Source organism: Marinomonas sp. 63XJN7_7_ISO-PGPR-S23-202, assembly GCF_056173505.1.
Genome location: NZ_CM149677.1, coordinates 1153430 through 1268772, shown reverse-complemented (window position 1 = coordinate 1268772; position 115343 = coordinate 1153430). Strand labels below are relative to the sequence as shown.

112 protein-coding genes, 5 tRNA genes and 3 rRNA genes (2 of these 120 running past the window's edge) are annotated in these 115343 nt (G+C 43.8%); 39 read left to right on the top strand and 81 right to left on the bottom strand.

Going from position 1 to position 115343, the window contains the following annotated elements:
* On the top strand, nt 1-1121 hold the 3' portion of the coding sequence (locus tag AC0VYG_RS05800) for an IS256 family transposase (protein WP_475432512.1). The gene continues 91 nt to the left of window position 1, outside the view; only the last 1121 of its 1212 coding nucleotides appear in the window; its start codon lies beyond the left edge, outside the window; the stop codon is at nt 1119-1121.
* Between the two features lie 180 nt (nt 1122-1301).
* On the opposite strand, the gene wrbA is transcribed toward AC0VYG_RS05800, so the two are convergent.
* From wrbA to tyrS, 5 genes are all read right to left on the bottom strand, one after another.
* Nucleotides 1302-1898: an NAD(P)H:quinone oxidoreductase gene (gene wrbA, locus AC0VYG_RS05795; protein WP_475431372.1), complete on the bottom strand. Its 597-nt coding sequence runs from the start codon at nt 1896-1898 to the stop codon at nt 1302-1304.
* 760 nt (nt 1899-2658) lie between these two features.
* A 5S ribosomal RNA gene (gene rrf / locus AC0VYG_RS05790) occupies nt 2659-2773 on the bottom strand.
* Nucleotides 2774-2927: 154 nt separating this feature from the next.
* Nucleotides 2928-5812: ribosomal RNA gene (locus AC0VYG_RS05785) — 23S ribosomal RNA — on the bottom strand.
* 359 nt (nt 5813-6171) lie between these two features.
* Nucleotides 6172-7708: ribosomal RNA gene (locus tag AC0VYG_RS05780) — 16S ribosomal RNA — on the bottom strand.
* The 16S, 23S and 5S rRNA genes sit together here, the layout of an rRNA operon.
* 484 nt (nt 7709-8192) lie before the next feature.
* Nucleotides 8193-9497, bottom strand: coding sequence for a tyrosine--tRNA ligase (gene tyrS, locus AC0VYG_RS05775; protein WP_475431371.1), 1305 nt, complete (start codon nt 9495-9497; stop codon nt 8193-8195).
* A 102-nt stretch (nt 9498-9599) separates the two neighbouring features.
* Between tyrS and AC0VYG_RS05770 the strand changes: the two genes are divergently transcribed.
* The gene (locus AC0VYG_RS05770; RefSeq protein WP_475431370.1) at nt 9600-10961 is read left to right on the top strand and encodes a peptidoglycan DD-metalloendopeptidase family protein; all 1362 of its coding nucleotides are present in this window, start codon (nt 9600-9602) and stop codon (nt 10959-10961) included.
* Nucleotides 10962-11051: 90 nt separating this feature from the next.
* Here the strand turns inward: AC0VYG_RS05770 and trxA are convergent, their stop codons facing one another.
* The 6 genes from trxA to lptM all read right to left on the bottom strand — a co-directional run bounded on the left by trxA (nt 11052) and on the right by lptM (nt 15090).
* A complete protein-coding gene (trxA, locus tag AC0VYG_RS05765) occupies nt 11052-11378 on the bottom strand; it encodes a thioredoxin TrxA (protein ID WP_475431369.1) in 327 nt (108 codons plus the stop codon).
* A 101-nt stretch (nt 11379-11479) separates the two neighbouring features.
* On the bottom strand, nt 11480-12193 hold the full coding sequence (locus tag AC0VYG_RS05760; protein ID WP_475431368.1) for an HAD family hydrolase: 714 nt from the start codon (nt 12191-12193) through the stop codon (nt 11480-11482).
* Complete coding sequence (locus AC0VYG_RS05755) at nt 12190-12855, bottom strand: DUF484 family protein (protein WP_475431367.1); 666 nt, start codon at nt 12853-12855, stop codon at nt 12190-12192. The genes AC0VYG_RS05760 and AC0VYG_RS05755 overlap by 4 nt, the downstream gene beginning before the upstream one ends.
* 7 nt (nt 12856-12862) lie before the next feature.
* The gene (gene dapF, locus AC0VYG_RS05750) at nt 12863-13693 is read right to left on the bottom strand and encodes a diaminopimelate epimerase (RefSeq protein ID WP_475431366.1); all 831 of its coding nucleotides are present in this window, start codon (nt 13691-13693) and stop codon (nt 12863-12865) included.
* A 10-nt stretch (nt 13694-13703) separates the two neighbouring features.
* A complete protein-coding gene (lysA, locus tag AC0VYG_RS05745) occupies nt 13704-14957 on the bottom strand; it encodes a diaminopimelate decarboxylase (RefSeq protein WP_475431365.1) in 1254 nt (417 codons plus the stop codon).
* 10 nt (nt 14958-14967) lie between these two features.
* Entirely contained in the window at nt 14968-15090 is a 123-nt protein-coding gene (gene lptM, locus AC0VYG_RS05740) for an LPS translocon maturation chaperone LptM (RefSeq protein ID WP_475431364.1), read from the bottom strand.
* Nucleotides 15091-15294: 204 nt separating this feature from the next.
* Here lptM and AC0VYG_RS05735 point away from each other — a divergent pair, with 204 nt between their 5' ends.
* The gene (locus AC0VYG_RS05735) at nt 15295-16194 is read left to right on the top strand and encodes a hypothetical protein (protein WP_475431363.1); all 900 of its coding nucleotides are present in this window, start codon (nt 15295-15297) and stop codon (nt 16192-16194) included.
* Between the two features lie 50 nt (nt 16195-16244).
* On the opposite strand, the gene AC0VYG_RS05730 is transcribed toward AC0VYG_RS05735, so the two are convergent.
* Nucleotides 16245-17237 carry a family 8 glycosyl hydrolase gene (locus AC0VYG_RS05730; protein WP_475431362.1) on the bottom strand — a complete coding sequence of 331 codons (993 nt, stop codon included), beginning with the start codon at nt 17235-17237 and terminating at the stop codon, nt 16245-16247.
* A 25-nt stretch (nt 17238-17262) separates the two neighbouring features.
* Nucleotides 17263-20277 (bottom strand): cellulose biosynthesis protein BcsC, encoded by a 3015-nt coding sequence (locus tag AC0VYG_RS05725; protein ID WP_475431361.1) that lies wholly within the window; start codon nt 20275-20277, stop codon nt 17263-17265.
* 64 nt (nt 20278-20341) lie between these two features.
* Between AC0VYG_RS05725 and AC0VYG_RS05720 the strand changes: the two genes are divergently transcribed.
* Nucleotides 20342-21385 (top strand): IS630 family transposase, encoded by a 1044-nt coding sequence (locus AC0VYG_RS05720; protein ID WP_475429081.1) that lies wholly within the window; start codon nt 20342-20344, stop codon nt 21383-21385.
* On the opposite strand, the gene AC0VYG_RS05715 is transcribed toward AC0VYG_RS05720, so the two are convergent.
* The 5 genes from AC0VYG_RS05715 to argH all read right to left on the bottom strand — a co-directional run bounded on the left by AC0VYG_RS05715 (nt 21354) and on the right by argH (nt 29397).
* A complete protein-coding gene (locus tag AC0VYG_RS05715) occupies nt 21354-22127 on the bottom strand; it encodes a hypothetical protein (RefSeq protein ID WP_475431360.1) in 774 nt (257 codons plus the stop codon). The genes AC0VYG_RS05720 and AC0VYG_RS05715 overlap by 32 nt on opposite strands.
* Nucleotides 22117-26436 carry a UDP-forming cellulose synthase catalytic subunit gene (gene bcsA, locus AC0VYG_RS05710; RefSeq protein WP_475431359.1) on the bottom strand — a complete coding sequence of 1440 codons (4320 nt, stop codon included), beginning with the start codon at nt 26434-26436 and terminating at the stop codon, nt 22117-22119. Before bcsA ends, AC0VYG_RS05715 begins: the two co-directional genes overlap by 11 nt.
* Before the next feature lie 14 nt (nt 26437-26450).
* A complete protein-coding gene (bcsQ, locus tag AC0VYG_RS05705; protein WP_475431358.1) occupies nt 26451-27176 on the bottom strand; it encodes a cellulose biosynthesis protein BcsQ in 726 nt (241 codons plus the stop codon).
* Nucleotides 27173-27499, bottom strand: coding sequence for a hypothetical protein (locus AC0VYG_RS05700; protein WP_475431357.1), 327 nt, complete (start codon nt 27497-27499; stop codon nt 27173-27175). Before AC0VYG_RS05700 ends, bcsQ begins: the two co-directional genes overlap by 4 nt.
* 494 nt (nt 27500-27993) lie before the next feature.
* Nucleotides 27994-29397 (bottom strand): argininosuccinate lyase, encoded by a 1404-nt coding sequence (argH, locus tag AC0VYG_RS05695; RefSeq protein ID WP_475431356.1) that lies wholly within the window; start codon nt 29395-29397, stop codon nt 27994-27996.
* Nucleotides 29398-29563: 166 nt separating this feature from the next.
* Between argH and hemC the strand changes: the two genes are divergently transcribed.
* Genes hemC through AC0VYG_RS05675 form a run of 4 tightly spaced genes read left to right on the top strand, consistent with a single transcriptional unit; the run spans nt 29564 to nt 33838 of the window.
* Nucleotides 29564-30487 carry a hydroxymethylbilane synthase gene (gene hemC / locus AC0VYG_RS05690; RefSeq protein WP_475431355.1) on the top strand — a complete coding sequence of 308 codons (924 nt, stop codon included), beginning with the start codon at nt 29564-29566 and terminating at the stop codon, nt 30485-30487.
* A 33-nt stretch (nt 30488-30520) separates the two neighbouring features.
* Entirely contained in the window at nt 30521-31285 is a 765-nt protein-coding gene (locus tag AC0VYG_RS05685; RefSeq protein ID WP_475431354.1) for a uroporphyrinogen-III synthase, read from the top strand.
* The gene (locus AC0VYG_RS05680; RefSeq protein WP_475431353.1) at nt 31275-32612 is read left to right on the top strand and encodes a uroporphyrinogen-III C-methyltransferase; all 1338 of its coding nucleotides are present in this window, start codon (nt 31275-31277) and stop codon (nt 32610-32612) included. The genes AC0VYG_RS05685 and AC0VYG_RS05680 overlap by 11 nt, the downstream gene beginning before the upstream one ends.
* Nucleotides 32609-33838, top strand: a complete 1230-nt coding sequence (locus AC0VYG_RS05675; RefSeq protein ID WP_475431352.1) for a heme biosynthesis HemY N-terminal domain-containing protein — start codon at nt 32609-32611, stop codon at nt 33836-33838. The genes AC0VYG_RS05680 and AC0VYG_RS05675 overlap by 4 nt, the downstream gene beginning before the upstream one ends.
* Before the next feature lie 110 nt (nt 33839-33948).
* Here AC0VYG_RS05675 and AC0VYG_RS05670 read toward each other — a convergent pair whose 3' ends face one another.
* The 3 genes from AC0VYG_RS05670 to AC0VYG_RS05660 all read right to left on the bottom strand — a co-directional run bounded on the left by AC0VYG_RS05670 (nt 33949) and on the right by AC0VYG_RS05660 (nt 36881).
* Nucleotides 33949-35499: a methyl-accepting chemotaxis protein gene (locus AC0VYG_RS05670; protein WP_475431351.1), complete on the bottom strand. Its 1551-nt coding sequence runs from the start codon at nt 35497-35499 to the stop codon at nt 33949-33951.
* A gap of 239 nt (nt 35500-35738) precedes the next feature.
* A complete protein-coding gene (locus AC0VYG_RS05665; protein WP_475431350.1) occupies nt 35739-36524 on the bottom strand; it encodes a hypothetical protein in 786 nt (261 codons plus the stop codon).
* 174 nt (nt 36525-36698) lie between these two features.
* Nucleotides 36699-36881 (bottom strand): hypothetical protein, encoded by a 183-nt coding sequence (locus AC0VYG_RS05660; protein ID WP_475431349.1) that lies wholly within the window; start codon nt 36879-36881, stop codon nt 36699-36701.
* 91 nt (nt 36882-36972) lie between these two features.
* Between AC0VYG_RS05660 and yaaA the strand changes: the two genes are divergently transcribed.
* On the top strand, nt 36973-37755 hold the full coding sequence (gene yaaA, locus AC0VYG_RS05655; protein ID WP_475431348.1) for a peroxide stress protein YaaA: 783 nt from the start codon (nt 36973-36975) through the stop codon (nt 37753-37755).
* Between the two features lie 112 nt (nt 37756-37867).
* Nucleotides 37868-38470 (top strand): ATP-binding cassette domain-containing protein, encoded by a 603-nt coding sequence (locus tag AC0VYG_RS05650; RefSeq protein ID WP_475431347.1) that lies wholly within the window; start codon nt 37868-37870, stop codon nt 38468-38470.
* Here the strand turns inward: AC0VYG_RS05650 and eno are convergent.
* The 5 genes from eno to hemA form a co-directional block, all read right to left on the bottom strand.
* Entirely contained in the window at nt 38423-39712 is a 1290-nt protein-coding gene (gene eno / locus AC0VYG_RS05645; RefSeq protein ID WP_199476991.1) for a phosphopyruvate hydratase, read from the bottom strand. The two genes, AC0VYG_RS05650 and eno, sit on opposite strands and share 48 nt — an antisense overlap.
* A gap of 19 nt (nt 39713-39731) precedes the next feature.
* A complete protein-coding gene (locus AC0VYG_RS05640; RefSeq protein ID WP_475431346.1) occupies nt 39732-40085 on the bottom strand; it encodes an adenine nucleotide alpha hydrolase family protein in 354 nt (117 codons plus the stop codon).
* Between the two features lie 98 nt (nt 40086-40183).
* Nucleotides 40184-41047: a peptide chain release factor N(5)-glutamine methyltransferase gene (gene prmC / locus AC0VYG_RS05635; protein ID WP_475431345.1), complete on the bottom strand. Its 864-nt coding sequence runs from the start codon at nt 41045-41047 to the stop codon at nt 40184-40186.
* Entirely contained in the window at nt 41047-42135 is a 1089-nt protein-coding gene (gene prfA / locus AC0VYG_RS05630; RefSeq protein WP_475431344.1) for a peptide chain release factor 1, read from the bottom strand. Before prfA ends, prmC begins: the two co-directional genes overlap by 1 nt.
* Nucleotides 42136-42137: 2 nt before the next feature.
* A complete protein-coding gene (hemA, locus tag AC0VYG_RS05625) occupies nt 42138-43406 on the bottom strand; it encodes a glutamyl-tRNA reductase (protein ID WP_475431343.1) in 1269 nt (422 codons plus the stop codon).
* Nucleotides 43407-43710: 304 nt separating this feature from the next.
* Here hemA and AC0VYG_RS05620 point away from each other — a divergent pair, with 304 nt between their 5' ends.
* The 13 genes from AC0VYG_RS05620 (at nt 43711) to AC0VYG_RS05560 (ending at nt 51708) form a co-directional block, all read left to right on the top strand.
* Entirely contained in the window at nt 43711-45525 is a 1815-nt protein-coding gene (locus AC0VYG_RS05620; RefSeq protein WP_475431342.1) for a tetratricopeptide repeat protein, read from the top strand.
* Nucleotides 45522-46100 carry a lipoprotein insertase outer membrane protein LolB gene (gene lolB / locus AC0VYG_RS05615; RefSeq protein ID WP_475431341.1) on the top strand — a complete coding sequence of 193 codons (579 nt, stop codon included), beginning with the start codon at nt 45522-45524 and terminating at the stop codon, nt 46098-46100. The genes AC0VYG_RS05620 and lolB overlap by 4 nt, the downstream gene beginning before the upstream one ends.
* 5 nt (nt 46101-46105) lie before the next feature.
* Nucleotides 46106-46960, top strand: coding sequence for a 4-(cytidine 5'-diphospho)-2-C-methyl-D-erythritol kinase (ispE, locus tag AC0VYG_RS05610; protein ID WP_475431340.1), 855 nt, complete (start codon nt 46106-46108; stop codon nt 46958-46960).
* A gap of 69 nt (nt 46961-47029) precedes the next feature.
* Nucleotides 47030-47977, top strand: coding sequence for a ribose-phosphate diphosphokinase (locus AC0VYG_RS05605; protein WP_067017068.1), 948 nt, complete (start codon nt 47030-47032; stop codon nt 47975-47977).
* A gap of 67 nt (nt 47978-48044) precedes the next feature.
* The gene (locus tag AC0VYG_RS05600) at nt 48045-48623 is read left to right on the top strand and encodes a 50S ribosomal protein L25/general stress protein Ctc (protein ID WP_475431339.1); all 579 of its coding nucleotides are present in this window, start codon (nt 48045-48047) and stop codon (nt 48621-48623) included.
* Between the two features lie 18 nt (nt 48624-48641).
* Entirely contained in the window at nt 48642-49226 is a 585-nt protein-coding gene (gene pth, locus AC0VYG_RS05595) for an aminoacyl-tRNA hydrolase (protein WP_475431338.1), read from the top strand.
* A gap of 26 nt (nt 49227-49252) precedes the next feature.
* Complete coding sequence (ychF, locus tag AC0VYG_RS05590) at nt 49253-50344, top strand: redox-regulated ATPase YchF (protein WP_475431337.1); 1092 nt, start codon at nt 49253-49255, stop codon at nt 50342-50344.
* A gap of 112 nt (nt 50345-50456) precedes the next feature.
* Nucleotides 50457-50531, top strand: a tRNA-Gln gene (locus AC0VYG_RS05585).
* 11 nt (nt 50532-50542) lie between these two features.
* Nucleotides 50543-50619, top strand: a tRNA-Met gene (locus tag AC0VYG_RS05580).
* 13 nt (nt 50620-50632) lie between these two features.
* Nucleotides 50633-50707, top strand: a tRNA-Gln gene (locus AC0VYG_RS05575).
* A 10-nt stretch (nt 50708-50717) separates the two neighbouring features.
* Nucleotides 50718-50794 (top strand) — tRNA-Met (locus AC0VYG_RS05570).
* 11 nt (nt 50795-50805) lie between these two features.
* Nucleotides 50806-50880: transfer RNA gene (locus tag AC0VYG_RS05565), tRNA-Gln, on the top strand.
* Nucleotides 50881-51033: 153 nt separating this feature from the next.
* Nucleotides 51034-51708: a TIGR04219 family outer membrane beta-barrel protein gene (locus AC0VYG_RS05560; protein WP_475431336.1), complete on the top strand. Its 675-nt coding sequence runs from the start codon at nt 51034-51036 to the stop codon at nt 51706-51708.
* 68 nt (nt 51709-51776) lie between these two features.
* On the opposite strand, the gene clpB is transcribed toward AC0VYG_RS05560, so the two are convergent.
* From clpB to rluD, 3 genes are all read right to left on the bottom strand, one after another.
* Nucleotides 51777-54371: an ATP-dependent chaperone ClpB gene (gene clpB, locus AC0VYG_RS05555; RefSeq protein ID WP_475431335.1), complete on the bottom strand. Its 2595-nt coding sequence runs from the start codon at nt 54369-54371 to the stop codon at nt 51777-51779.
* A gap of 117 nt (nt 54372-54488) precedes the next feature.
* Nucleotides 54489-55253: a peptidoglycan editing factor PgeF gene (gene pgeF, locus AC0VYG_RS05550; RefSeq protein WP_475431334.1), complete on the bottom strand. Its 765-nt coding sequence runs from the start codon at nt 55251-55253 to the stop codon at nt 54489-54491.
* Between the two features lie 103 nt (nt 55254-55356).
* Complete coding sequence (rluD, locus tag AC0VYG_RS05545; RefSeq protein WP_475431333.1) at nt 55357-56340, bottom strand: 23S rRNA pseudouridine(1911/1915/1917) synthase RluD; 984 nt, start codon at nt 56338-56340, stop codon at nt 55357-55359.
* Between the two features lie 159 nt (nt 56341-56499).
* On the opposite strand from rluD, the gene AC0VYG_RS05540 reads away from it, so the two are divergent.
* Nucleotides 56500-57348: an outer membrane protein assembly factor BamD gene (locus AC0VYG_RS05540; protein WP_475431332.1), complete on the top strand. Its 849-nt coding sequence runs from the start codon at nt 56500-56502 to the stop codon at nt 57346-57348.
* Nucleotides 57349-57412: 64 nt separating this feature from the next.
* On the opposite strand, the gene AC0VYG_RS05535 is transcribed toward AC0VYG_RS05540, so the two are convergent.
* Nucleotides 57413-58084 (bottom strand): glutathione S-transferase, encoded by a 672-nt coding sequence (locus tag AC0VYG_RS05535; RefSeq protein ID WP_475431331.1) that lies wholly within the window; start codon nt 58082-58084, stop codon nt 57413-57415.
* Nucleotides 58085-58253: 169 nt separating this feature from the next.
* Nucleotides 58254-58466: a cold-shock protein gene (locus AC0VYG_RS05530; protein ID WP_475431330.1), complete on the bottom strand. Its 213-nt coding sequence runs from the start codon at nt 58464-58466 to the stop codon at nt 58254-58256.
* A 302-nt stretch (nt 58467-58768) separates the two neighbouring features.
* Between AC0VYG_RS05530 and AC0VYG_RS05525 the strand changes: the two genes are divergently transcribed.
* Nucleotides 58769-59221 carry a DTW domain-containing protein gene (locus tag AC0VYG_RS05525; protein ID WP_475431329.1) on the top strand — a complete coding sequence of 151 codons (453 nt, stop codon included), beginning with the start codon at nt 58769-58771 and terminating at the stop codon, nt 59219-59221.
* A gap of 113 nt (nt 59222-59334) precedes the next feature.
* Here the strand turns inward: AC0VYG_RS05525 and AC0VYG_RS05520 are convergent, their stop codons facing one another.
* Both AC0VYG_RS05520 and AC0VYG_RS05515 read right to left on the bottom strand, forming a co-directional pair.
* A complete protein-coding gene (locus AC0VYG_RS05520; RefSeq protein ID WP_475431328.1) occupies nt 59335-60048 on the bottom strand; it encodes a fumarylacetoacetate hydrolase family protein in 714 nt (237 codons plus the stop codon).
* 42 nt (nt 60049-60090) lie between these two features.
* A complete protein-coding gene (locus tag AC0VYG_RS05515) occupies nt 60091-60729 on the bottom strand; it encodes a cupin domain-containing protein (RefSeq protein WP_475431327.1) in 639 nt (212 codons plus the stop codon).
* Between the two features lie 235 nt (nt 60730-60964).
* On the opposite strand from AC0VYG_RS05515, the gene AC0VYG_RS05510 reads away from it, so the two are divergent.
* Nucleotides 60965-61396 (top strand): hypothetical protein, encoded by a 432-nt coding sequence (locus tag AC0VYG_RS05510; RefSeq protein ID WP_475431326.1) that lies wholly within the window; start codon nt 60965-60967, stop codon nt 61394-61396.
* Nucleotides 61397-61623: 227 nt separating this feature from the next.
* Here the strand turns inward: AC0VYG_RS05510 and AC0VYG_RS05505 are convergent, their stop codons facing one another.
* From AC0VYG_RS05505 to AC0VYG_RS05495, 3 genes are all read right to left on the bottom strand, one after another.
* A complete protein-coding gene (locus AC0VYG_RS05505) occupies nt 61624-62658 on the bottom strand; it encodes a porin (RefSeq protein ID WP_475431325.1) in 1035 nt (344 codons plus the stop codon).
* 417 nt (nt 62659-63075) lie between these two features.
* Complete coding sequence (locus tag AC0VYG_RS05500) at nt 63076-63624, bottom strand: DUF2058 domain-containing protein (RefSeq protein ID WP_475431324.1); 549 nt, start codon at nt 63622-63624, stop codon at nt 63076-63078.
* Between the two features lie 177 nt (nt 63625-63801).
* A complete protein-coding gene (locus AC0VYG_RS05495; RefSeq protein ID WP_024024079.1) occupies nt 63802-64011 on the bottom strand; it encodes a cold-shock protein in 210 nt (69 codons plus the stop codon).
* Nucleotides 64012-64412: 401 nt separating this feature from the next.
* Between AC0VYG_RS05495 and AC0VYG_RS05490 the strand changes: the two genes are divergently transcribed.
* Nucleotides 64413-65408 carry a 2-hydroxyacid dehydrogenase gene (locus AC0VYG_RS05490; RefSeq protein WP_475431323.1) on the top strand — a complete coding sequence of 332 codons (996 nt, stop codon included), beginning with the start codon at nt 64413-64415 and terminating at the stop codon, nt 65406-65408.
* Between the two features lie 150 nt (nt 65409-65558).
* Complete coding sequence (locus AC0VYG_RS05485) at nt 65559-66437, top strand: LysR substrate-binding domain-containing protein (protein WP_475431322.1); 879 nt, start codon at nt 65559-65561, stop codon at nt 66435-66437.
* A 95-nt stretch (nt 66438-66532) separates the two neighbouring features.
* Here the strand turns inward: AC0VYG_RS05485 and AC0VYG_RS05480 are convergent, their stop codons facing one another.
* Entirely contained in the window at nt 66533-66925 is a 393-nt protein-coding gene (locus AC0VYG_RS05480; RefSeq protein WP_475431321.1) for a GFA family protein, read from the bottom strand.
* 215 nt (nt 66926-67140) lie between these two features.
* Here AC0VYG_RS05480 and AC0VYG_RS05475 point away from each other — a divergent pair, with 215 nt between their 5' ends.
* Together AC0VYG_RS05475 and gloA2 are read left to right on the top strand one after the other, a co-directional pair.
* A complete protein-coding gene (locus AC0VYG_RS05475; protein ID WP_475431320.1) occupies nt 67141-68124 on the top strand; it encodes a LysR family transcriptional regulator in 984 nt (327 codons plus the stop codon).
* A gap of 32 nt (nt 68125-68156) precedes the next feature.
* Nucleotides 68157-68546 (top strand): SMU1112c/YaeR family gloxylase I-like metalloprotein, encoded by a 390-nt coding sequence (gloA2, locus tag AC0VYG_RS05470; protein ID WP_475431319.1) that lies wholly within the window; start codon nt 68157-68159, stop codon nt 68544-68546.
* A 132-nt stretch (nt 68547-68678) separates the two neighbouring features.
* On the opposite strand, the gene AC0VYG_RS05465 is transcribed toward gloA2, so the two are convergent.
* Together AC0VYG_RS05465 and grxD are read right to left on the bottom strand one after the other, a co-directional pair.
* Nucleotides 68679-69302, bottom strand: a complete 624-nt coding sequence (locus AC0VYG_RS05465; RefSeq protein ID WP_475431318.1) for a peroxiredoxin — start codon at nt 69300-69302, stop codon at nt 68679-68681.
* 75 nt (nt 69303-69377) lie between these two features.
* A complete protein-coding gene (grxD, locus tag AC0VYG_RS05460; protein ID WP_199476961.1) occupies nt 69378-69719 on the bottom strand; it encodes a Grx4 family monothiol glutaredoxin in 342 nt (113 codons plus the stop codon).
* Nucleotides 69720-69941: 222 nt separating this feature from the next.
* On the opposite strand from grxD, the gene argF reads away from it, so the two are divergent.
* Nucleotides 69942-70847 (top strand): ornithine carbamoyltransferase, encoded by a 906-nt coding sequence (argF, locus tag AC0VYG_RS05455; RefSeq protein ID WP_475431317.1) that lies wholly within the window; start codon nt 69942-69944, stop codon nt 70845-70847.
* Between the two features lie 86 nt (nt 70848-70933).
* Nucleotides 70934-71860, top strand: coding sequence for a LysR family transcriptional regulator (locus AC0VYG_RS05450; RefSeq protein WP_475431316.1), 927 nt, complete (start codon nt 70934-70936; stop codon nt 71858-71860).
* Between the two features lie 30 nt (nt 71861-71890).
* Here the strand turns inward: AC0VYG_RS05450 and AC0VYG_RS05445 are convergent, their stop codons facing one another.
* From AC0VYG_RS05445 to AC0VYG_RS05420, 6 genes are all read right to left on the bottom strand, one after another.
* Entirely contained in the window at nt 71891-73411 is a 1521-nt protein-coding gene (locus tag AC0VYG_RS05445; protein WP_475431315.1) for an ATP-binding protein, read from the bottom strand.
* Between the two features lie 7 nt (nt 73412-73418).
* Nucleotides 73419-74141 carry a response regulator gene (locus AC0VYG_RS05440; protein WP_475431314.1) on the bottom strand — a complete coding sequence of 241 codons (723 nt, stop codon included), beginning with the start codon at nt 74139-74141 and terminating at the stop codon, nt 73419-73421.
* A 44-nt stretch (nt 74142-74185) separates the two neighbouring features.
* Nucleotides 74186-74644, bottom strand: a complete 459-nt coding sequence (locus AC0VYG_RS05435) for a DUF1499 domain-containing protein (RefSeq protein WP_475431313.1) — start codon at nt 74642-74644, stop codon at nt 74186-74188.
* A 75-nt stretch (nt 74645-74719) separates the two neighbouring features.
* Entirely contained in the window at nt 74720-75613 is an 894-nt protein-coding gene (gene rluB, locus AC0VYG_RS05430; protein ID WP_475431312.1) for a 23S rRNA pseudouridine(2605) synthase RluB, read from the bottom strand.
* Nucleotides 75614-75730: 117 nt separating this feature from the next.
* On the bottom strand, nt 75731-76351 hold the full coding sequence (locus AC0VYG_RS05425) for an L-threonylcarbamoyladenylate synthase (protein ID WP_475431311.1): 621 nt from the start codon (nt 76349-76351) through the stop codon (nt 75731-75733).
* A 168-nt stretch (nt 76352-76519) separates the two neighbouring features.
* On the bottom strand, nt 76520-77368 hold the full coding sequence (locus AC0VYG_RS05420) for a PHP domain-containing protein (RefSeq protein ID WP_475431310.1): 849 nt from the start codon (nt 77366-77368) through the stop codon (nt 76520-76522).
* A gap of 66 nt (nt 77369-77434) precedes the next feature.
* Between AC0VYG_RS05420 and AC0VYG_RS05415 the strand changes: the two genes are divergently transcribed.
* Nucleotides 77435-77971, top strand: coding sequence for a septation protein A (locus AC0VYG_RS05415; protein ID WP_067017006.1), 537 nt, complete (start codon nt 77435-77437; stop codon nt 77969-77971).
* 2 nt (nt 77972-77973) lie between these two features.
* On the top strand, nt 77974-78276 hold the full coding sequence (locus tag AC0VYG_RS05410) for a YciI family protein (RefSeq protein ID WP_199476952.1): 303 nt from the start codon (nt 77974-77976) through the stop codon (nt 78274-78276).
* A 105-nt stretch (nt 78277-78381) separates the two neighbouring features.
* On the opposite strand, the gene AC0VYG_RS05405 is transcribed toward AC0VYG_RS05410, so the two are convergent.
* Nucleotides 78382-78669 (bottom strand): Rdx family protein, encoded by a 288-nt coding sequence (locus AC0VYG_RS05405; protein ID WP_067341114.1) that lies wholly within the window; start codon nt 78667-78669, stop codon nt 78382-78384.
* A gap of 116 nt (nt 78670-78785) precedes the next feature.
* On the opposite strand from AC0VYG_RS05405, the gene AC0VYG_RS05400 reads away from it, so the two are divergent.
* Nucleotides 78786-79340: a peptidylprolyl isomerase gene (locus AC0VYG_RS05400; RefSeq protein WP_475431309.1), complete on the top strand. Its 555-nt coding sequence runs from the start codon at nt 78786-78788 to the stop codon at nt 79338-79340.
* Nucleotides 79330-81315, top strand: a complete 1986-nt coding sequence (gene mnmC / locus AC0VYG_RS05395) for a bifunctional tRNA (5-methylaminomethyl-2-thiouridine)(34)-methyltransferase MnmC2/FAD-dependent 5-carboxymethylaminomethyl-2-thiouridine(34) oxidoreductase MnmC1 (RefSeq protein WP_475431308.1) — start codon at nt 79330-79332, stop codon at nt 81313-81315. The genes AC0VYG_RS05400 and mnmC overlap by 11 nt, the downstream gene beginning before the upstream one ends.
* 82 nt (nt 81316-81397) lie before the next feature.
* On the opposite strand, the gene AC0VYG_RS05390 is transcribed toward mnmC, so the two are convergent.
* Nucleotides 81398-81727: a hypothetical protein gene (locus AC0VYG_RS05390; protein WP_475431307.1), complete on the bottom strand. Its 330-nt coding sequence runs from the start codon at nt 81725-81727 to the stop codon at nt 81398-81400.
* A gap of 116 nt (nt 81728-81843) precedes the next feature.
* Here AC0VYG_RS05390 and cysE point away from each other — a divergent pair, with 116 nt between their 5' ends.
* The gene (gene cysE / locus AC0VYG_RS05385) at nt 81844-82671 is read left to right on the top strand and encodes a serine O-acetyltransferase (RefSeq protein ID WP_475432524.1); all 828 of its coding nucleotides are present in this window, start codon (nt 81844-81846) and stop codon (nt 82669-82671) included.
* Nucleotides 82672-82704: 33 nt separating this feature from the next.
* Here cysE and AC0VYG_RS05380 read toward each other — a convergent pair whose 3' ends face one another.
* From AC0VYG_RS05380 to ccmA, 12 genes are all read right to left on the bottom strand, one after another.
* Nucleotides 82705-82941, bottom strand: a complete 237-nt coding sequence (locus AC0VYG_RS05380) for a YheU family protein (protein WP_067016992.1) — start codon at nt 82939-82941, stop codon at nt 82705-82707.
* On the bottom strand, nt 82942-85032 hold the full coding sequence (gene ligA / locus AC0VYG_RS05375) for an NAD-dependent DNA ligase LigA (protein WP_475431306.1): 2091 nt from the start codon (nt 85030-85032) through the stop codon (nt 82942-82944).
* A 79-nt stretch (nt 85033-85111) separates the two neighbouring features.
* Nucleotides 85112-86167 carry a cell division protein ZipA gene (gene zipA, locus AC0VYG_RS05370; protein WP_475431305.1) on the bottom strand — a complete coding sequence of 352 codons (1056 nt, stop codon included), beginning with the start codon at nt 86165-86167 and terminating at the stop codon, nt 85112-85114.
* Nucleotides 86168-86231: 64 nt separating this feature from the next.
* Nucleotides 86232-87413, bottom strand: a complete 1182-nt coding sequence (gene ccmI, locus AC0VYG_RS05365) for a c-type cytochrome biogenesis protein CcmI (RefSeq protein WP_475431304.1) — start codon at nt 87411-87413, stop codon at nt 86232-86234.
* A complete protein-coding gene (locus tag AC0VYG_RS05360; protein WP_475431303.1) occupies nt 87410-87841 on the bottom strand; it encodes a cytochrome c-type biogenesis protein in 432 nt (143 codons plus the stop codon). The genes ccmI and AC0VYG_RS05360 overlap by 4 nt, the downstream gene beginning before the upstream one ends.
* Nucleotides 87838-88347 carry a DsbE family thiol:disulfide interchange protein gene (locus AC0VYG_RS05355; protein WP_475431302.1) on the bottom strand — a complete coding sequence of 170 codons (510 nt, stop codon included), beginning with the start codon at nt 88345-88347 and terminating at the stop codon, nt 87838-87840. Before AC0VYG_RS05355 ends, AC0VYG_RS05360 begins: the two co-directional genes overlap by 4 nt.
* The gene (locus tag AC0VYG_RS05350; protein ID WP_475431301.1) at nt 88340-90286 is read right to left on the bottom strand and encodes a heme lyase CcmF/NrfE family subunit; all 1947 of its coding nucleotides are present in this window, start codon (nt 90284-90286) and stop codon (nt 88340-88342) included. Before AC0VYG_RS05350 ends, AC0VYG_RS05355 begins: the two co-directional genes overlap by 8 nt.
* Nucleotides 90287-90294: 8 nt before the next feature.
* The gene (gene ccmE / locus AC0VYG_RS05345) at nt 90295-90753 is read right to left on the bottom strand and encodes a cytochrome c maturation protein CcmE (RefSeq protein WP_475431300.1); all 459 of its coding nucleotides are present in this window, start codon (nt 90751-90753) and stop codon (nt 90295-90297) included.
* The gene (ccmD, locus tag AC0VYG_RS05340; protein ID WP_475431299.1) at nt 90753-90929 is read right to left on the bottom strand and encodes a heme exporter protein CcmD; all 177 of its coding nucleotides are present in this window, start codon (nt 90927-90929) and stop codon (nt 90753-90755) included. The genes ccmE and ccmD overlap by 1 nt, the downstream gene beginning before the upstream one ends.
* Nucleotides 90919-91665, bottom strand: coding sequence for a heme ABC transporter permease (locus AC0VYG_RS05335; protein WP_475431298.1), 747 nt, complete (start codon nt 91663-91665; stop codon nt 90919-90921). Before AC0VYG_RS05335 ends, ccmD begins: the two co-directional genes overlap by 11 nt.
* Nucleotides 91665-92327 (bottom strand): heme exporter protein CcmB, encoded by a 663-nt coding sequence (ccmB, locus tag AC0VYG_RS05330; protein ID WP_475431297.1) that lies wholly within the window; start codon nt 92325-92327, stop codon nt 91665-91667. Before ccmB ends, AC0VYG_RS05335 begins: the two co-directional genes overlap by 1 nt.
* Nucleotides 92324-92938: a cytochrome c biogenesis heme-transporting ATPase CcmA gene (ccmA, locus tag AC0VYG_RS05325; RefSeq protein WP_475431296.1), complete on the bottom strand. Its 615-nt coding sequence runs from the start codon at nt 92936-92938 to the stop codon at nt 92324-92326. The genes ccmB and ccmA overlap by 4 nt, the downstream gene beginning before the upstream one ends.
* A gap of 125 nt (nt 92939-93063) precedes the next feature.
* On the opposite strand from ccmA, the gene fliK reads away from it, so the two are divergent.
* The gene (gene fliK, locus AC0VYG_RS05320) at nt 93064-94416 is read left to right on the top strand and encodes a flagellar hook-length control protein FliK (RefSeq protein WP_475431295.1); all 1353 of its coding nucleotides are present in this window, start codon (nt 93064-93066) and stop codon (nt 94414-94416) included.
* On the top strand, nt 94416-94667 hold the full coding sequence (locus AC0VYG_RS05315; RefSeq protein ID WP_067016966.1) for an EscU/YscU/HrcU family type III secretion system export apparatus switch protein: 252 nt from the start codon (nt 94416-94418) through the stop codon (nt 94665-94667). The genes fliK and AC0VYG_RS05315 overlap by 1 nt, the downstream gene beginning before the upstream one ends.
* A gap of 49 nt (nt 94668-94716) precedes the next feature.
* Here AC0VYG_RS05315 and AC0VYG_RS05310 read toward each other — a convergent pair whose 3' ends face one another.
* From AC0VYG_RS05310 to AC0VYG_RS05205, 22 genes are all read right to left on the bottom strand, one after another.
* Nucleotides 94717-95019 (bottom strand): DUF2802 domain-containing protein, encoded by a 303-nt coding sequence (locus AC0VYG_RS05310; protein ID WP_475431294.1) that lies wholly within the window; start codon nt 95017-95019, stop codon nt 94717-94719.
* Nucleotides 95020-95142: 123 nt separating this feature from the next.
* The gene (locus AC0VYG_RS05305) at nt 95143-95637 is read right to left on the bottom strand and encodes a chemotaxis protein CheW (RefSeq protein ID WP_233407814.1); all 495 of its coding nucleotides are present in this window, start codon (nt 95635-95637) and stop codon (nt 95143-95145) included.
* A 32-nt stretch (nt 95638-95669) separates the two neighbouring features.
* A complete protein-coding gene (locus AC0VYG_RS05300; protein ID WP_475431293.1) occupies nt 95670-96659 on the bottom strand; it encodes a chemotaxis protein CheW in 990 nt (329 codons plus the stop codon).
* Between the two features lie 6 nt (nt 96660-96665).
* Complete coding sequence (locus AC0VYG_RS05295; protein ID WP_067016958.1) at nt 96666-97439, bottom strand: ParA family protein; 774 nt, start codon at nt 97437-97439, stop codon at nt 96666-96668.
* Nucleotides 97440-97507: 68 nt separating this feature from the next.
* A complete protein-coding gene (locus AC0VYG_RS05290) occupies nt 97508-98350 on the bottom strand; it encodes a flagellar motor protein MotB (RefSeq protein ID WP_475431292.1) in 843 nt (280 codons plus the stop codon).
* Nucleotides 98343-99080 carry a motility protein A gene (locus AC0VYG_RS05285; RefSeq protein WP_475431291.1) on the bottom strand — a complete coding sequence of 246 codons (738 nt, stop codon included), beginning with the start codon at nt 99078-99080 and terminating at the stop codon, nt 98343-98345. Before AC0VYG_RS05285 ends, AC0VYG_RS05290 begins: the two co-directional genes overlap by 8 nt.
* The gene (locus AC0VYG_RS05280; RefSeq protein ID WP_475431290.1) at nt 99080-100144 is read right to left on the bottom strand and encodes a protein-glutamate methylesterase/protein-glutamine glutaminase; all 1065 of its coding nucleotides are present in this window, start codon (nt 100142-100144) and stop codon (nt 99080-99082) included. The genes AC0VYG_RS05285 and AC0VYG_RS05280 overlap by 1 nt, the downstream gene beginning before the upstream one ends.
* Nucleotides 100145-100170: 26 nt before the next feature.
* Nucleotides 100171-102567: a chemotaxis protein CheA gene (locus AC0VYG_RS05275; RefSeq protein ID WP_475431289.1), complete on the bottom strand. Its 2397-nt coding sequence runs from the start codon at nt 102565-102567 to the stop codon at nt 100171-100173.
* A 12-nt stretch (nt 102568-102579) separates the two neighbouring features.
* The gene (locus tag AC0VYG_RS05270; protein ID WP_475431288.1) at nt 102580-103371 is read right to left on the bottom strand and encodes a protein phosphatase CheZ; all 792 of its coding nucleotides are present in this window, start codon (nt 103369-103371) and stop codon (nt 102580-102582) included.
* Nucleotides 103372-103380: 9 nt separating this feature from the next.
* Complete coding sequence (locus AC0VYG_RS05265) at nt 103381-103761, bottom strand: chemotaxis response regulator CheY (RefSeq protein ID WP_206610596.1); 381 nt, start codon at nt 103759-103761, stop codon at nt 103381-103383.
* Between the two features lie 55 nt (nt 103762-103816).
* Nucleotides 103817-104557: an RNA polymerase sigma factor FliA gene (locus tag AC0VYG_RS05260; RefSeq protein ID WP_475431287.1), complete on the bottom strand. Its 741-nt coding sequence runs from the start codon at nt 104555-104557 to the stop codon at nt 103817-103819.
* A 97-nt stretch (nt 104558-104654) separates the two neighbouring features.
* Complete coding sequence (flhF, locus tag AC0VYG_RS05255) at nt 104655-105947, bottom strand: flagellar biosynthesis protein FlhF (protein ID WP_475431286.1); 1293 nt, start codon at nt 105945-105947, stop codon at nt 104655-104657.
* Nucleotides 105948-106047: 100 nt separating this feature from the next.
* Nucleotides 106048-108168, bottom strand: a complete 2121-nt coding sequence (gene flhA / locus AC0VYG_RS05250; protein ID WP_475431285.1) for a flagellar biosynthesis protein FlhA — start codon at nt 108166-108168, stop codon at nt 106048-106050.
* A gap of 34 nt (nt 108169-108202) precedes the next feature.
* The gene (gene flhB, locus AC0VYG_RS05245) at nt 108203-109348 is read right to left on the bottom strand and encodes a flagellar biosynthesis protein FlhB (RefSeq protein WP_475431284.1); all 1146 of its coding nucleotides are present in this window, start codon (nt 109346-109348) and stop codon (nt 108203-108205) included.
* Nucleotides 109341-110123, bottom strand: a complete 783-nt coding sequence (gene fliR / locus AC0VYG_RS05240; protein ID WP_475431283.1) for a flagellar biosynthetic protein FliR — start codon at nt 110121-110123, stop codon at nt 109341-109343. The genes flhB and fliR overlap by 8 nt, the downstream gene beginning before the upstream one ends.
* Nucleotides 110123-110392, bottom strand: a complete 270-nt coding sequence (fliQ, locus tag AC0VYG_RS05235; protein WP_067016938.1) for a flagellar biosynthesis protein FliQ — start codon at nt 110390-110392, stop codon at nt 110123-110125. Before fliQ ends, fliR begins: the two co-directional genes overlap by 1 nt.
* Nucleotides 110393-110394: 2 nt before the next feature.
* Entirely contained in the window at nt 110395-111135 is a 741-nt protein-coding gene (gene fliP / locus AC0VYG_RS05230; protein WP_475431282.1) for a flagellar type III secretion system pore protein FliP, read from the bottom strand.
* Complete coding sequence (gene fliO, locus AC0VYG_RS05225; protein ID WP_475431281.1) at nt 111132-111620, bottom strand: flagellar biosynthetic protein FliO; 489 nt, start codon at nt 111618-111620, stop codon at nt 111132-111134. Before fliO ends, fliP begins: the two co-directional genes overlap by 4 nt.
* A gap of 5 nt (nt 111621-111625) precedes the next feature.
* A complete protein-coding gene (gene fliN, locus AC0VYG_RS05220) occupies nt 111626-112087 on the bottom strand; it encodes a flagellar motor switch protein FliN (RefSeq protein ID WP_475431280.1) in 462 nt (153 codons plus the stop codon).
* A gap of 1 nt (nt 112088) precedes the next feature.
* Nucleotides 112089-113066, bottom strand: a complete 978-nt coding sequence (fliM, locus tag AC0VYG_RS05215) for a flagellar motor switch protein FliM (protein WP_475431279.1) — start codon at nt 113064-113066, stop codon at nt 112089-112091.
* A 5-nt stretch (nt 113067-113071) separates the two neighbouring features.
* Nucleotides 113072-113611 (bottom strand): flagellar basal body-associated FliL family protein, encoded by a 540-nt coding sequence (locus AC0VYG_RS05210; RefSeq protein ID WP_475431278.1) that lies wholly within the window; start codon nt 113609-113611, stop codon nt 113072-113074.
* 103 nt (nt 113612-113714) lie between these two features.
* Nucleotides 113715-115343 carry the 3' portion of a flagellar hook-length control protein FliK gene (locus AC0VYG_RS05205; protein WP_475431277.1) on the bottom strand. It continues 843 nt past the right edge of the window, so only the last 1629 of its 2472 coding nucleotides appear in the window; its start codon lies off the right edge, out of view; its stop codon occupies nt 113715-113717.

Here is a 115343-nt window from a genome sequence, read left to right as displayed (position 1 = left end):
AGAAGATTACCGTTGAAGCGGCATTGAATGCAGAAATGGATGACCATCTGGGTTACGAGAGACATCAAAAGTCCACCTCAACCAATAGTCGTAATGGCAAGAATAGCAAGCGTATTAAGACGGAAGATGGTGAGTTTGAACTGGATACGCCTCGTGACCGAGAAGGCTCTTTTGAACCCAAGCTGGTCAAAAAACACCAATCCCGATTCACTTCTATGGACGATAAAATCCTGTGGCTCTATGCGCAAGGCATGAGTACCCGAGACATCGTCAATGCCTTCGATGAATGGTATGGTGCCGAGATATCTCCAACACTGGTATCACGCGTTACCAATGCGGTCATTGAGCAAGTGACTGAATGGCAAGCACGCCCTTTGGATGCCATCTACCCCATTGTGTATCTTGATTGTATTGTGTTGAAAATCCGCCAAGATAAACGCGTCATCAATAAATCGATCTTCTTGGCACTCGGTATCAACACTGAAGGTCATAAAGAACTCATGGGCATGTGGATTGCGGAGAACGAAGGTGCGAAGTTCTGGCTCAACGTCCTCACTGAGCTTCAGCAGCGCGGCGTAGAAGATATTCTCATCGCTTGTGTTGATGGTCTAAAAGGCTTCCCAGAAGCCATCAATGCTGTTTTCCCACAAACTAACATCCAACTGTGCATCGTACACATGGTACGCAACTCATTGAAATATGTATCATGGAAAGACTATAAAGCAGTGACGGCGGATTTAAAGCAAGTTTACCGCTCCGCAACGGAAGAAGAAGCCTTGCTAGAGTTAGATCGTTTCGGCGACATCTGGGACGATCAATACCCGCAAATTACCAAATCATGGCGCAATCACTGGCATCACCTCAATACGTTGTTTAATTACCCTGACGATATCCGAAAAGCGATCTACACAACGAATGCGATTGAGTCCCTGAACAGTGTTATCCGTAGAGCCATTAAAAAACGTAAAGTCTTCCCAAGCGATGATTCTGCGAGGAAAATGGTATACCTTGCCATTAAAGAAGCCAGTAAGAAATGGACGATGCCAATTCAGAACTGGCGCCAAGCAATGAGTCGATTTATTATTGAGTTCGAGGAGCGTCTCGAAAAGCACCTTAACTAAATGGCAGTTACACAGAATCTGTTACAGGGTCTAAAAAGAAGAGCCAACAAAACCCTCTTCTCTGTCTTTAATACTCACCTTAATCAAAAACAAGAAAAACCGTGCATTTATGGGTAAGCAAATAAAAAGGTAGGCTGCAAAAGCCTACCTTTTTATCAAAAATCTACTCTAAACTGCCGGTTATACGCTCAGCTTCGCGGCTATCTCTGCAACATGCTTACCTTGGAAGCGGGCCATCGCCACTTCTTTTTGAGATGGTTGGCAGCTACCGTCAGCACCTGCAATCGTTCCAGCTCCCAGTGGAGACCCACCTTTTACTTCGCTCACATCGGCCAGCTCTGGGCAAGAATAAGGCAAACCAACGACAACAAAACCATGGTGAAATAACGTTGTATGGAAAGACTGAACCGTCGTCTCATTGCCACCGCCAGTACCAGTAGACGTGAATACACTACCAACCTTACCAACTAACTTACCTTTGGCCCATAAACCACCTGTCATATCCAGAAAATTTCTCATCTGAGCAGCCATATTCCCAAAGCGAGTAGGCGAGCCAAAAATTACAGCATCATACTCCTCCAAGTCTTCAGGCTTGGCGATAGGAGCCGCCTGATCAAGCTTGATCCCCGCGTTTTTCGCCACATCCTCTGGCATCAACTCGGGTACCCGCTTAATGTCAACCTGAGCGCCTGTGCTTCGCGCTCCTTCAGCTACTTCATTCGCCATCGTTTCTATATGACCATAACTTGAATAATATAGTACTAATACTTTTGCCATCTTAGCCTCCTTTCTTTGTTATTCACCCAATAATCCTAGTACTTAAATCTGAGAATAAAAGGCATGCTGGTAACACTACAAAATTCTTCAAACTTTTTTGGATAATCTTGCAACCATGCTTAGAGGTTATTGGTCTTATTGCATATTTCAAATATATGTTAATTTACCGACAGACCTAGCCATCGGCTGTAATTTATAACAATAAATGGCGAACAGCCATACCCTTGGGACCGGCTTCAGCCCCAGGATGTGATGAGCCGACATCGAGGTGCCAAACACCGCCGTCGATGTGGTGAGAGGTTTTGCGTTTAATTCACGCAGATGCATTGAGCCTACAAAACAGTGAGAGAACCTGAAAGAGTACGCTGTCGATGAGTAAACGGCGGATGGGATCCCTTGATCTAACGCTCTATCTTTGAAAAGATCTATTCAGATCAATCATCACCTTGCTATTAGATTTGCGCAGATGCGTTGAGCCTGCGACAGGCGCAAGCGAATACAATGGCAAGGTGATCATCTAAAAAGGCTGCAAAGCAATGGATTACCGCCTTCGCGGTAATGACGATAACTGGGAGCGGCGTGAGACGATTCCCTAACGAATCTGCGTCTAATTTTTAGGGAGGTTGACACCCCTTTTTGGGACGGTACCACGGTATGGCTTGTCTGTCATAGAGAGCCCCACACGACCATCGGCGATGGTGATTTCCCGTAACGAAAAAACCCCACCCTGCTTAGCAGGATGGGGTTTCTCTTAATTAAATCTTGATAACGACCTACTCTCACATGGGATCTCCCACACTACCATCGGCGATGGCACTTTTCACTTCTGAGTTCGGGATGGGATCAGGTGGTTCAATGCCTCTATGATCATCAAGAAAACTGGCTTGCGTTTGTTATGGTGGCTTTGTGTTTTCCTGTCCATAACGCGCAAATTCGTTTACTTGTCTCTTTTAACAATTCATTTTGAAATAGCGATAACCAAGGTCAAACCAGTGTCTATCGTACTATGTAAAACCACTTTGGTGTTATATGGTCAAGCCTCACGAGCAATTAGTATTGGTTAGCTCAATGCCTCACAGCACTTACACACCCAACCTATCAACGTCCTCGTCTCGAACGGCTCTTTAGGGAACTTATGTTCCAGTGAGATCTTATCTTAAGGGAGGCTTCCCGCTTAGATGCTTTCAGCGGTTATCCCGTCCGAACATAGCTACCCGGCAATGCCACTGGCGTGACAACCGGAACACCAGAGGTTCGTCCACTCCGGTCCTCTCGTACTAGGAGCAGCTCCTCTCAAATCTCAAACGTCCACGGCAGATAGGGACCGAACTGTCTCACGACGTTCTAAACCCAGCTCGCGTACCACTTTAAATGGCGAACAGCCATACCCTTGGGACCGGCTTCAGCCCCAGGATGTGATGAGCCGACATCGAGGTGCCAAACACCGCCGTCGATGTGAACTCTTGGGCGGTATCAGCCTGTTATCCCCGGAGTACCTTTTATCCGTTGAGCGATGGCCCTTCCATTCAGAACCACCGGATCACTAAGACCTACTTTCGTACCTGCTCGACGTGTCTGTCTCGCAGTTAAGCGTGCTTTTGCCTTTACACTCTATGCATGATTTCCGACCATGCTGAGCACACCTTCGTGCTCCTCCGTTACTCTTTGGGAGGAGACCGCCCCAGTCAAACTACCCACCACACAGTGTCCTCGATCCGGATTACGGACCTGAGTTAGAACCTCAAACATACCAGGGTGGTATTTCAAGATTGGCTCCAATAGAACTGGCGTCCTATCTTCAAAGCCTCCCACCTATCCTACACAAGTAGGTTCAAAGTTCACTGTGAAGCTATAGTAAAGGTTCACGGGGTCTTTCCGTCTAGCCGCGGATACACAGCATCTTCACTGCGATTTCAATTTCACTGAGTCTCGGGTGGAGACAGTGCCGCCATCATTACGCCATTCGTGCAGGTCGGAACTTACCCGACAAGGAATTTCGCTACCTTAGGACCGTTATAGTTACGGCCGCCGTTTACTTGGGCTTCGATCAAGAGCTTCGCTTACGCTAACCCCATCAATTAACCTTCAAGCACCGGGCAGGCGTCACACCCTATACATCCACTTTCGTGTTTGCAGAGTGCTGTGTTTTTAATAAACAGTTGCAGCGGCCTGGTATCTTCGACCGACTAGTGCTTACGGAGCAAGTCCTTCACACCGGCCGGCGTACCTTCTCCCGAAGTTACGGTACCATTTTGCCTAGTTCCTTCACCCGAGTTCTCTCAAGCGCCTTGGTATTCTCTACCTGACCACCTGTGTCGGTTTGGGGTACGGTTCATGTATATCTGAAGCTTAGAAGTTTTTCCTGGAAGCATGGCATCAACCACTTCACCCAAAAGAGGGCTCGTCATCAATTCTCGGTCTTAAGAGGAACCGGATTTGCCTAATTCCTCAACCTACTACCTTAAACACGGACAACCATCGCCGTGCTGGCCTAGCCTTCTCCGTCTCTCCATCGCAATATACATAAGTACAGGAATATTAACCTGTTTCCCATCGACTACGCATTTCTGCCTCGCCTTAGGGGCCGACTCACCCTGCCCTGATTAACATGGGACAGGAAACCTTGGTCTTCCGGCGGGGAAGTTTTTCACTCCCCTTATCGTTACTCATGTCAACATTCGCACTTCTGATACCTCCAGCCTGCCTTACAGCTTGACCTTCAACGGCTTACAGAACGCTCCTCTACCGCTCATCCTAAGATGAACCCGTAGCTTCGGTGTACAGTTTGAGCCCCGTTATATCTTCCGCGCAGGCCGACTCGACTAGTGAGCTATTACGCTTTCTTTAAAGGATGGCTGCTTCTAAGCCAACCTCCTAGCTGTCTAAGCCTTCCCACATCGTTTCCCACTTAACTGTAACTTTGGGACCTTAGCTGACGGTCTGGGTTGTTTCCCTTTTCACGACGGACGTTAGCACCCGCCGTGTGTCTCCCGCGCTAACACTCACTGGTATTCGGAGTTTGCATGGGGTTGGTAAGTCGGGATGACCCCCTAGCCCAAACAGTGCTCTACCCCCAGTGGCAATACGCGAGGCGCTACCTAAATAGCTTTCGAGGAGAACCAGCTATCTCCGAGCTTGATTAGCCTTTCACTCCTATCCACAAGTCATCCCCGGACTTTTCAACGTACGTGGGTTCGGTCCTCCAGTTAGTGTTACCCAACCTTCAACCTGCTCATGGATAGATCGCCCGGTTTCGGGTCTATTCCCAGCAACTAAACGCCCTATTAAGACTCGGTTTCCCTACGCCTACCCTATGCGGTTAAGCTTGCTACTGAAAATAAGTCGTTGACCCATTATACAAAAGGTACGCAGTCACGGAACAAGTCCGCTCCCACTGCTTGTACGTACACGGTTTCAGGATCTATTTCACTCCCCTCACAGGGGTTCTTTTCGCCTTTCCCTCACGGTACTGGTTCACTATCGGTCAGTCAGGAGTATTTAGCCTTGGAGGATGGTCCCCCCATCTTCAGACAGAATAACACGTGTTCCGTCCTACTCGTTTTCATGCCTAAGGCGTTTTCGTATACGGGGCTATCACCCTTTACAGCGATCCTTTCCAGAATCTTCTACTAACACCAAAGCCACTTAAGGGCTAATCCCCTTTCGCTCGCCGCTACTCAGGGAATCTCAATTGATTTCTTTTCCTAAGGGTACTTAGATGTTTCAGTTCCCCTCGTTCGCCTCGTATGACTATGTATTCATCATACGATACCCGCAAGCGGGTGGGTTTCCCCATTCGGACATCTCGGGATCAAAGCTTGTTTATCAACTCCCCCGAGCTTTTCGCAGATTACCACGTCCTTCATCGCCTCTGACTGCCAAGGCATCCACCGTGCACGCTTGGTCACTTGACCATATAACCCAAAATAGTTTTTAGAGTGAAGTTACCTTCGCTCTCTACTTAAGTCACATACCAAAGAGCTTTTGTCCCTCTCTGGATTTACGATATTAGATCGTCACCCTCTCATCAGAAGGAAATAAGATGAGAAAAGTGCAATCCACCGGTTTGACGCTTGATTATCGTCTATTTCAAAATTCGAATTGTTAAAGAGCAAGTTTAGTGCAAAGCACTAAGTCAGAAACTAAAATGCATCTCATCATTCACCAAAAAAGTAAATGTGCTGCTTTAGCGTCTTGCTTAGGACTTTATCCTAATGCTTTTAAGATAGGGATCAGATAATTTGTGTGAACGCTCACCAAGCCTTCTATCGTTTAAGGAGGTGATCCAGCCCCAGGTTCCCCTAGGGCTACCTTGTTACGACTTCACCCCAGTCATTGACCACTCCGTGGTAAACGTCCCCCCTAAGGTTAGACTATCTACTTCTGGAGCAATCAACTCCCATGGTGTGACGGGCGGTGTGTACAAGGCCCGGGAACGTATTCACCGTGACATTCTGATTCACGATTACTAGCGATTCCGACTTCATGGAGTCGAGTTGCAGACTCCAATCCGGACTACGACGTACTTTTTGGGATTCGCTTACTCTCGCAAGTTCGCTGCCCTCTGTATACGCCATTGTAGCACGTGTGTAGCCCTACTCGTAAGGGCCATGATGACTTGACGTCGTCCCCACCTTCCTCCGGTTTGTCACCGGCAGTCTCCTTAAAGTTCTCGGCATTACCCGCTAGCAAGTAAGGATAAGGGTTGCGCTCGTTACGGGACTTAACCCAACATTTCACAACACGAGCTGACGACAGCCATGCAGCACCTGTCTCACAGTTCCCGAAGGCACAAACACATCTCTGCGTTCTTCTGTGGATGTCAAGAGTAGGTAAGGTTCTTCGCGTTGCTTCGAATTAAACCACATGCTCCACCGCTTGTGCGGGCCCCCGTCAATTCATTTGAGTTTTAACCTTGCGGCCGTACTCCCCAGGCGGTCTACTTATCGCGTTAACTGCGCCACTAAGTCATTACAACCCAACGGCTAGTAGACATCGTTTACGGCGTGGACTACCAGGGTATCTAATCCTGTTTGCTCCCCACGCTTTCGCACCTCAGTGTCAGTATCAGTCCAGGATGTCGCCTTCGCCACTGATGTTCCTTCCTATATCTACGCATTTCACCGCTACACAGGAAATTCCACATCCCTCTACCGTACTCTAGCCTGCCAGTATCCGGTGCCATTCCAAGGTTGAGCCCTGGGGTTTCACATCAGACTTAACAAACCACCTACGCGCGCTTTACGCCCAGTAATTCCGATTAACGCTCGCACCCTCTGTATTACCGCGGCTGCTGGCACAGAGTTAGCCGGTGCTTCTTCTGGAGCTAACGTCAAAATACTTGGCTATTAACCAAGCACCCTTCCTCACTCCTGAAAGTGCTTTACAACCCTAAGGCCTTCTTCACACACGCGGCATGGCTGGATCAGGGTTCCCCCCATTGTCCAATATTCCCCACTGCTGCCTCCCGTAGGAGTCTGGGCCGTGTCTCAGTCCCAGTGTGGCTGGTCATCCTCTCAGACCAGCTAGAGATCGTCGCCTTGGTAGGCCTTTACCCCACCAACTAGCTAATCTCACGCAGGCTCATCTAATAGCGGAAGGTCCGAAGATCCCCTCCTTTCCCCCTAAAGGATTATGCGGTATTAGCATGCGTTTCCACATGTTGTCCCCCTCTACTAGGCAGATTCCTACGCGTTACTCACCCGTCCGCCGCTCGTCAGCAGGAGCAAGCTCCCCTGTTACCGCTCGACTTGCATGTGTTAAGCCTGCCGCCAGCGTTCAATCTGAGCCATGATCAAACTCTTCAGTTTAATACCTTGCTCACTCAAATTCTTACACTAACAATAACTTAATCGATCCGTCATCAAAAATGACAAATCAACATAAAGCGAATTGACGTGTTTGACTCTCGTAAGACTTCAATTTTTTTGATCGCTCAGCGCCTCACTCAGTAAACTAAGCAAAACCCTGTCGATCTTCTGAAGGTCTCAGCGAGCGCCCACACAAATTATCTGATTATCTATTTTAAAGAGCGTCTGACGTGTTATCGTTCGGCTTGCTTAGCCTGTTGTTCAGCTAAGTGGCAAAGCGTTGTTTGCGTTGCCGTCCGTGTCAGTGGGTGCGTATAATACATCCTAGAATTTTGAGCGCAAGTACTTTTTGTATTTTCTAGCAATTAAATCTGTTTTGTCATCAAACTGACGTATTTAGAGTAAAGAAACATGCAAATAAGAGCATTTATCAAACAAAAAAGGCGCTTGCGCACCTTTTTACCACTACCTTGAAAGAAGGTGATTAAAGAACAAACAGGTGATGCTTCTTCTTACCCAATTTCACAAGGAAGTATTTGTTGTAGTAACCATTAGCCGCCGCAAAGATGTCTGCTGCACTCATGTTGTCTTCCATACCTTTCGCCACACCATTCACAAAAACAGAGCTGCGTTGCAAGGCGTCCTTTACCTGTTTGCCACTTGCGGCCAAACCAGCATCCGCCATCAATGTTGTTAGTGGTGTTTCCGCAAGATTAATGCCCGCTAAAGAACTGCTTGGTAAACCGTCTAGCTGAATTTGCGCCAAATCTTGCTCACTTAGTTGATCCGCTTCACCACTAAACAGTGCTTGGGTAATACGCTCTGCCGCTTGCAAGCCCTCTTCGCCATGTACAAGACGAGTCGCTTCACGCGCCAAGATAGCTTGCGCCTCTGGTTTACCTGTACTTTCTTGGTCTGCTTTTTCAATGGCATCAATTTCCTCAAGACTTAAGAAGGTAAAGAACTTGAGGAATTTATAGACGTCTGCATCCGCTGTATTCATCCAAAACTGATAGAAGGCATATTGACTTGTTTTAGCAGGGTCTAGCCAAACGGCGCCTGACTCTGTTTTACCAAATTTTGTGCCGTCTGATTTTGTAACTAACGGCACGGTCATACCAAATGCTTGCGATTGGTTTTGGCGACGGGATAGATCGATACCACCAACGATGTTCCCCCATTGATCGCTCCCCCCTACTTGAATGGTACAGTCGTATGTGCGATTTAACTCAGAAAAATCCATCCCCTGTAACAAGGCATAAGAGAATTCGGTAAAAGAAATACCAGAGCCTTCGCGGTTGAGACGTTGTTGAACGGATTCTTTGTTGATCATGGCATTCACAGAGAAATGCTTACCAATATCACGCAGAAAGTCCAATACATTCATTTGACCCGCCCAGTCCAAGTTATTCACCACTCGGGCAGGATTTGGCACACCATCAAACTTGATAAACTGACTCACTTGATTGCGAATTTTCTCAGCCCAACTAGCCACAACATCGGCTGTGTTCAGTTGACGCTCTGCGGCTTTAAAACTTGGATCACCAATCAACCCCGTTGCTCCACCAACAAGCGCAATAGGGTTGTGTCCAGCGTCTTGAAAACGCTTTAACACCAATAAAGGCACAAGGTGACCAAGGTGCAGGCTATCGGCCGTTGGATCAAAACCACAATAAAGCGTACGACTTCCACCAGCTATATGGGATTTCAGCTCTTCTTCTGCGGTCATTTGGGCGATCAACCCACGAGCTTGCAAGTCTGTTAAAAGATCGTTACTGCTTACTGTCATTTTTAGATCCATTTCCTAAAGTTAATTTTGATAAAGCTTTCAATTATAAAAGTAATATTGGTAGGATTATAAGGGTTTAAAAAAGATTTTTGGATATTCATTTTGGCCAATATACTACCATCGAAACATATTTTTCTGATTGCGGTTATAAGCGTATTAATCATCATACTGCTGATAGCCTTTCCGGAGAAGAAAAAGCAACGCGACCAGACAATTTCCATTGAGGCGAAACCACAACCTCTTTCGCCTTCAGACATATCTTCTCAGACAGCGAATAAACAAGCCCAAAAGAGCCTATCAGATGAAACAGGTGCTAACTCTCTAAACAGCACAACCACTACGATCAGCCCTACTCTGCATAAGGTTGAAATTGCAAGTGGTGACTCACTTTCCACCATACTTTCGAAATACAAGGTCTCTGCTCAGGATATCTATAAGGTCTCTCTGGCGGATAAAAAAGACGGTGATCTGGTGAGAATGCGTCCAGGTCAGAAAATCACCTTTCAAATAAACCCAAAATCAGGACAACTTCGCCAACTCACTCTCATTCAAAACCAATTAGAAAGCGTAAAGTTTACACGAGAAAACGACACTTTCCATCGACATAAAATAAGCAAAACGCCAGACATTATCCATACCTATAAGGAAGCCACTATTAATAACTCCTTATTTGTCGACGGCATGCTTGCTGATATCGACGAGTCCTTACTTATTAATATGGCGAACATTTTTGGCTGGGACATTGATTTTGCATTGGACCTGCGCAAAGGCGACCGATTTAGCATTCTCTATGAAGATAAACTATTGGATGGACAACGCATTGGTCATGGCAACATTTTGGCTGCACAGTTTATCAACAATGGACGCGTTTATCAGGCGATTCGCTACCAATCTAAAAAGGGAACCCATTACTATACCCCTGACGGTTTGGCCATGCGAAAGGCCTTTTTGCGAACGCCTGTCGATTTTACTCGAATATCGTCTGTCTTTAATCCGAATAGACTCCACCCAATTTTTAAAACCAGCCGCCCTCATCGTGGCGTTGATTATGCTGCCGCAAGCGGCACTCCAGTCAAAGCGGCGGGAGATGGACGTATTGTCTTTGCCGGAAAACAACGGGGATATGGAAACGTCGTCATTATCGATCATGGCAGAGGTTACCAAACACTTTATGCCCATTTGAAAGGCTTCGCGAGAAACATAAAACGCGGAAAATACACCAAGCAAGGTAACATCATTGCTTATGTTGGACAAACAGGCTGGGCAACCGGACCTCACCTGCACTACGAGTTCCGCATCAATGGTGTCCACAAAAACCCAGTCACCGTGAAACTCCCCAATGATGATCCGATGCCAAAATCAGACTTGAAACGCTACCTACCCTATGCTCAGAAAATGGTTGCGACATTGGCAAGCTCTCATTCTCCTGCATTTTCTGAACAGTTAGCTTTGCTAGAAGACTAAACTTTAAAGATGATCTGCCAAAGACAAAAAAAGCAGCTAAAAATAGCTGCTTTTTTATACACAATATAACATCAAACCAATCCGTTAAGATTAGATAGCACCGTTGATAAAGTCTATAAGTTGCGACTTAGATACCGCCCCCACTTTCGTGCCCACTACTTCACCGCCTTTAACAACGAGTAAAGTTGGGATACCACGAACATTGTACTTAGGCGCTGTTTCTGTGTTTTCATCAACATTCAGCTTAACAACTTTTACTTTGCCTTCGTATTCAACCGCAATGTCTTCAAGTACTGGTGCGATCATTTTACAAGGTCCACACCAGGGAGCCCAAAAATCAACAATGACAGGCAGGTCAGATTTCAGTACTTCTTCTTCGAACTGAGCATCTGTAATTTGGATAGTATTATCACCCATGGTAATTCCTTAAAGTCAGTTTTAACTAATGAATGAGCTTAGTATAACACTAAACGACTAGCGTAAACATGAGTTACTACTAATAAGACAATAGAAAAGCGCTATTGCAATAAAGACCTAATCACATCCGGTAACTCAAGCAACGAATGAACTTCTGCATCGGCCCGCACACCCCAGGACTCATCCCAGCGGCGAGCGCCATGACGATTAAACCAAATTGCTTTTACTCCTGCGGCGGCAGCCCCAGAGACATCATCAACAGGATGATCGCCAATATGAACCATCTGAGTATAGTCCACTTCTGCTTTTTTCAAGGCCGTTTCAAAAAGTATTGGATCAGGCTTAGCCGCGCCGACTTGATCGGCTCGGATCGCAAAATCAAAATAAGACGCTAATCCAACATAGGGATGATAAACATCGGCATTACCGTTACTAATCGCAACCAGTTGATAGTCCTCGCGAATCATTTCTAAAACAGTTTTGACATGTGGGTAGAGATCTACTTTCTGTCGCCATTCTGAAAAAACACCCATCGCCGACTCCGCAACAACGGCAGACTCTTCGCTCGACAGTCCAAATTGTTTAAGTGCTTGCTTATAGATTTCATAGCGCAATAATGTGACATTAAACGCTAAGGAAGGTGTTTGAGTAATGAGAGCATTACGAATGTCCAAACGATTCGATGCTGTAAAAAGCGACATAAAGCCAGGAAAGCGTTCATTAAACCAAGACTCCATGGCATATTCAGCACGCACAATCACAGGATCAACATCCCACAAGGTATTATCTAAATCAAAGGCCACTAACTTTTTCATTCTATTAACCTCTGAAAAATCCCACTTAGCACCTCAGCAAGATACTGCAAAAAGAGTGTCTCTTTTTCCTTAGAAAAAGTATGAGGGGACTGGGAGCCCAAAACGAGCACACCAATGCAGTCTTTTTCATTTTCCTGGGAACCAAGAATGGGAACCAAAGCAGTAGAGAGGATAAGACGGTGGGTTTCGGGAAATAAAAACTGTATTGCTGTTTTGTCCAGCAACGCACAAGAGCTTCTTTTTAAACTCGGCAAACCATTAAGATGCTCTTTTCTATCATCTTCCGAACAACAGCGTATCGATGATCCTTGACTATTGTCGAATAATAACAAAGTGTGATGAGATGCATCGAACTCCTCCCTCACCATATCATCGATCACAATGATCAAATCATCCAACGAGGAACACGCCACTCCAGCCAAAATAAGACGACGTGTTTTTTGCATAATCGCTTCATTTTGCCGAGCCACCTCAACTAAGCGCTCAAACTCTTGACGATAGCTCTCCGCCGTTTTTCTCAGTAGCGAAACCTGATACTCAAGCAATGAAATGACATTACCATGTACCGGATGAGGAAGCGTTAAGCTCTCCAATAAATCAGAATTTTTAACAAAAAAATCCGGCGACTTTGATAGGTACCGAACGACATCCTCTTCTTTCATACATCCTCTATAGGTAAATTTGCCCTTCAAACACTTTTTCGGCAGGGCCAGTCATTAAAATGGGACTCCCCTCGCCTTGCCACTCAATACGTAGATCACCTCCACGTAAATGCGCCGTGACTCTTGATGCCAACCAACCTTGTTTGATACCAGCCACAACTGCAGCACATGCCCCCGTTCCACAGGCTTGAGTCTCCCCCGCACCACGTTCATAGACACGCAAAGCAATCTCTTCAGTGTTAATTACTTGCATAAAACCAACATTGACCCGATTTTCAAAGCACTCATGAGACTCTAATACTGGCCCGACGGTCGATACTAATTCATCGGTTAAAACATCTACTTTTAAAACCGCATGAGGGTTACCGACAGACACTGGCGTTATTTGATGAACCTCGCCCTTTGCCTCAACCGTATATAATCCTGGTTGCTTTTCAGCAGTGAAAGGTAAATCTTTAGGATCGAAACTTGGCGCCCCCATATCAACGGTCACTAAACCAGCATCCTCTACCCGTAGCTGGATATGCCCTCGCTTGGTTTCCACATTAATAACGCGTTTATTCGTCAACTCGCGATCCAAAACAAACTTGGCGAAGCAACGAGCACCGTTTCCACAATGCTCTACCTCCGACCCATCCGCATTAAAGATACGATAACGGAAATCCATATCAGGGTGAGTGGGGGGCTCAACGATTAGCAGCTGATCAAAACCAATTCCTCGGTTACGATCACCTAAACGTTGGATTTGTTGTTTATTAAAAAATACTTTTCTAGAAACCGCATCCACCACAACAAAGTCATTTCCAAGCCCATGCATCTTGGTAAATTTTAACAACACAGCGCACTCCTTAGTCAGGCAATACTTGCTCGCCAGCCAATTGATGCTCTATTGTTTCTCGAGCACGAATCAAGTGAGCACTGCCCCCATCTACCATTACTTCTGCTCCGCGGCTGCGGCTATTGTAATTCGATGACATGGTAAACCCATAGGCTCCAGCAGAACGCACAGCCAGTAAATCACCAGCTTGAATGTCCAGCTCTCGATCCTTACCAAGGAAGTCTCCAGTTTCACACACTGGACCGACCAAGTCATAGGTACGTACACCTTCTGAAGTCGGCGCTAGCGAAACGGGAACAATATTCATCCACGCTCCATAGAGAGACGGACGAATCAAATCATTCATTGCACCATCAATCACTGCAAAATTTTTGTGAGGTGTACATTTAAGAAACTCAACCTTGGTCAATAAAATACCAGCATTAGCCGCAATGGAGCGACCTGGTTCAAAAGCCAAGGTGACTGATCGATCTTTCACTTTTTCGAGAATCAATTTCGCGTATTCCGCAGGCTCCGGCGGCACTTCATCACGATAACGAACTCCCAAACCACCACCTAAATCCAAATGTTTAATCTTAATTCCGGCTTCTGCTAGCTCATCCACCAGCCCAATCAGACGGTCGAATGTGTCCAAGAAAGGTGTCAGCTCTGTCAACTGCGAGCCGATATGGCAGTCCACTCCCATTACATCTAAATTGGGTAGTTTATGAGCAATTTTATAAATGCGTACGGCATCTTGAATATCGATACCAAACTTATTTTCTTTTAGACCTGTTGAAATATATGGGTGGGTTTTCGCATCCACATCAGGATTTACACGCAATGAGACAGGAGCCACTTTACCCATTTCGCCAGCCACGTCATTTAGGCGATAAAGCTCTGGTTCAGATTCCACATTAAAACAGTGAATACCAACCTCTAAAGCTCTCTGCATCTCATGAGCTTGCTTACCCAAACCTGAAAACATGACTTTTTCAGGGTCACCTCCCGCTTTCAACACCCGCTCTAACTCGCCAATCGAAACAATATCAAACCCAGAACCGAGACGAGCTAATACATTTAAAATCGCGATATTCGAACAGGCTTTTACTGCGTAGCAGATCAAGCTAGGATGAGAAGCAAAAGCCTCAGCGTAGGCGTTATAGTGTCGTTCAAGGGTTGCACGGGAGTACACGTAACAAGGGGTGCCAAATTGTTCTGCAATTTGCGTTAATGCAACATTCTCTGCTTGCAATAGGCCATTGTTATAATTAAAAAAGTCCAAGGGGGAATCCTCAATTAGTCGAAGACGATTCTTGCTGGGCTGCTGTCCCACCATGAGGTAAATAAAGAGGGCCTTTATTACCACAAGCACTAAGAAACGCAGCTAAGATAAGCACAGAAAACCATTTAAACATCGTCTTTATCTCTTTAGTTTTTGATTTCAACAGTATACTGGTAGCTATCTCGTTTCCCAACCCTAACCGTACATTTAAAACAATATTCTTTACGAAGATGACAAATAACTTATGGACTTGAATCTGCTATATTGACACCCAGCTATATAGATACAGCAACAAGGATTAGATAGAGAAGCTTATTACCAGCACTCGAACAACTATATGCCCATACACAGAAGTAGCATTATCAAAAAATCTTGGCTGATAGCCTTACTCTGCGCCATCGCTATACATGGTCTTATTTTCTTTGTAGGCAAAGACCAAAACTGGCTAGACTTATTAAACCCCTCTGCTGTATCGCCAAAAAAAGCATTAGAGGTGTCTTTAATTAAACCAGAAAAACAGCCTCAAGCCTCGGCCAATAAGCAAGCGCAACCATCCTCCTTAGACAACGCTAAGACACTAAGACAGCCTTCTAATGCCACAGGTTCAACAAGTCCCGCTAACCAACAGACGGGCACAGCCAAAACAGCGGACTCGACAAAAGAGCAAGGTATGGAGCTTTTCCAAAGCACATCACCTGGGGACTCCAACGCGAAGCAGAAAAAATTAGATAGCCACTTTGATACGGTGAAACGCAACGGTGTTTCCGTACCAGCAGGCAACTGCAATAGCTTAGATACCCACTTATTGACAAGCCAACAAACAAAAAACCTCATCGACAACCCTGAGCTGTTAGACATCTCCAAAATATCATTATCTCCCGATGCCGATATGCAAGCGACCAGTAAAATCTTTTCAAAAGAACTACGGCAAAAAATAGCGGAATCAAAAGCAGCCCAACAAGAATATTTAAAAGGTGTAGATAAAGGCGACAACACAAACTATCCCATCACAGAAGACGCTGACGGCACACGATATGTCAACATTAAAGGAGTGTGTTGGAGAATGCCAAAAGAAGATGCTGCTGATGGTTCGAAAAAGGGCTGGGCGATCGTCTTTGATGGTTGCGGCATCAAATCTAAACTGTTTCATTTTGAGTTAAACATCTCCCCTAGCATTTTAACAAACGAGCTATTAGGACCTGATTCGCCTTTTAATTTGGAGCAGCAACTTAAGTAGATATTTGAACAGATATGATACCTACTTTTCAGCGCAAGGAAGAGGTTTAACTAACGAGACTCACTAGCCATACGAGAGAGTAAAAATAACGAGGCACTATAGTAGAGCGCCTTTTTATCTAAACGGGCTGGTATAGGCTGGTCACTTACCAAAGCGATAATCGCCTTTACTCCTTGTGACGCTAAATACGACGACTTAACTCCTGATAAAACATTTATCCATGCAGGTTCACGCCCCTTTTCCACCTGCCAAAACCGCTTTATAGATTGTAAAGATGGTGCCTTCGTCATCCCTGCTAAATAAAAGTACAAGGGGATTCTTACCGCATCAAAACCAAAGCGAGGCGCCCAATTTGGCGATGGCATGACTTTTCCCGCTTTAGTTACTTGAATCCAGTCTGTTGGCAATTTATCGACACCAAATTGACTTTTTTGTAGCAGCGCCTTGCCGCTATCAATCACTTCTTGCCATTCTCCCCCATCCTCACTGGCAAAATCCCGTAAAGCAGGCATTATCCAGTAAGCTAAATTAATCTCCACATAGCCTTTACGTGTAAATCCTTTTAGCCCTGGCAAAATCAGCTTATAGCCTCCAAAATTTACAATTAAGTGCTTTAGAATGGCCGTTCTAATCAATTTGGAGGCATTCGTATAGTTGGTGTCTCTCCATTGCTTTCCCGCCTCAAACAGCGCCCAAGCAATCAGTAAATCCCCATCGGAAGCATCATTTTTATCTATAACGTGGGGAATAGTATTAGGATTATACTTCCAAGAAAATAACGGCAAATCATGACGTCCAAGATGCCTCTTAGTCCATTCCCAAATCAGTGAGAAAGCTTGCCTATCATTATAATGAAGAGCTAAGATCAAGCCATACCCCTGTCCCTCAGAATGACTAATATCATTATTTCCAGTATCCACAATTCGCCCTTGAGGCGTTAGAAAGTTCTCTTTATAGAGACTCCAGTTACTATCTTGAGCCGATGCCAGATCACTCAATAGAAAGCCTAAAATGCCCAAAAACAATACAAGATAATGCTTCACCCCCCAACCTCTCCCCTCAAACAGTTTAGTTCGTTGTACCTATCAAGTATTTTGCACCTAATGAAGCCGACACCTGATTATAATCACCAAAATTATCGTATCCAGCACCAAAGTATAGGCTTAACATCGGATTCAGATGGTAGGTTGCCTTTCCTGATAGGCTAATACCAAAACCCCGGGTTGTTTCAGAACCGTAAACGGATTTCTTAAGTTTACTCTTATTCGCTGAAACAAGACTGTTTAGCTGTCCTTGAAAAGACGAATTCTCGGGATAAAAGGGAGCAGAGTCTTCTGAAAAGCTTTGGAAGCCTGGACTAAACTTAAGCGTAAAGTCCATATTTTTATGCTTTTCAGATAATGTAATGGGCAAAGTAAGCGCCGCATAGTTTTGTGGACTAAAATAGCCACCATGCCCTAGTGAGTATTTGCTCACATTATGATCAAAACTAATAATAGTGATATCCATGCCTGCCAACAGCTGGCGCGTCTCATTATTGACAATATGAAAATAACCACCTATAGAAGTTTGAAGCTTAAGGTTACTTTGTACACCATTACCTCGATAGCGGTAAGCACCCACATTGCCGTATAAGCCAATCACACTGTTATCAAAGTTAAGGCCCAATGTACCTCCTGTTTTAGTTATCCCTCCCCATTTTTCACGTGTCGTAGGATCAGATGTTCCTGCATACGACAGTAGACTATCCTTGACCGCTCGACGCTCAAGATTGACATTAAGAGAGAGGTGATCAGTCAAATACGGTTGCCAGTTAAAACCTCCAACCAAGTGACTTTCTTGGAATCCTAGAGGTGTTGTACCAAGGTCTAGCTTTAACCTTTGCCACTGTTGAGACACATTAAGCCCAACGCCTCCATCATTTTGACTTGGTGTGGCCGCCGTGCTTGCAAACACAGCATTCGTTCCAAATAACTCAGGGTTACTTGAGTCACTGCCAGCATTTAATACAGTTGGCGTGACGGTTAACTGAAAGCGACCATTTGCATAAGGCGTATTAATGATAACAGGCGCCTCTATGCTATCGAGCCGGCTCAAGCCTGACTCGCCACTCCTAGAGTGAATCTGAGCCCCTACCTTCAAATACGTCGCATTATTTTTCTGAATCTCTTTTGTCAATTGATAAACCTGGTAAGCTAACGACGTTTTGTTTGTATCATTATTTTGCTTATTAACCACCTCTGACTTGTTAGCTTCCTTACCTGGCAACCAAATAGGCCGTGTCATGTTTTCAGATACTTGATTCTCAGACTGACGCTTATTAAAGTCAGAATCTATAAAAGGGTTTTTAGAAGTAAAAATATCTGTATTCATCCCAGATACGCCCCCTGAGTAATTTTGCTGCAATACTACTCTTGCTTGAGACAAAGCCTTCAAGGCATCACTATTATTTCCTAGTGCCGATTCAACACGAGCCTTCAACAACAACACCCTAGGATTATTTGCCATCCCTTTAGGTACAGCATCCACGGTAGCTTTTGCCAAGTCTAGCTTATGCAGTGATAACTCTATTGATACCACACCTTCTATGGCACTTAGGTTTTGTGGGTGCGTTTTGAATACATACTGATAAATCTGTAATGCCTTATCGTCTTTCTGACCAGTTCGATACAAGCGCCCCATTGCTAATAACAAATCAGCATTATCCGGATACAAGCGCATTCTATCGGCTAATAGCTCATAAGCCTGTGCTAACTGTCCATCCTTTCTGAGTTTATCAGATTGTATAATCGTCAAATCATTGCGGATATGATGTATCGCTACATGATCATCACTGGAAAGCACTTGACGACCTGATAGTTGATGAAGTAAACGATTTGCACCGTCGGGATCACCAGCTTTTGCCATCACTGTCAACAAAGTACGATAATCCTCAACAGGCTGATCTAAAGCTGGTGGATAAGTCTGCAGATAAGACAGGGCTAAATTGTGTTGCCCACTTTGATAAATCGCAGAGGCAATACTCCCCTCATCGGAAACACTACTTGGTGTCGTTTGATAAAGTGTCGAAATAATTTTGCGTGCCCCCATCATATCACCAACATTTTGAAGCCGTTTAATACGTGCTAATGATAGCTGTAGAGCTGCTATATTTTTTAATTGGATAATTTTTTTATCCTGATGAACCTTTGGAATAGGCTTAAGCATTGCAATAACATCTGACCAGTTTTTTTGATCTTGATCATACAAAGCAGCCACATAGCGGTCAGTCACTGTGCCGTATTGTTTAACACCACGAGCAAGCAATGACTCTGCGGCTTGGGGATTACCTGTTTTATTAAGAGTGCGGGCTAAATCTAAACGAATCCATGGATTACTTGGTGCCAAATTCGAAGCTTGCCTTAACGTACTCAAAGCCATTGATGTGGATTCTGATTCAGCGTCCGATTTCAGCGCTAATGCTTGACTTAAAGCTTCTCCTTTAAATTCTTTTTGAGCAAAAGATGGCAAAGTCTGCGCTAAGGCACTGGCTTCCCCCCATTCACCTTCCTTTTCTAGCACATCCATAAGGCCAATTCGAGCAGGGAGATTTGTGCTGTCCTTAATCAGCAAGCTATTATAGATAATCAGCGCTTGCGTCAGCTTATTATCTTTTCGAAGAATGTCTGCCTTAGTAATCTGGGCATCCAATTCTTGCTTATCGTTATAATGCTTCAATGTATTGAGTTTCGACAAAGCACTATCGTATTGCCCATTTTTAGCCAATTGCTTCACCTCATTTAAATGGGCATAAAAATAGGCGCTGTCTCTCGCGCTAATCCATTCATCAGCCTCGTTAGGCGCTAACTTAATCGCTTTATCCAAATATTCATACGCAGCCTTAAGATGATTCAAGCGCTGATTCACTAATCCAATACCAGCAATTGAAGCGGCATCATGTTTGTCATATCTCAACGCCAGTCTAAACTCCCTTAATGCTTTATCGTTCTGACCTTTTTTATACGCTTTATAGCCTCTAACTCTCGCTATTTCACCAGCTTGCGTTGCGGTTAATGTCGTCGCCTTTTTAAAGTGAGCGGCCACTTCTCGGTCATTTGGATATTTGTTTATTAACCCGGCGGCAAGAATTATCTGATATAATCACTGAATGAACGAAAAAATAGACCCCCGAAAACTGCCCACTTCAGAGCTTGCTAGACTACGAAAACAAGTTGTCAAACTGCGTGATAAAGGTTTCTTGTTTAAAGACATTTCAGAAGTGACTGGAGTCCATGCTGACACCGTTGGTCGTTGGTATAGAGACTACTTAAAACGTGGAAAAGACAGCTTTAAGTATAAGAAGCGTGGCCGCGAAGAAGGCCTATTTCGCAGCTTAACCAAAGCACAAGAAGCTCGCATCCAGCAAGAAATCACAGACAAAATGCCGGATCAGTGTAAGTTGAATTTTGCTTTATGGACGCGGCGGGCGATCCAACAACTCATCAAACAATTGTGGGGAAAGGATATGCCTATTAGAACGATAGGAGACTATCTAAAACGCTGGGGTTTTACACCACAAAAGCCATTGAAAAAGGCTTACGAGCAGAATCCGCAAAAAGTGTCTAAATGGCTTGAAGAAGAATATCCCTTAATCAAAGAAAGAGCGGCAAATGAAGGCGGGGAGATACATTGGGGTGATGAAACAGGCATTCGTAATGACAGTCAACATGGACGCAGTTTCGCTCCCAGAGGCAAAACACCAGTTCAAGTGATTCCAGCGAAGCACTGCCGCCTCAATATGATCTCTTCTGTCACAAACCAAGGAACAGTTCGCTTTATGACCTATTCCGATACAATGACCGCTAAAGTATTGATGCGCTTCATGAAAAGACTCATTTCCTCGTCGAAGAAAAAGATTTTTCTGATACTCGATAACCTTCGAGTCCATCATGCCAAGTTAGTAAGAAACTGGTTGGCTAAGCCAAAAATTAAAGAGCAAATAGAAGTCTTTTATTTGCCAGCATACTCACCTGAACTTAACCCAGATGAATACCTAAATTGTGATCTAAAAGCAGGTATCCACACTGGTGATGCACCAAAGAATGAACAAGCTTTAAAAGGAAGAGTGATCTCACATATGAGAATGTTACAGAAGCACCCAGATCGAGTTAAAAAGTACTTTAAGCATAGGTCAATTTGCTATGCCGCTTAGAAGATATAAAATCCCGCCGGGTTAATAAGTAAGCATCATACAACCTACGATCAGAGGGTTTCGCGCCCAACCAAAGTAATGCTTGTCGCCAACTTTTATCTACCTCAGGGTGCGTTTTGTCTTCTTTCTCTAAGATTTCAATGCCTCGTCGGCGGGTAGATTCTTTGTACGTCAGCACCTTAGCGTAAGCAATCTTAAAAGCACTATTATCAGGGTGCTCTCGATACAGTTTATATAAAGCATTACGAGCCTTATCTACCCCATCTTTAGTACCAGCTAAGGTTAAATAATACTCAATAGCAAATTCTTCAGGGGGCACATTCCCATTAAATGCTTTTTGATAATCACTTATAGCTTGTGAATATTGCCCCTCTGAAGACAATTCCCTAGCTTTGGATAATAGAGAACTGTGTGATAAAGGGTTCCGTAATCGCTCAAGATACAGGCTATCCGGGTCGATACTTTTAATTTTATCAATATACTGTTTTTTAGCTGCTCCATCATGATTCTGAGCTGACAATAAGGCTAATTTATACAAAGCTTTAAGATTATTCGGATCAGATAATAGGATCCGTTGCAAAGAATCTTTCGCCAGATTAGGACGCTGCTTTGCCATCCAAAAATCGGCTTGCTGAAACAAAGTATTATATTGATTTTGCTCAATACTGATCTGCGCACTCAATGCTTGAGAAGAAAACACCATTAGCAATAGAGATATTAGCAAACACTTTTTATCGCTCATTTCTTTCTTTCCTTACCTCAGAAAGCCTTCTTACCGCTCTGCTCTTTATAATGGGATAAAGCAACAGCGCACCGAGTAACACGCCCGCTAACAAAATACTGACAAGTAAAAAAATATGTTGGCTAAAGTACCAAAGGGTTTTCTTATACCAAGACAACTCACCATGACCATAAGTTGGGCCTACTTGATAGGAGCGAATAGTTTTATTACCTACAACGGCCAGGTCACCATGTATGTAAGCCCCCACACCAGAAGAAAAAAGACGCTGTTGAGTCGTAATCAGCTTGTCATCACTGGATGTCATGACAACCACTGTTTTCGACGAACTTTGAGGTGAAGCAAAACTTAATAAACCAGAAAATGCATCCTGTCGTTGGAGATCGCTACTAGCCGCTTTTTCATCTATCGCTTCATCGTTAAGTAAAAACAGTTTTAATCTTTGCCCTAAAGAGCGCTTTTTTAAAATCAGATGACGTTGAACCAGTTTAAACGGAGATCCCTGCAACATATTCGAATTTTCTAAACGGCTAATACGCCCGATCACCAGAACATTTTTTCCTTTTGTTTCAGGACCAAAAGACAGCCCTTGTTTTACATGAACGTTAAACACAGGCAATTCAGTAAAAGCGCCCATTTTGGCCATAGTGTCTAGAAATGTGGATAATTCAGATTGCGAGGGCTGCTTAGGTAGTACAACAACCGTGTCAGACAAATCAGATCTCCGAGTGAAAGGAAAGCCAGAACTCACGAAATACGATAAATTCGGCAGCGCTGTAAAATGTCTCAACTTTGTAAGATTTAGGGTCGAAGATGGCAATATCTGACTAACTAATTCCGTATTATTGGATGCTTGGCAATCAGCCGCTGCTTTTTGCTTTAAGTCAAAATAAAACTGCAACCTGTTTTCACCATATAATAGCGAAGCTGGAATAGAAATGGTGGCGCTTTGCTTCCTAATATCATATCCAAGTAACGCTTTCAGACTGGCCCATATCCCCGTTTCATTAACGCCTAAGGAGGTCAAATATTTACCATTTAATGTTACGTCTAGTTTAGAGTCATGCTTGCTAAAACCACTCTCAGGAAAAAGGTAGTTAACCTTCATAGACGCGGACTGATTTCGCCATTGGTATAAATCAGGTGGCGCGCGAAAGTACACATCTATCTCTGAATGATGTACTCCTTTTGAGATTAAATCTGCTGGCTTGGCTATCTCAGAAAAAGGTGTAGGGTGATCGATTCTGATCCAACTTTTCGCATCATAGGGTTGACTCTTGGGAACACTCACTTTAGGCACATAAAATGAATTGCCATTCATTTTTTTACCTTCTGCAAAAAATTGAGCCGCTTCCTTCAACTCTTTATCATTACGCCCCATCACGAGTAAAATTTTAAAATATTTGTTTTTTGGATTATCAATCAAGCGTATTTCAGGCCCTGATAATGAAGGAAAGCGCCTTCCAAAAAACTTATTACCAATAACCAAGGCAATCGCATTAGCCTCAGGTAAATGGTTTTCGCTAATAGGAAACCTGACTGTTTTTTGCTTGGCTAGCGTTCCAAAGTAAGAGGCTATAACTCCAGCACTGTCAAGAAGGCTAGACGAACCCTCTCTTGGCAAAATAATGGGGATAGTACTCTCTGTCATCTGATTAGGATCGAAAAAAGGTCTAGGCAAACCCGCCAAATCACCTCCAACAACTAAAGGATGACTGATAAGAGAGAAGTTTGATTTATTACTAATAACCACGCGTCTGAGTTTTGTTTTATCAGAGTTGGTACATTGACTACCGCTTTTATCTAATATTCTAAAAGAAAGATTATTTTCACTTAATATCAAATCTGGACTAATAGGAATTGATAAGGAAACACCAGCAGAACCAAAAGTATCTAAAGGTATTTTTTTTACAACTTGTCCATTCAATTTCACTTGCAAAAAGCTATCCTCAGGAAATACAATATTTGGATACTTAAAAAACAAATGAAAAGTCGCCTTACTAACATATTCATCTTTTCTTAATGTAATATAAGCACCCGTTTGACTACCATTATCATAAAGAACTAGAGGCGTATGAAAACCCGCAGCTTTAAGAGATAAGTTTTGGTTATAAACAATGTCGCTTGCCCATACTTTACTTGTGACAGAAATTGATAACAAAGAGATCAAAAAAATAAAAAAGACACGTACTTTCCAATACCCAAAAAACTGTCTACACCATTTCCTCCATCCTAAATTTCGATCACTACTTGATAACAAACTAATACTTTGACATGCCACAGTTATTAAAGATGCTATTACCTGATCTTTTTTATATGATCTATTTAACCAAGCATCCGCACGCCCCATTACAACTTCAACAAGATGTCTTCGTTGTTTTATAGGTAAGAATTTGAAGTGAAAACGTATATTTTCTTCATTTGAAAAAATGTATTCAACAGGAAATAACAAAGCCTTCCCATCAAAAAAAATCTCTATATGGTTTATTTCTTTTGCCTCACTGACAGAAAGCTCTAACGAATCTACCCGAATCCCCCCCATCGATAAATCATAAGACTTTGTTACTAGTGTTTTCCCATTCTTTAAGTATAAAATGGTTTTTAACTCTATATTTATACAAACGGATTGGCGCTCTTGTTTAGACTCTCTAGCAACTGACAAAGAAGCCATAATAATCATCGCACTAAAAGATGCCCAGAAAATATTTAGTAACAAAGAAAATGGCTCTACATTATAGTACCTATATAAAATCGTGCGGATTATTCCCCATATAATAGCAATAATCAGAACTAATAAAACAATTAAATGAGGGCGTACCGATTTTGCGTCAAAGAAACCTTCCTTCAATGTCCCTCCCTTCTCTGTCACGTTAAAACTTCCTTTTTTAGGGTTATAAAGCGTCAATAAAGTAGGTTTGACTAAAGCAAAACATAATACAGTTTCATAAACCTCACCCCAGAAGGAAAATCGATGTTTACCTTGCACTAAAGTGTTAGTTTTAATAGAGTGAATAAGGTGAGGTAATGCGTAGGCTAATAATACAAAAGGCGACGCATGAATAACATTGAGTCCAAATAATAAATAAGCAAGCGGGGCGGTGATAAATACAATTCTTGCTAAGGGAAACTGGAAATGCATCATGGCATTTAAATAACAAAGTCGTTGGTGTAAGGCCAGCCCCTTACCTAACAAAGGATTGTCAATCCGAAATATTTGACTCATCCCTCGTGCCCACCGAGCACGTTGCCCAATGTGAAGTGCCAACCGTTCAGTTGACAAACCTGCCGCCAAAGGAATACTCAAATAGGCCGTATTCCAGCCATTACGCTGTAACCGTAATGCCGTATGAGCATCCTCTGTAACAGTCTCTACCGCAAAACCATCAATATCTTCTAGTGCAGAACGCTTTATAACCGCACAAGACCCACAAAAGAATGCGGCATTCCAGTAATCATTCCCCTCTTGAACTGGGCCATAAAACAACTCCACTTCGCTAGGCACATGACTCGCTCTGTCCATGTTACGCTCAAATGGATCTGGCGAATAAAAATGATGGGGAGTTTGCATTAACGCCAGCTTAGGATCAGCAATAAATGCACCTACCGTCGATTGTAAAAATAACTTAGTAGCCACATGATCACAGTCGAAGATGCAGATCAGCTCTCCTTGCGTCTGTTTTAAAGCATTATTCAGGTTACCGGCTTTGGCATGTTCATTATTAGAACGCGTAATATAGCCAACACCAGCCGAAGCAGCGTATTTTCCAAACTCAGGCCGTTTTCCGTCATCTAATAGATATACTTTCACCTTGTCTTTTGGATAGCTAATATTAAGGGCAGCTAGCACCGTATCTTGGACAATATCTAAGCTTTCATTATAAGTTGGTATATAAATATCAACAGTTGGCCATGTGTTATAATCTTTAGGCAGCGGGTATATTTTTCTCTTTAAAGGATATATAGTTTGCACATAACCAAGCAGCATAATAACCCATGCATAGATCTCAGCCAACAAAAGACCACAGCCTAGAATAAACTCTAATGGTGATGACAATGGCAATGTATTGACCATCCGCCAATATAAATAACGAGTAGAAACAATAACACTCAATAAAATCAGAACAATTCTTACGAATTTGGACTTTATGATGCTCATTAATAACATAAAAATCACACTAATAATCGCAAAAATAGTTTGATTACGAAGATCAAGAGGTGTGACAACAACGAGCGCTATAAATAGAAATAGAACAATAAGACAACCAATGCGAAAAATACCAAACACCCATTGATCATGATTTTTTTCACTCATGTTAAAGGCCTTTTTCAAAGTTCAAAAATTCGGCTTAAATTTCTGGATATAGCATCTAGGTCGCTAATAAAAGACGAATAAGGGGAGTAATCGAAAATGGATTTTTTAATAGAAAACGACTCAGGTACAGATTCATCCTTATGAATATGCCCTATTAATAATGAACCAAGCTTTTGATCATAAAACTCCGAGATATCCCGATTTAAGCGATGTGGACGGGATATTTGATTAATAATAAAAAAAGTTTTCTTTCCTGCCATCACCAAAGGCAATGTAACAACAGACTCACCATCAGCTGTTAATACAACTAACTCAACAGAGGGTACTTTCTCGATGCACTCTAAAGCCCTACTGTCTCCAGATGGTAAATCGATTAAGATAATGGATTTCTCAGGAAGTACTAACTGCTCTAATCTTTCATACAAAAAGTCAGGCATAGTAATTAATTTATTATCAAATGATTTTTTCTGATCTCTATTAGACTGTCCATAAGGCAATATAGAGACACCACTTGATGTTTCTAATAGGTAATTTTGCCAATTTACATCAGGACTTAATAGAGTAACTAATCCTCTAGCATCATTCACATCCACACCAAAATGGTGACGTAAGCTGTTTTGAGGGTCTAGATCAATAGCAACAACCTGATAGCCTAAACGTTGCATAGAAAGGGATAAGTTAGCCGTTACCGTTGTCTTTCCGACACCGCCCTTAGGTGAAGAGATATAAACAATATTCATGAACGTTCACCGACATTAATAAAAGCAAAACGAGAGTTAAATAACGGCTCTTCTTTCTCTTCTACACCTGTGCTCACTAATTCAAAATGTTCGTCCTGTGTATTTTCTTCTGGCACCAAAAGAGAATATGCAGAAAGTATTTTTTTATCTAACGAGGTATTTAATACTCCTTCATCATTAATATGAAATTTTATAGCCTCGTTTATTTCATTAATCACGCCCCAGAAAGAGTGCTTAAACTCTTCCTCCCTACTGAAAGCCTGAAAATCTATATTTTTACAATTAGCCTTTTCCTTAAAAGCCTCAAAATCATTAACATTCATTGTGACCCCCAAGAAAAGTTAATCACGCTCTTTTATGTATTCCCACGCGATAGCCCTCCTTCTAGCAGCCCGACAGGCGAAATTGCACACTACACACTAGGGAAAGTCTTTAACGCCTTCTTCTAGAATCATCTAGGCTGGATGTACTGAGTAAACCGTTGGCTATACTATGGAATAGATTATTACAAATCATTCCTGATATTGTTAAAGAATAACGATACAACCAAGCAAATCGTAACTTTATGTTAACATTTATGTTTGTATGTAACTCTATATATATTTTTGTAATCAAAAAAAGAGGGGCGTATAAACAAGTTGAGCCTAAATCAAGTAGCTAGGCTAGACCTTACATAAGAGTCAATCAGACGAGAGCAAATAAGCAAAAAACCCACTCTTGTGGAGATAAACACTCAATCAATGGAAATCATTAGTCTAGTGTTTAGTCGCAGAGCGGGCTTTAATTTAAACAGTCAATTAAGACAAAATGAGCCGTATCAATCGCGTAAAGCAAGATCCGATTTTGCTCGTTCTACTGCTTGCAATACTTGAGCAGGTGCTGTTCCACCAACATGATTACGAGCCGCTACAGAACCTTCTAACGTTAACACTTCGAAAACATCTTCTTTGATCATGCTTCCAAAGGACTGCAATTCTTCTAGCGTCATTTCAGAAAGATCTTTGCTCTCTTTCACACCATATCCAACCGCTTTACCCACCACTTCGTGGGCATCACGGAAAGCCACACCTTGACGAACCAAGTAATCCGCTAAATCCGTCGCAGTAGAGAAGCCACGGCGCGCAGCTTCGTACATATTTTCCTGACGAGATTCAATCGCAGGAATCATGTCCGCGAAAGCTCGCAAGGAACCTTTTAACGTATCAACGGTGTCAAACAACGGCTCTTTGTCTTCTTGGTTGTCTTTGTTATAGGCCAGACACTGCGACTTCATCAAAGTCAGCAAGCCCATTAAATGCCCATAAACGCGACCTGTTTTTCCTCGCACTAACTCTGGTACATCTGGGTTCTTTTTCTGGGGCATGATGGATGAGCCCGTACAAAAACGATCTGGCAAGAAGATAAAGTTAAATTGAGCTGAGGCCCACATCACCATCTCTTCTGCCCAACGAGACAAATGCATCATGATGATAGAAGCCGTCGAGGTAAATTCAATGGCAAAATCACGATCACTAACAGAATCAAGAGAGTTATAAGTCGGACGCTCAAAACCGAGTAATTCGGCGGTCATATTTCGATCAATCGGATAAGTCGTTCCAGCAAGCGCCGCCGCCCCAAGAGGTAAAATATTAATCCGCTTACGACAATCAACAAGACGCTCGTAGTCGCGCTGCGCCATTTCGTACCAGGCCATAAGGTGATGACCAAAAGTGACTGGCTGGGCCGTTTGCAAGTGAGTAAAACCTGGCATAATGGTATTCGCCTCTTTTTCAGCCAAACTCAAAATACCTTGTTGCAAACGGGTAATTTCTTCCAATAAAAAATCTACTTCGTCACGCAAGTAGAGACGAATGTCGGTTGCCACTTGATCATTACGAGAGCGACCTGTATGTAGTTTCTTACCTGTAATACCAATTTTTTGCGTCAGACGCGCCTCAATGTTCATGTGCACGTCTTCTAGCTCAACTGACCATGCAAACTCGCCGCGCTGAATTTCATCTTCGATTTCCGTCAGACCTTGAATAATCTGATCTCGTTCTTCTTCCGTCAAAACCCCCACACTGGCGAGCATTTTGCCATGCGCAATCGATCCTTGTATATCCTGCTTTGCCATTCGTTGATCAAACTCAACAGATGCAGTAAAACGCGCAACAAACGCATCCACAGGCTCAGAAAAACGACCACCCCATTGCTGGTTTGTGGTTTTATTAGTATCAGTCATTCAGTTGGTTCCCACACAAATTCAAACAGACGCACAGAGTACCTTAAGCGCCGCGACTTATAAAGTATTGAAAGATGACGCTCTCGACGTTAACGAGTATGATTAGCAGCATCAATCTCAAAGCAGACAACCCATTTCCTCTGCCCACATTTAACTAGGAGATAGCGTGAAAGATAAGATAGTGATTGCCACTCGAGAAAGTCAGTTAGCCCTTTGGCAAGCCAACAATGTTAAAGCTCAGTTAGAGTCGTTATACCCGACGCTACGTGTTGAGCTGCTTGGCATGACAACGAAAGGAGATCAAATCTTAGATTCACCTTTATCGAAAATCGGCGGCAAAGGCCTTTTCGTTAAAGAACTGGAAACCGCCCTAGTGGACGGACGTGCAGACATCGCCGTGCACTCAATGAAGGATGTTCCCATGGCTTTTCCTGAAGGGCTAGGTTTAGCGGTAATTTGCGAGCGAGAAGATCCAACCGACGCATTTGTGTCCAACCATTTTGACACCATTGATGACCTTCCAGCTGGTAGCGTCATTGGTACATCTAGTTTACGCCGCTCTTGTCAGCTACGCATGAAACGTCCTGACCTTGTGATCAAAGACCTACGCGGTAATGTGAACACTCGCTTACGGAAAATGGATGAAGGCGAGTATGATGCCATCATATTAGCAACCGCAGGTCTAATTCGCTTAAACATGCAAGATCGTATTCGTCTGCGCATTCCTGTGGAAACCAGCTTACCGGCAGGCGGTCAAGGCGCAATGGGCATTGAATGTCGTTCCGATGACCTTGCTACCATTGAACTCTTAACCCCCCTGCAACACAATGATACTGCCATACGAGTGACGGCAGAACGCGCGGTTAATGAACGACTCAATGGTGGCTGTCAAGCACCGATTGCCTGCTATGCGACCTTATCAGGCGATGAGATCTATATCCGCGGCCTTGTTGGCAGCCCAGATGGAAAGACCATGATTGAAAGCCAAACAAGGGGCCATAAAGACAACGCGAAAGCCTTAGGTATTTCGGTGGCTGAAGACTTACTAACAAAAGGCGCCGACGCCATCTTGGCCGCTATTTATCAATAATATGACAACATGCAGTTAACGGAAGGTAAACAGGTGAATAAGTTAAGTCTTTTAATCACTCGTCCTGAGCCAGAGAACAGCCTAAGCTGTCAACACGCTAAACAACATGGTTACTTGCCAGTTTCTCTTCCGATGCTCTCTATTTCGCCCATTACGGATCCTAACCGCATCGCTGCCATTCGCTCTCTTGTTTTTAATATAGATGAGTTTCATTATGTGATTTTTATTAGTAAAAATGCCGTGCGATTTGGTGTTGAATGGCTAGACGACTGCTGGCCAATGATCCCTGAAGGAATCCATTGGATTGGCATTGGCAAAGGCACCACTAAAGCATTACAAGAGCAAGGGATTCCAGCCATTACCAATCCAGGCCATACCACTGAAGCACTGCTAGAATGGCTGAAACCCGCTAAAATGCGAGACCAAAAAGTGCTGATCATTAAAGGGGAAGGCGGGAGAACGGAGCTAGGAGACCAGTTAACAAAACGAGGGGCTAGTGTACAATACTTGTCTTTATACCAAAGACAACAACCTTATTATGTTGCACAAACGTTTCTTATGCTTCCAGACATTGATCTAATTTGGATCACCAGTGGTGAAAGCTTAGAAAACCTAAACGACTATACTGAACAATTTAAACCTGAGCTAAAAGCGCTTCCCATCCTTACCCCGAGTGTTAGAGTAAACAACCTAGCTCTAGAAATGGGCTGGAAGCAGGCAACATGTGCTAATGGCGCCGATGACCAAAGCCTTATCTCAGCGACGGACCTTCACATAGGAAATAAGAATGACAGATAATAACACCAACTTGGAAGAGAACAGCCATCCCTCTAAAACGTTGCAAGAAGATACTCGATCTGGTGCCCAGAAGGCTCGTGACAGAAAACGTGAAGAACAAAATTCACAAAGAGCAAAGAGCACATTTTCAATAAACCAAACATTGCTTAGCGCCAGCATTGTTATCTCTCTTGCCTCCTTATCGGCTAGTGGTTGGCTATTTTATCAAGCCCAACAGCATAACCCCGCTGGCGCCATTACCCGGCTACAACAGCAACAGGATAAGATTACCGACCAACTTGTTGCTTACAACCAATCGCGCTCGCAAATTAACACACTTTCCAGTCAGGTCGTTCAAACAGAACAGCAGATAAAACAACAAACCGAGCAACTGGTTAGCGAACAAAGCCAGCAAAGCCAACAGATTAAAACCATTCAAAAACAATTAAGTCGCATTCACAACAATACAAAAGAAGACTGGAAATTAGCGGAAGTGGAATACTTGGTTCGCCTTGCAAATCAACGCGTTCTTTTAGAATCAGATGCCAGAGGAGCTATTAGTTTATTATCCAGTGCTGACTCGATTTTAGCCGAACTGCAAGATCCCATGTTTTTTGCCGCTCGCAAAGCCATCGCAAAAGACATTCAAGCGCTTAAATCAACGCGACACTTTGATTTACAAGGCCGCTACTTGCAGTTAGACGCTCTGTATGACCAAGTTAGCCAACTTCCTCAACGGGAACCTTCTAAAGCTTGGCAGCAAGATCACCAAGCAAGCAATACAGAAACACCATCTCAAAAAATAACGGACAAAGTCACTGGCGTGTTAAGCGAACTTTGGCAATCGTTAAAATCGCTAGTCATCATTAACTACGATCATACTCCCATTAAAACCCTATTACCGCCAACCGAATATCAACAACTGATAACAGGTTTGCAACTGCAAATTGACGTCGCACAAGTCGCCATGGTGAAAGGCGAATCAAAAATCTACCAAAATGCTCTTTCTCGTGTTGCCAAAGCCGTCACAGAACATTTTGATACCAAATCACAAAAAGTTATTGCCTTCTTGGCCAGTATTACCTCATTGCAACAAGTGAACCCTGCACCTGATTTACCACTGCCTAACGATTCCCTTGAAGCCATGAAAACGCTTATGAAAAAGTGGAATGAGAGAGCTCAATCCACAGAGCAGTCCCAACAACTTCCACAGAAAGCAACGCCCCCTGCAGAGCCAAGCACTCCTGCGGCCTCAACCCCACCAGCAGACAAAAACAAACCAAATGCCGTCTCGCCTGAGACTCAAGGCTCCCCAAAAAATCCAAATGATCAAGGAGCAAAAGCATGAGAAAACTTTTATTTATCCTTGTTATCATGATGGTCGTTGGGGGGATTATCGGATTACTCATGCGACAAGACAGTGGCTACGTACTGATTGCTTACGATGGCGTAACAATCGAAACCAGTTTATGGGTATTAGTAGCGGCGATTATCGTTGCACTGTTTGTATTAGGGTGGGTAAAAAAGATTTTGTTTATTGCCCTAAGGCCCAGCAGCTCACTGTCTAAAATTACTGACAACTTAGCCCATAAACGTGCCGCTAAAAACACGATTCGCGGCATGTTGGAACTGGTCGGCGGAAACTGGAAAAAGGCAGAAAAGCTGCTAACCAGTAGTGCAGGAAATGCCTCCTACCCACTTATCAACTATATTGGTGCCGCCTACGCAGCCAGTGAACAGGAAGAACATGAGCGTTCTAAAGCACTACTTCGTACTGCTCACCAATCCACACCAGAGGCAGAGTTCGCCATCGGCTTTGCGCAAAGTCAAATTCAAATCCGACAAAAACATTATGAAGGCGCCCTCGCCTCCCTTTTACGCCTACAGAAAATTAAACCAAAACACAGGCAAATCTTAAAAATGCTGGTAGCGGTTTATACTAAGTTAAAAGATTGGGATGCCTTACTCAGCCTCACACCGACGCTAAAAAAAGAGGGTATCTTCGATGAAGAAAATATGTTGGATTTAGAGCGCAATGCCTTTTTAGCTCTTTTGGAAAAAATTAAATTCCGAAATAAGCTTGGTGAGAGCAACAAAGCACTCGTCTCAGACGTCGAGTCTTTATGGAATAAACTTGACTCATTGTCCCAAGACGATTACATGCGCAAGCTGTATGCCCAAACACTCATCGCTTTTAAAGACGAAGAAAAAGCAGAGGTTTTTATCCGCCAAAGCTTAAACAAGAGGTGGTCAGAAGAACTTATCTACGAATATGGCAATTTACGTGAACTCAATAGCAACAAACTGTTAAACAACTGTGAAAACTGGCTTAAGAAAGAGCCACGTAGCTCAAACCTGTACCTTGTGTGTGGTCGATTGAGTCAATCCATTCGTTTATGGGGCAAAGCCAAAGACTACTACGAGAACGCGTTTAACTTAAATGCAAATAGCGAAGCAATGGCAGAGCTGAGTCGTTTACTTCAAGCGATGGGAGATTCGAAAGGCAGTCAGAACATCGTGATGATGAGTATGAATCAGGCAAGTGAGCGTTTAAGACCTCTCCCTTTACCTTAGTTTTAACAATATATCAGTAAAAAGCCGAGTTGTGATTCACAGCTCGGCTTTTTAATTTTTAACCCTTTCCATATGGCAGTACCTCTGTCCTTAGAAGATTACGAAAACATTTACTTAAAGCGAGTCACCAACTCATGCAAGTCTGAAGAAATAGTCAGCAACATCTGGATGCTTTCTGAAGAACTGTTCGCCTTATCTAAACTTTCAGTGGCCAAATTAGAAATACGAACAATTTGTTGATTAATATCCTCCGATACGTGCGCTTGCTCCTCTACGGCTGCCGCCATCTGGTTCGCCATATCTGAAATTCCTGAGACCCCAGAAACAATAGAGACCAATGACGCTTCCGCCGCCAGCATTTGCTGCACTCCTTGTTCCGCACCCACTTTACCCTGATTGGCTTTTGCAACCGATTGTTTGGCGCTTTGTCTCAACACTTCGATGATGTCATGAATCTCTTTTGTTGACCCCTGTGTTCGTTGGGCCAACTGACGCACTTCGTCAGCGACCACAGCAAAGCCACGTCCATGTTCACCAGCACGTGCAGCCTCAATAGCCGCATTCAGGGCTAATAGATTCGTCTGCTCAGCAATTTGGTCGATCATCTGTGCTACTTGGGCAATTTTTTCCGAACGCTCAGACAACTCTTCCACGGTATCACTTATTTCATTAACCATTTGATTCAATGCTTCAATAGAGTGACGCGTCTCTTCAATTACCTTTCTACCTTCCTGAGCGGAATCTGAGGTTTCCTTTGCTCCGTCAGCAGTACTTTGCACATGGGCAGACACCTCACTGATGGTCGTCGTCATTTGGTGCATAGCCGCCGCCACATCTTGAGTCTCATGCTGTTGACTTGTCATTTTCTGTGCCGACTCATCTGTCAAGCGGTACCCAATATTTGCCTGATCAAATACTTTACTAGACTCATCTTCAATACGTGTTAGCACCGCATCTAAACGCGACCTAAGACTTTTAATCCCCACATCCAATTTACCAGTAGAGAGTGATGCATCAGAATAGGTAATTGCCGCAAGAGGGTGCATAAACGAAGTTGATAATCTTTGCGATAACGTTTTGACAGAGTTGTTCCACCCTATAAAAAGCAATGCATTCGATAATAAACTTGCCGCTAGAAAAACGGCTATACCCTCCCAAAGCCCAGTGACAAGCCCTCCAGCAATGCCAAGCGCTGCACCAGTAATCAATATCAGCACAGGAAGTGAGAGACCAACACGAGGCATCACTCGCTTTCCTGCATTTATTCTTTTGTAGACTTTTTCAGCTCGTGCTACATCAGCTCGATCAGGCAAGGTTCGAACCGATTCATAACCAACCACCTTGCCATGTTCTGTAACGGGTGTGACATAAGCATCAACCCAGTAAAAGTCACCATTTTTACAGCGATTTTTCACCATCCCCATCCAAGGTTCGCCGCGCTTTAAATACTTCCACATCACATCAAATGCTTCAACTGGCATGTCTGGGTGACGCACAATATTATGAGGACTGCCAATAAGCTCTTCTTTCTCAAAGCCACTGATATCTAAAAAAGCCTTATTGCAATTTGTGATACGGCCTTTTAAATCTGTGGTGGAGATAAGTTTTACATCTTTGGCAAAGGTTTTCTCGTTTGTTGTAACCGGAATATTGTTTCTCATCAGTATGGACCTTATTTAGCCACTCTTCTCTTTGTAAGTCTTACATTTCGAAGACAAACATCCTTTTTAATAACAATAACTTGAATAACAATGATTTCTATTGTCGCTTATTCACTCAATTTTTGTATGAATAATAAAACAACTCGAGACAATTTAATTCACCGTAAGATTAGCTTCTATCTTAAAGCTTTCAAGCATCTACAACAAAAAGTAACTAATTCGAGTATTTACAACAAAAATTAACCAATTTTACGAGAAAGGTAACGTGTGACCACTGGCAATAACGACGTCGGTATCTGAAGCGCGCCAGCAAGAGGCAAAAAAGCAGGCCCTAACAACCCTCCAGCAATCGTATATGTTAGTAAAACATTTCGATTGCCCGAAGTTATAGCTGCGGTTAATGCGAACTCCTTTCCTGATTTTCTATAAACCCAATAAGAAACAATAAAAAACACACTGCATAACAATACTGCAACCATTAAATAAATGAAAGCATCATGTGGATTTCCATCGAACAGTTTTCTAAAGCTACCTACCAATCCAAAAGGAAAAGCCAATACAAACAATATTGTATAAGGAGAAATTCGATTCAAAATACTATTCAGCGTATTCTTTTGTATGGTTTTGTGAATAATAAATGAAAAAAACATTGGCCCAAATATAAATATAACCAATCGTGAAATATAAGACGTTAAATCAAGAGATATATGTCCAGAATGATATACCAGTAGGGTGATAAAAATAGCAGCTGGTAAAAGAAGGGTCGAAGCGATTGTCATCGCCATAGCTTCAATACTATCGAAGCCAAGCGCTCTAACAATCGCAGGTGTTGCGAATAAAGAGCCCGTTGCCGCCACGGACACCATCGCCAGCTGTAAATTTTTATCCAAATGAAAAAGGCCCGCAATACAGCCAACAAACAGCATATAAACAGCGCTGTGAATGAAAGCATATCCCCAAACACTGATTTTTTTTAATCGACGCAGCAACTCATTTTGCCTAATACCCAACAAGGTTAACGTCATTAAGCAAAACAAAGTATAAGGGAGAAAAACAAAAAAATGGCCAGAGAGGTCAGGCAGAGCAAACCCTAGTACCGCAGAGAGAAACATAAAAACCAAGGAATGACGAATAAGAAAGGCAAACATAACAACAATGACCATAGTCAACACAAAGAGAAGGTTAGTTTACAGCCAAACTCACTTTTTGTGGGCGTATTTTTTATTATTTTCCGGTAGCTCTGCAATTTCCAGCGGCCATTGCTCTCGCGCGCGATCAAACGCGTCTCGCAATTCGATGAGATCTCTATCACTAATAGCGTCATAAAAAGAACACTTAGGTGATCTTTTTTGTATGGGGAGGTAGATCAGATTATCAGCCATATCCTATCTCTATTACCATTAACTCTAGATATCTATCGACACTCTATGGATAATCTTTAGCAAACGCAACATTTGAACCGATGGAATGACTATGAAATTTTTAATATCCCCAGCTAAAACCCTCGATACAAGCTCCAAACCAAGTGTTGATGAAGTGTCTCAACCTGACTACCTAGACGACGCCCAACAACTGATAGAAACCATAAAGCCTTACACTCCCGCGCAAGTGGGGTCTTTAATGAAACTTAGCGACAAACTAGCAACCCTTAATGTTGAGCGCTATCAGTCTTGGGAAAAAACACACAGCAAAGACAACAGTCGCCCCGCTATCTATACCTTCATGGGAGATGTTTATACTGGGCTGGACGCCTATAGCTTAAGCCATAAAGAGATAAAATACGCCCAAGACCATTTACGCATACTCAGTGGATTGTATGGTCTGCTTAAACCACTTGATTTAATGCAAGCGTATCGTCTCGAAATGGGCACCCATCTAGAAAACCCTCGTGGCAAAAACTTATACCAATTTTGGGGTGACACCATTGTCAACGCGCTCAATGAACAACTAAGCGAGGGAGAATTACTGGTCAACCTTGCGTCTAATGAATACTTTAAAGCGGTCAATATTAAAAAACTCAATGTGCCATTGATTTCTCCAAACTTTTTAGATGAGAAGAATGGTAAATTTAAAGTCATCAGTTTTTATGCAAAAAAAGCGCGAGGCCTTATGGCTCGCTATTTAATTCAACACCAATGCAAAACACTGGAAGATATTAAAGCCTTCAACGTAAATGGCTATCAATACGATGATGCCCAATCCACCAGCCAGGTTCCGGTTTTTATTCGCCCAGAAAGTGCCCAACCACAAAAGTAAAAACGTAACTTCCATCAGAAACAAGAAAGCCTTTCCATGATCTGTCTGAAAAGGCTTTTTAAGGACAATACTGTCAGCAACAATAACCAACAACCAAAAGACGTGGCTGGCAATGATTGCTGGATTTGAAACAGCCTCTGGAGTGCTGCTGTGGCAGGGACAATCGATTCTGGAGCTGCTGGTAGCTAAGCGGCCTGTGAGCAGTTTGTTTCAGCAGCATAATTTATTTGAGCATTTGACGGTTCAGCAGAATTTAGCGCTAGGAATTAATGGTCGATTAAAGCATGATCGTCATGAGCAAGCGTATATTGATAAGGTTGCAGAGCAATTAGGTATTGCGCAGTGGCTGGCCAGTTATCCTGGTGCTCTTTCCGGAGGGCAGAATCAACGGGCAGCGTTAGCTCGGGCATTGCTTCGTCAGCGGCCGATTTTGTTACTCGATGGGCCATTTAGCACACTGGATCCGGTCTTGCGGGCGGATTGTTTAACATTGGTTCGCAATCTGGCCAGTGAGCACCAACTGGCGGTGTTATTGGTGACCCACCAATTTAGTGATGCCTGTGCGATCGTCAATGAGTTTGCATTTATAGAACAAGGGCGGGTCATTCAACAATGCCCGCCTCAAGAGTTACAAACCAACCCGGCTAATGCTCAGGTGGCTCAATTTTTAGCAATTGCGGATAAAGGCGTTTTTCCCAGCAAAGACTGCAGCTGAGCCTAATTGTTGTTCAATCCGCATAAGCTGATTGTATTTTTCCACACGTTCACCACGACATGGTGCGCCTGTTTTGAGGTGTCCGGCGCGCATGGCAACGGTCATATCAGCGATGAAACTGTCGGTGGTTTCGCCACTGCGATGGGAGATAAATGTACCCCAGTTGTTTTGATGACACAGGTTGACAGCATCGAAGGTTTCAGACAGTGAACCAATCTGATTTAATTTAATTAGGGCAGAATTGGCCAGTTGTTCATCAATCCCCCGTTGGATATAGGTAATATTGGTTACAAATATGTCATCACCGACGAGTTCAACGCGCCCAGCGAGTTTATTATACAGAACTTTCCAACCTTCCCAGTCATCTTCGGCTAAACCGTCTTCAAGCAGAACCACTGGAAAATCATCGATCAGCTTCGCATAGTAGTCACTCATCTGCGTGGCGTTCAGTTTGGCATTTTCTGTTTTTAGGGTGTAAATCCCGTTCTCAGCGAACTCACTAGAAGCTGGATCTATGCAAATTGCAACATCTTCTCCGGGTTTAAAGCCAGCGGCTTCAATCGCTTGGACAATGTACTCAAGTGGTTCACGGTTTGATTTAACTTGCGGTGCAAAACCACCTTCATCACCGATCCCTGTTGAGAGTCCTTTTTCTTTAAGTACATTGCGCAAGGCTTGATAGACTTCACTGCCCCAACGAACGGCTTCGCTGATACTACCTGCGCCCCAAGGTGCAATCATAAATTCCTGAAAGTCAGCACCCTGCCAGCGGGCGTGTACGCCACCATTAATAATGTTCATGCAGGGGACCGGTAGCAGGTTGGCACCAGTGCCGCCAAGATATTGGTACAGTGGTAAATCGGATTGCAAAGCCCCCAGTCGGGCACAAGCCAAGGACACACCTAAAATGGCGTTCGCACCAAGTTTAGCTTTGTTTTCAGTCCCATCTAATTCGATCATCTTGGCGTCAATCTGGCGCATTTGGCGGGCATCGCAGCCAATCAACGCCGGAGCAATGGTTTGGTTGATGTGTTCAATTGCTTGTAAAACACCTTTGCCGCCAAAACGACTTTTGTCATTATCACGAAATTCAATAGCTTCGCGAGAGCCTGTGCTGGCTCCCGATGGCACAGATGCACGAGCACTTCGCCCTGCCGTATCAAACACGTCGACTTCGATGGTAGGATTACCACGAGAGTCAAGTATTTCACGGGCTGTGATCTGCTGAATTTGATTATTCATAAAGCCTCCATTAAGGATTTTATTTCTTACTGTGAATATGTTGCACCAACACATCGATATCGATGCGATTAATAAACTCAAACGAATAGGATGATAAAACACCAAATAGACGGTTTTTATGACCGACGATTAAAAGGTCGATTTGGCGTTCGCTGATGAGATGGTCGATATCTTTAAACCGAGTAATGCTGACCAGTTCTTCAATTCCAGCCTGAAAATCAATGTCTTTGGCAAGTTCTGAGAACATTTCTTTGGCTTCAATCACATGCTTGGATTGCTTATCAACAATGGTATTATCGTTGAGATACTGCAGTTCTCGGTAGTCAGAGCTAATGTGGCCAATGGTAATTTTTGTTCCCAGAGCATGAGCCATTTTGCAGCCATGAGTGAGTAAAACTTCTCCATCAATTGCATCGTGAGCAAGAACTAGGGCGTGGCGATAGTAGGTCTTCTATATTAGAACTCTTCTCTCTAACTTTCTCTGCAACCTACCGTCACCCTGTCGTTTCCACCCAAATCTTGATACGTCTTAATACAACCATATCCTTTTGCTTCAAACAAGGCTTGTACCGCTTGCGATTGATCATAACCATGCTCTAACAACAAATAGGCCCCAACCTTAAGAAAGCGCGGCGCAGTCTCGATAATATGCTCAATATCCGCAAGACCATGATTCCCCGCAACCAGTGCGCTTTTAGGTTCAAAGCGCACATCCCCTTGCGATAAATGCGCATCATTAGGATCAATATAGGGAGGGTTGGAGACGATCAAATCAAACAACTCATGACTTTCCGGCTCACTACCTTCCAATACGCTAAACCAACAACTTTGCCGAAAATCGACCGTCAGCTGATTTTTTTTCGCGTTACGCTTAGCAAGCGCTACCGCCTCATCAATTAGATCAACACCCATCACTTGAGCATTAGGGCATTCCGACGCTAGCGCCAAAGCAATGGCTCCTGTGCCAGTGCCTAAGTCCAAAATCCGCAAGTTTTCACCAGGGTTAATAAGCGATAATGCCGTTTCAACTAAGCATTCCGTGTCTGCTCTTGGAATCAAAGTGCAAGGTGCCACTTCTAACGATAACGACCAGAATGCCTGTTGCTTAATTAAATAGGCAACCGGCTCACCCTGCTCTCGCCTTTTTAGCAGTTTATCAAACTCTGCCAACGCCTTTTCATCAAGCAACTTGTCTGGCCAAGTATAAAAGTAGGCGGTGGTCACACCTAAGACATGAGCTAATAACAACTGAGCATCCAATTGCGCGCTATCGGACACAAAACGAAGGCGCTCGTAAGCGCCTTTCAGGAGTTCATCAATTCGCAACTCAGTCATTAATTATCGCCACTTAGAGCGGCTAACTGCTCTGCCTGGAATTCACTGACAAGCGGATTAATCAGCACATCCAGATCACCCGTTACGATCTCATCTAATTTATACAGAGTTAAATTAATACGGTGATCGGTAACGCGACCTTGAGGGTAGTTATAGGTTCGGATACGCTCGGAGCGGTCGCCACTGCCCACTAAAGATTTACGCGTTTCAGATTGCTCGCTTGCCGCTTTCTCTTGTTCCGCCGCTAATAAACGAGAAGCCAGAAGTGACATGGCTTTAGCACGGTTTTTATGTTGCGAGCGCTCTTCTTGACATTCCACCACCACCCCAGTGGGGATGTGGGTCAAACGAATCGCTGAGTCGGTTTTGTTAACGTGCTGACCGCCCGCACCAGAAGCACGGAAAGTATCTATACGTAAATCGTTTTTATTGATCACAATGTCCGCGACCTCATCCATTTCTGGCATAATAGCCACAGTACAGGCAGAAGTATGAATACGACCTTGGGATTCAGTGGCTGGCACTCGCTGTACTCGGTGTACACCAGACTCAAATTTCAGTTTGGAATACGCACCATCACCCACTATGCGCGCAATAATCTCTTTATAGCCACCATGCTCACCATCACTTGCACTAATGATTTCGACTTTCCAGCGCTGCGTCTCTGCGTAACGAGAATACATACGAAATAAATCACCAGAGAAGATGGAGGCTTCATCGCCCCCCGTTCCTGCGCGCACTTCTAGAAAGACGTTGCGCGAGTCATTTGGGTCCTTCGGCAACAATAATTTTTGTAAAGCCAACTGCAACTGCTCTTTTTGTTGCTCGCCAGACTTTATCTCCTCTACCCCCATTTCTTTAATATCAGGATCTGGATCCGTCATCATCAGCTCAGCTTCCGCTAAATTCTCTTCCACTTGCTGGTACTCGTTAAAACAATTCACCACAGGTTCCAGCTCGGCATACTCTTTCGAGTATGAGCGGAATAGATCCTGATCCATAATCACCTCGGCATCACTTAATAAAGCGGCCAATTCATCATAGCGATCAGACAAACTTTCTAACTTAAACTTGATCGAATCTTTCATTTTTAATTGTCTTTATCTTCATTTATGCCCAATACATTTGCGGCAATGGTTAAGGCTTCTTGGTTTGATTCGGCTCCGGCATCCCGTAAATAACGCGTCGGGGAATGAATCAATTTATTCATCAAACCATGTGCAAGTTTATTGATCACCTGCTCTGGCGATTGACCGGATTCCAAACCTTTCAATGCTTTTTCTAATTCTGCGTTTTTTATTTCATCCGCCGAGCGCCGGTATTGCACAATTAAATCCGACACTTTTCTCGATTCGACTGAACGTCGGAATGTATCAACGCCTTCCTCAATGATCAACTCGGCAGCTTGTGCGGCATCTTGCCTTGCCCGCACATTTTCTTCAATCACTGAATGCAAATCATCGACCGTGTAAAGATAGGCATCGCTCACCTCCTCAACTTCCGGTTCAATGTCTCTGGGCACAGCAATATCAATTAACAACATGGGAGCAAAACGGCGTTTTGATATCGCTTTTTCAACCAATCCTTTGCCAATAATAGGCAACTGGCTCGCCGTTGAAGAAATAACGATATCCGCATCATGTAAATGATCGCCGATGTCACCCAGTAAAATAGCTTCAGCGCCCAGCTCATCAGCCAAACACTGAGCCCTAGCTAAAGTGCGGTTCGCAACAATAATACGCTTCACACCTTGCTCTTTTAGATGTCGTGCCACCAGCTCAATGGTTTGACCCGCGCCAATGAGCAATGCCGTATTTTCCCTGACATCGGCAAAAATACGCTGAGCCAAACTGACCGCAGCAAACGCAATAGAGACCGGGTTTTCGCCAATGGCCGTATCGGTGCGTACCCGTTTAGCAACAGAAAAGGTTCGTTGAAAAAGAGACTGTAAATCTGGCCCAATGCACTCACCTTCTTGAGACACCGCGTAAGCGGATTTGACCTGTCCCAAAATTTGCGGCTCACCAAGAATCAACGAATCCAACCCTGATGCAACGCGCATAATGTGGCGTACGCTGTCATCGTTAAGATGAGCGTAGCAATATGGCTTAAGCTCTTCAAAATCAATTTGATGATATTCACTTAGCCAACGGACAATCTTTTCTACATCGGTATCATTGTCGATGGAACAGTACAATTCTGTACGATTACATGTAGAGACGATCACGGCTTCTGACGCTTTTTTTCCAGAAACTAAAGACGACAAAGCATCAATCATTTTTTCGGGAGCAAAAGCAACACGCTCACGAATCGCAACTGGCGCTGTTTTGTGGTTCACACCCACAGTAATTAGTGACATTAAGAAACTCTTCTCAAAGGTCGGGACATCAAGATCAGGAAAGGAGGAACAAACACCCCACACGACTCTTTACATAAAGAACACACATTATACGAGGAATTCGCTTATTTTCGCACCCCATAGAATCAATAAATGTAATAGGATTAGTTTATAGTTAAGTACTGACATCGTTTACAGCTAAAGATACCATAAGGACATTATGAATTTCGCACCAGGAACGCACATGCCATTATATTTGCACAACGCAACAAAAGTTTCGTCGAAATACACACCCCTAAGATCGCTATCCTCTTGCCTATTAATTATGAGTACGTTAACGCTTTTAGGCTGCAGTCAACTACCCGCTTCCCAACAAAATGCAGGACAAGAGCGCCAAAATTCGGCATCGCCATCAGACACACACCAAAATGCGACAAATAAAGACAGCGCCACAGGCACAGCAAAAAACACTACGAATGGACCACTCAAAGCAGCTAAAGATACAACAGCACAAATCAGTGACAAATATTTAAAAGCCGTATTGGAAGCAGAATTCACTCTACAACGAGAAGGCACAGAGAAAGCCTTTGGACCTTTTTATAAACTCACTAAACAAACCCGAAACACAGCATTGGCAGAACATTTGCTGCGTATTGCTGCAGCGACTCAAAATAAACAAGACATCGAAAAAAGTGCTGACTTGATCATGTCCATTACACCACAGGATCAGCAAGCCTATGCCCTCAAGTTTCAAGTGTTAGCGCAATCCCAACGCGCTAAAGACGCGGCGAATTTATTAGAGGAGGCCGTACGACATAACGTTAAGCTTGATTTTTTACCTGTCTACGCGGATGAAAACATTCGTTCCAATGAGATAATGGGCACCTTATCTGACACACTTGTCTTGTTACCTGCTCAAATCAAGCAAAATGAATTTATTCAAGCGACCAAAGCTCGCCTACTTTTTAGTCAAGGACATTACACAGAGTCCGCTGCGCTGGCGAAGACACTTATATCAGCAAACAACGACCTACATAAAGCGCCTATCTATTTGATTCTTGCTTATAGTCAAGATCAATTAGGTAACCGAAATAAAGCCATTCAAACCTTAGAAAAAGGCTTTACTAAGTACCCGAGCGAACCCCAAATCATTACCCCATTACTGAATTTCTTAGTGCAAACAAAGCAATTAAAACAATCTGAACATGTCTACCAGACAGCAAAACTTTCACCGCTAGAACGGGTCCAAGCAGGTATTCGCTACAGCAACACCTTACTCACCAATCACCATCCACAGCTTGCCTTTGAGACGCTAAATCGCTTACCTATTAAGCATTACGGATTGCAGGATCAAATCCTCTACCTAAAAGCGACGGCACTCTATCAAACAGGTAAGAAAAAAGCCGCTATCCAAGCCATGCAGAATGTCCAAGGCGCTCTACTCAACAGCGCCACCAACCAAATGGCACTATGGATGTACGATGAAGGAAGACCAAAAGACATTAACAAAATGGTGTTGGATCGCACGCCGCATCAATATATTTCAGACGTTGTCACCGCAATCAGCCAACTTCATGAAGAAAAGCATCGTCCTGATTTGTCTTGGCAACTACTCAGCGAAGCCCTGAAAAAATACCCTCAATCCAATGCCTTGCGATACCACAAAGCCCTTTTAGCAGAAAGCATGAACCACTGGCACGACACCGTCAAAGAGCTGAAAATTTTACTATCTAAAGAGCCAAACAACCCTCAATATTTAAATGCTCTAGGCTATACCTTATTAACTCGAAGCCCGAACACACAACAAGCGATGAGCTACATTCAAAAGGCTTATAAATATGATCCGAAAGATCCAGCGATTGTTGATAGCTTAGGGTGGGGCTATTTCATGCAAGGCAAATTAAGACAAGCGACCCATTACCTAAAACAAGCTTGGCAATTGTATCCAGACTCAGACATTGCGGCTCACTTAGGGGAGTCTTTATGGCAACAAAAACATTACTCACAAGCAGATAACATATGGCAACAGGCTCTACAAATACGTCAATCATCACCTTTACTCATGGACACTATCAAACGTCTCAATCCTTCACTTATTGAGAAACACGTCACACTTCAGAAAAAGGACAGTACACAATGATCTTGCGTTTTTTCGCCATCACAGTTATTGCCAGCTTACTATCGGCTTGTAGCATGTTTCAAACGACTCCAAAGCCACCCGCTCCAAAAAGTGTTCAAGCGATTACCCAGTGGGATACGGAAGGAAGAGTCGGTATTCGTACCCCCGATGACGCTGTTTCAGGAAATTTTAATTGGCATGAAAGCCCAACGGAATTCTCCCTCAATATATACGGTCCTTTTGGCCAAGGTGCCACCAAATTGAGCGGTGTGAACGGTAAAAAAGTCACTTTAGCCTATGAAGATAAAACCATCGTTGGCAAAGACGCCGCATCGTTACTGAAGCAAAAGCTTGGTTGGGAGTTTCCAGTAAATCAAGTCACCTATTGGATGCGCGGATTGCCTTACCCGTATACACCCTACCAGTCAAAACGTAACCCCAAAACGCACCTTCTTGAACAATTACAGCAAGATGGCTGGACAATCACCTACAAAAAATTCTCTGAGGTAGAAGGCTTACAACTGCCACAAACCATGCAGGTGTCACGTCCTCCTTACCGTGTTAACTTAATTATCACCGATTGGACGGTTCAGTAGTTATTATGAAGTTGCCCTCTCCCGCGAAACTCAATCTTTTTTTACACATCATCGGTCAGCGAAAGAATGGTTATCATGACCTTCAAACCCTGTTTCAAATTATTGACCTATGCGATCAGCTAACCTTTGCAGTAAACCATGACAATACCATTCGCCTATCCCCCGCTATTGAAGGGGTCGCACCGGAAGATAACCTTATTTACAAGGCGGCATCACTGCTCAAAAAACACCGCCAAGATATGTCCCTTGGCGCGAATATTTTTCTTGAAAAGCAACTTCCTATGGGGGGAGGCATTGGCGGAGGAAGCTCCAACGCGGCGACCACATTACTTGCCCTAAACACCCTTTGGGAATGCCATTTATCACTATCTGAATTGGCTGAAATCGGGCTGCAGCTAGGAGCGGATGTACCTGTCTTTGTCATGGGACATTCCGCCTTTGCCGAGGGCGTTGGCGAGCGTCTTCAGAAGGTCGAATTGGAAACGCCGTATTTTTTGTTATTAAAACCCAACTGTCACGTGGCAACTGGTCAAATTTTTACCGATAAATATTTGACAAGAGACACCCCTCCGATCAAAATATCGCACGCCTTGAAGCTGGGTGGGCATAATGACTGTTTAAATGTTGTAAGAAAACACAATCCGCAGGTCGATGAAGCCTATTTATGGTTGAAAAATCATGGCGATGCTAAGTTGACTGGAACGGGGGCTTGTTTGTTTATTGCATTTAACAATAAGCAGGACGCTGAACGAGTAAAAGCGTTGACTCCCGAAAAATGGCAGGCTTGGGTTTGTCAGGGCTGCAACCTTTCCCCAACTCACTACGCATTAAACCAGTGGATTGAGCGAAACAGGGGATAATAAACACTTTTAAACGAATCTCCCCAGCCAATCTATGTTCATCGCTACAAAATATAAAGGGTATACACAGTGTCCAAGTTGATGGTTTTTACCGGTAATGCCAACCCTGAACTCGCTCGCAGGGTGGTTCGCCGACTCGGTCTGCCTATTGGGAATGCCACCGTAGGTAAATTCAGTGACGGTGAGATTACGGTCGAGATCAATGAAAACGTACGAGGTAAAGACGTTTTTATTATCCAGTCCACATGTGCACCAAGTAACGACAACCTGATGGAATTAATTGTCATGGCCGATGCACTGCGTCGTGCCTCTGCAAGCCGAGTGACCGCTGTTGTCCCTTATTTTGGGTACGCCCGTCAAGACCGTCGCGTACGATCTGCCCGGGTTCCCATTACAGCCAAAGTGGTTGCGGATATGATTTCCGCTGTTGGTATTAATCGGGTGTTGACCGTGGACCTTCACGCCGACCAAATACAGGGTTTTTTTGATATTCCTGTTGATAACGTTTATGCCACACCATTGTTGCTCGATGATCTACAACGCCAAGGTCATGAAAACATCGCCGTCGTCTCGCCAGATGTAGGCGGTGTAGTACGAGCTCGCGCTTTTGCAAAGTTACTAGATGATGCGGACTTAGCCATTATCGATAAGCGTCGTCCACGCGCGAATGAAGCACAGATCATGCACTTGATCGGTGACGTAGAAGGTAAAACATGCGTATTGATTGATGATATGTGTGATACGGGCGGCACTTTATGCGCCGCTGCAAAAGCCTTAAAAGAACACGGTGCCGCCAAAGTACTTGCTTACTGCACTCACCCTGTCCTTTCTGGCAAAGCTATTGAAAACATTAAAAATTCCGTGCTTGATGAGTTGGTCGTGACTGATACCATCCCATTGACACAAGAGGCGCAAAACTGCCCTCAAATACGCCAATTGTCGATGTCTGACATTTTGGCGGAAGCTGTTCGTCGCGTCTGCAACGAAGAGTCTATCAGTGCCATGTTTGGGGCCTAAACCAAACACTAACGCTCGGAACGGGTCGCAGTTCTGGGCACCATTTATTATTAACTAGGAAATTATCATGACATTATCTATTAATGCCGTTGCACGTACTAATGAAGGTAAAGGTGCGAGCCGCCGCCTTCGTAACGAAGGCCTAGTGCCTGCTGTTATCTATGGCGCTGGCGTCGAGCCAAAATCTGTTGCAATGAAAGACAACGAAGTATTTAAAGCAGTGGGCACACCAGGCTTTTTGACTAGCGTTGTTGAAGTTGTCGTTGAAGGTTCGGCTGAAAAAGTGATCGTTAAAGCGCTTCAACGCCACCCTTCTACTGGTGACGTTATGCACATCGACCTTCTTCGCGTTTCTGAAGACAAAACCATCACGACTCGTGTTCCTCTTAAATTCATCAACGCTGCAAAAAGCGAAGGTGTTAAGAGCCAAGGTGGTCGTTTGACAGTTGAAGCAAAATTAGCAGAAGTTCGCTGCCTTCCCGCAAACCTTCCTACTGAATTGGTTGTTGACACTATCGACGGTCAGCTAGGTCAGATTTTCCACCTATCTGATGCGATTCTTCCTGAAGGTGTTGAGTTGGTAGCATTGCTTAAAGGCGAAGACCACGACCAACCAATCGGTCGTATCGACAAGTCAAAACGTTAAGATATTGAAGGTGGCATTGTGACAGGTTTCAAATTATTAGTTGGTCTGGGTAACCCAGGTAGCGAATACGAGAATACTCGTCATAATGCAGGCGCTCAATGGATTGAAGCATTGGCTCGTCAGAGCCAATGCTCTTTACGTACTGAAAAGAAGTTTTTTGGTCAATTTGGCAAAGTTTCTATAGCTGGTGAAGAATGTTACCTACTGATTCCCACCACCTATATGAATTTAAGCGGTAAAGCCGTTCAAGCGGTTTGCCAATTCTATAAAATTCCTCCAGAACAAATACTCGTCATTCATGATGAACTCGACATTCCACCTGGTACAGCCAAACTCAAAAAAGGCGGTGGTCATGGTGGTCATAATGGCTTAAAAGACATCATTGCCAGGCTGGCTAATAATCGAGAATTTGGCCGCCTGCGAATTGGTATCGGCCATCCAGGTCACGCTGGCCAAGTTGCGAATTACGTTCTAAAAAAAGCCTCCCCAGATGAATACCGCAAAATAGAGCAAACGATTGATGAATCTTTGCGTTATATTGATGATATTGTCGGTGGCAATCTCAATACTGTTATGAATCAGCTGCACAGTTTTAAAGCATAATCACTTAATTATTCAGGAATCTCACTATGGGTTTTAATTGCGGCATCGTTGGGTTACCCAACGTTGGTAAATCGACTCTTTTTAATGCGCTAACCAAAGCGGGCATTGGCGCAGAAAACTTTCCATTTTGTACCATTGAACCCAATGCTGGTGTGGTCGCAATGCCAGACCCACGATTAGATGCTTTAGCAGAAATCGTAAAGCCTGAACGCGTATTGGCCACTACCATGGAGTTTGTAGACATTGCTGGGCTAGTGGAAGGTGCCTCTAAAGGTGAGGGGTTGGGGAACAAATTCCTTGCCAACATTCGTGAAACCGATGCCATTGCCCATGTTGTTCGTTGTTTTGAAGATGAGAACGTTATTCATGTTTCTAACCATGTAAACCCAAAACTAGACATTGAAGTCATCAATCTTGAGTTGATTTTTGCCGATATTGAATCCATCGACAAACAACTTTTACGCACCGCGAAAAATGCCAAAAGCGGCAACAAAGAAGCCATTGCTCACAAAGCTTTCTTGGAAAGTATTAAAGAACACTTGGAGAATGGTCAGCCTGTACGTTCTATGCAACTGACCGACGATCAAAAGAAAGAGGTAAAACTGCTTCACCTTTTGACAACGAAACCCACCATGTACATTGCTAACGTCGCTGAGGACGGATTTGAGAACAACCCTTATCTAGATCAAGTCCGTGACATCGCTGAAGCAGAAGGCGCCATGGTCGTCCCTATCTGCAACCAGCTTGAAGCAGAGATCTCAGAACTAGACACCGAAGAGATGCAAGAGTTTCTAGACGAGATGGGAATGGAAGAGCCAGGACTGGATCGAGTGATCCGCGCTGGTTATGAGCTCCTAGACCTTCAGACCTACTTTACAGCAGGCGTAAAAGAAGTACGTGCTTGGACTATCAAGCAAGGCGCAACCGCGCCACAAGCCGCTGGTGTGATCCACACAGACTTTGAAAAAGGCTTTATCCGTGCAGAAGTCGTTGGTTATAGCGATTTCATTCAATACAAAGGCGAGAGCGGTGCCAAGGAAGCGGGTAAGTGGCGCCTAGAAGGAAAGGAATACATTGTCAAAGACGGCGATGTCATGCACTTTCGCTTTAACGTTTGATTTTTTAAAAAGTTTTCAACAAAACACTTGACCCGTTAACGGGTTATATGAATAATATCGCGCCACAGAGACAGAGTATCTTTTTAGAAAATTTGTTTCTGTGTCAGTCTGTTGGGGTATAGCCAAGCGGTAAGGCAACGGGTTTTGATCCCGTCATGCGTAGGTTCGAATCCTGCTACCCCAGCCATACAGACGAACGGCTATGTAGCTCAGTTGGTTAGAGCACATCACTCATAATGATGGGGTCACTAGTTCGAATCTAGTCATAGCCACCAACAATCAGGCGATTGGGGTATAGCCAAGCGGTAAGGCAACGGGTTTTGATCCCGTCATGCGTAGGTTCGAATCCTGCTACCCCAGCCACTCTCTTTCAGGCTATGTAGCTCAGTTGGTTAGAGCACATCACTCATAATGATGGGGTCACTAGTTCGAATCTAGTCATAGCCACCAATAAAAATTGATGGGGTATAGCCAAGCGGTAAGGCAACGGGTTTTGATCCCGTCATGCGTTGGTTCGAATCCAGCTACCCCAGCCAATATAAGTTCTCGCATAAGTCCCTCATAAAGGCACATAGTGTCGTCATATTTTTTTACCTCTTACCTAATTTGCTCCTTATTCGACTGGATTTTGTATTCTAAAGATCTATAATGACCTCAAACCGTCTTTTATGATCTATGGATGCACAATTATGAAAAAAGCGCTTCTTTTCTCTACTCTTTTATTTGCTGGCGCCGCCAACGCGGATTTTCTTGGTGTGACCGCTGAAGCTGGTGCTTTCTCACCAGATGTTAGCGATGCTAAATACGCCACACACGGCAATGCAAGCAGCCCAATGGATCTTGATGGCAAGACAGGTGCTTATTTTGGTATCGCCTTGGATCATCCCATTCCATTGATCCCAAACATTCGCTTACAACATGTCTCTTTAAAAGCAGATGGCAGCATAGGCTCAAGCCCTGCTAAGCTAGATTTATCCAACACAGACTACACACTTTATTACCGCTTCTTAGACGGTCTATTCTGGTTAGACTTTGATGCTGGCATTTCATTACGAAAAATTGATGGCTCTGCTACTATTAACGGTAATAAACATGACCTATCCGATACTCAACCATTAGGTTATGCTTCCGCTTTTGTGACATTACCAGGTACCAACCTATCTTTTGGTGGGGAAGTAAAAGCAGGTGGTTATGGCGGCACAAGCATTACCGACACCACATTAAAAGTGAAATATGAAACACCTTTCTTTGTCGGTCTAGAAGGCGGATATCGCGCTATTTCCATGGACCTGAACGACATCGATAATCGTGATGTAAAAGCGGATTTCAAAGGCGCCTTCATTGGGGCTTTTGTTCACTTCTAATATTTCAAAAGAAAAAAGCCCTGTTACCAAAAGATAACAGGGCTTTTTATATCCGAGTCTAGCAACCTCTATTGCAAGAGCTGACCTTTGGCAAACACGATCTGCTCACCCTCTACATCAGCAACAATATTATCCCCCGTAACAAAATGCCCAGACAATAATTCATTGGCTAGCGGGTTTTCAATCCACTGCTGAATCGCCCGTTTTAAAGGTCTTGCGCCATAAATAGGATCGTAGCCCACTTCCGCCAAACGGTCTGAAGCCGCCTCTGAAAGCGTTAGCGTCATACCCATTTCAGCCAACCGCTCGTTGAGATGCAGCAACTGAATTTTGGCAATACCCTTAATTTGCGACTGCATTAACTGATGGAAGACCACCGTCTCATCGATACGGTTAATAAACTCTGGACGGAAATGCATTCCCACCACGTCCATAACCTTAGATTTAATCTCTTCATACTGATCATCTGAACGATACTCCTGAATGACATCCGACCCCAGGTTGGAAGTCATCACCACAACGGTATTTCTAAAGTCAACCGTTCTGCCTTGTCCGTCTGTCAAACGTCCATCATCTAATACTTGTAGCAAAATATTAAAGACATCGGGATGCGCCTTCTCTATTTCATCCAGTAGCAATACAGAGTAGGGACGACGACGAACCGCTTCCGTTAAATAACCACCTTCTTCATACCCAACATAACCTGGGGGCGCACCAATTAATCGAGCAACGGAGTGCTTCTCCATAAATTCCGACATATCAATGCGCACCATGGCCTGCTCTGTATCAAACAAGAACCTAGCCAATGACTTACAAAGCTCGGTTTTACCAACACCAGTAGGCCCTAGAAAGAGAAAAGAGCCATTTGGGCGGTTAGGGTCAGCCAAACCTGATCGAGAGCGCCTTACCGCATTAGACACCGCCTGAACCGCCTCATCTTGACCAATAACCGATTCATGCAATGCATCTTCCATACGAAGCAATTTATCACGTTCGCCCTCCAGCATCCTATCAACGGGAATACCTGTCCAGCGAGAGACCACTGTTGCAATCTCTTCTTCTGTGACTCGATTCCTAAGCAACTTAGTCTCCGACTGCTGCTCTTCTGCCTTACTGGCTTTGTCGATTTCCGCTTCCAACATAGGAATAACACCGTATTGCAACTCAGACATTTTCGCCAAGTTACCATTACGACGTGCCTCCTCCATCTCTTGCCTCACGGCTTCCAAGTCTTCTTTGAGTTTCTGCGCACCTTGAACCGCCGCTTTCTCCGCATTCCAGATTTCTTCTAAATCTGAATATTGCTTTTGCAACACATCAATTTCAGACTCAAGCTCTTCTAGACGCTGTTTTGAAGCCTTGTCTTTTTCTTTCTTCAAGGCTTCTTGCTCAATCTTCAATTGAATCAAGCGACGCTCTAAGCGATCCATGTTTTCTGGCTTAGAATCCATCTCCATACGGATGCGACTTGCCGCTTCATCAATCAAATCAATCGCCTTATCAGGCAACTGACGATCAGTGATGTAACGCTGAGATAACTTAGCCGCCGCAATGATAGCCGAATCAGTAATGTCCACACCGTGGTGCACTTCGTAGCGCTCTTTTAGGCCACGTAAGATAGCAATGGAGTCCAACACACTTGGCTCTTCCACTAAGACTTTTTGGAAACGACGCTCCAGTGCTGCGTCTTTTTCAATATACTGACGGTATTCATCCAATGTAGTCGCCCCCACACAGTGAAGCTCACCGCGTGCTAGAGCAGGCTTTAACATATTCCCAGCATCCATAGAACCTTCGGATTTACCCGCACCCACCATGGTATGAATCTCATCAATAAAGAGGATGACTTGACCTTCTTGCTTTGAAAGCTCACTCAATACGGCTTTTAGCCGCTCTTCAAACTCACCTCGGTATTTGGCACCGGCAATCAAAGACCCCATATCAAGAGCTAAGACACGCTTATTTTTTAAACCTTCTGGCACCTCAGCATTGATAATTCGCTGGGCCAACCCCTCGACAATAGCGGTCTTACCCACCCCAGGCTCACCAATTAATACAGGGTTATTTTTACGGCGACGCTGTAGAACCTGAATGGTACGACGAATTTCATCGTCCCGCCCAATCACAGGATCCAATTTACCTTCCGCCGCACGGGCCGTTAAATCCACGGTATACTTATCCAGCGCTTGGCGATTCTCCTCTGCATTGGGGTCATTCACAGAATCCCCGCCACGGACATGGTCGATCACGGAAGCAATATCCGCTTTGGTTACACCCGTCGCTTTCAACGCTTTAGCAAGATCATCTTTACCATCAAACATGGCCATCAAAACTAATTCCGACGAAATGTACTGGTCTTTACGCTTTTGCGCTTCTTTATCCGCAAGATTGAGAAGGCGACCCAATTCCGGTGACATTTGTACGTTACCATCATGATCACTGACGATAGGAAGACGAGTCAGTAACTCGTTTAGGCTTTCACGAAATTTGGCGACTTGAACACCAGCTTGCTGGAGAATAGGACGAGTACTGCCGCCCTGTTGATCCAACAACGCCATCATCAAGTGAATAGATTCGATATAGGAATGGTCTTGGCCAAGCGCGATGGACTGCGCATCAGAAAGAGCCAGTTGTAGCTTGCTTGTTAAACGGTCAATTCGCATAGGAACGTCCTCATTGTAAATAGAAAAATACGATAGCTACAACCTTAATAGGTACGCTTATTTGCTTTTCAATGAGGGAGTGTCATTTTTTTGACACCCATCAATAAATCGGTCTTATTAAGTTTCAAACCAAATAACGGATGCCATGCGCCCTGTTTGCCCATCACGCCGAAAAGAATAAAAAAGTGACGACTCAGTAAAGGTGCAATGATCCCCTCCATAGACTTGGACAACACCTTTAGCAGCAAGACGTTGTTTGGCAATCAGATACAAATCTCCCAGCCATTTACCGTTTTCTTTGGCGGTAAACGCCTGCTCAGCTTGCGACTGCACAGCGACAAAAGCCTCCCGAACTTCTCCTCCCACTTCAAACGCATTGGCCCCTATCCCAGGACCCAACCACACCATGACCTTTTCAGGAACATCAAAACACGCCAGAGTCTCTTCTAGCACGCCTGCACATAAACTCCGCCAACCGGCATGAGCCACTGCTACTCTTTGACCCGCCTCATCACAAAAGAAAACGGGCAAACAATCTGCCGTTAATATGGCACACACCTGATTCTTTTGCTGAGTAAACGCAGCATCCGCACTTTCAATATCACTATCGAACGGTAGATGTGCCACCGTCACACCATGGACTTGATTGAGCCATTGAATCGAATCCGGCATCCCTGTCGACAAAGCAAATAAGCGACGATTCTCATTGACATGCTCAATGTCATCCCCAACATGCGCCCCTAAATTTAGCGAATCAAAAGGCGACTCACTGACACCACCAATACGCGTGGAGACAAAGGCTTTAACCTGTTTCGGTGCTGGCCATGATGGCGAAAGAAACGCCCCATTCGATACCCTTAACTCACGGTCTACGTTACTCACACAATACCTCCAACCCATTAACCTTCAGCCGCTTCACTTTTATTAAAGCATCCTTTCAAGACAAGAAAAAAGCAGCCGAGGCTGCTTTGTCGATTTTGCTTACTTAAAAATAGTCCGAGTCTTCACTTCCCGACTCGACCATGTCCTTTTTAAGCGCTTCCAGCAAATGCTGCATATCATCAGGAAGATCCACCTCCCAAGCCATCCATTCCCCTGTTACTGGATGGGATAGCTCCAACCTTTTAGCGTGCAACGCTTGTCGGCGAAAACCACGCAACGCCTCTTGCAACTCAGGCGAGCAGGCCTTAGGCATTTTCAAACGACCACCATATTGCGGATCGCCCACTAACGGATATTGTATAAATGCCATATGCACACGAATTTGGTGTGTTCTGCCCGTTTCCAATTTCAAACGAATGTGCGTGTGGTTTTTAAAACGCTGCACCAGACGGTAATGGGTCACCGCATCCTTACCATTAACCGGTTCAACCGCTTGCTTTTGACGGTTGTGGGGGTGACGTCCGATAGGCTCGTCGACAACGCCACCACCAGTCATTTCTCCAATGGTAATCGCTTCGTATTCACGCCCCATGCTGCGTTCCTGCAGTTGTGCCACTAGATCTGTTTGCGCCGCCAGTGTTTTCGCGACGACCATCAACCCCGTCGTTTCCTTATCCAAACGATGGACAATACCAGCACGAGGAACATGAGCCGTTTCAGGAGCATGATACAAAATTGCATTCATCAAGGTTCCATCGCGATTGCCCACGGCAGGATGCACAACCAACCCTGCAGGCTTATTAATCACAATAATATCATCATCTTCATAGACGATGTCTAACGGCATCGCTTGCGCTTCATGCTCGGCCTGATCTTCCAGCTCCACATTTAAAACCATTCGCTCACCACCAAACAACTTTTCTTTTGGTTTGGTGACTTTACCATCCACCAATAGCGCTCCATCATTAATCCAGATTTTGATTCTAGATCGAGAGTAGTCGCTAAACAGCTCTGCTGCTATCTGATCAAATCGATGCCCTCCCAACTCAAAAGGGACTTGGGCTTCTCTTACTATGCGCTCTGCCATACAATGTACTTTTATCGGTTGTTTTCAGCCTTATGATTTAATCATAGTGACTGAAAGTGAAAAAAACGTTAGCATCTTGCCTATTACTGTTTTCGCCATAAAACGCAACAACATGCCAATTGAGGCTAATTTACCACAATATCAAGGTTTTGATTATACATGGGATTTCATCACTCGTTGCTTCGATTCACAGGAATCGCAAGTTTTTCTTTGCTGATCGCCGCCTGTTCTAGCACTCAGGTTCAAACACCAGACCTTCCAGAGCATGTTTATTATGAAAAAGCTCAAAAAGCACTGGCCGACGATCTACCATCCACAGCTGTAAAATACTTAAAAGATCTCGATAACCGCTACCCTTTTGGTGAGTACAGCACCCGCGCCGAGCTTGATCTTATTTATGCACAGTATAACGCGGGGGATTATGTGTCGGCTCACGCCACCGCTGAGCGCTTCATTAAAGACCATCCAGACAGTGAAGCCCTAGGCTATGCCTACTACATGCGAGCCTTATCAACCTTTACAGGTTCCCAAACCTTGCTAGAACGCTTTCTAGATAGCGATCCAAGTAAGCGCGACACAAGTGATCTGCAAAAAGCGTTTAAAGAGTTTGCCGATTTCCTTTCCCGCTACCCAAAAAGCAAATACGCACCAGACGCAAAAGCACGCATGATCTTTTTACGCAACACCATTGCCCGCCATGAAATTGATGTTGCTCGCTATTACCTTAAGCGCCAAGCACCTCTATCTGCTTTGCGTCGTGGACAAGTGGTGATTGACCATTATCCCAGCTCAACATCGGTAGAAGATGCGCTAGCCATCACGATTCAATCCTATAATGATTTACACCTACCTCTCTTAGCCAACACCAACCTAGAGGTTCTGAAAAAAAACTATCCTCATTCCTCCTATGTCGACAAGAAGGGGCATTTCATTCCAATACCATTACCAAGTGATGCCGATCCAGGGTTCTGGTATTGGATCAGTTTTGGCTTAATAAACAAAAACTAACCCGATCAACAAGCGATAAAAAAAGAGCCATGAGCTCTTTTTTTATCCTTAACAAGCAATCACTCTAGCCCTCTATTTTCTCTGGTGGGAAATAAACGGTCTCTTGACCTTCTTCCCAAGCTGGCCATTTCGTCATGACATTCTGAAATAAGACACCTCCAACAAAGCTGGAAAGCCAAGACCTTACATTAGAGTAACGCGACGACTCAAACCACTGTTGATTCACAGCTGCAAACTGGCGCACAAAAGGAAACAAGCAGATATCGGCCAATGACATCTTATCTCCTAATAAATACCGACATCTAGCTAAACGATTTTCTAATCGTTGTAAGAATCGCTCACCTTGTTGTCGATAATAAACTTCCGTTTGCTCTGGATATCGGTCTGCGTATTTATAGCGATCCAACCAATTTTTAAAAAAGCGATCATTATACTGAATCCATGCCATAATTTTATTCTGCCCCACCCTCTGCCGATGCCATAGCGTCTCCTTCAGCGTATCGTTTGAGCAATGTCTTAACGCCCAAAAAATGATGTCCAGACTCTCAGGATAACGCTGATCATCGCTATCAACTAATTGTGGCACAGTAGAACGGCCACCTAAGCGAAGCAACGCCTCCGGTTTGGATTTGAGCACAACCTCACGTAATACCACTCTCACACCAACTAAAGCTAATACATAACGAGCGCGAATAGCGTAGGGACAACGCCGAAAAGAATATAAAACAGCAGTCAAGCCGAACACCTCATGAAAACAAACAAAACAATAGCGAGAATGAAGAATGAGCACTCATTATTTCAACGATGAAGAGAAAAGTACTTCAATTGGTGTGACGATACACAAAATGCGGAAATAAAAAAACCACGCGTTATAGCATGGTTTTTTTCAGGAACTGGATTCAGACTTAGATAACAGAAACGTTTTCTGCCTGAGGGCCTTTTTGACCTTGCGTTACTTCAAAAGACACTTTTTGACCTTCCAGCAACGTACGACGGCCCGTGCCATTAATAGCACGAAAATGAACAAAAACATCTGGGCCATCCTCACGCTCGATGAAGCCAAACCCTTTTTCATCATTAAACCATTTAACAATACCGGAAACTAATTGACCTGACATAACAACCCCATTTCTAAACTTCTGCTGCTCTAAAAAGCAGTTTACTTTTACAATCAAAACCTAAAACGGTTTTAGCAATTTTTAGCTACTGAATCCATTGAACAATGGCATATATCACGCATCAGTCATTTGATAATAAGGAGTTCAAGATAAAATGGAAGATATACGCTTGAATAGTTTGTTAAAAAACGTAACCATTTAGTTTAGAAAAATGAGACTAATATGTTTTATAATTTAATATATATAACTGGCTTAACGGACAAACAACCTCGGCTTAAAGAATTCAAAAAGGATCAAACTCAATGAAAATTTGGCTATTAACACATAGTGAAGAGAAGAAAAAGAAAACGGGGACAGGCAAACTCGTGAAAGAAGCATTAACCAGTGAGTGTCGCATAATCGAATGGTCACGCGTTTTACCAAATGAGGAGATCTTAAATCTTGATATCGACAACACCATATTGCTTTATCCTCAAGAAGACAGCAACAAACAACCACCAAACATAGAGAGCATCGAAAATATTATTATACTAGATGGAACCTGGCAGCAGGCACGGAAAATGTATAATCAATCCCCTTACCTGAAATTATTTCCCCATTATGAAATCCAAAATAAAGTCTCCGAATACACCAAGAGACGAAACCAAAAACAAATGGGGTTATGCACCGCTGAAATCGTCATCCATATGCTGCAACAAAAAGATCACAATACAGCAATTAGTCTCAAAAATCGCTTCGATGATTTTAATAAATAACCATTAAAATCATCGAGTTAATATCATCAGACCTGTGCTACTAGAAAGCGATGAATTAAACCAGCACAATCAAGGTACATTCTACAGTGACGGCTTACCCCAATCATTGATAATCAAAAAGGAGCCTTCACCTCTACAGAAACGCTACCTAACCCTTCTACACTCGCCTCCATCACATCTCCAGCAATTACCGAGCCTACATTTTCAGGCGTACCAGTCATAATTAAATCCCCTGGATGCAGCTCAAAGGCTTCTGACAACTTACAGATTACCTCTTCAACGGACCAAGTAAGATTTGCAATATGACTTGATTGCTTGACTTCCCCATTCACTTTTAGAGCAATTTGGCTGTGAGAAACGGCATCAGCAGCTAAATCTTGTTTGAGAAAAATTGGACTAATAGGCGCAGACTGAGAAAAAGATTTACCAATTTCCCAAGGTCGACCTTTCTTTTTCGCCTGGGATTGTAGATCCCGCCTAGTCATATCTAATCCAACGGCATACCCCAAAACAGCATCGCTTGCTTGCTCCATCGTCAGATTAGAGCCGCCTTTTCCCAAAGCCACCACCAACTCTACTTCATATTCAAGTTGAGAGGTCATCGACGGATAAGTAATGGTATTTACCTCATCAAAGAAAACAGGGACCACACAGGAGGCATCCTTACAAAAGAAAAATGGTGGATCACGATCTGGATCGTCCCCCATCTCCCTCGAATGCTCTGCATAATTTCGCCCAACACAATAAATACGAGCAACAGGATAGCGCTGATCACGCCCCTTAATGGGCAAAGATACTCTCGGTGATTTTTCTATTATATAGTTCATTGGAAACTCTTACTCAAAGAATAATTTTCTGCAAAGCAGCCACTAAAAATGTCCCGTTTTAAGCCAAAAAAAACAGGATGATTGAACAAACCACTTACTCAAGTCAAAATCCGGCAACCTTAGCCACATGCCAGACCTCAAGGACAAACCATCATATTCGGCTTGCCCTTCTAAAACAAACAGTTCAGCAGAAGCAGCAGGGGCAACCGATTTCAAGAGTGTTGAAACATTATCCTCTCGAATCAGATAAACACGCTCTGTGCCATACTCATATAGTTTTACACTGGTTGGCTCAGCCTCATCCCAAATAAAAGAGGCATCAATAGACACATTATTTAGGTCGAACGGAGCGAATTGATGGAGCTTGACTAATAGCAAGCAACCCTGTTTGCTATAGGGAGCATGACTTGAACCGGGGGGATTACGAAAATAACTTCCTTTATGATAATCCCCCGACTCATCAGAAAAGACGCCATCCAAAACCAATATCTCCTCACCTAATGGATGAGGGTGAGGACGAAAAATGGATCCTGGAGAATAACAGACAAGGCTCGTCGCATGACCTCTTTCCGCCTCCTCTCTCGCCAAAGGTTTTCTAACTACCCCAGAAAGAGGACTACTCACCCACTCAGTCGCGTTTGTATCGACATAGACTAATCGAGAGAAATCCATGTTAAGCATCGGCATCACCAAGTGTCAGTAAACCTTCAGTTTACCGTTTTGTTCAAATAACAATCAAGAAAAAGCGGCAATCCTATGCCCATATCACGTCATTTTCATTACCTGCCAATAAAACCGGCCTACAGCAAGAGAATACTTAAGAGAAGACAATAAGTTAGTAGGTTTAGGGAGTGTAAAAGAATGGCACAAGCCTTGCTTAGAAAAATATAATCCACCTTAAAAAGAGTTAAATAAGATGAATCAAACGAAAAGCACTATGGTGTGTAATGCAGACCATCGCCACAAAAAAAGCACCACTCCTTGCGTCAAAACATTATTCGAGACAGAACAAAGCCATTACTCCAAAAAGCTAGAAGATGCTCTGCCCTCAGAGAGTGAAGTACAGTATTTAATGGCACAAATCACAGAGAAGACGGACAGAAACGCTTTTCTAGATGACACCTGCTTTTATAATGAATTAAGAGATAGACTTTGCTATAACTTTCGAGAAGCTTTACTTAACTGGCTTGATAGCAGACCTAAGACAACGAATTGCACAAGACAGCATTTTATTAATCTAAACGGGAGAAGAATTGCGAAAAACACACTAGACAGCGTTAAAAATGAATACCAAGCATCAAGCCATGCAAGATATTATTGGGGAGAGAAGGTTGGCTATTTTTCTTAAACTAGATTAGACATAGCGTTAAAAAAGACATTCAATTTGATAGAAACAGACCACCTAAAAAAAGCGCCAGACCCAAAAAGGCCCAGCGCATAATACTACTCATTATCCATCTATAAGAATAATGTTGTTATACACCTTGTTTAACATAAGGCTCCAAAAAGAAGCCTTAGAGTAAACAAGATCAAAGCAGCCTAAAGAGTACTCTCTAGGCTAGACAACCTCTCTAATTAGAAGCTGTAAGTCACACCCATTGCGGTGGTTTTAGCTTCATTAACACCAACACGACCGATCTCAGTGTAAACATACATAGAAGAGTTGATGCTATAAGTCACACCAAATGCATATTCATTATAGGAATCACCAACGCCTTCGTATTTCACTCTATTTGCATTGTTTTTGCCCATGTTAACATTCTCGTAAGAAGCGTACATATCACCCATGCCATAGCCATAACGAGTTGCTAAACCAAAAGCTTTTTGACCCGCATCAGATGAATCTGCGTCAGTCGTTTTTTCATACTTAGCAGACACAGATAAATTTTCAAGCGGCATAACCGTTGCTGTTATACCCATAGTATCACCAAGAGCGTTTTTAGCACCTAGGATAGCTTTATTTTGGTTTGTTAGGCTGTCATACCCCACAGCAACCGTTACAAGGTCGTTAGAGTATTTAACAACACCTGTGTAGGTAGTATTGCTGTTAGACTCAATAGATTTTTTCCCACTACCATCATCTTCACCTAGGCCAGCAGATACCTGAACTTGGAAACCAGAGATTGTTGGTGAGAAGTAAGCAACGGTCTTACCTTTAGCAGACGTTTTGTTGTCCGTCATACCAATCCATTCTAATTGGTCAATTGGATCTTGGATAGCGTCGTTATAGATGCTGTCGTAAGAACCCACTTTCACGTTACCAAAACCACCTTTCACACCAACAAAAGCTTTATCCATGGTGATGTTAAGACCATTGTCAGTATCGTCATTACGAGTTGCTGGTATTTTGTATTTCACATAGAAATAAGCAGTGGTCGCATCGCTAATTTTAGACTCACCTTTAAAGCCAAAAGACGAACCGTTATCTTTGAAACCATTAGTTGAATTGATAGTCAAAGGCTTACCAACCTCAGCATAATCAGGATCTGTCGTAACATATGCGTATTGAATGTTACCAAAGAAGCCTACCGTCGTGTCTTCTGCAGCTTGAGCAGAAATAGAAGCAAAAGCAGCGCTAGAAACTGCAAGAGCGACAAGTGATTTTTTCATTCTCATTTTTCCCTTATAGATGATGTTATTGCGTTCATTATTATGAGCGCTTGATATGTGCAAGCAACAGTCAAACAATCTAAACATTCCTGGAAAATAGGCAACAATGATTTACCGATTTACACAATTTATCCTTATTTTAATTTTTTTGTTTACATCTTTTATTCATAAAAAAGTCATATTCAGGAAATGGTGAATAAAAGCACTACAAATCAAGTATTTAAATATCATAGTTTTTATCAATAAAGAAGTAACCAAGGAAAGAATCCGTTAAAGGGGAAAAGTAAGCTCGTTGATGAGTCAAAAAAGAAGGATAAAAAGAGAAATAATGAAGAAGTATAAGAAAATCAATAACATACAAACTCAATTGAAAATGAGGCTGAGCTTGATTTTTCACTCCGCCCCACCTTCTAGGTGTTACCACATGAGGTCATCTGGAATCTGAAAGTCTGCATAAGGATCTTCTTCATCCTCCACAGTCTCTATCCGATTGTTACAAACCAGAATACACTCAGCATCACGCTCACTAATCTTGACCGCCACTGGCTCGGGAATAAATTCATAAGCACCATCAAGAGCGACAATGGCCAAACGTCCTTTCGTTAGGTCATCATGCATACCTTGACTGATGTAGAGTTTCTTCACTTTTTTATGATCCGTAAAGTGATAAGCGATTTCACCATCTTGCTTATGGATGCGATTTTGCAAAATCATTTGGCGGATTTGCCCCTGAATAGCCTTTTGCTCCAATTCTCGCTGACGCTCTAAGTTTAGCGCTTTATCTTTCGCCGCCTTTTCTTCACGCTGCCTCTTGAGCTCGGCTTGGCGCTGGGCATCACCTTGATCAACCACCTTACCCTTTTTTACTTTTTGCTTATGCTGCAACTTCTCTGCTTTTAACTTATTTGCTTTCTTTTTATCGACCAGACCAGCGCCTAGCAGCTGCTCTTGTAATGACTTAGCCATACTCGCCCTCTCTAACACTCAATGAGACCATACAATAACACATGAATATGCCATCATTTGATGCATACATCGCAGCCTTCTAATGGTCAGCACACTTTTCATCAAGCACAAAAACAAAAAAAGCGACACGAGGTCGCTTTTTTGATTTTTTACTGAGAAAATCCCAGCAACGTTTCCTTATAAAGGAGTAACGTTTTGCGCTTCAGGGCCTTTTTTGCCTTGAGCTACTTGGAATTCAACTTTTTGGCCTTCAGCCAAAGTTTTGAAGCCAGAAGTGTTGATCGCAGAGAAGTGAACAAATACATCTGGACCTGAATCCTGAGTGATGAAACCGAAACCTTTAGTTTCGTTGAAGAACTTTACTGTACCAGTTACTACGTCAGACATGTCTTTTTATCCTGTAGGTAAGTTAATTTATCCGCTAACATGATGTTAGCTCTGTTGTGCTAAAAAAACTCGGTATTACTTATGACTTAACAGGATCGAACACACATGACGTAATATTCGCAACTCTGGACATAAATATTGCCAACTCTTTTAAACGAATTTGATTGTAGACCTGTAACGGCGATCAGGTCAATCATGTTTTCAACAATTTTTTCCAAATAAGGAGACTTAATAATTATTTTGAGACAAATCAACAGACTAGCAAATCGAAACTCGCAAAAAATATATTTTATCTCTAGGCTTAGCAGATAAAGTTTCCGGCTTAGACCATAAAATACATATACATCTTTCGTTAGGCTTGATGTTTTAACTTAATATGATGATTTAATTGGACGACCATAATGAAAATTGCCATTTTTTCCTGTAAACCTTATGACAGACGCACACTTGAACATTTTTCTCAAACATCAAAAGAACTTGAATTTAGTTTCTTTGAAAGCCGGCTTAGCCAAGAAACAATGACACTGGCAAACGGTTTTGACGCCATTTGTTGCTTTGTCAATGATGACGTAAACAACAACGTCATTCGCTACTTAGCCAAACAAAACATCAGCGCCATTGCGCTGCGCTGCGCTGGGTTCAATAATGTCGATTTATCCGCTGCAAAGACCGCTGGCATTAATGTTTACCACGTACCGGACTACAGCCCGACTTCCGTTGCAGAGCACGCGCTGGCTTTAATCATGACCCTAACCCGTAAAACCCACATAGCCTATCAGAGGGTCAAAGCAGGCAATTTTGCGCTGGAAGGGCTACTAGGCTTTAATTTACAAAGCAAAACCGTAGGCTGTATAGGCACAGGCCGTATTGGACAAGCGTTTTGCCGCATCATGAAGGGATTTGGTTGTGATGTGTTGTGTTACGACGTGTCTCCGAATGAAGCGTTAATTGACTTAGGCTGCCACTATACAGATTTAGAAACGCTTTATAAAAAAAGCGACATAATCAGTCTACATTGCCCATTGAACGCCTCAACTCACCACTTAATCAATGGAAAAAGCCTTAAGAAAATGAAAGACGGCGTGATGATCATCAACACAAGTCGAGGAGCTTTGGTTAACGCGCAAGAAGCCATCGATGCTTTATACACTGGAAAAATTGGCTATTTAGGCATGGACGTTTACGAACAAGAAAACAAGATATTTTTTGAAGATATGTCAACTCACATCATACAAGATAGTGTTTTTCAATTAATGCTCACCTTTCCAAATGTAGTTGTGACAGGTCATCAAGGCTTTTTCACTCAAGAGGCACTCGATCATATCGCTATAACCACCATAGACAACCTGAACAAACATCGAAAAGGTGAAGCCTGTCAGCGGCTATTGAACCCATAACACGGATGTCCATACAAAGTTCTGACCATTCGAATAAGGCACAACAAGGACCTACTATGCTAGGGGCCGATACAGTTTGTCAGAAAAATAAACAACGGCATCGGCAAAAACTACTACTCAAACAAAAGTCATTGCCGTTACAATACACCAATGAGAATAACACTTAGACAATTACAGATATTTGAGGCTGTGGTTCACACAGGCTCCGTCACAGCCGCAGCAGAAATGGTCTCTATTAGCCAACCTGCAGCCAGCCAAGCATTGCGAGAATTAGAGGCACTGCTAGGGCGCCCTCTTTTTCGCCGCCATGGTAAAAGATTGCAAATCACCCCTCAAGCAAGACTGCTACTACCCCAGGCACGCTCAGTCCTAAGTCAAATTGAACAAATTGAGAGTATGGGCAGTGATGATGAGCTAAGCGGCTCGCTTCATTTGGCCTCAAGTGTGAGTGTTGGAAATTACCTATTGCCAGAACAGATGGCCTCATTTAGGCGAAAATATCCTAACATTCGCTTCAATTTAGACATTGGTAATACCCAACATGTGATTCAACAATTACTCACAGGTAAAGCCGAGGTCGGCTTTATCGAGGGATATTGCCAGCATGCCGAGTTGACAACACAAATCTGGCGACGAGATGAATTGGTTGTTTTTGGCTCTTCACAAGAGGATAGAGCGGAAAACTTATCCTGGGAAGATCTCCAAGAGGCAGACTGGGTGATGCGAGAGGTCGGGTCAGGTACGCGCAACATTCTAGAACAAGCTATAGGCAAATCAACCACTCAGCTTAATGTTGTCTTATCACTCGCTCACATGGAAGCGGTTAAGCAAGCGGTGATCCATAAAATGGGGTTAGGCTGTCTTTCACGCATGGCCATCTCTCAAGAGCTCAACTCAGGCCTGATTCGTCTGTATAAAACGCCGCTTGAGTTGAATCGTAACTTACTGATTGTCATTCCGAAAAATACAACTCTCACCAAAAATGCCCAGGGGTTTGTAGATCAATGTTACGAAATGACGTCGGTTTAGCGCTCGTATCTAAACCTGCATTGCTAGCTTTTTATATTGAAACCATCTTATTAACGTGCAAACAACCAAATAAGAACAGCCCAGCCACAGTGGTACTACTTTAGCTCATCGTATTGCGGTAAATCATCATGAATGTCATACCATTCAGGTTTATTATTCACAAATAAATGGTATTCAGGCGAAATATTTGGCTCTTCATCCAACACCCCTAAAGATATTTCTATATGGTTTGGAAAGTCTTTGTGGTAGTAATAAATAGGGCTGCCACAGTCTTTACAAAAGCCTCGACGTCCGCGCTCGGATGACTCATAACGACGTATGCGCTTCTTACTGTTTCCCCAGTCAATGTCCTCTTTTAAACACGAACCATAAGCAGCCCCTCCGCCGCCATGAGTTTTTCGGCATTGTGAACAATGACAAATATTAGCACTGATAAAAGGGGAATTAATTGTAAACTCAACAGAACCACATAAGCAGGATGCTTTCATTTTTACCCCATGGTAGATACAGACAATTAAAGGAAAGGCTAGGCAATTGTGAGACGACACTCCATTCAAGGGCCCCAATTATGCCAGCCATTGACCTAAGCAACAATTCCTCAGCAGATTAATTCACGCTATCTCGTCTAATTTGTTGTACTTTATGAGCAAGCTAATACAATGGATTCACTAAATAGATGTAAACAGCGATAACTATCATAGCGATGAATATAAATAAAATAGACTTAAATCTGCTCATTTACCTCGATGTATTACTCAGAGAATGCAACGTAACACGCTCGGCCAGTAAGTTAAATATTACGCAACCTGCCATGAGTAATGGGCTAAAACGCCTAAGAGATTTATTAGGTGATCCATTACTTGTGCGCACCAGCGAAGGCATGAAACCGACTGAAAAAGCGTTACGCTTACAGCCCATTGTTCGCAAAGTACTGTTAGAACTGGAAGAGGCACTACAACCAGAAGCCGATTTCAACGAATCAACCAGTACCCGTGTATTTCGAATCATGGCCAGTGACTATGCCGCATCAACCGTCATTCCTCGCTTGTTGAACCGTCTTCGAGAAAAAGCCCCGGGCATTACATTGGACATTATGACCCCAAGTGATGTGACATTCCATGACGTGGAAGCAGGAAAGATAGACATGGCAATTAACCGCTTTGAAGAATTGCCACAATCCTTCCACGAAAAAAGCATTTGGATGGACGACTTCGTTTGCATGATGAGTGCTCATAATCCGGTCATTGAAAACTTTAACCTAGAAAGCTACCTTCAATCACAACATATTTGGGTCAGTAAAACAGGGTTTGGCGTGGGAGTAGGCATGGATCCAACTGACGTTCAAAAACTGGGATGGGTCGATGAAGCCCTCCAGCAACAGGATAGAAAGCGCAGTATTCGTGTTTTCACACGCAGCTATCACACCGCTATGCATCTTGCCCTTGAACAAGACCTCATTGCCACCCTACCAAGAAAAGTGGCTCTCATTCAACTTAACAACCCAGACCTAGTTATTATGGAACCGCCTTTTCCCATTGCACCAATTGAATTGAAGATGATTTGGAGCCCTTTATTGCACCACGATGCCAGCCACATTTGGTTTAGGCGACAAGTAATAGAATTAGCAGAAGAGCTCAAGAACCAAGGCAACGACAAGGCCTCTCAAAAAACCGATAGCCAATTTTAGCTACGCAACATTCACTCTATACAGGCCTTAACATGTTTCAGATATCTCATATCCACCATGTCGCCATTATTTGTTCAAATTATATGATCTCAAAGCATTTCTATAATCAAGTACTTGGCTTCTCCATTATCAAAGAAACCTATCGAGCAGAACGACAATCATACAAATTGGATTTAAAAATCAGTGAATACGAGCAAATTGAGCTTTTTTCTTTCCCCTCTCCACCTGAACGTCCTTCACGACCAGAAGCGCAAGGGTTAAGACATTTGGCTTTTGCTGTCACAAATTTAGATCAATGCGTTACCCATCTGCAAGCGCACAATATTCCAGTCGAAAGCATCCGTACAGACGAGCTAACAGGCAAACGCTTCACCTTTTTTGCCGACCCCGACAACTTACCACTAGAACTTTATGAGCAATAAACAAGGGATGTTACAAACCAAAAACGTCTGCTCACGGAAATGAGCAGACGTAATTTGTTTTCTTATATTCAACCAAACCGATTCAATATAAGAATCTAAAACAGCTATCTAAAAGCCATTATGGCTTTATCATTAGAGATTTTTGCTGCTTTCAGACAGGTAAGAAGCCACACCTTCTGGTGTATTGGTCATACCTTTGTCTCCTTTGTTCCAGCCAGCTGGGCAAACCTGACCGTTCTCTTCAAAGAATTGTAATGCATCCACAATACGAACCAACTCATCCATGTTACGGCCAATAGGCTCATCGTTTACGATCTGAGAACGCACAATGCCTTTTTGGTCGATAACAAAAGACGCACGCATCGCCACACCCGCAGGATAGTAAGAATCACCACCGTCAGACTCAATACCATAGGCTTGAGCAATCGCATGGTTCATATCCCCTGCAAGTGTGTACTCAACAGGGCCAATGCCGCCATCTTCGACTGGGGTATTACGCCAAGCGTTATGAGTAAAGTGAGAGTCGATAGACACACCAATCACTTCTACCCCCATCTCGCGGAATTTCTCCATACGATGAGACATAGCAATGATTTCAGATGGACAAACAAAAGTGAAATCCAGCGGATAGAAAAATACAATAGCGTATTTTCCCTTGATAGACTCAGCTAGATTGAAAGAGTCCACGATTTGACCATCAGCCAATACCGCTGGAGCTGTAAAGTCAGGTGCCTTTTTACCAACTAGAATAGACATAGTATAGAATCCCCTTATATACCGTCATTTAACATCAATAAAATCAGCCCACTCAAATAGCAGACTGATGGTTACTTACTCTTGCTCTTGTTCTTTCTCGTCGCCTACCGCCTCTTTAATCAAGGTCTGCAACTCACCAGTGGAAGCCATTTCTACGATGATATCGCACCCTCCCACAAGCTCACCTTTTACCCATAACTGCGGAAAAGTTGGCCAATTAGCATACTTAGGCAGTTCCGCACGGATATCCGGGTTTTCCAAAATATTCACAAATGCAAAACGCTCACCGCACGACATTAAGGCTTGAACAGCCTGAGAAGAAAATCCACACTGTGGTGCACGAGGATTTCCCTTCATATACAGCAGAACATCGTTATTTTCAATTTGCTCTTTGATAGTGTCGATTGTCGTACTCATAATAGTGTCCTCACTGAATTCTGCTAACTCACAAAAAATACACTCTATTCATTGTAAGAATCAAATAACTTGCTCCAGTTTATTGGGTCTATGTGACTGTTTACAACCCCATCCCCAACCTTTCCTTTGTTGTTTTCTGTGTCAATTATCCTTTACTCACCTACCTGAGTATATTAAATTGGCCGATTCCCCCTTTTAAAAATCAACGCTAAGGAGTTTCACGTGTCGCCAAGACATTTTCTTACTCTCAAAGATTTATCTTCTGAGGAGTTAAAACAGTTGCTATCTCGAGCCACAGAGCTTAAGAAAATCCATCGCGAAGGCACACTATACGAACCACTAAAAAATCGTGTGCTAGCCATGATTTTTGAAAAATCCTCAACCCGAACGAGAGTCTCCTTTGAATCTGGCATGGCACAGTTTGGTGGACACGCACTCTTTTTATCCTCAAGAGACACTCAATTGGGCCGAGGAGAACCGATTGAAGACAGTGCTCGTGTCATTTCCAGCATGGTAGATGTTGTCATGATTCGAACATTTGAACACAGCATTGTAGACACCTTTGCACAATATTCTTCAGTTCCTGTCATCAATGCTTTAACAGATGATTATCACCCCTGCCAATTACTGGCTGATATGCAAACCTATCAAGAACATCGTGGCTCCATCGAAGGGAAAAAAGTCGTTTGGGTCGGCGATGGTAATAATATGTGTAATTCATACATCAATGCGGCAGCATTATTAAACTTCACGCTCGTCGTCGCTTGCCCTAAAGGCTACGAGCCAAACCCATCACTTGTTGAAGAAAACAAAGACCGAGTCACCGTCGTCCACAGCGCCATAGACGCAGCAAAAGACGCCGATCTAATTGTGACGGATGTTTTTGCATCGATGGGTCAGGAAGATGAACAAGAGAAGCGTTTGAAGGACTTTGAAGGCTTTCAAGTAAATAAGGCGCTCATGGCACAAGCCCATCACGATGCTTTGTTCATGCACTGTTTACCAGCTCACCGCGGAGAAGAAGTCAGCACAGATGTAATGGATAATCCTGATTCCGTCGTCTGGGACGAAGCAGAAAACCGCTTACACGCACAAAAGGCACTACTTGAATTTTTGTTGTGCCGATAAGACAATGAATTAAACCCGTGATAACGCTTTTTCACGGGTTTTTTCTATTATAAATACTGAATAACTCTCACTTATAGTGAATTATTATGAGCATTATTGAAGTTAGGCACTTAAAAACACTGACCGCGCTACGAGAAACAGGCAGTTTAGTCGAGGCAGCAGAGCGCGTCCATTTGACCCAATCCGCTCTCTCACATCAATTAAAAGACCTAGAAGAAAAACTAGGCTGTGCACTTTTTATTCGTAAGACTAAGCCAGTTCGTTTCACCAGTGCTGGGCTGCGTTTATTGCAGCTTGCGGACGATGTTTTATTAGCTTTTCGCTCTGCTCAACGGGATATACAACGTTTTGCTGAAGGAGAAAGTGGTCGTTTACATATCGCTATCGAATGTCACAGCTGCTATGAATGGCTCATGCCCACTATTGACCACTTCCGTGAACATTGGCCAGATGTGGAACTTGATTTGTCCACCGCCTTTAGTTTTATGCCATTACCTGCATTGGCCCGTGGAGACCTTGACCTTGTCGTCACTTCAGATCCACAAGATCTGCCGAATATAGATTACATTCCACTCTTCCAGTACGAGTCTCAAGTCGCCTTATCACGACACCATCCTTTGGCCAAAAAAGAATTTCTAACACCAGAAGACTTTATTAAAGAGACCTTAATCACTTATCCTGTAGAGTCTGATCGTCTGGATATTTTTAAGCACTTTTTAAATCCAGCAGACATTTCCCCGGCAAAAATTCGCCACAGTGAATTAACACTCATGATGATGCAATTGGTTGCCAGTGGCAGAGGGGTTTGTTGTTTACCGAACTGGGCACTAACGGAATACACTAATCGTCAATATGTCATCACCAAATCACTTGGTGAAGAAGGCGTCTGGTGTAAATTATATTTGGCTATTAGAAGAGACCAACGTCAAAACGCTTATATGGAAGATTTAATCACAACGGCCAGTAAAACCTGCTTCAAAAACCTGAAAGGCATTCTGTCACCAGAGCTTTAAGGCCACCAATGCAAAACGAGCATTATAGTGTTATGAAAGGGATTTCTGATGCTGACTTTTCGACCAAATTAAACTGAATTTTGCACCACCAAACTGACTTTCATCGACCAACACTGCGCCACCGTGCCAAAAAGCAATACGCTGAACAATAGCCAAGCCTAACCCATAGCCTCCTGATGCACGTGTTCGACTATTATCTAAACGTTGAAATGGAATAAAGACCTTATCTCTGTCCTCTAAAGGGATTCCAGGGCCATCATCTTCAATATCTATTTGCCAGCGGTCATTATCTGAAGAGAAAGCAATACAGATTTGGCTTGTAGCGTATTTCGCCGCATTCAGGATTAAGTTCTGTAGCGCCCTATGCAAATGATGGGCGTCGGCAATGACCTCATCATCACTGGCAATACTCACATTAACCGTTAAATGCTGTAATAATGGGTCATTATGACGAATAATACCCTCAACTAGCTCTCGAATACCCGTTGAAGAAAAGTTTAGAGCTAGGGAGCCTTCTTCTAATTTTCCATAGGTTAATACTTCATCCACCAAAGTATTAAGCTCCTCAACATCATCTTCTAATGCCGTAATGGTATCAACAGCTGAGCCATCCACTTCATCTTTCACTACCTCAAGACCAAATCGAAGTCGCGCTATCGGCGTCCTAAGCTCGTGGGAGATAGCATTAATCATTTCTCTTTGAACCTTAAGCAGCCGTTGAATATGAGATGACATTGAGTCAAAAGAATAGGCCAATTCTTTCAAGGTACCACTGCTATCTGGAATGCCTTTTGGCAAACCAATTTGACCACGCGCAATTTGACGAGTGATGTTTTCAAAGGTTTTACGTTTTAAATCCAGCAACACAAGCTCACGCCAGATAAGCCCTATCATGACAGCAATACCAACCGCGACTATCGCCACTATCGCCACAGATAAAGACAGCATTTTTTCAGGTAGCAGAGAAAGGTAGTGAAGGTGATCAGAGTGAGTCCCACGCCATAAGAAGCCATATTCATTATGAATACCATGAACCAGCGAAATACCAGCAATGCCCGACAAATCAGCGTATTTAGAGCTAGGATACGAGGTAATGGAGATGCAAGACATGCTTTTAATCAACGCAATTTTCTCTTTATGAGGAAGAGAAGAAGACAAAAGGTCTTTTAAAAGGCTCTCAAATTGATAGACATTACCTTTCTTACTAGTGGCAATACCGGTTATTTCAGGGGAGTTTTTAGGGCCAAAAGAAACCTTATAATCCCCATTAGACAGCTGCACCCAATGCCTCTGAGGGATAAGCGACACCACCTCAGCCGCAGTTAAAATTTTCTTCGGTTTCTGCCAATCAAATTGAGATTCTGGTAGGGATGTCTTCACACCCGTGGCCAGCAATGCCACACTTAGCTCGGCGTCAAGACACAACAATTGCTCTATGCGAGCATTGTCAAAACGAGACTTAGTAAAGTCTACTGCCACATAGCAGCAGACTAGTATAATCAGACACCCAACAAACAGGTGAAGATATAAGCGCTTAATCTCCTCGCGCATAAAACGTTTAGACCTCTTTTACAAAGAGGTAGCCTTTACTGCGAATCGTTTTGATTCTACGAGGATGGATGGGGTCATCACCAATTTTAGAACGAATACGAGATATACGCACATCCACAGAGCGGTCTTGCCCATCGTATTCTATGCCTCGCAACTCTCCGAAGATCTCTTCTCGACTTAAAATTCGCCCTGCACTGCTTGCTAACAACCACAACAGATCAAACTCTGCACTGGTCAACTCAACCTCTTCACCTGATAACCAAGCTTCACGGCGAGAATTGTCCACCACAAGAGGCCCAAAAGTAAGCGTCTGTTCTTTTTTATCGGACGCTTCTGATGTCAAATCAACATCTTGTGTACTGCGACGTAACAGAGATTGAATTCGCGCCAATAAAACACGAGGTTTAGCAGGCTTAGACACATAATCATCTGCGCCGATTTCCAGTCCTAAAATTTGATCGACATCATCACTGCGAGCCGTCAGCATTAAAATAGGCCCTTTATAGTCATTACGTACACTGCGACATACCGTAAAGCCATCGGCCCCAGGCAGCATCAAATCCAGCACCACCAAAGAGGGCTGCTCCTCAACAATGCGTGAAATCGCCGCACGTCCATCTGCTTCAATATCAACAGAAAAACCGTTCTTTTCCAAATACTCTTTGGTTAAAGAGGCCAGTCTTTCGTCGTCTTCTACAATTAAAATTGTTTGATTATCTTCCACACTCATTTGCCGTCCTCATCCTTATACTTGATTTTTCGTTGTCACCGATATTATTGCTTAGCAAGAAACGCTCTGAGTTGTTTAATGCGTTCACGATTGACCCCCATGTCTGAATAGCCAACCCGAGAGGCTGAACGCACCTCAATTACTTTTTTAGACTTAGGTAAGTAAAACTCAACATCATCAATATAGCCAATCAAAGCACTTTTTACCTCAAGATGAACATAGCCAAGACGACTCGAGACAATGTCAGCATTTCCTTTTTTCAAAAAGTACGATTCAATAGCTAATTGAACATCTTTGCGATTCCCTGTGTAAGGTATGGGATCAGTGTAGTGGACTTTATCTGTTTTTTCCGCCTGACTCGATACACAATTTGGAGAAGTTGGGCATGACTTAAACAGTCCAGCCGTCATACCCAAATCATCAGGCATTCGGTTATTTAACTTCACATAGACAAAAAAACCTATCACCAAAGCAACGACGATTACTGCCATCCAACGAAACATGCTCTACTACTCCCAACTCACTTACTTTACGCCAAAATCAGGTTTGTAATCACCAAAGAGTTATCCAAACATCTGCTAACGAAAAGATCGCTTACCCGGTTTTTTGGGTTTGAATTCTGGCTTATCACTGCTTTGCCAATCAAATCCTTTCGGACGACGTGCACCACCCGCTGTCGTTTTATTTTGCTGGCGTTTAACTTCTTGCTTTTGCTGCTGTGTTTTTGGTTTACTAGTCACTTCAATATCAACCATGGCACACAAGGCATCGACCTCTGAGTCATCCATTTCCACCCAGCGTCCCACCTTCGCCTTCGATGGTAAGAAAACTGGCCCAAAACGAACCCGTTTCAAACGGTTCACTTTTACGCCTTGAGACTCCCACAAACGACGTACTTCACGGTTACGACCTTCCATTAAGCACACGTAAAACCAATGGTTAATGCCTTCACCACCACCATCAACAACATCGGTAAACTTAGCGAGCCCGTCATCTAACGTCACCCCCTTTTTCAATGCAGCAATGTTTTCTTCAGTGACATCCCCCATGACTCGGACTAAATACTCTCGATCAATTTCAGTCGAGGGATGCATTAGACGGTTTGCCAACTCACCATCAGTGGTAAACAAAAGAAGACCAGATGTATTGATGTCCAAACGACCGACGGCAATCCAGCGCTCGCCACGTAATTTAGGAAGCTTATCAAACACCGTGGGGCGGCCTTCTGGATCTTTACGCGTGCAGACTTCACCTTCTGGCTTGTTATAGATGATGACTCGACGCCCTTCACCCGCTTCTGTCACTTTAATCGGATAGCCATCCAATACAATGATATCAGTCAAACTGACACGGTCACCCAATGTCGCCACCGTACCATTAACCAGAACACGCCCTTCACGAATACGGTTTTCCATTTCACGACGCGAGCCTTGGCCCGCTCTCGCTAATACTTTTTGTAATTTCTCGTCCATTACGAACCTCTTAGAGGGAATGCTTCTCAGCAACCCATTATATAAAACGATGTAGCATAAATATGAGCTGCATTATAATCGTACATGGCATCGCATGACAGCGTCCTACTACACAATTTACTCAAAAACGGACGGATCACCCGCGCCAACACGCACCACTTCAATCTGCTCTGTGTCCATCATCACCACTGTTGTTGGCAACAAGCCACAAAATCCACCATCAATCACCAAGTCCAGCGCATGTTCTAAGCTGTCTCGAATATCATAGGGATCCGTCAATGGCTCTGTTTCACCGGGTAAAATCAACGACACACTCATGATGGGCTCGCCCAGCTCTGCCAATAAAGCAGACACTATTCGGCTGTCAGGCACACGAATACCAATGGTTTTTCGCTTAGGATGTAGTAGCCGCCTTGGCACCTCAGAAGTGGCTGGAAAAATGAAGGTATAAGGGCCTGGTGTATTGTTTTTTAATAAACGATACAAGTGATTATCAAAACGGGCGTAGGTGGATATCTCTGATAAGTCACTGCACACTAAGGTAAAATTATGCTTATCATCCAAACGTCGGATGGCTCGAATACGATCCAATGCCGATTTATCCCCTAACTGGCACCCAAGCGAATAACCACAATCCGTTGGGTAAGCAATGACACCGCCACTACGGATCACCTGAACAGCCTGCTTAACCAAGCGCGCCTGAGGGTTTTCTGGATGTATTTGAAAGAATTGACTCACTGCTTGCTCCACCGTTTAGCTCATCATTAACATTTTAGAGCGATAAATCACTGCTATACTCTAGAACCTAAATACCGACCCCAAAAGATCAATAAAAACACTCTTACATCAACTACATACTAGACTATAACACGTCGAAAACCCAATAGATCTGCTCTTCTAGGTTCATCACCAATGCTTATGGACTAAATCTATCCCCGCCTCATTCACCTGAGTAAACTTTCCTACTTGCGTCCAAGGACCAAACGGCCCATGAAAATCACTCCCCATCGATGCTTCAAGGGCGTATTCTTGGGACAAACGTTCCAAGAGGCGAACACTATCTGGTTTTTCATTGCCAGAGGCGACTTCCATGGCCGTTCCTCCCCATTTTTTAAAATCCGATAGCAAATATTTCAATTTTGTCACGGTCAGTGGATATCGTTTTGGATGCGCTAAAATCAGCGCCATATTTTGATCTCTCAAACAGGTTAATACGCTTTCCAAATCAGGCCAAACATCACGTAACTGCCCCAATCGTTTATTCCCTAGATATCGATCAAAGGCTTTATTCGCGTCTTTGACGATGCCCTTTTCAACCATCAAAGAAGCAAAGTGAGGACGACCTAGTTGGCTGATCCCTGCCAAGGCGACCGCATCATCAAACAAATCCGGCAAGCCTTGTTTTACCAATAAATCCGCGATGCGTCGCGCCCGCTGCAGGCGTATCGTTTGATTGGACTGAACAATCGCTAATAACGCGGGATTATCTGGCTCAAAATTCAGCGCGACCATATGCAACGGAATGCCTTTCCACTGAGTGGACAATTCGACGCCATTAATAAAACTCAACGGCTGCTGCTCAGCTTGCTGGCGTGCTTCTGACAAACCGTCTAACGTATCGTGGTCGGTCAAGGCAAATAAGGACACTCCTTGCTCAACAGCAAGATCCACCAGCTCTGTTGGCGATAAACGCCCATCGGAACAAATAGAGTGTGTATGAAGATCAACTTTACGATAGCTAGCAGCTTCTGGCATAGATAGACTGTTCTTTAATGATAATGATGGTTATTATAAGTCCAGCATACATAAATTGGTTTTTATATGAAATTACTATTCGACTTTCTTCCTATCGTAGTGTTCTTTGTTGTCTACAAAATGACTGGGAACATTATTTTAGCCACCGCCATATTGATTCCAGCGAGCATACTGCAAGTTGGCTACAACTGGTTCCGCCATAAAACAGTAGAAAAAATGCACTTGGTTTCTTTAGCTCTGGTGATTCTACTTGGCGGCGCCACTGTACTGTTTAACAACAGTGAGTTTATTAAGTGGAAGCCCACTGTTGTGAATTGGTTATTCGCCTTGGCATTTTTAGGCAGTCAATTCATTGGTGATAAAAACATCATCCAACGTATTATGGGCGATAAAATTGACCTTCCTTTCAAAGTCTGGCGCACCTTAAACCTAGCATGGGTCGGCTTTTTCATCCTGTCCGGTGCGGTGAATATTTATGTGGCCTTCTCATTCAGTGAGGATATCTGGGTCGATTTTAAATTATTTGGCCTACTCGGTATGACGGTGGTCTTTATTATCTTACAAGGCATCTACCTTTCTTCTCATATGCAAAATAAGGAATAACCATGCTCTACTCCATTATTAGCGACGACGTCGAAAACAGTTTACCAGCACGTCAGCAAGCTCGCCCTGCTCATTTAGAGCGTTTGCAAGTATTACAAAATGCAGGACGTCTTGTTCTAGCTGGCCCCAGCCCAGCCATCGATTCCGATAACCCAGGTGACGCGGGCTTTACAGGAAGCGTGGTGGTAGCAGAATTTCCCAGCCTAGAAGAAGCACAAAAATGGGCCGATGCAGACCCTTATGTCGCCGCTGGCGTGTATCAGCGTGTCGTGGTAAAACCATTTAAACAGGTTTTTCCTAACTAGGTACTGCTGCTTTACTTGCCATGCTTAGCAACAAAAAAACGCGCTTAACGTCTACATAAGATATGAGAACATAAGCGCGTTTTTTATTGGCGTATTATCAGCGCCTTAACTTGAGGTTTTTACATCTGAATGCCCCAAGTTTCGTTCTGGATCAATCACATCTCGCATTCTCTGTTTTAGCACTTTCGCTTCCGGAAACCCGCCTTCCGTTTTACGACACCAAATTTCTTCACCATTCACTCGCACTTTGAAGATACCGCCCTGCGAAGGAATCAGTGTGACGCTTTTAATGTCATCGTCAAATGTGGTCAATAGCTCCTGAGATAGCCAGGCTGCCCGCAACATCCAACGGCATAAGGTACAATATTCAATTTCAACAATGGCTGTTCGCATGCCATTTCTCCTGTAAAATACCCATTTTGAAACATACTGACAGTTTGACCAAACCGCTTGGCGTACGTTTATGCTCCCCATATTATGGGATTATTCACCATTTAAGGAAAACCACAATGCGCAAGACTCTCATCACAGGGCTTATTTTGACTAGCCTTTGTTTATTACAAGCCAATGCAACGGAAGTCGACATACAAACCAATAAGGGAAACATTCGGGTCGACCTTAATGATAAAGCCGCCCCTAAAACCGTCAAAAACTTCCTCAACTATGTTGATCAAGGCTTTTACAACGGCACCATTTTTCATCGTGTTATTCCAGGGTTTATGATTCAAGGTGGTGGATTCACAAAAGATCTAAAACAAAAAGCCACCCACGCCCCCATTGCCTATGAAGGGGATAATGGCTTGTCTAATAACCGCGGAACCATTGCCATGGCTCGCACACAAGATCCAAACAGTGCCACCTCTCAGTTTTTCATCAACCTTAAAGATAATGACTTTTTGAACGATAGCGCACGTGGTGGTCCTGGTTACACTGTATTTGGTCACGTTATTTCTGGTATGAAGGTCGTTGATGATATTGCGAACGTCCCCACAAAATCCGTTGGCCCGTACCGTAACGTACCAACCTCACCTGTCATTATTAAGAGCATCAAACGTGTTAACTAGCTACCGATTAGCGCCGCCCATACTGACTTGGGGGGAAGATGGCGCCCCTCACTCAAACCAGTTTGATGATGTGTACTTTGATAAAGAAGCGGGATTAGAAGAAACCCGTTATGTCTTTTTGCAACACAATCATTTATCTGAACGCTGGAAAAACTTAACCACTCCTTCTTTTGCTATCGCTGAAACAGGCTTTGGTACCGGATTAAATTTTCTGTGTGCGTGGCAAGCTTTTATTGAACATGCTCCTGCGGATACGACACTGCATTTTATATCTGTTGAGAAGTTTCCTCTCTCTAGGGAGCAACTTATCAATGCCCTAAAAATGTGGCCTTCTCTTACAGAACAAAGCCAAGAGCTGATCAAACATTACCCACAATTAAGTCATGGTTTTCATCGCATCGAATTGGCCCAAGGGCGCATTCAACTGACTCTTTGGTTTGGTGAAGCACAGGACGGCTTCGCGGAACTCAATGCCGACATCGATGCTTGGTTTTTAGATGGTTTTGCACCGAGTAAAAACCCTGATATGTGGTCTCCCACCTTATTCAAACATATTTATCGATTAAGTCATCAAGGTACTACTTTTGCGACCTTCACGGCGGCAGGTATTGTTCGTCGTGGCCTACAAGACGTTGGCTTTGAGGTACGTAAGGTAAAAGGTTTTGGCCATAAAAGAGAAATGGCCGTAGGTGAACTGAATCAGCAAACCAGTTCATTCCCAGAAAGAATGGCACAAGGACAGGCTTGGTTTAATGTTCGATCAAGCCATCCATACGCCCATAAGGCATCCAAACATGTCTTAGTAGTAGGCTCTGGCCTGGCAGGAGCGACAACTGCTGCGTCACTGGCGAACCAAGGCATCAAAGTCACAGTATGGGAACAAGGTGGCGAGATTGCTTGTCAGGCATCAGGCAATCCACAAGGAATGCTTTACCCTAAACTCGGCTCACAGGACACGCCAGTCAACCGTTTTTATTTAGCCGCTTACCTGTATGCTTCACAACTTTATTCGTCCCTTGATGAAAATAAGGCGTTTTGGGATCAATGTGGTTTGATTCAACGGCCAACCAATGAAAAAGAGCGCGCGCGATTCGCGACCATGCTGGCCAGCGGGCTTTACCCAAAGGCCGTTATGCAAGCCAAACAGGAAGAAAAAGACAGTCTCTTTCTTCCTTTATCTGGCTGGGTTATTCCTACTCGTCTGTGTGAAACATTGCTTAATCATAAAAACATAGAGGTTCAATTAAACACGCAGCTTGTCTCTCTTAACAAAGCGGAACCCCCTTCTCTGCCTTGGCAAGCGAGTCATCAAACAGGGACACATGCTTTTTCCGATATTGTCTTTTGCACCGCCAACGACACAAATCGTATTGATTATTTACCGAATACACCTGCTTACCCTATTCGCGGCCAAGTCTCTTACTTGCCATTAGAAGCGGCTCAAGCCGCCTGTGAGGGCCAAAACGAGTTACACACGCCCTATGTTATTTGCCAAGAAGGTTATGTTTCTCCCGCTCTTGAGGATACCTTTCATTTTGGGGCAACTTATGACCTAAAAGATCAAGATGAAAACGTACGAGAAGAAGGCCATGCTAGAAATCTAAGAATGCTGGAAAACCTCCTAAAGCTCAAAGCGAATACGCTAAAGGTGGAAGATTGTGGTGGTCGGGTGTCCTTTCGTTGCGCGATTCCAGACTACACGCCGATGGTTGGGCCCGTCTTTAATCCTGAGATAATCGAATCACATTACGCAACATTGAGCAAAAATGCCAAATGGAAAAGCGATAAGGTGGCTGAGGTGAGCAATGGCTTATTTCTAAACATTGGCCATGGTTCCCGTGGCTTGGTGTCCACACCTCTTAGTGCCAGCTATTTGACCAGTTTAATTACCGGTGAGGCTGCGCCAATTGAGCAAAGGATTATTAATCGATTACACCCTAGCCGATTCACAGTGAGAAACCTGAAACGTCAATAGCAATGAACAAAAAGCAAGCCGCCTAAATAGAGCGCTTTACAACCTAACCGGCAAAGCGCTCCTTGTTTTGTCTCTTGCTTTATTAACGTTCAAACAAGGTACAAGCACTAGGAATTAACTCAATAAAACGCATGCGAGTTTGTGGACGTAACACGCAACGATTCAAGTCTGGTAACAACCCTTTTAGCTGGTCACTTAACTGCAACACGCCTAGGTTAATAGATTCATAAGGATAAATATGATCTTGCATACTTAATTTATGCAATTCGTCCAGTTCATCTTGTAGGATCATTTTCATTGCAAAAAAACGGTCCTTCTGATTAATATCGTTGGTTTCCCAATAAGCATCTGCAAACGTGGAATTTAACTCGTAAAAGATATGCAGTGCATCGGCAACGGTTTTTGTAGTCATACTATCTCCATAAATCAGCGGCAATCTTCGCCTTAGCCCTTGTTTTGTTTTATCCTAACCCATAACCTATATTCTAGCCTCGAATCAACATAGGTAAATAGCTCTTGAGTAACACTATGTACAATGCCGTGACATCTGGCAACTTATGGTCGTCTTTACAAGCAGAAGCGGAGAAGCTTTCGCTCGATGAGCCCATTCTTGCCAGCTATTTTAATACCACTATCTTACGACACGATAGTTTAAGTTCAGCACTGAGCTTTTTGTTAGCCAGCAAGCTCGACAGCATTTCTATTCCTGCAATGGTTCTTCGAGAAGTATTTGAAGAAGCCATGGGGGATTCGCAATCTGGCATTGTTTCGTGTATTGAGCAAGATATTTTGTCAATAAAAGAACGCGATGCTGCTTGCGATTGCCTCACCACCCCTTTACTTTTCTTCAAGGGGTTTCACGCCTTACAAACCTATCGCGTGGCAAACTGGTTGTGGAAGCAGAATAGAAAAAGTTTAGCACTGTATTTACAAGGCCAAATGTCCATGGTCTTTGGTGTCGATATTCACCCGGCCGCCAGTATTGGTTGCGGCATCATGTTAGACCATGCAACGGGCTTAGTCGTCGGTGAAACCTGCGTCATTGAAGATAACGTTTCTATCCTGCAGTCCGTTACATTGGGAGGAACAGGGAAAGAACACGGAGATCGGCACCCGAAAATTCGCTCAGGCGTGTTAATTGGCGCAGGTGCCAAAATTTTAGGGAATATTGAGGTTGGCGAAGGCGCCAAAATCGGCGCAGGTAGCGTGGTGCTAGAACCCGTAGAACCTTATACGACCGTCGCTGGCGTTCCCGCTAAAGTCGTTGGTCGTAATACCGGAACCCAGCCAGCTAGGGACATGGACCACAATATCAACCATTGTGTTCGTGATCCACAAGAATGTACTGAGAGCTAGTACAACGCGTACACCGAAAGCCATTACGACGTCTCACGAGAAGTCGTAATGGCTTAGCGTATCTTTCGGCACCATTTTAATGGTTTCGCTTTCCGTATCAAACAACAATACGGCTGTGCCGGACGTAAGCGCCTTTAGTGCTTGCTGACGTTTCTGCTCAGCCGACAACTCATAGTCGCCATAATCCGTTCCGTCACGCGAAACAATATCGTCTAATATTGTTTCTAACGTGTCTTTTGCTAATGAATCATATGGAATCAAAGTATCCAATTAAAGCGCTCCATGTTCTTGCAATAATGCGATAACACCTGCTTCATCAATCACAGGCACATTGAGAGATTGGGCTTTGGTTAATTTTGACCCTGCCTTTTCCCCCGCCACTAGGCAATCTGTTTTCGAAGAGACTGAACCACTCACTTTGGCCCCTAGGGACTGTAGCTTGTCTTTCACTTGATCACGAGAAAACTGGCTCAATGAGCCCGTTACCACATAGGTTTTTCCCTCCAAAGGACGTTCTTCGGAAGATTCGATCACCTGAGTGTCCCATTCAATGCCTGTCGCTAACAAACCTTTAATCGTTGTGACATTCTGCTCTTGCTCGAAAAAAAGTTGTACATGCTGCGCCACAATGGGCCCAACGTCATCTACTTTTATTAGTGCCTCTTGATCCGCTGACATCAAAGCCTCTAACTCAACAAAATGGGTCGTTAAGGCACGCGCTGTGGCCTCTCCCACTTCACGAATACCAAGTGCGTAGATAAAGCGATTAAATTGCGTTTTCTTAGACTTCTCAATAGCGGCCAATAAGTTCTCTACCGACTTTTGCCCCATTCTTTCCATGGACAGTAAGGTGTCTTTTTTCTCATGAAGAGTAAAAATATCGACAGGTGTTTTCAATAAGTTTTGTTCAACTAATTGTTCGATTAATTTATCGCCTAAGCCATCAATGTCCATGGCTTTACGAGACACAAAATGCTTGAGAGACTCTTTTAATTGCGCACCGCAGACCAATCCACCCGTACAGCGCACCACCGCTTCCCCTTCGACTTGCTCAACATCCGAGCCACAAACCGGACAACTGTCTGGAAACACAACGGCCTTGCTTTGCGATTCATCACGACGCTCGAATAGCACCTGTACCACTTGAGGAATGACGTCTCCGGCACGACGGATCACCACATAATCGTTCACTTGAACGCCAAGGCGTGAAATTTCATCCTTGTTATGGAGTGTCGCATTTGACACCGTCACCCCACCGACGAAGACAGGCTCCAGACGTGCCACCGGCGTAATGGCACCGGTACGGCCCACTTGAAAATCCACGCCTAAAATTCTTGTAACTTCTTCTTGTGCTGGAAATTTTCTAGCAATCGCCCAACGCGGTGCTCGGGCGATAAACCCAAGCGTCTCTTGAAGGGAGATATCATCTACTTTATAGACAATGCCATCGATGTCGTAGGGTAAGGTCGGGCGTTTGTCATTAAGCATTTGGTAATACTCAATGCAGCCTTGTGCCCCTTTGACAGTTTGCATCAGATTATTTATTCGAAACCCCCACTCTCCCAACTGCAGCAAGCCTTCGTAATGGCTAGCAGGTTGATCCCAGCCTTCCACATAACCGATAGAATAAGCACACATTACCAAGGGTCTAGAGGCTGTGATTTTTGGGTCTAACTGACGCAAACTGCCCGCTGCCGCATTACGCGGGTTCACAAAGGTTTTCTCTCCCCGTTCGGCGGCTTGCTGGTTCAGCTTTTCAAAGCCTTCTTTGGTCATATAAATCTCACCTCTTACCTCAATAACAGGAGGAGGCGTCTCAGTACGTAGCCGCAAAGGGACGGAATAAATGGTTTTGATGTTTGAGGTAATGTCTTCGCCAGACAAGCCATCTCCTCGGGTGACACCACGAACAAGCTGTCCATCTTCATAACGCAAACTAATCGCCAAACCATCTAATTTTGGTTCACAACAATAAGTAATACTGGACTCATCAAATGCGAGTTGCTCGTCGTCCTCTAAGGATTCACGAATCAACTTACGAATGCGCTGGTCAAAATCACTTAATGATTCATCATCAAAGGCATTGTCAAGGGACAACATGGGGACAGTATGAGCAATGTTGGCAAAACCACTGTCTGGCTTTTCTCCAACACGCTGAGTCGGCGAGTTGGATTGAATCCACTCTGGGTGCTCTGCTTCAATGGCTTGTAACTGACGATAACAGCGGTCGTACTCGGCATCAGGTACCAATGGATTATCTTTTACATGGTAGGCATAACTGTAGTCATTCAACGTATTAATCAGATCGAGCATTTGCTCTTGGCTAATTTGATTAGATGGAGGAGTAGACTCTTTGCTCATAGAAAAACACTCGATATAAAAACAGGAAAGAGATTAGAAACAATCAAGGCCCCTTGGGGCCTTGTAAAAACTTATGGGCTTATGATTTACGTCGCGTCAATCGACGCCTTTCAAAATCGCGAATACGTTGTCGACAATGGGCGATCGTTTGTTCACTCATCGGGCTACGTCTTTCATCACGCAACTCACCACCAAGATTACGCACCAAGGCTTGTGCTGTTTCCAGCATAAAATCAAAAGCCTTCATACTATTCTTAGGACCAGGTAAGCCCATAAAGAAACTCACGCCGGGACAATTGCTTTCTCCCATGGTATCAAGGTCGAACGTACCAGGCTCAATGGCATTGGCCATACTAAACTGAACTCGGCCACGATCAAAGCCTTCTTCATGACGATGAAAAATATCCATTTCGCCATAGCGCATACCACAATTAAGGACCAATTGAAGCAATTCGATACCCGAAAACGTCTCACCTTCTGGAGCAAACACATTAATCACAATGACTTCTTCAATCTCAGCCACGTCATCATGGTTACCTGACGTTTCATCGTCATCGAAACTTCTGCCCTGTAACGACGGCTGATCCATATCGATACTGGAATAACTGCGTTCATAATCGTTATCCTCCAGCTCGTCAACGGTCTCTTCACGGTCTAGCAAACCATCATCTTTTACCGTTACATCCAGATCATCATAGTACTCATCGTATTCCTCTTCCTGAGTATCTGAGTAATCATGATGGGAAACATCCGTCTGCCTATCCCCCCGTTCGGGAACCAAACTGGCTAACTCGTCTAAATGCATTTCATCATCACGGTCTAAAGCAGGCCCCGAATAGACTTTATGCGGCACATCCGCCAGCGGCGAGTTAACTGTTTTGCGGGCATTTTCAAACGCATTGGCAATCGGGTCGTTCTGTGCTTTCTTACTTTTTGACGATGCCGGACGAGCTCCACCATTTGGCAGCTCACTTTTAATCACCGCCTCTTTAGCAAGATCATCAGGATCGAGAAATTCCTCTTCTTCCTGGCTAAAGGTTTGCCCTTTTTTATACCGACGAAATCCATCGATCAAAATAACGATGATAATTACGACGCCTATTAAGATTAGCCACTCACGCAAGCTAAATTCCATTACATTTTCCGAATAAGATCAATAAAGTTGACTGTATTATCAAACGAAGCTCGATAGGATTCAATTACAAGCTGACCTTGATTGAATAAATCGACTCACTGTTTGAAGGTAAAGCCCTTCTTATACCAATTACGCGCCCTTTTGTCAGGTCAGATGAATGAATACTAGACAATTTTACGAAAACATCGACTTTTTTTGTACTTGCCAAGGTTTGCGTTGACATAAGGTTATCTAAATTCGTTAGTATGATGGGCTTATTAAGCGCTTGTGGTGATATTTTACGAATAGCAATGGGGATTTTCTGACCTGGAATACAAGCGTACACCAATAAAATATCATCAGCATGCCACGTTACCTTACTCGGATCCCATTCTACTTTAATCGAAATCGCATTCGTGATCACAGAAGGGACGTCTTGGTAAGAAATATTACCTTCCTCCCTCGCTTTCATAATCGCCGATAATAAAGTATTGCGCTCCGCGATATTATGATTATGACGCGCGGCATTTTGCCAAGCTATTACCGCCTTTTTATAGTCTTTACTAGAAAAATAGGCGACACCTTGAAGTCCAAGTGCTGTCGCTTGATTGGGGTCAAGCGCTAACGCCTCATGCACCACTTTTTCCATTTTGGGCGAGCTTTTATTGCCATTAGCGTAAAATATGGATTGGGCATAAGCCACTAAGACATTCACGCGATCAGGCGACTCCTCAGGCAACAGCGCTAACGTTTTCAGATAGGACGCCTCGGCTTTGGTGTACTTGCCTTGTTTCATATAGTTATTGGCTTCGTAGTACCAATCCCCAGGTCGGTTATAACGATGGCTACGGTAAGCTAAAAAGGCCTCTACTTGCTGAGGTGTTACCGTTTTCGCTTGCAACCGCTCAGTAAACACAACCTCTTTGGCATAACCTAAGTATTGGTAAAGACTTACACTGCCCAGTATCACAAACGACGCCATGGCCGTTAATACAATACGAGAAAAACGCGGCTCGGTGACATTAAAGGGTTTATGCTGTTCCTGTGTCCGTCTTGTTTCTAAGGTAAGGTCCTTCAAAAGCTGGGCCGACTCTTCATGAGATAAGCGCCCCACCTCCTCTTCCATCTGTATCTCATGGCGTCGCACCTTATCAAATGTGTTCGTACTTACTTCCGATCGCTGCGTTTGCTCTTTTCGGACACTCATAAATAAATACACGATACTGGCGACCAACATAAACGCCATTACCAACCAGGCGGTCATCATACACGCTCTCCTTTACGGCGAAGTCGGTTCCTAATAATGACAACCGCAAAAATAACCAAACCGACTCCTAACAAAATAAAAGGTCCATACCAGAGTGCAAAAGTCGCTGCATTGTGTTTGGGACGATACAGCACAAAATCGCCGTATCGAGCGACCATGTAATCCACAATTTCCTTATCTGACTGACCGTTTTCAATCATGTCGTGAATTTTATGTCGAAGATCTTTAGCAATCCCCGATCCCGAATCGGCTATGTCTTGATTTTGGCATTTAGGACAACGTAACTCTTTCACTAACGCGTCATAACGCGTCTGATTAACAGATGAGCTAAATGTCATCAACTCCTCTGCTTGTCCATAGACGGCACAGGATAAGACCAGCCATACAACAAACTTGATCAAGCAACGAAAAATGGCGGCGTCAATCATTGCATATATCCCTGTATAGTTTTCCAAACCGCCTCATCCAGCGCACCTTGATGTCGATACACAATGATCCCCTTGCTATTGACAACAAAGGTCTCCGGTGCACCTGTTACCCCCATATTGACGCCGAAATTCCCTAATTCATCCAACAACACCATTTTGTAGGGGTTACCTTTATTACGTAACCATTGCTCAGCACTGGCCTTGCCATCTTTGTAATCAATACCAATAATGGGAACTCCTTTTTTAGCCAGTCTCATCAAATAAGGGTGCTCTATTGCACAAGTTGAACACCAAGTTCCCCAAAAATTGATTAAATAGGGCCCTTTTGGTAACTGCACATTAGTGACAATTTGATCGGTGTCGAGCGAAACCAAGTGGATCGCTGGCACAGGTTTACCAACCAAAGCAGAGGGCATATATTCAGGGTTTTTGCCAAGCTGAAGATAAAACACGATCCCTAGCGCGATAAACACAGCTAGAGGAATAAAAAAAATAACCTTACGCATGACGTCCCTCTACTCGAGCTCGATAACGCTTATCTAAAGCCGACAGCACCCCACCACACATCATTAAAATGCCACCAAACCAAATCCAACGAACAAAGGCTTTAACGTAAATACGCATACTCCAAGCTTGATCATTAAGCTTTTCCCCTAAAGACACATAGAGATCCCGAGTTATCCCTGCGTTGAGAGAGGCTTCCGTCATCACTTGACGACGCGCTTCGTAAAAACGCTTTTCCGGTTTAAGCTGTGCCACCAACTTACCGTCCTGATAAACAGTAATATCAGCTTGATCCGCCACATAATTGGGCCCTTTTAAAGACTCAAATTGATTCAAAGTAAATTGATAACCTGCAAACGATACAGTCTGTCCCGCCGCGATTTTTACTGTGGTTTCTTTACTGCAGGTACTGACCATCAAAATGCCGATCAAACTCACTACCAGCCCCAAATGGGCTAACATCATGCCATAGTAATTACGCGGTAGTTGTCGAGCTCTGGGAATAATTCCTTTCGATCCAGCGGAAACCTTTATAAACCAATCTTTGCAAGTTAATAGCACCACCCAAAACGCCACCGACAAACTCAGCCAAGCCATGCCCCCTAAGTGATAAACATAGCTAATAACGCCAGCAAGTAAGATAGAGACAACACCAGGCCCCACGCATAAACACACTAATAAAGAGGGCTTGGTGTTATGCCATTTAGACAGAGGACCAATGGCCATAAACACCATTAGTAATAAGGCAAGGGGCGAGAAGACAGTATTGAAATAAGGCGCCCCAACCGAGATACGCCCAAGATCAAGAGCTTCAAACAACAGGGGATAAAGCGTGCCTAACAATACCGTCAGAGTGAGTACCGTTAGAATAATATTATTCAATAACAACCAAGCTTCGCGACCAGTTAGCCCAAAAGCCACTCCCGCTTTTACTTGGGACGCTCGTAAGGCGTATAACAACAGACTGCTGCCGATTAACACAATCAACAGGGCAAGAATAAAAACCCCTCGTGTTGGATCCGCCGCAAACGCATGCACAGAGGTTAATACACCAGAACGAACCAAAAAGGTGCCAAGCAAGGACAGGCTAAAGGTGAAAATGGCTAATAAAACCGTCCAACTTTTAAACACCCCACGCTTTTCCGTCACTGCTAGAGAGTGAATCAAGGCGGTGCCTGCCAACCAAGGCATAAGGGACGCATTTTCGACTGGATCCCAAAACCACCAGCCGCCCCAGCCCAGTTCGTAATACGCCCACCAACTGCCTAGCGTAATCCCCAAAGTTAAAAATGCCCAAGAGACAGCCGTCCAAGGACGTGCCCAGCGTGCCCATGACGAATTTAAGTTACCAGTAATTAACGCCGCAATCGCAAAGGCAAACGCCACTGAGAAGCCGACGTAGCCCATGTACAACATGGGAGGATGAATCACCAACCCGATGTCTTGCAACAACGGATTTAAGTCTGCACCATCAACAGGCACATTGGGTAAGTCACGAACAAAAGGCGATGATGTGAATAACATGAACAGTAGAAAACCCGTTGCCACCATCCCCAACACACTCAGCACAATGGGACCCACCTCTTTGGGTAACGTATGGCTTTTCAATGCAACCACACTGCTCCAACCGCATAATATCAGTACCCACAGCAATAGGGAGCCTTCATGACTGCCCCAAATGGCACTGAATTTATACCAAATAGGCAGCTTACTATTAGAATTTAAACTGACATACAAAACGGAAAAATCATCGGTCAAGAACGCAATGGCCAAGACAATAAAACTTACCAAGACAAAACAAGACATCAATAAGGTCAAAGGACGTGCCGTGGATAACAAGATGGGGTTATGGCGCCAATAACCAATAATGGGCACGACCGCCAAGCAGCAAGCAAAGAACAGAGAGAGTATAAGGGAAAAATTACCCACTTCAGGAAGCATAAAAAAGCCTAATTATCATTATAGGGTTTGGATGGAGTGTTGCCTTTGGCTTGTTTAAGTGCATTTGCGACATCGGGCGGCATGTATTTCTCATCATGCTTTGCCAACACTTGAGACGCGAGGAATGTACCATTTGGCAACAACTTTCCTTGGGCAACGATGCCCTGACCTTCACGGAATAAATCTGGCAAAATACCATGATATTCAATATGGACGGTTCGCTTAAAATCGGTGACATTAAAGGAGACAAATAAGGTATTGCTATCACGCTTAACACTCCCCTTCACCACCATTCCACCCGCACGAATATTGACACCTGTCGGGGCCTCTCCAGAAGCAATTTGTGTCGGAGTATAAAATAAATTGATATTTTGCTGCAAAGCATACAGAACTAAACCAATGGCACCGCTTAGTACTAATACAATAATAGCAATCGTGATAATGCGCTTTCGTCTGACAGGGTGCACTAGGATTTAGACTCTCTTATATAGCGCTTCTTAAGCTTATTAAATTCTTTGCGACGACTCATCAAGGTGTCCAACCCCAAACCGACCAATGCCAACGCTCCTAACCCATAAGCAGACCATACATATACCCCATAGTTCCCCATATGGAAAAAAGCGGTCCAGCTATCAAATGCCATCGCTAATCACCTCTTTTTTAAGCCAACTAGCACGATGCTCCCGACGCAATATTTCCGTCTGCATTCGCCACACAACCAAACCCGCGATAAACAAATAAAAACTCACCACACAGATCAACAAAGGCATCCACATAACTTCAGGCATATCTGGCTTTTTCGTAAAACTAAAGGTGGCAGGCTGATGAAGCGTATTCCACCACACGACTGAATATTTAATAATGGGCAAATTAATGACCCCCACTACACAAATGACCGCAGCCGCTTTATCCGCTAACACCCTATCATCTAAGGTATTCTGGATCGCGATGATCCCCATATAAAGCATAAACAAAACCAATACTGATGTAAGTCGGGCATCCCATACCCACCAAGTTCCCCAAGTGGGTTTCCCCCAGATAGAGCCAGAAAATAACGCAATAGCAGCCATTACTGCGCCTATGGGGGCCATGGCTTTAATAAAAATGGGGGCCATTTTCATTTGCCAAACCAGAAAAACAAAACCAGCTATGCCCAGTGATAAATAACAAGACTCAGCCAAAATAGCACTTGGCACATGCAAATAAATAATGCGGAAGACATTACCCTGTAGATAATCCTTAGGGGCGAATGCTAACCCCCAGATCATTCCTACTACTATGCCAAGCACTCCTAACCAAAAAACGGGGGCTGCCCACTTTTTTGACCATTGGAAAAACCACTTTGGAGAGCCTAATTTATGAAACCAGCTCCAATTCATTAACGTACACTCGCTCTTAAACAAATAGGTGTCATTAATGGCGACATAATTAGCGCCAATAACGATATGGCGCTAATGATTGCCAATAATCCGCTATATGGCAGACCTGATGCCACCGCCTGTATAGCCGAAGTAGAAAAGATAATAATCGGAAAATAAAAAGGCAGAATAAGCAACAACATCAATAACGCGCCTTGCCTTAAGGATACCGTTAAAGAGGCCCCAATTGAACCAATCAAAAATAGCCCTGGGGTACCAAGCAGCAATGTCGTCATGAGTACGCCCAGCACACCGTCAGGGAGAAATAACATTTCAGAAAATATCGGTGTTAACAATAACAAGGGAATTATCATCCCCAACCAATGTACCAACACCTTGAGTAGCACTAACCAAGAAATGGATAAGCCACTGACTAAAAGCTGCTCTAAAGAGCCATCAGCGTAGTCTTCTTTGAACATACTTTCTAAAGAAATCACCGTTGATAGCGCCGCCGCACACCAAATAATTCCCCCTGCTGCAGGGGCTAAAAATGCCTTAGAGGGATCCACTCCAAGAGGAAACAGCACAATCACTAATGTAAAAAATAACAGAGCATTCACAAGATTTTGTTTGCGCCGGAACAATACTAGACACTCGGCTTTAAAGTAAGAAAAGTACGTCATGTCGTGAGCTCTACTCGCCTTGGCGATAATAACGTTACGGGCTGATGAGAGGTAAAAAAAACTATTCCCCCTTGCTCAGCATGCTCTCTGATCCGTCCCTCCAATAACTGAATACTTGTTATATCGAGAGCAGAAAAAGGTTCATCTAGAAACCAAATCGGTAAATCCGACAACCACAGCCTCGCCAAAGCAACCCGTCGAGTTTGCCCAGCCGACAGTGCTTTAATCGGAACGTCAAGATAGTCTTCTATTTTCAATAAGGACAAGACACGCGCAATGTCCGTCTCTGACACGTTAGGGAAATACCAACGGATGTTCTCAAGCACAGTGAAGACACTCTTTAACCCCAAGGCATGACTAATATAGAGAGACTGCTTCAATAAAGGTTCACGGTAGCTCAATACATCCTCGCCATTCAGTTTTACCGCACCTTCTACAGGGGACACAAGACCAAACAGTGTTTTAAACAGAGAGCTTTTACCTGCGCCGTTGTCCCCAATGATATGAATAATATCGCCTGATGATGCCGTTAAAGAAAAGCCTTTACAAAGATCTCTGTCGCCACGCTCGATCCATAAATCTGATATGGTTAACGATAAATTAGATTGCAAAAGAAATGTCCATTTGGTCCGTTAAGGTCATAATAACGCCATTGTGTGTTTTGAAAACCCAAAGATAGGTAAAAACGCCTATTATAAGAGAAAGTTCGTCAAATACCGAATGAGTATGTCTGCCTATGCTACCCACAATTAAAGGATCCAACACCCAGACAGCAAATCAGCCTAATGCTCAACCTACGGCACAAAAGCAAATTGGGCTTATCAGCAAACTCAACAGTGAGATAAAGCTGATCGAAAGCATGAGCATGATTCGCCTCACGGGCAGTGAAAAAATCACCTTTCAGGGGAAACCCGCGCAACTTTTACAGGCAACCACTCAACAAAATACGACCTTCAATCTGATCAATACTGGCAAACCAATCACAATTTCAGGCAATGAAAACGCACAGATTCGTTTAAATGGCGCCCACCAAGCCAGCCTTACTCTGTCTCAATCTGCAGCAGCGACTAACCTTACTTTAGCGTCTCGTGTGGTCAATTTAACCGTCCTCTCTGCCTCTGTCCAAACCAATTCCAATGGTCAAACACAGTACAGCGCTCAAGTATCAGATGGGCAAAATCACTTTATGATTACCACGCAAACGGCGCTAAAAAAAGGCGATGTCCTTCGTGTGTTTATGGACAATAAAAATCAGCTACAGGTCTTACCCTCAAACAATTCACAAACCAGCAGTTTGTCTATTGAAGCCCTTAAACAAAGCCTTCCCAAACAACTATCGGCCAGCGAAATGGCTCAATTATTGAAACAACTGCAATCTATCCAACACACTACGACGCCGCTGCCCCCCAAAGTACAACAGGCTCTGACGCAGCTCATTCAGAACCTACCCAATATCGATACACTAACCCAATCACCAAGCGCCATGAAGCAAGCGCTACAAACAAGTGGACAGTTTTCAGAATCACTGCTTAAAAACAACCATCCATTAGCCACAGCGGATTTAAAACTGAATCTCTCAAGATTAAATACAACACACCAAGAAACAAGTTCGTTAAAGCCGTTCCCGACTGACCAAATTGCCAATGCCATTGAGCGTATCAGCACAAACCAGTTAAGGCACTTTGCCGACAGCAATCAGTCCTATGCACAAATGTTCCCCATGCACATTGATTTACCCATCAAAGAGGGACAACAAAACCATCTTGTACAATTGGATATTGATCAAGATGCGTCCACCAAAGAACTTCCAAAAGAAGAGCGTCGCTGGCTAGTAAAGCTGAAGTTTGACTTTGAAGAAACAGGGCGCTTTGATACTCGTCTTAGTATACAGGGTAACAAAGTCGGCATTGTCTTTGCTGCCGAGCAAAAAACCACTCAAACAGCGATTCGACAGCACATGGAAGAACTAAAACAAAAGCTTAGGGAAAAGGACATAGAAGTGGAACGTTTGGACGTATTCCAAGGTAAACTAAAAGAGGATCCGCCAGTCAAACCCAAACACACCAGTTTGATCGATGAGAGGACTTAATGAAAAAAGCCGTTGCCCTTAAATACGATTACGCTGGCGCACCTAAGGTCACCGCGAAAGGAGAGGGATTTATTGCCAGGCGCATTTTAGAAATAGCGGAGGAACACGACGTTATGCTCCATCATAGCCCTGAACTCGTTGAAATGCTCAGCACCGTCGAACTAGGCGAGGAAATTCCCGAATCACTCTATTTAGCGGTTGCAGAAATCATCGCCTTTGCTCACAATTTAAAGAATCATCGCTGGTCATAACAAAGATGGCGGCCAATCCAGCCTTAGTCTCCACCAAAAGAAAGGCACTTTAGTGATAGTCTGAATTACGACGCGATTCTTTCTTCAACAAACTAATCAGCTCCGCCTCGGCTCTAATCAAACCACATTTAGATACCAAATCATCGACGGTAGCCCCCATCTCCAATAAATCCATCGCACGATTATAGGAGATATTCCCTTCTTTAGAGAGAAGCTCTGACTGTCGCTCAACGGCGATATTCAATTTCTTCTCAATGGCAACCAAACGTCTTCCCATACCTATTGATCCAGACGCTAATACTTGAACTTGCTTTTTTTGATTCAAATCGGCTTCATGATGCATTTGTTGCATGCGCTTTACACGCCTAGATAAACGAAGTCCCCAAACCGCCAACGCAACTAACATTATAAATTGAAGCACGAGAAGAAGGTTAAACAACCATTGAGATTCCATCGAGTACAACTACCTTCGAATTTACATTGAACCTATGTCAGACCACTCATCTTCCGATAGAAGCTTATCGAGATCCACGAGAATCAACAGAATATCATTTTTATGGCATACACCTTGAATAAATTTTGAAGATTCGTCATTACCGACACTTGGAGAGACTTCAATTTCAGACTGGCGCAGATAAACAACCTCAGAAACCGCATCCACCAAAATACCAATGACATGCCCTTCCACTTCCATAATCATAATACGAGACGAATCCGTGATATCTCCTGAAGGCAGATCAAAACGCTGACGCGTATCGATAACAGTCACAACCGTACCACGTAAATGGATAATACCCAACACAAAACTGGGTGCCCCTGGAACCGGAGCAATCTCGGTGTATCGCAAGACTTCCTTGACTTGCATAACATTCACACCATAGATCTCATTTTCTAAACGAAACGTCACCCACTGAAGAATTGGATCTTCCGATTGCTTAGACTCATTTAACGCTATGCTTTTTGTTGTCATCGTCTCTCTCCATGATCACTCTGCATGATCAATCAATTTTGTTTGAGGTGTTTTTTAAACCCGTTGTTGGGGTCTTCCAAAAGCTCAATAAAGCCCTGTACATCAAGTATGGCACACATATGATCAATTACCGTACCTGCCAACCAAGGTCGTTTACTCCTATCACTGCGCCACTTCACTTGCGACGGTTCTAGTGAAATGGCTTCGGCCACTTTTTCACAAGCAATAGACCAATCGGATCGATCCAATTGAATCACAAATTTAAAATGCTCTTTTAAATCACCTTGATAGTGATTGGGCATCACCCAACGGGCCGTATCCACAGTACGTAAGTTGAAATCGCCAACATTCGCGACTCCCATAAACCAATCAGGTTGTCCAAAAATGGCGGTAAGTTTGTCATGGCTACTTTGGTGTATACCACCAAGTTCAACTAAAGGAACCGCCATTTTTAGCCCGCCAACGTAAAACAAGAGACATTCAAAACGACTCTTAGCCCAAGGCAAAGGTTCTGTTTTCGCCACCCATCGGCTTTTTATGGGCTCTGGCTCTGGCTCTGGCTCTGGCTCTGGCTCTGGCTCTGGCTCTGGCTCAATAGCCTCTACTTCTGTTGTACTTTCTTGCAAGGCCACTTCTTGCATACCTGAAATGGCATTCTCAAAATCAGCAAAGGAAGCATCTAATGCTTCAAGAGACGCTTCATTATATTCTTTTTCAACGCCCTCCTCCGTTAACCCCCAGTCCTCAAGAGAAGGAGATTCAGAGAAACTATCTTCTGAATCGGTGACCTGCTCCTCTTTTGTTTCTCGTTCTTCAGCGTCTTCTGTAACCTCACCAAATGAATCGTCTATATCTTCTTCATTGACTGTCTTTTCATCCGATGCTTCTTCTAATGCATCCAGTTCGGAAGATTCAGGCTCATTGAAATCAATGATCGTCGCCTCTTGCAGCAAATCATCAAGATATCGCTGCACCGCAAGTTGGGGGCCGACCAATTGATCTTTTGTTTTCGTTTCTTTCATAACCTTTTAACCCGCTGGGTTCAATAAGGAGTCCATCAGACTCGCATACGCTTTTACGCCTCGCGCACTCGCATCAAGCGCAGAAGGAGCCACACCTGCAGTACTGGCGTCGCGTAACTTGGTATCGACGGGGATAACTGAGTGCCACACAAGCTCTTCGTAAGAGTCTTTCAGGCTTCTCAAACTTTTATTGGATGCTTGTGTACGTCGGTCAAATAAGGTCGGTACAATCAAATAAGGAACAGGCCGTTTCCTCGCCCGGTTAATCATGGTCAATGTGCGTACCATTCTTTCCAAACCCTTGATGGCTAAAAATTCGGTTTGTACCGGAATCACCAGCTGTTGGCAAGCCGCCAATGCATTAATCATGAGCACCCCAAGCACTGGCGGACTATCAATCAACACATAGTCATAATCATCCCATAAAATGGCAAGCGTTTTGGAAATCACTAATCCCATACCGCCTTGCGCTTGGGCATGTCGTTCCAAGGTCGCCAACGCCGTTGAAGCAGGCAATAAAGAAAGATTAGGATGGCCCGTCTCTAAAATAAGTTGTCGTGGGAGAGTGTCTGGTATTTTTCCACTGACTTGAAAAAGGTCATAAGCACTATGTTCTATTGAGTCTGGGTCAAAACGGAAATAACTCGTTAATGATCCATGTGGATCAAGATCTACCATCAGAACCCTGTTGCCAGCGTCTGCCAATAATCCTGCCAATGAGACCACCGTGGTTGTTTTACCTACACCACCTTTCTGATTTGCCACTGCCCAAATGTGCACTCTATGTCCCCTGAGTTCTATGCTATTATTTTGCTTACACTTTCATTGCAATCATATACAGTATTGCGCTATTTAAACAAGTAATCATAAAGATTATCGAAGTTACTTTTACTGATTCGCAAGGTGACACGGCGATTTTTTTGCCTATTCGCCTCACTAGTATTACTGACTTTTGGATCTTCACTGGCAAATCCAATTGGCGCGATCAGTTTTGGGTTCACTCCTTGATAAACCAATTCGTCTACGACCGAAGCGGCTCTTAAACTAGACAAATGCCAATTCGATATTAATCGACTCGATTTTACGGGTAAATCATCGGTATTCCCTACCACCAACACAGGGGAGGGATAAGCTTTTAATACCCTTGAAACAGCCATTAACACAGCAACTGCCTCATTCGTCAGTTGATATTCCCCTTCGCCAAACAATAAGCTAGATTGCAATTCCAAATTAACCCAATGTTTTGATTGGCTCACTGCGATTTTTCCTGACTTACTTAACCCTTGAAATTGATTACTAATAGTAGTGTTAAGGACATCATAAATCGTCATCGGTAATGGTGCCGTATTGCTATCTTTCTTCTCTGTCTTAGGTTGTGTAGCTGGAATCATTTTGGTGTCCACCGCGGCCTGATCAGTTGGCTGACCTATAATAGGCTTACCAACGTTAATCGGTTTAATCGACTTTTGTACTGCATCAAACACACCATTCAGCGTTTCGGCTATTTTTTTATTATCACCTTTATGCTGGATAGAAATAGAATAGAGGGCAACAAAGAAGGCAAATAACAAAGTAATAAAATCCGCGTAGGATAACACCCAACGATCTCGACTTTGGCTATTATGTGATCGTTTCTTTTTTAGAACACGTCGACGACGTGAGGGCGCTGGAGCGGAAGCATCATCACTCATAACTTGTTAGCTCTCTCTCTAAACGTTGCGGATGCTTACCCGTAGCAATACCGTAAACACCATCAATCAACAACTGATTATAAAGCAGCTCTTGATCTGCGTAGCCAGACAGCTTTCTAACAATTGGGAAGACAACAAGATTCGCAAAACCCTGCCCATACAGCGTAGAAACAAAGGCTACGGCGATACCATGACCTAGTGCCTCAGGACTATCAAGATTCGCCATCGCTTGAATCAACCCCAATACAGACCCCATAATCCCGAGCGTCGGCGCATAACCTCCAATGGATTCAATAAAGGTCACACTGGACATCCGGCGGTCGTGGATGCGATTAGCTTCATCATTCAAACGATCCGCCAATTCCTCTGCTTCATCGCCATCGATAGCCATTTGAAAAGCCCGCATAGCAAACTCATTAGAGAGCAGCTCTATGTCACTTTCTAAGGCTATTAAGGAGAGGCGCCTTGCCTTATAAGCCAAGGTAATCATGGTAGATCTAGCAAAGGAGAAATCAAAGGTGGGGGGAAACAGGCTCCACTTAGCCAGAGAAATCGCTCTTGAGGCGTCTTGAATACTACTTTGCATCAAAGTTGCACCAAAACTCCCCAAAATCACAATAATTGCAGAAGGCAGATTAAGGAGGAGAATCACTTCTCCTCCGCCAAGCCAGTTAGATAAAAAGACAGAGCCAAACGCAAGAAGCAGTCCAGCCAGCGTCACCAAATCCACTAGCTAACCTCACGCGCTAGGCGCTCACCAATATGACTAAGGTCGATAATATCATCAGCCAAATTGGCTTTTTCTACTGCCATTGGCATACCATATATGACGCAGGACTCTTCACTTTGGATCCAGACTCGGGAGCCGGAGTTTTTCAGCATACGTGCACCTTCTCGACCATCAACCCCCATGCCTGTCATGACAACAGACAGTACTTTACCAGGATAACATTTAGAGGCAGACCCAAACGTCACATCAACTGAGGGCTTATAATTAAGTCGCTCATCACCATCCAGAATACGGACACAGCCGCCATTGCGAGGATCCACCATCATTTGCTTACCACCCGGTGCCAGTAAAGCAACCCCAGCTTGCAGTCGATCGCCGTCTTTGGCCTCTTTCACGGTAATTTTACAAATATTATTTAGCCTTTCAGCAAATGCACCCGTAAACGCAGCAGGCATATGCTGAACCAGCACCAAAGGAGCTGGGAAATTAGCAGGTAATTTTGTGAGTACCGCTTGAAGGGCCATTGGCCCACCTGTCGAAGTACCTATTGCGACCAAACTCACTTTCTTTCTAGAACGCGGGATAATCACCCCACGATCTGTGACGATAGGTTTTGGGGCCTCACGTGGCGCAAGACTCTGAACAGGGGCCCTTGATCCGCCAAGACGCGTTCGAGAAACAGTCAACACCCGTTCAACTAACGTATGCTTTACCACCGTAGAATCTCGGGAAATATCCTCGAAATTCTTCGGCATAAAATCAACCGCGCCCGCTTCAAGCGCATCAAGAGTGACTTTTGCCCCTTCATGCGTTAAGGACGAAAACATTAACACAGGCGTTGGCTTGAGCTTCATAATATTGGCAACTGCGGAAATACCATCTAAAACGGGCATTTCGTAGTCCATTGTCACCACATCTGGCGACAATGATTGCACTTTATCAACCGCTTCCTTGCCGTTATTAGCGGTCCCAACAACGGTTAATCTTGGATCTGCTTCAAAAATTTCTACTAGACGACGTCGGAAAAAACCGGAGTCATCTACGACCAGTACCTTTACCGGCATACTGCCACTCCCAAATCAAAATCTACCTACCTAGAGGCGTAACTCTTTAGCATGCTAGGTACATCAAGAATTAATGCAATACGGCCATCACCAGTAATCGTCGCACCAGCCATACCAGCGGTTCCTTGTAACATTCGACCCAGAGGTTTAATCACCACCTCTTCTTGTCCAACCAACTGATCCACTACAAAGCCAACTTCATTAATGCCCACCTGAACCACAACCACATGCGCTTCTTCTGGTGTCGTGTCGCGCGTTCCGCCTTTAATTAACCAACTCTTAAGATGGAAGATTGGAAGTGTTTTCCCTCGAATAACGACCACTTGCTGACCATCTACAATGTTGGTTTTTTGTAGATTCAAGTGGAATATTTCATTCACACTAACAAGCGGGAAAGCAAATGATTGATCGGATAAAGTCACCATCAAGGTCGGCATGATCGCCAAGGTCAATGGAACTTTAATAATAAAGCGTGATCCCTGCCCTAGGACAGATTTAATCTGTAACGTGCCATTTAGCTGAGAAATTTTCGTTTTAACAACGTCCATTCCCACACCACGACCCGATACATCTGTAATCTCTACCTTAGTTGAAAAGCCTGGAGCAAATATTAGATTGAAGGCCTCTTCGTCTGATAATCTTTCAGCGGCATCTGCATCCACCAAGCCTTTTTCTACGGCTTTCTTACGTAGCACATCAGGATCCATACCCGCACCATCATCATCGATGGATAGCAGAATATGATCGCCTTCCTGCTCAGCAGACAAAATAACATGACCAACTCGCGGCTTACCCTTAGCTTCCCGTACATCAGGTGCCTCGACACCATGGTCAACAGAGTTTCTCACTAAGTGAACAAGCGGATCGGCAAGTGCTTCTACTAAGTTTTTGTCTAGATCCGTATCTTCCCCACGAAGCTCAAGATTCACTTCTTTCTTCAGATTTCGAGCCAAATCACGCACCACGCGAGGAAACTTACCGAATACCTTTTTGATAGGCTGCATTCGGGTCTTCATCACGGCATTTTGTAAATCACCCGTTACCACGTCAAGGTTAGAAACCGCCTTACCCATGGACTCGTCTTCACTTTGCAACCCAAGACGTACCAGACGATTTCGCACCAAAACAAGCTCACCCACCATATTCATGATGTCGTCAAGCCGTTTAGTATCCACTCGAACCGTTGCTTCTTGTGTTACTGGTACACCTGCAGCTTTATCTTTTGCATGATGATTCGATGGCGGAGGAGTATTTTCTGCCTTAGACGCTTTAGGAGCAGCAGGCTTAGGCTCCGCTTTGGGTTCCGCCTTCTTAGGGGCTACTTTCGGTTTCGCTGGCGCTTCTTTCTTAGCACTAGCCGTTCCAGTGTCCCCTTTAGGTGCCCCCTTCTTACCATGAAGACTATCCAGTAAAGACTCAAACTCATCTTCTGTAATCAAATCTGAATCAGCACTAGAAGCACTTGGTTCGCTGTTCGACTTTTTGTCTTCTGAAGGGGCAACGTCTTCTGTTGCGCTAGCTTCTGTTGCCTTATTTTCCTGAGCTTGATCAGTACTATCTAGACCAGGCGCACTTCCACCGTGTAATTGGTCGAGTAATTTTTCAAACTCGTCTTCCGTAATTTCATCAGACTCGGCAGACGGTTCTTCTGATACACTTTCGGAATGATCGTTACTTTTAGCCTCCTTGGCACTGTCAATGTCAAGACCCGGCGCACCATTACCATGCAGTTTATCAAGCAACTGATCAAATTCATCCTCGGTAATTTCATCAGACGCATCACCTGAACTCACCTCTGCTTCTGCGGCTTTACTGTCTGGGGTATCCTCTCCTCCTAGCGCATTAAGCAAAGACTCAAATTCATCGTCGGTAATATCTGCAGGTTCTTCCGCCCCACTCGCCTCGGATGAGTCATCGATTAGCTCTTCTTCAACAACTTCGTCTTCTTCAGTAGCCGCGATGCTTTCATCAGATAACTCATCGTCTTGCTCTTCATCGGCAGCATCGCTCCCCCCGGCTAATTCTTCAGCCGTCGGAGGTTTTGCATACACACTAAGAGCCTGAATCAGATCTGGATCAGCACGTTCGGGTTCATTACCAGAACGAACGGCTTCAAACATTTCATTGACGGCATCAAGAGCCTGCAGAACCACATCCATCAAGTCGGAATTAATAGTCCGCTGGCCATTACGTAAGATATCAAATACGTTTTCCGCATAATGACAACAATCGACCAGTGCCGTTAACTGTAAAAAACCCGCTCCCCCTTTAACGGTATGAAACCCCCTAAAGATAGCATTCAATAACTGCTTATCGTCTGGGTTTTGCTCTAGATCTACTAATTGTTCGGAAAGCTGTTCCAGGATCTCTCCAGCTTCTACCAAAAAATCCTGTAAAATTTCTTCATCGACCTCGAAACTCATCCTCAGCTCCCTTTAGAAACCAAGACTTGATAGCAAGTCGTCTACTTCGTCTTGACTATTCAGTACTTCTGGGTTGTTTTGTTTATTAATAGCTGGACCATGACCACGAGTGTCGTCGTGCTCGGCTTCACTATCGTCATGCTCCATTCCGGAGATACTATCAACACGTCCTGCAACAGCAACGAGATGCACAAGGCGTTCTTCTACATCTCGAATTAGATCATTTACTCTCGTAATTACTTGGCCAGTTAAATCTTGATAACCTTGCTCTAAAAGAATTGTATTTAGGTTGGAATGTAAGGTCGTCGCACTGTCATCCGCATACTTTAAAAACCCATCAATACGCTTATACAATTCGCGAAACTCTTGAGGCGATAAATCACGTTGAATCAAACGATTCCAATCTTTTCTTAATGCTCTTGCTTGGCTTTGTAATTCACTCGCAACAGGAACACTTCCATCCACCATATCCATGGTCTTATTGGCCGCTGAACTTGTTAATTCAATAACATATTTCAACCGATCAGAGGCATCTGTAATTTTAGTATTACCAGATTCAGAATGCCCTTCACCCACCACCAAGTCCATTGAATCAACTTGAAAATCGCGAATTGCGTCATGGAGACTTCTTGTTAGCGTCCCGACTTCTTTATAGAAACTATTATGTCGAGCCTCGCTAAGCTCTTGAATAACCTTTATCGCACTACTAAAGTCACCGACTTCAATATGATTCAAAAGATCAACAGCACCATCCTTCACTAGGGATTCAAAATCCCCCAAGCCTGATTCAAGTTTCTTTGACATCAAAAGCCCCTATTTAGCAGCATCTATTCGTTCGAATATTTTCTCAATTTTTTCTTTGAGTGCGACGGCAGTAAAAGGCTTAACAACATAACCATTTACCCCGGCTTGAGCCGCAGCAATAATCTGATCACGTTTGGCTTCCGCTGTTACCATCAATACAGGAATACTTTTAAGTTTATCATCAGCCCTAACCGCTCGAAGCAATTCAATTCCTGTCATGCCGGGCATATTCCAATCGGTTACTAGGAAGTCAATTGTCCCTGCTTGAAGAATCGGTAATGCCGTCGTTCCATCATCCGCTTCAACTGTATTGGTAAATCCCAAATCCCGTAACAAGTTTTTGATGATACGTCTCATTGTCGAGAAATCATCAACAATCAGGATCTTCATGTTTTTATCCAATGCAACCTCCACAACCCAAAGGTAGTATTTCACAATTCATAATTTAATCTCGCCAATCACTTAATCGAGCTCTTAATCTAAGAGCAGCCTGACTATGAATTTGACTGACCCTCGATTCACTAACACCTAAAACCGCGCCAATTTCTTTTAAATTCAATTCATCATTATAATATAAAGATAAGACCAGTTTTTCTCTTTCTGGTAATTGATCAATTTCATTTGCTAATTGATCTTGAAACCCACTTTCTTCAGCCAAAAAGTAAGGGGTAGAACTTACTTCATCACTGAATGTATCTAGTACACCGCCATCATCCGACTCCAACATTTCTTCATAGCTAAACAGCTGTGTCGTCATCGATGAGTGAATGATATCGTGGTATTCCTCAATACTGATATTCATATGGGCCGCTACTTCCATATCGGAAACATCACGCCCAGCTTTAGCCTCGAGTTCTTTAATGGCAGCACTTACCGCTCGTCCATTGCGCCTTACCGAGCGAGGAGCCCAATCGGTCTTACGAATTTCATCCATGATAGAGCCACGAATCCGGATGCCAGCATAGGTTTCAAAACTGGCGCCCTTATCAGACTCAAAACGTTTATAGGCCTCTATCAACCCCATCATTCCGGCTTGCGTCAGATCGTTTACGTCCACAGTATTGGGTAAACGCGCTAATAAGTGATAAGCGATTTTTTTTACTAAATAGCCGTATTGCTCGACAATGGCATCAATCGATAATGTCGCTTTTCTAGTATAGGTGTCGTATCCGTTTTTGGTCTGCATAAAAATAAATCAGCAACCTTTTACTATTTGAGTCTGATGCACAGAATAACTGTACTACATAGTTCCGTATCGCGCTCATCCAAATAACATAATTTTACTAACTACCATATCTTAGTGACCCATAGATCTGGCTGTAGTGCTCTGCGGTATAAACAGCTCGGCTGATTAAATTGTGCGCACGAGCAGGTTCTATATCATCTGGAATTCTTTGTCCATCGGCGATGTAAACAACAGGTAAACCCTCTTCGATAACCACGCTAATAGCTTCACCAAGAGACGCTGACTCGTCTAATTTACTTAATACACACCCATCTAGCTGAACTTGAGAATACACGTCAACGACAGACTTAAGCACCTGTCTTTGACTTGTACAAGGTAAAACTAACAGTTTTTTCAAACTGGAACGTGCTCTTTTGATCATTAGCAATTGTCGTTCAAGGTTAGAATCCCTTGGATTCATCCCCGCAGTATCCACTAAAACTAAAGAATAATGAGCGTATTTAGCAAGTACTTCATTTAAATCAGAGTATTCATTCACGACTTCTACCGGAACATTTAAAATGCGACCAAAAGTACGTAATTGCTCATGAGCGGCAATCCGATAGGTATCGGTTGTCACCAACACAATACTGTCTGAACCGTATTTTAAAACATGCTGGGCCGCAATTTTACCAATAGAAGTCGTTTTTCCTACCCCTGTCGGCCCCATAAAAGCAATGCATCCTTTCAGTTCTGCCGAACTTGAGCGCACAGGAATATAATCCGCAAGATGAGCAAGCAATCGATTCCAATCATCCTCTCGGCCTTTTAGATCGATATCATCTAAAAGACGAGAGGTCACCAAATCAGACAAGCCCAGGCGCTTTAACTTCTCTCGGGCTTTCGCCTCAACGGAGTTTTCTTTAGGTTGCGTCGTCGACTGCTGGCGCTGTTGCTCCAACATTTCTTTAACACGATGTAGCTCCTGCTCCATAGCATGAAGTTGGTTAACACTCTCTTTATTCTGTTTTAGAGAAAGCGCTTCTTCCAATACTGGTTCATCTTCATCCTCTTCAAGAGGCGGCATACTAAATGATGGCGATGATGATTTAGGACTGGTGTCTGTTGGCGTTTGCTGCTTTGCCTTTTCTATACGTTCAAAATACTCAGCCGAAGGATCTTGATAAGCCTCTTTTTGACGCTCTTCAGAGGGTCTATATGTTGATGTAGAAGGCTTTTTTTGCACCATACTAGAAGGCAAAGAACCATCATAGTCCAACGCAATGACAATCTCTATCTCACCAGTAGGGAGGCGTTGATTCGATAAAATAACCGCATCAGGGCCCACAGCGTCACGGACTTTCCGTATCGCTTGGCGCATGTCGGGAGCTCGAAACCGCCTAATTTGCATGTATAATGGAATCCTTTTAGTGTATTTAGCCTTACAAATCCATAGCTTACCCGAAAGACTTTGATAAATATAGAGACTAATTGATCACAATTGCTACAGACTATTGACCAATCACACCTACAACAGTAATTCGTTTATGGTCTGGCACTTCTTGGTAAGATAAAACGGACATATTCACCATACCATAGCGCATAAAGCGTGCTAGCATTGGTCTGATTGGCGCTGACACTATCAGTATAGGTGTATTTCCCATTGCTTCCTGCTGTTCTGCAGACTGTTTAAGGGAAGATTGTAACTGCTCGGCCATTTTCGGCTCTAAAATAAGTGCTTCTTCATTCTTAATACCTGATTGCTGACTCTGCTGAACTGTTTGCATCAGCATTTTTTCTAACTGAGGATCAAGCGTCAGCACAGGAATCTCCTCTACCCCATCCGCCAAAGTTTGAATAATCAAACGAGACAAGGCCGTTCGAACGGCTGCGGTTAATACCATAGGATCCTGGCTTTTCGGCTGCACCCCCATGATGGCTTCAGCAATGGTCCGCATATCACGAAGCGGAACCCCTTCAATCAATAAGTTCTGCAATACTTTTAACAAGATGCTCAAAGGAATCGTATTCGGCACCAATTCCTCAGCCAGCTTCGGATTATATTGTTTGAGCAAGCTAAGCAATTGCTGGACTTCATCGTGACCAATTAATTCATAAGCATGCTTGTGCATAATTTGGTTAATATGCGTTGCCACCACCGTACTCACATCCACCACAGTATAACCGTAGGTTTGTGCTTGATCGCGTTTTTTCGGGTCAATCCAAACAGCGTCTAAACCAAAAGACGGATCCTTACCTGCAATACCATCAATAGAACCAAATACTTGCCCAGGATCTATTGCCAAATCTTTATCTGGGTGCACTTCCGCTTCCGCCAAGCTAACCCCCATCAAGGTGACGCGATAGGCATTGGGCATCAAGTCCAAGTTATCTCGAATATGAACACTGGGCACTAGAAAACCCAAGTCTTGCGACAATTTTCGACGAACGCCTTTAATCCTGGCCAATAACTCTCCACCCTGGGACTTATCCACCAGAGGAATTAAACGATAGCCGACTTCTAATCCCAACATATCGACAGGCGCCACGTCATCCCAACTAAGATCTTTACTTTCCGCCGGAGGCGAGGCATCCGACGATGACGACTTACCTGTCGACGGGGACCCTTCCATCGCTTTGCGTTTTTTACGATACTCAAGAAAGTAAGCAAAACTACCTAAAACGATAGCCAGTGACAAAAACGCAAAATGCGGCATGCCAGGCACGATACCCATGATCCCCATGATCGCAGCGGCGATATACAATGCCTTTGGTGAACCAAACATCTGCGAGACAATCTGTGTCCCCATATCACCCGACTCGTTAACCCGAGTCACCATGATGGCTGCGGCGGTAGACAGCATCAAAGAAGGAAGTTGGGCCACAAGGCCGTCACCAATGGTTAACAGAGAATAACGCTGAATGGCTTCTGAAAAAGTCAAGCCGTGTTGAGACATGCCAATCGCCAAACCGCCGATTATATTGATTCCCAAAATCAGCAAACCCGCAATAGCATCCCCTTTTACGAACTTAGAAGCACCGTCCATAGAGCCATAAAACTCCGCTTCAGAGGCGATTTCCATTCGCCGCTGTTTGGCTTGATCCGCATCAATCATCCCTGCGTTCAAATCCGCATCAATGGCCATTTGCTTACCCGGCATAGCATCCAAAGTAAATCGGGCACTTACTTCAGAGATACGCCCCGCCCCTTTTGTCACAACGGCGAAGTTGATGATCATTAAAATGGCAAAGACCACAAAGCCGACAACATAGTTCCCCCCAATCACCACCTCACCGAAGGCTTGAATCACCTTACCCGCCGCATCTCCCCCTTCGTGACCATATAATAAAACAACACGGGTAGAAGCCACGTTTAATGCCAAACGCATCAGGGTCGAAACCAGCAAAACGGTTGGAAAGACAGCAAAATCTAATGGTCGTAAAGAGTAGATCGCGACCAATAAGACCACAATGGCGAGCGCAATATTAAAGGTAAAGAGGACATCAAGCAGAAACGCTGGAATCGGCAGTATCATCATGGCTAAAAGAGACAGAAGCAAGATAGGAATCCCAAGATTCCCGCTCACTACCCCTTTAAACTGACCAGTCATTTTTTGGCGATCAAAATTCACACGCGGTTCCCGCAGATATTAACAATCAATTTAGCTAGGATGGAGTATTACCATCCCATTGAAACTCTTCTGGTATATCAAAACGCGGCATGCTTTCCGGCCTTGGCGCACCATGTCGTGCATTACGCAGTTGATAAACATAAGCGAGCAATTGCGCTACTACTTTAAAGAGCCCATGGGGAATCTCCTCTCCGATCTTTGTATGATGATAGATCGCTCGCGTTAGTGCTGGGGATTGTATCACAGGGATGTCATAGTGATTGCCTACTTCACGAATTTTCAATGCCATAAAGTCACTTCCCTTAGCAATCATTATGGGGGCTTGACCGCCACTTTGATTATATTTTAACGCAACAGAAAAGTGTGTAGGGTTGGTAATGATAACATCCGCCTCAGGAACATCAGACATCATGCGATTCATCGCGGCTTGACGCTGTAACTGGCGGATACGTCCGCGCACTTGTGGATCCCCTTCCTGCTGCTTGTACTCATCTTTCACTTCTTGTTTGGTCATTTTCAACTTTTCTTTGTGAGACCAAATCTGAAACGGCACATCTATCGCAGCAATCAGTGCCAACGACAAACTAATAAAAATAAACGCCCACATCACCATATCAATACCGTGAGAAATGGCAGGACGTATGGACTGAAAGGTCAACTCCAGTGCTTCGGGTAAATAATGATAAATAACCAGTGTCGATACAAAAGCAACGAGGACAACTTTGGCTATAGACTTGAGCAATTCGACCAAAGATTGAACGGAAAACATTCTTTTTAAGCCAGTAATGGGGTTAATCTTACTGAACTTAGGCATTAAGGGCTCCCATGAAAAATTCAGCCCTCCCAACATAATACTGCCAATAATCCCCGCTATAGCCAGTACCAACAAAGTCACAATTAACGATTTCATCATTTCAACAGTCGAACCATAAAGATGAAAAATCATTCGACTAATATCAAACAGATCCGACCTATCTATCTTAAAGTTGAAGCGAAATACATCCCCCAAGTCTCTCGCCATCAAAACACCAGTACTGTATATCGCCACAGCCGCCACAATTAACAACAGAGCAGAACTTAACTCTTTGGAGCGAGCGATATTGCCTTTTTTTCGAGCATCCTCGAGTTTCTTACTACTGGCACTTTCCGTTTTTTCGCTACCGTCTTCGTTCTCAGCCATGTAAACGGGCCCCCCATGTATCTTTCATCCAAACCGTTAATTCATGAAAGAATAAACGATAGACATCCAAAAAGTCCCCTAACATCATCCAGAAAAAGAACAAAGAAAAGAGCATAATGACAGGAAAACCTAATGCAAAAACGTTTAACTGAGGAGAGGCCTTCGCCACGACCCCAAAGGCCAAGTTCATAATTAAGACAGCAATAGCCAAAGGCAGCACCACCAACAACGCCTTCTCAAACATCCAGCTCCCTAATTGAACCAGCTGCCAATAGTGTTGGCTATCAAACCCACTACCAATTGGCCAATATTTAAAGCTCTCCGCTAAGTATTCGATCATCACCAGATGACCGTCTGTGCCTAGAAACGCTAAGGCCACCATAGACATATAGTATTGACCCATGGTCGCAACCGATATTCCATTGGCTGGATCGTTTGACATCGCAAACCCCAATCCCGCCTTCATGGCCGCTAACTGCCCTGCCATAGAAAAGGTTTGGAATAAAATCGTCACCACAAACCCCAGAGCAAAACCAATGACAAGTTGCTCAGCAATAAGTACCACAAATGCAGGGGAAATCGCATCGTAATGAGGCACTTTCACAACAGGTGTAATAATGATAGCAACTAAAAATGAAAATGCGATACGGATACGGGTATTGACCAGTCGACTACCAAACAGCGGCAACGCCATGAAAAATGCGCCGATACGAAAAAAAGGCAGTAGAAAGCTAATAGAAAGATTAATTAATTGATCCGGATGAAGCTCAAGCATTAGCCAATCATCATTGGAATATTAATGAAAAGGTTAGTGGTAAAGTCCATTAGCTTAGTCAAAATCCAAGGACCAAGCTGCATAATAACCAAAATAGTCACAATCAAGCGAGGTAGGAACGATAGGGTTTGCTCGTTAATTTGTGTGGCGGCCTGAAAAACACTGACAATCAAACCAACAACCAAACTCGGTGCCATCACTGCTGCGACAATCACAACAATAAGATAAAAGCCTTGCCCATAGAGATCTAAAACAACTTGTGGATCCATAACTACATTCCAAAACTTGCTGCAAGCGTCCCCATAATCATAGACCAACCGTCTACCATCACAAAAAGCATAATCTTAAACGGCAAGGAAATGATCACCGGAGACAACATCATCATCCCCATTGCCATCAAGACGCTAGCCACCACCATGTCAACAATCAAAAATGGAATAAAGATCATAAAGCCAATTTGAAATGCCGTCTTTAGCTCACTGGTTACAAAAGCAGGCATTAGAATGGTAAAGGGTAAAGTATTAAGTGATTGGATCTTCCCTTCTTTGCCAGCCAATTTCACAAACAAAGCAATGTCAGCTTTGCGGGTTTGGGCGAGCATAAAGTCCCGCATGGGCTTTTCTGCTGCCTCGACAGCCTGTAATGAGGTCATTTTATTATTCAAGTAAGGCTGTAAAGCCACAGCATTTATCTTATTCATCGTTGGCGTCATAATAAACAAGGTCAAAAAAAGCGCCATACCAATCAAAATCTGGTTAGAAGGCGTTTGCTGCAAACCAATGGCCTGACGCAAAATGGCTAATACAACAATAATTCGTGTAAAAGCCGTCATCATCATTAATGCCGCTGGTAACAAAGTTAGCGCGGTCATTATGAAGAGAATTTGTAGGGAGATGGAGTATTCTTGGCTACCGTCCGGGTTTGTAACCACATTGACCGCAGGCAACCCTACTTCGGCCCACGAGACAGAAGGCAGCATTAAAAGACCAAGTAATAGCAGAAGGCGAATCATGATGAAGCCTCTCGAGGTGTACCACTATCAACATTTTGGGAGGCTCTATCATCTTGAGAAGTGCTGTTATCGGTCTTGTCGTGCAGTGGCGCCTCGCCCATTAATTGAGCAAAGGCCTTGCTATTCGGTGTGAAACTTTTGATGTGATTAATCGAATGAGACGTGACACCAATCAGAATTTTCTCCCCTTCCACTTCCACAAGAATCAGTTTTTCCTTTGTTCCGAGTGATTGACTACCGATAATTCGAATGTCAGATTTACTCAATTTCATCTGAGCAAACTGCAATTTCTTCACGACCCAAAGGCTAGCAGGAATAAAAGCAATAATAAAAATCAGCGACGCAACCACTTTCCAGATGGAATAAGTCGATGTCATGGTAGGAATCGCCCCTGAATCGGCTAGAGAGTTGGCATGCGCATAGGAAACAGCCATGCAAAGCATGGCTGTCATCAGAAATGTGTACAATTTTCTATAAACAGTCACAAGGGTTACTTCAATCTTCTAATACGCTCACTAGGGCTAACAACATCTGTTAGGCGGATACCATATTTATCATTCACCACAACGACTTCACCATGAGCAATCAGAGTACCGTTAACCAATACATCCAAAGGTTCACCTGCAAAGCGATCTAGCTCAACAACAGACCCCTGCGTCAGCTGCATCAAATTTCGAATAGCAATTTCGGTGTTACCAAGCTCCATCGATAGTGTCACAGGGATATCCATAATAAGGTCAAGATCCGACCCAACACCACCATTTGGCACAGCAGGTGCGGACAGTGACTCTAGCTGAACAGGCTTCGCATCCTGCTCAGACATGGCAGCGGCCCATTCGTCATCGACATCATCTTGCTCACCTGTTTCCCCTGCTTCTGACATGGCAGCCGCCCATTCATCGGCAAGCCCTTCGTCCATACCTTCTGCATCAGGATTTTGCTCTTCAGCCATATTACTTATTTACCTTGTTAGATTTAAAACTTTCTTCCATTTGAACCGAATAACGCTCATTAGAAACCCCTAATTTCCCCTTAAAAGCAGGAACATTATTCGCTCTTACTGTGACGAACTCAGGCATTTCAATAGGGATGATATCACCTGCCTTGAACTTTAAAACATCACCAAGCGAAATTTTACGATTCGCTACGTTTACCCTCAGATTAACACTGATATCTTTTACGTCTTGTTCGAGAGATTTCCCCCAACGATCATCCATTTCATCGACATCACTTTGTACCCCGGCATCCAGTAATTCACGTACAGGCTCAATCATCGAATAAGGAAGCGTAATATGCAATTCTCCCCCTCCGCCATCCAATTCAATATGAAAAGTAGAGACCACCACCACTTCACTCGGACTGACAATATTTGCCATTGCAGGGTTAACTTCTGAGCTGATGTATTCTAACTCAAGTTTTAGTACAGGGGCCCAAGCCTCTGTCAAGTCTTTAAAGACTTGCTCCAGCATCAGTTGAACGATGCGTATTTCTGTTGGGGTAAATTCACGCCCCTCGATTTTGGCGTGACGACCATCTCCACCAAAAAAGTTATCCACTAATTTGAACACCAATTTGGCATCCAAAATAAATAGAGCCGTACTCCTTAACGGGCGAAATTTCACCAAGTTCAAGCTTGTCGGCACATACAAAGTATGCACATATTCGCCAAACTTCATAATTTGCAAACCACCAGAAGACACATCTGCCGTACGGCGCAGCAAGTTAAATAAGCTAATGCGAGTATAGCGAGCAAAGCGTTCGTTAATCATTTCCAGCGTAGGCATACGCCCACGGACGATACGCTCCTGACTGGTTATATCGTAAGAAGCAACACCATTTGCATCTCTATCGTCCTCTTCTTCCGGCTTTTCATCAGGGCCGTGTAAGAGGGCATCGATTTCATCTTGAGAAAGTAAATCTTGTGCTGACATAAGACTTACTGCATCACAAAACTAGTGAATAAAACCGCATCGATACCGCCTTTACCTGTCTGCTGTTTTAGCAACTTATTGATAGCCTCCAGAGCGGACTTTTTCAGAGCTAACTTGCCTTTCATCGTTTTTAGATCGTTAAACGATTGGCTAGAAAACAGCAGTACAAGGCTGTTACGAATTAAAGGCATATTTAATTTAAGGGCATCAATTTGTGACTGATCCTTGGACTTAACGGTCATATTAAGCTGCAAATAGCGCTGCTGACCATCGACGACAAAATCCACTACGAAAGGCTCATCGAATTTCAAGTAAATAGAAGGCTGTTTAGAAAGCTCTGCGGCCGCTTCAGCTGATGATGCACCACCTTCTCCTTCTGCGCTGGCAGCGGCCGCTTCATCGGATCCACTAAAAAAGAAAAAGTAAGCGGCGGCTCCACCACCACCTAACAGCACCACAGCGAGAGCAATGATGATAATAAGCTTCTTCTTACTACCCTTTTTACCCTCTTCGGCACCAACATCTAAATTATCTTCTTCTGCCATAATCAAACCCTTGGAAACACAGACTTATAAAACAACGTACAATACGCTTTAAGGAACCCTATTCTACAAAGAATACGGAATAGCACCATCACTTTCCTTCATTTTAGGCGTAGTAATCAATTCCTGCTGGTGTGACATAGGATATATTTCCAGGAACAGGCTCTTCTTCACCATTCTCTTGCCCTTTTAAAGAGCCTAGATTAAGTTGAGGTTGATAACTTTCTGCCGTCTGGTATTGAGTGCCAGACATGTCTTGCTGTGACACATCCACATTGACGCTGCCTAGATCCATCCCCTGTTGAGCTAACATATCACGAAGACGCCCCATCTGACCTTCTAGTAAATCTCGCGTATGATGAGTTGCTGCCACAAAACTCACTTGAGTATTATTATTGCTACTGTCAACAGAGACTTTCACCGTTAAACTGCCTAACTCGGGAGGATCAAGCTTAATATGCGCACTATGAGCGCCATTATGAGCAACCCAAGCCACTTTTTGACTCATTTCCCCCGCCCAGCCTGGGTGGTTTGGTGGAACAGACATGGCTAGGTTTTGCTGCTGAGTTGGTGTTAACTGTGCCGGATTCGTTGCTCCTAGCGCTGGCCCAGTAGCCGCTAAACGACCGCCATTGTTAGCAAGAGAACTGCCCATTCCTCCTGGATCTGAATCCTTAGCCACACCATCCAATTGACCGACCATTTTCCCTATCATGGCCTCTTGCTCTTTTTTTCGTAGCTCTATGGGTTCATTGGCTGACAAACTGGCCTTGGAAGCCCCCTTACCAGTAAGAAGATCAGACGCCTCCGTCGTTGAGTCAGCATTCGCTAAGATCAGTGGCGTACCAGGCCCCCCTGTCACAGGACTTTTTAATGCATTTGCTAACGCCACTTGGTCGGCAACCTTACTTGTCGAAACCTGATCACCGATAGACTGGGTTACACTTGACGATTTCGACGCTGAACTGTTACCACGTGACGTGGCTGCCACACCGGCCACGGCAGCACTCACTGGCGCTATGGGATTTGCCCCCATTTGGGATAACACCCAAGAAAGCTCTCCATCTCCCGACTTTTTAGTCTCTTTTTTATCATTGGAAGATGGATCTGTTACTTTTTCAGCCCCCTTCTCGGACGCCTTTTTAGCACTTGCTAATGCTTGTTTTTGAGCCATAGGAGACAAGGCACTTAAATCAACACTCGAGGCAGCGGCCTTCGCTTTACCCTCGTTATTTTCTGCCGCCATTAATGCCCGTACTTCTGGCGGTATTTTACTCATTTTTGACGAAACAACATTGCTTTTACCGCCATCCCCCTGGACACCTTTTTGACCATGGGATACGAGCTCACCACTATTTGCTTTTAATAAAAGGTCTGTCGTTTCTTTCGTCTGTGGCGAGACAACCTCCCCTTTTTGCAAGGCCTCAGCGTTCTCCGTCACGGGGTTGCCGTTTTGATCAAGCTGAACGCTATTCAGAGACGAATTTTTCACAGGGTGACCATTCTGATCAAGCTGAACAGTTTCAGGTAAAACCGCTTTCGTTGGTTGGCCATTTTGATCAAGATGTACAGCTGCTGTTTGAGCATGGGTCGCTTCAGTATTTAACGCTTTCAAACCAAGGACGCCGGCAGCTGAAGGGGCTACTTTATCTCCTTTTGCGTCTACTTTTGCATCTAATAACTGTTGTTCTCCTTCTTTCCCTTTAAGAGTCAGATGGCCAGTGACACCATTAGC

Excerpts from the sequence above, each read along its gene's own strand:
- clpB (WP_475431335.1), bottom strand. The coding sequence starts at position 54,371 with ATGCGAATTGACCGTTTAACAAGCAAGCTACAACTGGCTCTTTCTGAT.
- wrbA (WP_475431372.1), bottom strand. The coding sequence starts at position 1,898 with ATGGCAAAAGTATTAGTACTATATTATTCAAGTTATGGTCATATAGAA.
- gloA2 (WP_475431319.1), top strand. The coding sequence starts at position 68,157 with ATGTTTCAGATATCTCATATCCACCATGTCGCCATTATTTGTTCAAAT.
- AC0VYG_RS05525 (WP_475431329.1), top strand. The coding sequence starts at position 58,769 with ATGAAAATTTGGCTATTAACACATAGTGAAGAGAAGAAAAAGAAAACG.
- AC0VYG_RS05355 (WP_475431302.1), bottom strand. The coding sequence starts at position 88,347 with ATGCGTAAGGTTATTTTTTTTATTCCTCTAGCTGTGTTTATCGCGCTA.
- fliK (WP_475431295.1), top strand. The coding sequence starts at position 93,064 with ATGCTACCCACAATTAAAGGATCCAACACCCAGACAGCAAATCAGCCT.
- fliQ (WP_067016938.1), bottom strand. The coding sequence starts at position 110,392 with ATGGATCCACAAGTTGTTTTAGATCTCTATGGGCAAGGCTTTTATCTT.
- AC0VYG_RS05305 (WP_233407814.1), bottom strand. The coding sequence starts at position 95,637 with ATGACAACAAAAAGCATAGCGTTAAATGAGTCTAAGCAATCGGAAGAT.
- AC0VYG_RS05515 (WP_475431327.1), bottom strand. The coding sequence starts at position 60,729 with ATGCTTAACATGGATTTCTCTCGATTAGTCTATGTCGATACAAACGCG.
- ispE (WP_475431340.1), top strand. The coding sequence starts at position 46,106 with ATGAAGTTGCCCTCTCCCGCGAAACTCAATCTTTTTTTACACATCATC.
- AC0VYG_RS05520 (WP_475431328.1), bottom strand. The coding sequence starts at position 60,048 with ATGAACTATATAATAGAAAAATCACCGAGAGTATCTTTGCCCATTAAG.
- AC0VYG_RS05495 (WP_024024079.1), bottom strand. The coding sequence starts at position 64,011 with ATGTCTGACGTAGTAACTGGTACAGTAAAGTTCTTCAACGAAACTAAA.
- AC0VYG_RS05405 (WP_067341114.1), bottom strand. The coding sequence starts at position 78,669 with ATGCGAACAGCCATTGTTGAAATTGAATATTGTACCTTATGCCGTTGG.
- AC0VYG_RS05300 (WP_475431293.1), bottom strand. The coding sequence starts at position 96,659 with ATGAAAGAAACGAAAACAAAAGATCAATTGGTCGGCCCCCAACTTGCG.
- fliP (WP_475431282.1), bottom strand. The coding sequence starts at position 111,135 with ATGATTCGCCTTCTGCTATTACTTGGTCTTTTAATGCTGCCTTCTGTC.
- AC0VYG_RS05530 (WP_475431330.1), bottom strand. The coding sequence starts at position 58,466 with ATGTCAGGTCAATTAGTTTCCGGTATTGTTAAATGGTTTAATGATGAA.
- AC0VYG_RS05360 (WP_475431303.1), bottom strand. The coding sequence starts at position 87,841 with ATGATTGACGCCGCCATTTTTCGTTGCTTGATCAAGTTTGTTGTATGG.
- fliN (WP_475431280.1), bottom strand. The coding sequence starts at position 112,087 with ATGGCTGAAGAGCAAAATCCTGATGCAGAAGGTATGGACGAAGGGCTT.
- AC0VYG_RS05715 (WP_475431360.1), bottom strand. The coding sequence starts at position 22,127 with ATGAGCGATAAAAAGTGTTTGCTAATATCTCTATTGCTAATGGTGTTT.
- fliR (WP_475431283.1), bottom strand. The coding sequence starts at position 110,123 with ATGCTTGAGCTTCATCCGGATCAATTAATTAATCTTTCTATTAGCTTT.
- AC0VYG_RS05665 (WP_475431350.1), bottom strand. The coding sequence starts at position 36,524 with ATGACGTTAACCTTGTTGGGTATTAGGCAAAATGAGTTGCTGCGTCGA.
- AC0VYG_RS05760 (WP_475431368.1), bottom strand. The coding sequence starts at position 12,193 with ATGAAAAAGTTAGTGGCCTTTGATTTAGATAATACCTTGTGGGATGTT.
- AC0VYG_RS05440 (WP_475431314.1), bottom strand. The coding sequence starts at position 74,141 with ATGAGTGTGGAAGATAATCAAACAATTTTAATTGTAGAAGACGACGAA.
- yaaA (WP_475431348.1), top strand. The coding sequence starts at position 36,973 with ATGAAATTTTTAATATCCCCAGCTAAAACCCTCGATACAAGCTCCAAA.
- rluB (WP_475431312.1), bottom strand. The coding sequence starts at position 75,613 with ATGGACGAGAAATTACAAAAAGTATTAGCGAGAGCGGGCCAAGGCTCG.
- argH (WP_475431356.1), bottom strand. The coding sequence starts at position 29,397 with ATGACTGATACTAATAAAACCACAAACCAGCAATGGGGTGGTCGTTTT.
- ccmD (WP_475431299.1), bottom strand. The coding sequence starts at position 90,929 with ATGGCATTTGATAGCTGGACCGCTTTTTTCCATATGGGGAACTATGGG.
- AC0VYG_RS05400 (WP_475431309.1), top strand. The coding sequence starts at position 78,786 with ATGCGCAAGACTCTCATCACAGGGCTTATTTTGACTAGCCTTTGTTTA.
- ligA (WP_475431306.1), bottom strand. The coding sequence starts at position 85,032 with ATGAGCAAAGAGTCTACTCCTCCATCTAATCAAATTAGCCAAGAGCAA.
- AC0VYG_RS05510 (WP_475431326.1), top strand. The coding sequence starts at position 60,965 with ATGAATCAAACGAAAAGCACTATGGTGTGTAATGCAGACCATCGCCAC.
- eno (WP_199476991.1), bottom strand. The coding sequence starts at position 39,712 with ATGAATAATCAAATTCAGCAGATCACAGCCCGTGAAATACTTGACTCT.
- hemA (WP_475431343.1), bottom strand. The coding sequence starts at position 43,406 with ATGTCACTAATTACTGTGGGTGTGAACCACAAAACAGCGCCAGTTGCG.
- AC0VYG_RS05445 (WP_475431315.1), bottom strand. The coding sequence starts at position 73,411 with ATGCGCGAGGAGATTAAGCGCTTATATCTTCACCTGTTTGTTGGGTGT.
- lptM (WP_475431364.1), bottom strand. The coding sequence starts at position 15,090 with ATGTTTAAATGGTTTTCTGTGCTTATCTTAGCTGCGTTTCTTAGTGCT.
- AC0VYG_RS05500 (WP_475431324.1), bottom strand. The coding sequence starts at position 63,624 with ATGGCTAAGTCATTACAAGAGCAGCTGCTAGGCGCTGGTCTGGTCGAT.
- AC0VYG_RS05335 (WP_475431298.1), bottom strand. The coding sequence starts at position 91,665 with ATGAATTGGAGCTGGTTTCATAAATTAGGCTCTCCAAAGTGGTTTTTC.
- AC0VYG_RS05280 (WP_475431290.1), bottom strand. The coding sequence starts at position 100,144 with ATGCCGGTAAAGGTACTGGTCGTAGATGACTCCGGTTTTTTCCGACGT.
- AC0VYG_RS05650 (WP_475431347.1), top strand. The coding sequence starts at position 37,868 with ATGATTGCTGGATTTGAAACAGCCTCTGGAGTGCTGCTGTGGCAGGGA.
- prmC (WP_475431345.1), bottom strand. The coding sequence starts at position 41,047 with ATGACTGAGTTGCGAATTGATGAACTCCTGAAAGGCGCTTACGAGCGC.
- AC0VYG_RS05450 (WP_475431316.1), top strand. The coding sequence starts at position 70,934 with ATGAGCATTATTGAAGTTAGGCACTTAAAAACACTGACCGCGCTACGA.
- AC0VYG_RS05270 (WP_475431288.1), bottom strand. The coding sequence starts at position 103,371 with ATGTCAAAGAAACTTGAATCAGGCTTGGGGGATTTTGAATCCCTAGTG.
- trxA (WP_475431369.1), bottom strand. The coding sequence starts at position 11,378 with ATGGGTGATAATACTATCCAAATTACAGATGCTCAGTTCGAAGAAGAA.
- AC0VYG_RS05600 (WP_475431339.1), top strand. The coding sequence starts at position 48,045 with ATGACATTATCTATTAATGCCGTTGCACGTACTAATGAAGGTAAAGGT.
- AC0VYG_RS05700 (WP_475431357.1), bottom strand. The coding sequence starts at position 27,499 with ATGAATGTTAATGATTTTGAGGCTTTTAAGGAAAAGGCTAATTGTAAA.
- flhB (WP_475431284.1), bottom strand. The coding sequence starts at position 109,348 with ATGGCTGAGAACGAAGACGGTAGCGAAAAAACGGAAAGTGCCAGTAGT.
- fliM (WP_475431279.1), bottom strand. The coding sequence starts at position 113,066 with ATGTCAGCACAAGATTTACTTTCTCAAGATGAAATCGATGCCCTCTTA.
- AC0VYG_RS05485 (WP_475431322.1), top strand. The coding sequence starts at position 65,559 with ATGAGAATAACACTTAGACAATTACAGATATTTGAGGCTGTGGTTCAC.
- AC0VYG_RS05675 (WP_475431352.1), top strand. The coding sequence starts at position 32,609 with ATGAGAAAACTTTTATTTATCCTTGTTATCATGATGGTCGTTGGGGGG.
- ccmB (WP_475431297.1), bottom strand. The coding sequence starts at position 92,327 with ATGACGTACTTTTCTTACTTTAAAGCCGAGTGTCTAGTATTGTTCCGG.
- AC0VYG_RS05350 (WP_475431301.1), bottom strand. The coding sequence starts at position 90,286 with ATGCTTCCTGAAGTGGGTAATTTTTCCCTTATACTCTCTCTGTTCTTT.
- AC0VYG_RS05420 (WP_475431310.1), bottom strand. The coding sequence starts at position 77,368 with ATGCCAGAAGCTGCTAGCTATCGTAAAGTTGATCTTCATACACACTCT.
- AC0VYG_RS05210 (WP_475431278.1), bottom strand. The coding sequence starts at position 113,611 with ATGGCAGAAGAAGATAATTTAGATGTTGGTGCCGAAGAGGGTAAAAAG.
- AC0VYG_RS05415 (WP_067017006.1), top strand. The coding sequence starts at position 77,435 with ATGAAATTACTATTCGACTTTCTTCCTATCGTAGTGTTCTTTGTTGTC.
- AC0VYG_RS05275 (WP_475431289.1), bottom strand. The coding sequence starts at position 102,567 with ATGAGTTTCGAGGTCGATGAAGAAATTTTACAGGATTTTTTGGTAGAA.
- tyrS (WP_475431371.1), bottom strand. The coding sequence starts at position 9,497 with ATGACAGTAAGCAGTAACGATCTTTTAACAGACTTGCAAGCTCGTGGG.
- AC0VYG_RS05410 (WP_199476952.1), top strand. The coding sequence starts at position 77,974 with ATGCTCTACTCCATTATTAGCGACGACGTCGAAAACAGTTTACCAGCA.
- AC0VYG_RS05640 (WP_475431346.1), bottom strand. The coding sequence starts at position 40,085 with ATGGCTCATGCTCTGGGAACAAAAATTACCATTGGCCACATTAGCTCT.
- AC0VYG_RS05735 (WP_475431363.1), top strand. The coding sequence starts at position 15,295 with ATGCCCATACACAGAAGTAGCATTATCAAAAAATCTTGGCTGATAGCC.
- zipA (WP_475431305.1), bottom strand. The coding sequence starts at position 86,167 with ATGGAATTTAGCTTGCGTGAGTGGCTAATCTTAATAGGCGTCGTAATT.
- AC0VYG_RS05265 (WP_206610596.1), bottom strand. The coding sequence starts at position 103,761 with ATGAAGATCCTGATTGTTGATGATTTCTCGACAATGAGACGTATCATC.
- AC0VYG_RS05315 (WP_067016966.1), top strand. The coding sequence starts at position 94,416 with ATGAAAAAAGCCGTTGCCCTTAAATACGATTACGCTGGCGCACCTAAG.
- AC0VYG_RS05505 (WP_475431325.1), bottom strand. The coding sequence starts at position 62,658 with ATGAAAAAATCACTTGTCGCTCTTGCAGTTTCTAGCGCTGCTTTTGCT.
- AC0VYG_RS05435 (WP_475431313.1), bottom strand. The coding sequence starts at position 74,644 with ATGTTTCGTTGGATGGCAGTAATCGTCGTTGCTTTGGTGATAGGTTTT.
- bcsA (WP_475431359.1), bottom strand. The coding sequence starts at position 26,436 with ATGAGTGAAAAAAATCATGATCAATGGGTGTTTGGTATTTTTCGCATT.
- AC0VYG_RS05290 (WP_475431292.1), bottom strand. The coding sequence starts at position 98,350 with ATGAGTGATGATGCTTCCGCTCCAGCGCCCTCACGTCGTCGACGTGTT.
- AC0VYG_RS05560 (WP_475431336.1), top strand. The coding sequence starts at position 51,034 with ATGAAAAAAGCGCTTCTTTTCTCTACTCTTTTATTTGCTGGCGCCGCC.
- AC0VYG_RS05660 (WP_475431349.1), bottom strand. The coding sequence starts at position 36,881 with ATGGCTGATAATCTGATCTACCTCCCCATACAAAAAAGATCACCTAAG.
- AC0VYG_RS05480 (WP_475431321.1), bottom strand. The coding sequence starts at position 66,925 with ATGAAAGCATCCTGCTTATGTGGTTCTGTTGAGTTTACAATTAATTCC.
- AC0VYG_RS05475 (WP_475431320.1), top strand. The coding sequence starts at position 67,141 with ATGAATATAAATAAAATAGACTTAAATCTGCTCATTTACCTCGATGTA.
- rluD (WP_475431333.1), bottom strand. The coding sequence starts at position 56,340 with ATGGCAGAGCGCATAGTAAGAGAAGCCCAAGTCCCTTTTGAGTTGGGA.
- AC0VYG_RS05490 (WP_475431323.1), top strand. The coding sequence starts at position 64,413 with ATGAAAATTGCCATTTTTTCCTGTAAACCTTATGACAGACGCACACTT.
- ccmI (WP_475431304.1), bottom strand. The coding sequence starts at position 87,413 with ATGATGACCGCCTGGTTGGTAATGGCGTTTATGTTGGTCGCCAGTATC.
- AC0VYG_RS05670 (WP_475431351.1), bottom strand. The coding sequence starts at position 35,499 with ATGAGAAACAATATTCCGGTTACAACAAACGAGAAAACCTTTGCCAAA.
- grxD (WP_199476961.1), bottom strand. The coding sequence starts at position 69,719 with ATGAGTACGACAATCGACACTATCAAAGAGCAAATTGAAAATAACGAT.
- cysE (WP_475432524.1), top strand. The coding sequence starts at position 81,844 with ATGTACAATGCCGTGACATCTGGCAACTTATGGTCGTCTTTACAAGCA.
- bcsQ (WP_475431358.1), bottom strand. The coding sequence starts at position 27,176 with ATGAATATTGTTTATATCTCTTCACCTAAGGGCGGTGTCGGAAAGACA.
- AC0VYG_RS05680 (WP_475431353.1), top strand. The coding sequence starts at position 31,275 with ATGACAGATAATAACACCAACTTGGAAGAGAACAGCCATCCCTCTAAA.
- prfA (WP_475431344.1), bottom strand. The coding sequence starts at position 42,135 with ATGAAAGATTCGATCAAGTTTAAGTTAGAAAGTTTGTCTGATCGCTAT.
- lolB (WP_475431341.1), top strand. The coding sequence starts at position 45,522 with ATGATCTTGCGTTTTTTCGCCATCACAGTTATTGCCAGCTTACTATCG.
- AC0VYG_RS05390 (WP_475431307.1), bottom strand. The coding sequence starts at position 81,727 with ATGACTACAAAAACCGTTGCCGATGCACTGCATATCTTTTACGAGTTA.
- AC0VYG_RS05465 (WP_475431318.1), bottom strand. The coding sequence starts at position 69,302 with ATGTCTATTCTAGTTGGTAAAAAGGCACCTGACTTTACAGCTCCAGCG.
- AC0VYG_RS05260 (WP_475431287.1), bottom strand. The coding sequence starts at position 104,557 with ATGCAGACCAAAAACGGATACGACACCTATACTAGAAAAGCGACATTA.
- ychF (WP_475431337.1), top strand. The coding sequence starts at position 49,253 with ATGGGTTTTAATTGCGGCATCGTTGGGTTACCCAACGTTGGTAAATCG.
- AC0VYG_RS05310 (WP_475431294.1), bottom strand. The coding sequence starts at position 95,019 with ATGCAACAAATGCATCATGAAGCCGATTTGAATCAAAAAAAGCAAGTT.
- AC0VYG_RS05720 (WP_475429081.1), top strand. The coding sequence starts at position 20,342 with ATGAACGAAAAAATAGACCCCCGAAAACTGCCCACTTCAGAGCTTGCT.
- AC0VYG_RS05755 (WP_475431367.1), bottom strand. The coding sequence starts at position 12,855 with ATGAAAGAAGAGGATGTCGTTCGGTACCTATCAAAGTCGCCGGATTTT.
- AC0VYG_RS05540 (WP_475431332.1), top strand. The coding sequence starts at position 56,500 with ATGGGATTTCATCACTCGTTGCTTCGATTCACAGGAATCGCAAGTTTT.
- flhF (WP_475431286.1), bottom strand. The coding sequence starts at position 105,947 with ATGCAAATTAGGCGGTTTCGAGCTCCCGACATGCGCCAAGCGATACGG.
- AC0VYG_RS05620 (WP_475431342.1), top strand. The coding sequence starts at position 43,711 with ATGAGTACGTTAACGCTTTTAGGCTGCAGTCAACTACCCGCTTCCCAA.